Origin of the sequence: Streptomyces sp. NPDC013457 (assembly GCF_043089925.1) — a bacterium.
Classification (GTDB): domain Bacteria; phylum Actinomycetota; class Actinomycetes; order Streptomycetales; family Streptomycetaceae; genus Streptomyces.
The window spans coordinates 113,300-226,561 of record NZ_JBICBL010000002.1 but is presented as its reverse complement, the minus strand read 5'-3'; the positions used below and the strand labels follow the sequence as shown (position 1 = coordinate 226,561).

General features: G+C 71.1%; 100 protein-coding genes, 5 tRNA genes and 1 pseudogene (1 of these 106 running past the window's edge). 50 read left to right on the top strand and 56 right to left on the bottom strand.

The genetic code is table 11. The annotated features are described in order from the left end of the window. Positions 1–319: the 3' portion of a GNAT family N-acetyltransferase gene (locus ACF1G2_RS06635; RefSeq protein ID WP_391797206.1), read on the top strand. It extends 185 nt beyond the left edge of the window; the window shows 319 of its 504 coding nt (coding positions 186–504); the start codon falls outside the window, past its left edge; its stop codon occupies positions 317–319. A 13-nt stretch (positions 320–332) separates the two neighbouring features. On the opposite strand, the gene ACF1G2_RS06630 is transcribed toward ACF1G2_RS06635, so the two are convergent. From ACF1G2_RS06630 to ACF1G2_RS06610, 5 genes and pseudogenes are all read right to left on the bottom strand, one after another. Next, entirely contained in the window at positions 333–2,225 is a 1,893-nt protein-coding gene (locus tag ACF1G2_RS06630; protein WP_391797205.1) for an SMI1/KNR4 family protein, read from the bottom strand. Positions 2,226–2,321: 96 nt separating this feature from the next. After that, positions 2,322–3,770, bottom strand: a complete 1,449-nt coding sequence (locus ACF1G2_RS06625) for a membrane-associated oxidoreductase (RefSeq protein ID WP_391797576.1) — start codon at positions 3,768–3,770, stop codon at positions 2,322–2,324. An 85-nt stretch (positions 3,771–3,855) separates the two neighbouring features. Continuing rightward, complete coding sequence (locus ACF1G2_RS06620) at positions 3,856–4,407, bottom strand: GNAT family N-acetyltransferase (protein ID WP_391797204.1); 552 nt, start codon at positions 4,405–4,407, stop codon at positions 3,856–3,858. Between the two features lie 9 nt (positions 4,408–4,416). After that, positions 4,417–4,554 carry a DUF397 domain-containing protein gene (locus tag ACF1G2_RS06615; RefSeq protein ID WP_391797575.1) on the bottom strand — a complete coding sequence of 46 codons (138 nt, stop codon included), beginning with the start codon at positions 4,552–4,554 and terminating at the stop codon, positions 4,417–4,419. 43 nt (positions 4,555–4,597) lie between these two features. Continuing rightward, a pseudogene (locus ACF1G2_RS06610) lies at positions 4,598–4,684 on the bottom strand (XRE family transcriptional regulator); the annotation flags it as partial. A gap of 85 nt (positions 4,685–4,769) precedes the next feature. Between ACF1G2_RS06610 and ACF1G2_RS06605 the strand changes: the two are divergent. From ACF1G2_RS06605 to ACF1G2_RS06575, 7 genes are all read left to right on the top strand, one after another. After that, complete coding sequence (locus tag ACF1G2_RS06605; RefSeq protein WP_391797203.1) at positions 4,770–5,195, top strand: ATP-binding protein; 426 nt, start codon at positions 4,770–4,772, stop codon at positions 5,193–5,195. Positions 5,196–5,311: 116 nt separating this feature from the next. Beyond that, positions 5,312–6,358: an ABC transporter substrate-binding protein gene (locus ACF1G2_RS06600; RefSeq protein ID WP_391797202.1), complete on the top strand. Its 1,047-nt coding sequence runs from the start codon at positions 5,312–5,314 to the stop codon at positions 6,356–6,358. A 4-nt stretch (positions 6,359–6,362) separates the two neighbouring features. Next, a complete protein-coding gene (locus ACF1G2_RS06595) occupies positions 6,363–7,229 on the top strand; it encodes a siderophore-interacting protein (RefSeq protein WP_391797201.1) in 867 nt (288 codons plus the stop codon). Positions 7,230–7,356: 127 nt separating this feature from the next. After that, on the top strand, positions 7,357–8,796 hold the full coding sequence (locus tag ACF1G2_RS06590; protein ID WP_391797200.1) for a pyridoxal phosphate-dependent decarboxylase family protein: 1,440 nt from the start codon (positions 7,357–7,359) through the stop codon (positions 8,794–8,796). Further along, the gene (locus tag ACF1G2_RS06585; protein ID WP_391797199.1) at positions 8,783–10,066 is read left to right on the top strand and encodes a lysine N(6)-hydroxylase/L-ornithine N(5)-oxygenase family protein; all 1,284 of its coding nucleotides are present in this window, start codon (positions 8,783–8,785) and stop codon (positions 10,064–10,066) included. The genes ACF1G2_RS06590 and ACF1G2_RS06585 overlap by 14 nt, the downstream gene beginning before the upstream one ends. Beyond that, on the top strand, positions 10,063–10,596 hold the full coding sequence (locus ACF1G2_RS06580) for a GNAT family N-acetyltransferase (RefSeq protein WP_391797198.1): 534 nt from the start codon (positions 10,063–10,065) through the stop codon (positions 10,594–10,596). Before ACF1G2_RS06585 ends, ACF1G2_RS06580 begins: the two co-directional genes overlap by 4 nt. After that, positions 10,593–12,365 carry an IucA/IucC family protein gene (locus ACF1G2_RS06575; protein WP_391797197.1) on the top strand — a complete coding sequence of 591 codons (1,773 nt, stop codon included), beginning with the start codon at positions 10,593–10,595 and terminating at the stop codon, positions 12,363–12,365. The genes ACF1G2_RS06580 and ACF1G2_RS06575 overlap by 4 nt, the downstream gene beginning before the upstream one ends. Before the next feature lie 78 nt (positions 12,366–12,443). Here the strand turns inward: ACF1G2_RS06575 and ACF1G2_RS06570 are convergent, their stop codons facing one another. Beyond that, positions 12,444–14,066, bottom strand: a complete 1,623-nt coding sequence (locus ACF1G2_RS06570) for a beta-N-acetylhexosaminidase (RefSeq protein WP_391797196.1) — start codon at positions 14,064–14,066, stop codon at positions 12,444–12,446. A gap of 187 nt (positions 14,067–14,253) precedes the next feature. Here ACF1G2_RS06570 and ACF1G2_RS06565 point away from each other — a divergent pair, with 187 nt between their 5' ends. Both ACF1G2_RS06565 and glmS read left to right on the top strand, forming a co-directional pair. Next, entirely contained in the window at positions 14,254–14,529 is a 276-nt protein-coding gene (locus ACF1G2_RS06565) for a hypothetical protein (protein WP_041662420.1), read from the top strand. Positions 14,530–14,573: 44 nt separating this feature from the next. Then, entirely contained in the window at positions 14,574–16,391 is a 1,818-nt protein-coding gene (gene glmS / locus ACF1G2_RS06560; RefSeq protein ID WP_391797195.1) for a glutamine--fructose-6-phosphate transaminase (isomerizing), read from the top strand. A gap of 173 nt (positions 16,392–16,564) precedes the next feature. On the opposite strand, the gene ACF1G2_RS06555 is transcribed toward glmS, so the two are convergent. Together ACF1G2_RS06555 and ACF1G2_RS06550 are read right to left on the bottom strand one after the other, a co-directional pair. Then, complete coding sequence (locus tag ACF1G2_RS06555) at positions 16,565–17,128, bottom strand: GPR1/FUN34/YaaH family transporter (RefSeq protein ID WP_385851833.1); 564 nt, start codon at positions 17,126–17,128, stop codon at positions 16,565–16,567. Between the two features lie 191 nt (positions 17,129–17,319). Continuing rightward, the gene (locus ACF1G2_RS06550; protein WP_391797194.1) at positions 17,320–17,841 is read right to left on the bottom strand and encodes a universal stress protein; all 522 of its coding nucleotides are present in this window, start codon (positions 17,839–17,841) and stop codon (positions 17,320–17,322) included. Between the two features lie 330 nt (positions 17,842–18,171). Between ACF1G2_RS06550 and ACF1G2_RS06545 the strand changes: the two genes are divergently transcribed. The 4 genes from ACF1G2_RS06545 to ACF1G2_RS06530 all read left to right on the top strand — a co-directional run bounded on the left by ACF1G2_RS06545 (position 18,172) and on the right by ACF1G2_RS06530 (position 21,169). Further along, positions 18,172–18,507, top strand: coding sequence for a hypothetical protein (locus ACF1G2_RS06545; RefSeq protein WP_391797193.1), 336 nt, complete (start codon positions 18,172–18,174; stop codon positions 18,505–18,507). A 397-nt stretch (positions 18,508–18,904) separates the two neighbouring features. Then, positions 18,905–20,074 carry a helix-turn-helix domain-containing protein gene (locus ACF1G2_RS06540; RefSeq protein WP_383223912.1) on the top strand — a complete coding sequence of 390 codons (1,170 nt, stop codon included), beginning with the start codon at positions 18,905–18,907 and terminating at the stop codon, positions 20,072–20,074. A gap of 155 nt (positions 20,075–20,229) precedes the next feature. Next, positions 20,230–20,832 carry an oligoribonuclease gene (orn, locus tag ACF1G2_RS06535; protein WP_391797192.1) on the top strand — a complete coding sequence of 201 codons (603 nt, stop codon included), beginning with the start codon at positions 20,230–20,232 and terminating at the stop codon, positions 20,830–20,832. Between the two features lie 264 nt (positions 20,833–21,096). Next, a tRNA-His gene (locus tag ACF1G2_RS06530) sits at positions 21,097–21,169 on the top strand. A gap of 126 nt (positions 21,170–21,295) precedes the next feature. On the opposite strand, the gene ACF1G2_RS06525 is transcribed toward ACF1G2_RS06530, so the two are convergent. The 3 genes from ACF1G2_RS06525 to ACF1G2_RS06515 form a co-directional block, all read right to left on the bottom strand. Then, on the bottom strand, positions 21,296–22,792 hold the full coding sequence (locus ACF1G2_RS06525; RefSeq protein ID WP_391797191.1) for a cellulose binding domain-containing protein: 1,497 nt from the start codon (positions 22,790–22,792) through the stop codon (positions 21,296–21,298). 292 nt (positions 22,793–23,084) lie between these two features. Next, positions 23,085–24,491, bottom strand: a complete 1,407-nt coding sequence (locus tag ACF1G2_RS06520) for an ATP-binding protein (protein WP_391797190.1) — start codon at positions 24,489–24,491, stop codon at positions 23,085–23,087. Next, a complete protein-coding gene (locus ACF1G2_RS06515) occupies positions 24,488–25,186 on the bottom strand; it encodes a response regulator transcription factor (RefSeq protein WP_391797189.1) in 699 nt (232 codons plus the stop codon). Before ACF1G2_RS06515 ends, ACF1G2_RS06520 begins: the two co-directional genes overlap by 4 nt. Before the next feature lie 78 nt (positions 25,187–25,264). On the opposite strand from ACF1G2_RS06515, the gene ACF1G2_RS06510 reads away from it, so the two are divergent. Further along, positions 25,265–25,819, top strand: a complete 555-nt coding sequence (locus ACF1G2_RS06510; RefSeq protein WP_391797188.1) for a hypothetical protein — start codon at positions 25,265–25,267, stop codon at positions 25,817–25,819. Positions 25,820–25,865: 46 nt separating this feature from the next. Here ACF1G2_RS06510 and ACF1G2_RS06505 read toward each other — a convergent pair whose 3' ends face one another. Then, positions 25,866–26,732, bottom strand: coding sequence for a spermidine synthase (locus ACF1G2_RS06505; protein WP_391797187.1), 867 nt, complete (start codon positions 26,730–26,732; stop codon positions 25,866–25,868). A gap of 72 nt (positions 26,733–26,804) precedes the next feature. Further along, on the bottom strand, positions 26,805–27,242 hold the full coding sequence (locus tag ACF1G2_RS06500) for a hypothetical protein (RefSeq protein WP_391797186.1): 438 nt from the start codon (positions 27,240–27,242) through the stop codon (positions 26,805–26,807). Positions 27,243–27,465: 223 nt separating this feature from the next. Between ACF1G2_RS06500 and ACF1G2_RS06495 the strand changes: the two genes are divergently transcribed. Beyond that, positions 27,466–28,752, top strand: a complete 1,287-nt coding sequence (locus tag ACF1G2_RS06495) for a tetratricopeptide repeat protein (protein ID WP_391797185.1) — start codon at positions 27,466–27,468, stop codon at positions 28,750–28,752. A 144-nt stretch (positions 28,753–28,896) separates the two neighbouring features. On the opposite strand, the gene ACF1G2_RS06490 is transcribed toward ACF1G2_RS06495, so the two are convergent. Then, on the bottom strand, positions 28,897–29,490 hold the full coding sequence (locus tag ACF1G2_RS06490; RefSeq protein WP_391797184.1) for a histidine phosphatase family protein: 594 nt from the start codon (positions 29,488–29,490) through the stop codon (positions 28,897–28,899). Positions 29,491–29,685: 195 nt separating this feature from the next. On the opposite strand from ACF1G2_RS06490, the gene ACF1G2_RS06485 reads away from it, so the two are divergent. From ACF1G2_RS06485 to ACF1G2_RS06475, 3 genes are read left to right on the top strand one after another with little or no spacing between them, the layout of a single operon-like run. Then, positions 29,686–30,876, top strand: a complete 1,191-nt coding sequence (locus tag ACF1G2_RS06485; protein ID WP_391797183.1) for a hypothetical protein — start codon at positions 29,686–29,688, stop codon at positions 30,874–30,876. Between the two features lie 40 nt (positions 30,877–30,916). Continuing rightward, a complete protein-coding gene (locus ACF1G2_RS06480; protein WP_391797182.1) occupies positions 30,917–32,506 on the top strand; it encodes a hypothetical protein in 1,590 nt (529 codons plus the stop codon). Further along, complete coding sequence (locus ACF1G2_RS06475; protein WP_391797181.1) at positions 32,503–33,840, top strand: AAA domain-containing protein; 1,338 nt, start codon at positions 32,503–32,505, stop codon at positions 33,838–33,840. Before ACF1G2_RS06480 ends, ACF1G2_RS06475 begins: the two co-directional genes overlap by 4 nt. A gap of 4 nt (positions 33,841–33,844) precedes the next feature. On the opposite strand, the gene ACF1G2_RS06470 is transcribed toward ACF1G2_RS06475, so the two are convergent. After that, positions 33,845–34,420 (bottom strand): peroxiredoxin-like family protein, encoded by a 576-nt coding sequence (locus ACF1G2_RS06470; RefSeq protein WP_391797180.1) that lies wholly within the window; start codon positions 34,418–34,420, stop codon positions 33,845–33,847. Between the two features lie 68 nt (positions 34,421–34,488). Between ACF1G2_RS06470 and ACF1G2_RS06465 the strand changes: the two genes are divergently transcribed. The 4 genes from ACF1G2_RS06465 to ACF1G2_RS06450 all read left to right on the top strand — a co-directional run bounded on the left by ACF1G2_RS06465 (position 34,489) and on the right by ACF1G2_RS06450 (position 36,781). Next, positions 34,489–35,103: a TetR/AcrR family transcriptional regulator gene (locus ACF1G2_RS06465; protein WP_391797179.1), complete on the top strand. Its 615-nt coding sequence runs from the start codon at positions 34,489–34,491 to the stop codon at positions 35,101–35,103. A gap of 85 nt (positions 35,104–35,188) precedes the next feature. Next, positions 35,189–35,545, top strand: a complete 357-nt coding sequence (locus ACF1G2_RS06460) for a hypothetical protein (protein ID WP_391797178.1) — start codon at positions 35,189–35,191, stop codon at positions 35,543–35,545. Positions 35,546–36,045: 500 nt separating this feature from the next. After that, positions 36,046–36,717: a bifunctional DNA primase/polymerase gene (locus tag ACF1G2_RS06455; protein WP_391797177.1), complete on the top strand. Its 672-nt coding sequence runs from the start codon at positions 36,046–36,048 to the stop codon at positions 36,715–36,717. Next, a tRNA-Lys gene (locus tag ACF1G2_RS06450) sits at positions 36,708–36,781 on the top strand. The genes ACF1G2_RS06455 and ACF1G2_RS06450 overlap by 10 nt, the downstream gene beginning before the upstream one ends. An 89-nt stretch (positions 36,782–36,870) precedes the next feature. Here the strand turns inward: ACF1G2_RS06450 and ACF1G2_RS06445 are convergent. After that, positions 36,871–38,154, bottom strand: coding sequence for a M6 family metalloprotease domain-containing protein (locus ACF1G2_RS06445; RefSeq protein WP_391797176.1), 1,284 nt, complete (start codon positions 38,152–38,154; stop codon positions 36,871–36,873). 326 nt (positions 38,155–38,480) lie between these two features. On the opposite strand from ACF1G2_RS06445, the gene ACF1G2_RS06440 reads away from it, so the two are divergent. Next, on the top strand, positions 38,481–40,400 hold the full coding sequence (locus ACF1G2_RS06440) for a putative bifunctional diguanylate cyclase/phosphodiesterase (protein ID WP_391797175.1): 1,920 nt from the start codon (positions 38,481–38,483) through the stop codon (positions 40,398–40,400). 158 nt (positions 40,401–40,558) lie between these two features. On the opposite strand, the gene ACF1G2_RS06435 is transcribed toward ACF1G2_RS06440, so the two are convergent. Together ACF1G2_RS06435 and ACF1G2_RS06430 are read right to left on the bottom strand one after the other, a co-directional pair. After that, positions 40,559–42,262, bottom strand: a complete 1,704-nt coding sequence (locus tag ACF1G2_RS06435) for a glycosyl hydrolase family 18 protein (RefSeq protein WP_391797174.1) — start codon at positions 42,260–42,262, stop codon at positions 40,559–40,561. Between the two features lie 237 nt (positions 42,263–42,499). Continuing rightward, positions 42,500–43,567, bottom strand: coding sequence for an LLM class flavin-dependent oxidoreductase (locus ACF1G2_RS06430; protein WP_391797173.1), 1,068 nt, complete (start codon positions 43,565–43,567; stop codon positions 42,500–42,502). A 109-nt stretch (positions 43,568–43,676) separates the two neighbouring features. Between ACF1G2_RS06430 and ehuB the strand changes: the two genes are divergently transcribed. The 6 genes from ehuB to ACF1G2_RS06400 all read left to right on the top strand — a co-directional run bounded on the left by ehuB (position 43,677) and on the right by ACF1G2_RS06400 (position 47,678). Then, complete coding sequence (gene ehuB / locus ACF1G2_RS06425) at positions 43,677–44,543, top strand: ectoine/hydroxyectoine ABC transporter substrate-binding protein EhuB (protein ID WP_391797172.1); 867 nt, start codon at positions 43,677–43,679, stop codon at positions 44,541–44,543. After that, positions 44,540–45,199 carry an ectoine/hydroxyectoine ABC transporter permease subunit EhuC gene (gene ehuC / locus ACF1G2_RS06420; RefSeq protein ID WP_391797171.1) on the top strand — a complete coding sequence of 220 codons (660 nt, stop codon included), beginning with the start codon at positions 44,540–44,542 and terminating at the stop codon, positions 45,197–45,199. The genes ehuB and ehuC overlap by 4 nt, the downstream gene beginning before the upstream one ends. Further along, positions 45,196–45,846, top strand: coding sequence for an ectoine/hydroxyectoine ABC transporter permease subunit EhuD (gene ehuD, locus ACF1G2_RS06415; protein ID WP_391797170.1), 651 nt, complete (start codon positions 45,196–45,198; stop codon positions 45,844–45,846). The genes ehuC and ehuD overlap by 4 nt, the downstream gene beginning before the upstream one ends. Then, a complete protein-coding gene (ehuA, locus tag ACF1G2_RS06410) occupies positions 45,836–46,579 on the top strand; it encodes an ectoine/hydroxyectoine ABC transporter ATP-binding protein EhuA (RefSeq protein WP_391797169.1) in 744 nt (247 codons plus the stop codon). Before ehuD ends, ehuA begins: the two co-directional genes overlap by 11 nt. Before the next feature lie 167 nt (positions 46,580–46,746). Further along, positions 46,747–47,505 carry an IclR family transcriptional regulator C-terminal domain-containing protein gene (locus ACF1G2_RS06405; RefSeq protein WP_352187504.1) on the top strand — a complete coding sequence of 253 codons (759 nt, stop codon included), beginning with the start codon at positions 46,747–46,749 and terminating at the stop codon, positions 47,503–47,505. Positions 47,506–47,604: 99 nt separating this feature from the next. Beyond that, positions 47,605–47,678, top strand: a tRNA-Lys gene (locus ACF1G2_RS06400). 74 nt (positions 47,679–47,752) lie between these two features. On the opposite strand, the gene ACF1G2_RS06395 is transcribed toward ACF1G2_RS06400, so the two are convergent. The 5 genes from ACF1G2_RS06395 to ACF1G2_RS06375 form a co-directional block, all read right to left on the bottom strand. Further along, entirely contained in the window at positions 47,753–48,415 is a 663-nt protein-coding gene (locus tag ACF1G2_RS06395) for a response regulator (RefSeq protein WP_391797168.1), read from the bottom strand. Next, a complete protein-coding gene (locus tag ACF1G2_RS06390; protein WP_391797167.1) occupies positions 48,346–49,665 on the bottom strand; it encodes a sensor histidine kinase in 1,320 nt (439 codons plus the stop codon). The genes ACF1G2_RS06395 and ACF1G2_RS06390 overlap by 70 nt, the downstream gene beginning before the upstream one ends. 167 nt (positions 49,666–49,832) lie before the next feature. Then, positions 49,833–51,536 carry an AMP-binding protein gene (locus ACF1G2_RS06385; RefSeq protein ID WP_391797166.1) on the bottom strand — a complete coding sequence of 568 codons (1,704 nt, stop codon included), beginning with the start codon at positions 51,534–51,536 and terminating at the stop codon, positions 49,833–49,835. 25 nt (positions 51,537–51,561) lie between these two features. Beyond that, positions 51,562–52,152 carry a lytic polysaccharide monooxygenase gene (locus ACF1G2_RS06380; RefSeq protein ID WP_391797165.1) on the bottom strand — a complete coding sequence of 197 codons (591 nt, stop codon included), beginning with the start codon at positions 52,150–52,152 and terminating at the stop codon, positions 51,562–51,564. A gap of 201 nt (positions 52,153–52,353) precedes the next feature. Then, a complete protein-coding gene (locus ACF1G2_RS06375) occupies positions 52,354–53,616 on the bottom strand; it encodes an SPFH domain-containing protein (RefSeq protein WP_391797164.1) in 1,263 nt (420 codons plus the stop codon). Between the two features lie 829 nt (positions 53,617–54,445). On the opposite strand from ACF1G2_RS06375, the gene ACF1G2_RS06370 reads away from it, so the two are divergent. Continuing rightward, positions 54,446–54,730 carry a hypothetical protein gene (locus tag ACF1G2_RS06370; protein WP_391797163.1) on the top strand — a complete coding sequence of 95 codons (285 nt, stop codon included), beginning with the start codon at positions 54,446–54,448 and terminating at the stop codon, positions 54,728–54,730. Positions 54,731–55,344: 614 nt separating this feature from the next. Here the strand turns inward: ACF1G2_RS06370 and ACF1G2_RS06365 are convergent. Beyond that, on the bottom strand, positions 55,345–56,745 hold the full coding sequence (locus ACF1G2_RS06365) for a peptidoglycan-binding protein (protein ID WP_391797162.1): 1,401 nt from the start codon (positions 56,743–56,745) through the stop codon (positions 55,345–55,347). A gap of 182 nt (positions 56,746–56,927) precedes the next feature. Here ACF1G2_RS06365 and ACF1G2_RS06360 point away from each other — a divergent pair. Further along, a tRNA-Lys gene (locus tag ACF1G2_RS06360) sits at positions 56,928–57,001 on the top strand. A gap of 381 nt (positions 57,002–57,382) precedes the next feature. On the opposite strand, the gene ACF1G2_RS06355 is transcribed toward ACF1G2_RS06360, so the two are convergent. The 13 genes from ACF1G2_RS06355 to ACF1G2_RS06295 form a co-directional block, all read right to left on the bottom strand. Further along, positions 57,383–58,015 (bottom strand): class F sortase, encoded by a 633-nt coding sequence (locus ACF1G2_RS06355; RefSeq protein ID WP_391797161.1) that lies wholly within the window; start codon positions 58,013–58,015, stop codon positions 57,383–57,385. 55 nt (positions 58,016–58,070) lie between these two features. After that, complete coding sequence (locus tag ACF1G2_RS06350) at positions 58,071–58,715, bottom strand: hypothetical protein (protein WP_391797160.1); 645 nt, start codon at positions 58,713–58,715, stop codon at positions 58,071–58,073. Positions 58,716–58,810: 95 nt separating this feature from the next. Then, complete coding sequence (locus ACF1G2_RS06345) at positions 58,811–59,590, bottom strand: HAD-IIA family hydrolase (protein ID WP_352187495.1); 780 nt, start codon at positions 59,588–59,590, stop codon at positions 58,811–58,813. Between the two features lie 131 nt (positions 59,591–59,721). Further along, positions 59,722–61,293: an alkaline phosphatase family protein gene (locus tag ACF1G2_RS06340; RefSeq protein ID WP_391797159.1), complete on the bottom strand. Its 1,572-nt coding sequence runs from the start codon at positions 61,291–61,293 to the stop codon at positions 59,722–59,724. 144 nt (positions 61,294–61,437) lie between these two features. After that, positions 61,438–62,505, bottom strand: a complete 1,068-nt coding sequence (locus ACF1G2_RS06335) for a 2-aminoethylphosphonate ABC transporter substrate-binding protein (protein WP_391797158.1) — start codon at positions 62,503–62,505, stop codon at positions 61,438–61,440. Positions 62,506–62,528: 23 nt separating this feature from the next. Further along, on the bottom strand, positions 62,529–63,326 hold the full coding sequence (locus ACF1G2_RS06330) for an ABC transporter permease (RefSeq protein WP_391797157.1): 798 nt from the start codon (positions 63,324–63,326) through the stop codon (positions 62,529–62,531). Then, positions 63,313–64,197 (bottom strand): 2-aminoethylphosphonate ABC transporter permease subunit, encoded by an 885-nt coding sequence (locus ACF1G2_RS06325; RefSeq protein ID WP_391797574.1) that lies wholly within the window; start codon positions 64,195–64,197, stop codon positions 63,313–63,315. Before ACF1G2_RS06325 ends, ACF1G2_RS06330 begins: the two co-directional genes overlap by 14 nt. Positions 64,198–64,213: 16 nt before the next feature. After that, entirely contained in the window at positions 64,214–65,254 is a 1,041-nt protein-coding gene (locus tag ACF1G2_RS06320; RefSeq protein WP_391797573.1) for an ABC transporter ATP-binding protein, read from the bottom strand. A gap of 74 nt (positions 65,255–65,328) precedes the next feature. Continuing rightward, positions 65,329–66,021 carry a phosphonatase-like hydrolase gene (locus ACF1G2_RS06315; protein ID WP_391797156.1) on the bottom strand — a complete coding sequence of 231 codons (693 nt, stop codon included), beginning with the start codon at positions 66,019–66,021 and terminating at the stop codon, positions 65,329–65,331. Positions 66,022–66,026: 5 nt separating this feature from the next. After that, on the bottom strand, positions 66,027–67,163 hold the full coding sequence (locus tag ACF1G2_RS06310; RefSeq protein WP_391797155.1) for a TIGR03364 family FAD-dependent oxidoreductase: 1,137 nt from the start codon (positions 67,161–67,163) through the stop codon (positions 66,027–66,029). A gap of 136 nt (positions 67,164–67,299) precedes the next feature. After that, entirely contained in the window at positions 67,300–68,064 is a 765-nt protein-coding gene (locus tag ACF1G2_RS06305) for a GntR family transcriptional regulator (protein WP_391797154.1), read from the bottom strand. 291 nt (positions 68,065–68,355) lie between these two features. Continuing rightward, on the bottom strand, positions 68,356–69,636 hold the full coding sequence (locus ACF1G2_RS06300) for a hypothetical protein (RefSeq protein WP_391797153.1): 1,281 nt from the start codon (positions 69,634–69,636) through the stop codon (positions 68,356–68,358). Positions 69,637–69,761: 125 nt separating this feature from the next. Further along, positions 69,762–71,189 (bottom strand): ROK family protein, encoded by a 1,428-nt coding sequence (locus tag ACF1G2_RS06295; RefSeq protein ID WP_391797152.1) that lies wholly within the window; start codon positions 71,187–71,189, stop codon positions 69,762–69,764. A gap of 56 nt (positions 71,190–71,245) precedes the next feature. On the opposite strand from ACF1G2_RS06295, the gene ACF1G2_RS06290 reads away from it, so the two are divergent. Together ACF1G2_RS06290 and ACF1G2_RS06285 are read left to right on the top strand one after the other, a co-directional pair. Further along, entirely contained in the window at positions 71,246–72,322 is a 1,077-nt protein-coding gene (locus ACF1G2_RS06290; RefSeq protein WP_391797151.1) for a Gfo/Idh/MocA family oxidoreductase, read from the top strand. Next, positions 72,319–72,786 carry a heme-degrading domain-containing protein gene (locus tag ACF1G2_RS06285; protein WP_391797150.1) on the top strand — a complete coding sequence of 156 codons (468 nt, stop codon included), beginning with the start codon at positions 72,319–72,321 and terminating at the stop codon, positions 72,784–72,786. The genes ACF1G2_RS06290 and ACF1G2_RS06285 overlap by 4 nt, the downstream gene beginning before the upstream one ends. 128 nt (positions 72,787–72,914) lie before the next feature. On the opposite strand, the gene ACF1G2_RS06280 is transcribed toward ACF1G2_RS06285, so the two are convergent. From ACF1G2_RS06280 to ACF1G2_RS06265, 4 genes are all read right to left on the bottom strand, one after another. Continuing rightward, complete coding sequence (locus ACF1G2_RS06280; protein WP_391797572.1) at positions 72,915–73,772, bottom strand: fumarylacetoacetate hydrolase family protein; 858 nt, start codon at positions 73,770–73,772, stop codon at positions 72,915–72,917. Positions 73,773–73,942: 170 nt separating this feature from the next. Further along, the gene (locus ACF1G2_RS06275) at positions 73,943–74,665 is read right to left on the bottom strand and encodes a YidC/Oxa1 family membrane protein insertase (protein ID WP_391797149.1); all 723 of its coding nucleotides are present in this window, start codon (positions 74,663–74,665) and stop codon (positions 73,943–73,945) included. An 87-nt stretch (positions 74,666–74,752) separates the two neighbouring features. Further along, positions 74,753–75,046, bottom strand: coding sequence for a DUF6412 domain-containing protein (locus tag ACF1G2_RS06270; protein ID WP_391797148.1), 294 nt, complete (start codon positions 75,044–75,046; stop codon positions 74,753–74,755). Between the two features lie 42 nt (positions 75,047–75,088). Continuing rightward, complete coding sequence (locus ACF1G2_RS06265; RefSeq protein WP_391797147.1) at positions 75,089–75,865, bottom strand: class E sortase; 777 nt, start codon at positions 75,863–75,865, stop codon at positions 75,089–75,091. A gap of 63 nt (positions 75,866–75,928) precedes the next feature. On the opposite strand from ACF1G2_RS06265, the gene ACF1G2_RS06260 reads away from it, so the two are divergent. The 3 genes from ACF1G2_RS06260 (at position 75,929) to ACF1G2_RS06250 (ending at position 79,203) form a co-directional block, all read left to right on the top strand. Then, a complete protein-coding gene (locus ACF1G2_RS06260) occupies positions 75,929–76,939 on the top strand; it encodes an SEC-C domain-containing protein (RefSeq protein WP_391797146.1) in 1,011 nt (336 codons plus the stop codon). A 267-nt stretch (positions 76,940–77,206) separates the two neighbouring features. Next, the gene (locus ACF1G2_RS06255) at positions 77,207–77,608 is read left to right on the top strand and encodes a very short patch repair endonuclease (protein WP_391797571.1); all 402 of its coding nucleotides are present in this window, start codon (positions 77,207–77,209) and stop codon (positions 77,606–77,608) included. A gap of 233 nt (positions 77,609–77,841) precedes the next feature. After that, entirely contained in the window at positions 77,842–79,203 is a 1,362-nt protein-coding gene (locus ACF1G2_RS06250) for a DNA cytosine methyltransferase (RefSeq protein ID WP_391797145.1), read from the top strand. Positions 79,204–79,236: 33 nt separating this feature from the next. On the opposite strand, the gene ACF1G2_RS06245 is transcribed toward ACF1G2_RS06250, so the two are convergent. From ACF1G2_RS06245 to ACF1G2_RS06235, 3 genes are read right to left on the bottom strand one after another with little or no spacing between them, the layout of a single operon-like run. Continuing rightward, entirely contained in the window at positions 79,237–80,115 is an 879-nt protein-coding gene (locus tag ACF1G2_RS06245) for a DUF6339 family protein (protein ID WP_391797144.1), read from the bottom strand. After that, positions 80,112–81,107, bottom strand: coding sequence for a hypothetical protein (locus ACF1G2_RS06240; RefSeq protein WP_391797143.1), 996 nt, complete (start codon positions 81,105–81,107; stop codon positions 80,112–80,114). The genes ACF1G2_RS06245 and ACF1G2_RS06240 overlap by 4 nt, the downstream gene beginning before the upstream one ends. Then, positions 81,108–83,249, bottom strand: a complete 2,142-nt coding sequence (locus ACF1G2_RS06235) for a helix-turn-helix domain-containing protein (protein ID WP_391797142.1) — start codon at positions 83,247–83,249, stop codon at positions 81,108–81,110. It abuts the gene before it with no gap. Between the two features lie 525 nt (positions 83,250–83,774). On the opposite strand from ACF1G2_RS06235, the gene ACF1G2_RS06230 reads away from it, so the two are divergent. The 7 genes from ACF1G2_RS06230 to ACF1G2_RS06200 all read left to right on the top strand — a co-directional run bounded on the left by ACF1G2_RS06230 (position 83,775) and on the right by ACF1G2_RS06200 (position 97,360). After that, positions 83,775–83,981, top strand: a complete 207-nt coding sequence (locus tag ACF1G2_RS06230) for a hypothetical protein (RefSeq protein ID WP_391797141.1) — start codon at positions 83,775–83,777, stop codon at positions 83,979–83,981. A gap of 186 nt (positions 83,982–84,167) precedes the next feature. Beyond that, positions 84,168–88,940, top strand: coding sequence for a sacsin N-terminal ATP-binding-like domain-containing protein (locus tag ACF1G2_RS06225; protein WP_391797140.1), 4,773 nt, complete (start codon positions 84,168–84,170; stop codon positions 88,938–88,940). Next, a complete protein-coding gene (locus ACF1G2_RS06220; RefSeq protein ID WP_391797139.1) occupies positions 88,937–90,841 on the top strand; it encodes a UvrD-helicase domain-containing protein in 1,905 nt (634 codons plus the stop codon). The genes ACF1G2_RS06225 and ACF1G2_RS06220 overlap by 4 nt, the downstream gene beginning before the upstream one ends. Next, complete coding sequence (locus tag ACF1G2_RS06215) at positions 90,838–94,095, top strand: helicase-related protein (RefSeq protein WP_391797138.1); 3,258 nt, start codon at positions 90,838–90,840, stop codon at positions 94,093–94,095. Before ACF1G2_RS06220 ends, ACF1G2_RS06215 begins: the two co-directional genes overlap by 4 nt. After that, positions 94,092–95,954 carry a DrmB family protein gene (gene drmB / locus ACF1G2_RS06210; RefSeq protein WP_391797137.1) on the top strand — a complete coding sequence of 621 codons (1,863 nt, stop codon included), beginning with the start codon at positions 94,092–94,094 and terminating at the stop codon, positions 95,952–95,954. The genes ACF1G2_RS06215 and drmB overlap by 4 nt, the downstream gene beginning before the upstream one ends. A gap of 316 nt (positions 95,955–96,270) precedes the next feature. Next, the gene (locus tag ACF1G2_RS06205; protein ID WP_391797136.1) at positions 96,271–96,978 is read left to right on the top strand and encodes an excalibur calcium-binding domain-containing protein; all 708 of its coding nucleotides are present in this window, start codon (positions 96,271–96,273) and stop codon (positions 96,976–96,978) included. Between the two features lie 76 nt (positions 96,979–97,054). Beyond that, positions 97,055–97,360, top strand: coding sequence for a hypothetical protein (locus tag ACF1G2_RS06200; RefSeq protein WP_391797135.1), 306 nt, complete (start codon positions 97,055–97,057; stop codon positions 97,358–97,360). A 268-nt stretch (positions 97,361–97,628) separates the two neighbouring features. On the opposite strand, the gene ACF1G2_RS06195 is transcribed toward ACF1G2_RS06200, so the two are convergent. The 4 genes from ACF1G2_RS06195 to ACF1G2_RS06180 all read right to left on the bottom strand — a co-directional run bounded on the left by ACF1G2_RS06195 (position 97,629) and on the right by ACF1G2_RS06180 (position 101,879). Continuing rightward, complete coding sequence (locus tag ACF1G2_RS06195; protein ID WP_391797570.1) at positions 97,629–99,173, bottom strand: DUF445 family protein; 1,545 nt, start codon at positions 99,171–99,173, stop codon at positions 97,629–97,631. Between the two features lie 26 nt (positions 99,174–99,199). Beyond that, positions 99,200–100,183 carry an ATP-binding cassette domain-containing protein gene (locus tag ACF1G2_RS06190; RefSeq protein WP_391797134.1) on the bottom strand — a complete coding sequence of 328 codons (984 nt, stop codon included), beginning with the start codon at positions 100,181–100,183 and terminating at the stop codon, positions 99,200–99,202. Between the two features lie 3 nt (positions 100,184–100,186). After that, positions 100,187–100,963 (bottom strand): ABC transporter permease, encoded by a 777-nt coding sequence (locus tag ACF1G2_RS06185; RefSeq protein WP_391797569.1) that lies wholly within the window; start codon positions 100,961–100,963, stop codon positions 100,187–100,189. 115 nt (positions 100,964–101,078) lie between these two features. Then, on the bottom strand, positions 101,079–101,879 hold the full coding sequence (locus ACF1G2_RS06180) for an ABC transporter permease (RefSeq protein ID WP_391797568.1): 801 nt from the start codon (positions 101,877–101,879) through the stop codon (positions 101,079–101,081). 171 nt (positions 101,880–102,050) lie between these two features. Between ACF1G2_RS06180 and ACF1G2_RS06175 the strand changes: the two genes are divergently transcribed. After that, positions 102,051–104,429, top strand: coding sequence for a transglycosylase domain-containing protein (locus ACF1G2_RS06175; protein WP_391797133.1), 2,379 nt, complete (start codon positions 102,051–102,053; stop codon positions 104,427–104,429). Here the strand turns inward: ACF1G2_RS06175 and ACF1G2_RS06170 are convergent. The 3 genes from ACF1G2_RS06170 to ACF1G2_RS06160 form a co-directional block, all read right to left on the bottom strand. Then, positions 104,423–104,743 carry a multidrug efflux SMR transporter gene (locus ACF1G2_RS06170; protein ID WP_189805276.1) on the bottom strand — a complete coding sequence of 107 codons (321 nt, stop codon included), beginning with the start codon at positions 104,741–104,743 and terminating at the stop codon, positions 104,423–104,425. The genes ACF1G2_RS06175 and ACF1G2_RS06170 overlap by 7 nt on opposite strands. Before the next feature lie 194 nt (positions 104,744–104,937). Then, the gene (locus tag ACF1G2_RS06165) at positions 104,938–105,276 is read right to left on the bottom strand and encodes a co-chaperone GroES (protein WP_189600978.1); all 339 of its coding nucleotides are present in this window, start codon (positions 105,274–105,276) and stop codon (positions 104,938–104,940) included. Positions 105,277–105,322: 46 nt separating this feature from the next. Further along, positions 105,323–105,643 (bottom strand): DUF3618 domain-containing protein, encoded by a 321-nt coding sequence (locus ACF1G2_RS06160; protein WP_391797132.1) that lies wholly within the window; start codon positions 105,641–105,643, stop codon positions 105,323–105,325. A gap of 121 nt (positions 105,644–105,764) precedes the next feature. Between ACF1G2_RS06160 and bcp the strand changes: the two genes are divergently transcribed. After that, positions 105,765–106,238 (top strand): thioredoxin-dependent thiol peroxidase, encoded by a 474-nt coding sequence (bcp, locus tag ACF1G2_RS06155; protein ID WP_361439529.1) that lies wholly within the window; start codon positions 105,765–105,767, stop codon positions 106,236–106,238. Positions 106,239–106,410: 172 nt separating this feature from the next. Next, a complete protein-coding gene (locus ACF1G2_RS06150; protein WP_391797131.1) occupies positions 106,411–107,037 on the top strand; it encodes an HNH endonuclease signature motif containing protein in 627 nt (208 codons plus the stop codon). A 206-nt stretch (positions 107,038–107,243) separates the two neighbouring features. Here ACF1G2_RS06150 and ACF1G2_RS06145 read toward each other — a convergent pair whose 3' ends face one another. Beyond that, positions 107,244–107,432 (bottom strand): hypothetical protein, encoded by a 189-nt coding sequence (locus tag ACF1G2_RS06145; protein ID WP_391797130.1) that lies wholly within the window; start codon positions 107,430–107,432, stop codon positions 107,244–107,246. 450 nt (positions 107,433–107,882) lie between these two features. Between ACF1G2_RS06145 and ACF1G2_RS06140 the strand changes: the two genes are divergently transcribed. Then, a tRNA-Leu gene (locus tag ACF1G2_RS06140) sits at positions 107,883–107,958 on the top strand. Between the two features lie 49 nt (positions 107,959–108,007). Here the strand turns inward: ACF1G2_RS06140 and rdgB are convergent. From rdgB to ACF1G2_RS06120, 4 genes are all read right to left on the bottom strand, one after another. Further along, positions 108,008–108,610 (bottom strand): RdgB/HAM1 family non-canonical purine NTP pyrophosphatase, encoded by a 603-nt coding sequence (rdgB, locus tag ACF1G2_RS06135; protein WP_391797129.1) that lies wholly within the window; start codon positions 108,608–108,610, stop codon positions 108,008–108,010. An 8-nt stretch (positions 108,611–108,618) separates the two neighbouring features. Continuing rightward, positions 108,619–108,975: a hypothetical protein gene (locus ACF1G2_RS06130; RefSeq protein ID WP_391797567.1), complete on the bottom strand. Its 357-nt coding sequence runs from the start codon at positions 108,973–108,975 to the stop codon at positions 108,619–108,621. 104 nt (positions 108,976–109,079) lie between these two features. Then, complete coding sequence (rph, locus tag ACF1G2_RS06125) at positions 109,080–109,811, bottom strand: ribonuclease PH (RefSeq protein ID WP_391797128.1); 732 nt, start codon at positions 109,809–109,811, stop codon at positions 109,080–109,082. Between the two features lie 72 nt (positions 109,812–109,883). Continuing rightward, the gene (locus tag ACF1G2_RS06120) at positions 109,884–110,144 is read right to left on the bottom strand and encodes a glucose PTS transporter subunit EIIB (RefSeq protein ID WP_391797127.1); all 261 of its coding nucleotides are present in this window, start codon (positions 110,142–110,144) and stop codon (positions 109,884–109,886) included. Between the two features lie 222 nt (positions 110,145–110,366). Here ACF1G2_RS06120 and ACF1G2_RS06115 point away from each other — a divergent pair, with 222 nt between their 5' ends. Both ACF1G2_RS06115 and ACF1G2_RS06110 read left to right on the top strand, forming a co-directional pair. Further along, complete coding sequence (locus tag ACF1G2_RS06115; RefSeq protein ID WP_391797126.1) at positions 110,367–111,668, top strand: PTS transporter subunit EIIC; 1,302 nt, start codon at positions 110,367–110,369, stop codon at positions 111,666–111,668. Between the two features lie 272 nt (positions 111,669–111,940). Continuing rightward, on the top strand, positions 111,941–113,206 hold the full coding sequence (locus tag ACF1G2_RS06110) for a PTS transporter subunit EIIC (protein ID WP_391797125.1): 1,266 nt from the start codon (positions 111,941–111,943) through the stop codon (positions 113,204–113,206). Positions 113,207–113,262: the final 56 nt, after the last annotated feature.

Below are 113,262 nucleotides of genomic sequence, written 5' to 3'. Positions count from 1 at the left end.
CGCTCTTCTCCCCGTCCAGCGGCGCGAGGAGGGCGACTTCATCGGCTACTGCGGGTTGATCATCGGCCGCACCACCCTGGAGGAGCCCGAGATCGCCTACGAGTTGTTCCAGCGCGCGCACGGGCGCGGCTACGCCACCGAGGCGGCCGGCGCGGTGCTCGACGCCGCGATCGCGACCGGGCGGAAGCGGCTCTGGTCGACCGTCGGCACGTGGAACAAGCCGTCGCTCCGCGTGCTGGAGAAACTCGGCTTCGAGCGGGACCACCTCTCCATGGAGGAGAACGGCGAGGTGGCTTGGCTCACGCGCTCGTTGCCGTGAGCCAGGAACCGGATCAGGGCCGGTGCCGTACGAAGGTCAGGTAGGCGAAGCCCTCGCCCTCCTGCGGCGCCCGGGTCCACGACCGGGTGGTGAAGGTGGGGAGCCTGCCCCGGGTCAGCGCGAAACGGGGCAGTGAGAGCCCCAGTTCGGTGTGCAGGGCCTCCAGCAACCGCAGTTCGCGGTCCGTCTCGGAGTCCTCCGGGCGGCACAGCCGGGCGGGGTCCAGGGCCTCGGGTATCGCGCCGGAGCGCTCGACCTCCGCGCCCCGCAGGGTGAACGCGTAACGCTCCTCACCCCGTTCGGCCACCGAGAGGTGGAAGGCGGCCGGCGACGAGCTCCTCGGCTCGCGCCACACCACCACCGCGCGCCCTGCCGGCGAAGCGGCCTGCGCGGGCGACCGGAACAGGTCGCCCATGATCCGGTGGGAGTGGCCGTCGAAGGCGAACGCCCACCCCTCGGCCGTGCGGCCTGCGGCGACCACGGCCCGGTCCTCCCAGAGTTCCACGCCCTCCCGCTCATGCGGCTTCGGCGCCCGCCGGGACGCCTCACCCGGATCGGTGGGCACGCTCAGCTCGGCGCCCTCCTCACCGATCAGGGCGGGCAGGCCGGTGGGATCGGTCGCCTCGACCCACACACAGCGGTAGGCGTCGAGCGGTCGCCCGTACATCGCGGGCCCGGTCAGCCAGGCGAGACCCGGCGGGTCGAGATCGGGCGCGGACTCGAGAGCGGGCCCCTTCTCCCCCGCCCTCGGTGTCGCGAGGATCTCCCGCCCCCGCTCCGGGGTGACCAGCGGACCCAGGACCGGATCGGCGAGCAGGCCGAGCGGAGCGACGAGCGAGGGCCCGGGAGCCTCCCACAGCGGGAGCGCGTCCCGCAGTACCCGCCACGCGGCGTCGGTCGCACCCCAGCGGGCCGACTCCCGCGCCTCGGCGACGGCGCGGCCCCACGCACCGGCGGGCGCGTAGCGATGGCTGCCGTCCCGCAGCGCGCTCAGCACGCCCTCGGCGGTACTCCGGGGCACCCCACGGGCTTCCATCATGCCCAGCCAGTGGTCGTCCCCGCCCAGCCTCCGTTCACCACGGGCCGGCGTCATGGCATGCACGGGCAGAAGCTCCGGCAGGTACCGCGGATCGGCCACCAGGAGGCCGTAGTCCTGGGCGCCGCCCGGAGCCGACAGGTGCCGGAGCTGGTTGAAGAGGACGGCGCTCCCCGGCCGCCCGAAGGACCGGGCCTCCTCCAGCAGGGGCAGGGCCTCCTCGTACCGTCCGCGCAGGGTCAGCCGGTGGGCCTCCTCCACTCGGGCGTCCTGCGCACGCGTGGTCGCGTTCACGAAGTCGGGTCTGTCCACCCGGTCGGCGTGGAAGCCGCGGTACATGGCCTCCATGTACGCGCGGAACGACGGGTATCGGTCCGGGAACTCCCCGCCCCAGCCCTTGTGGACGTAGAGCGCCCACTCGCCGTCCTGGCCGGTGTCGCCCGGGTCGAGCAGGGCGTGCGACATGTCGGAGTCCGTCTCCAGCCGCAGCGCCCGCCGCCACATCCCGGCCAGCAGGACGTCCTCCTCGGTCGGATCGTCCCCCAGACCCTCCTCGTAGAGCGCCGTCATGTCGAAGGGATCCCCGAACCAGTCGATGTCCGCGGCGCCGCCGAGCTGATAGATCCCGGCCGGCTGATCCACGTGCCACCCGTCGCTGACCGCCAGGAACTCCCGGTACGAGGGCGGCAGACGCCGCCCCAGCCGTTCCTCGGCCGCGACGACGGCCGCCTCCTCCGCGGCGGGCCGGGCGGGGGAGCCGGGGCCGAGCCCGCCGTCCTCGCCCTCCTCCTCGTCCGCGTCGGCGCGCGGAACCCACTCCTGCCGCCAACGCGAGAGAAACTCATGCCAGTCGAAAGATCCGCCGCTCATGCCCGCATGGTGGCACCCGGCACTGACACCAGGGCCCGTTGCGCAAGCGCCATCCGCTGGAAGACCGCGAGACCGCGGTTCCGGGGCAGGGCAGGGTCACTGTCGGTTGAGATTCCGGGTCACTCCGGCAGCGATGGTCGTGGCCAGGATCCAGCCTGCTGCGATGAGGAGGTAGGACAGCCATTGGTAGAGGCTGGTGGGAGTGAACGCCTTCTCCTGGCCGAAGTCGACGATGGGCAGGAGCAGGTCGAGGGCGTAGACGACGGGGTTGAACTCCGGGCCTTTGCCGCGCTCGGCCCGGGGAGGGTGGTCGAGACCGAAGGCGACGGAGCCGAGGAGCAGCAGGGCGAGGAGCCAGGCCATGGCACGGGTGGGGCGGAAACCGTAGCCGACGGTTGCGTCCTGGAGGTGGCCCCAGAGCTTGCCGTACCAGGGCAGCGTGGTCCGGTGTCGGCGCTGCTTGGCGAGTTGGACGGTACGGGCTTCGGCGTCGTCACCGACGCGGCGGTACACGGCCGCGAGTTGCTCGTAGGCGTGAGGCACGAAGCCGTCCTCGTCCCGATCGAGCAGTGCGAGTCGTTGTGCGGCGGGCAGGCGCGGAGCGAGGGTCTCGTACGTCAGGCCCTCCAGACGTACCGTCGCGGGCCAGACCTCGGGCTTGGCGTGGATGACCTTGAAGTTGGCGTAGTGCATCTTGACGTCGCCGGAGACCGGGGCCGCGTCCCAGAGCGAGAACCCCAGTGCCTCACAGCTGCTGACTCCCAGGGCGACACCTCCCGGGTTGCGGAGCCGGGCCTCGATGAAGGTGAGCCAGCCGGTGACCTTGGCCGCGGTGAGCCTGACGCGGCCTTCGGCCTGGAGGCCGCCCGCGTTGAGTCTGGCCCCGACCGTGAGGTGGGCGGCGTTGAGGGCATCGCCGCTCGGGTTCTTGATGTGGGCGTCCTCGAGATCGAGACCGCCCTCGATGCGGGTGGCTTCCAGGCGTATCTCGCCGAGTGCCACAAGCCCGGGCGCCCAGACGTCGTTGCCGACGGCGGCGCGGCTGAGCTCGAGCGCGGGCCCGCCGTCGGCGCCGAGGCGGGCGCGGTCGAGGAAGATTCCGCCCGTGACCTGAGCGCTGCCCAACTGCAAGCTCCCGGGGATACGGCAGCCGGTGAGCCGCAGGACGTCATCGACGCGTATGGCGGTGGCCCTGAGGGCGGGGAGGTACGACGAGCTGAGGTCGAGCAGGCTGGTCTGTGTTCCGTGGAACTGCGGCGCCTGCTCGAAGCGGCAGGCGGTGAGGCGGACGGGGTGGGGTATCTCCGCGTACTGGAGGTTCAGGACGCCGGCGATCCGGGCGCCGGCGAGGTGCAGGGCGGGCACTTCGCCGGGTTCGGACGGATCGCCGAGGAGAAGGGTGCGAATGACCTCGGCGCGGACCGTGCGCTCCGGACCCCAGGCTCGAGGATGTTCGGGATCCTCGTCCTGGGCTTGGCGGAGGTCGATCGGTTCACCGCGGGGGAACGCCTGGCAGAGGCGGCGTTCCAGCGCTGTCAGGTCCATGATCTCCACGTGCGGGACCCTACCCCGTGGGGGCGATGCCCCGGAGATTCCCCGGGGAAGGTGGCCGGAGCCTGCGCACCAGGTCCTAGACCTCGGGGAGGGACGGGTCGGGCGTCCAGGGAGCCGGTGCGGTGCGGGACCACCGCTCGTGGTCGCGCCAGGCCCCGTCGATGAAGAGGTAGTCGGGCGACATGCCCTCGTACCGGAAGCCCAGGCGCTCGACCAGGGCCAGTGAGGCCTTGTTGCCGGGCTGGATGTTCGCCTCCAGCCGGTGGAGGCGCAGGTCGTCGAAGGCGTACCGAAGGACGGCGGTGAGCCCTTCGGCCATGTACCCGCGCCCCGCGGACGGGGCGAAGGCCGCGTAACCGAGGGACGCGCCCTGGTAGCGGCCCCGGATGATCGAGTTGATGTTGACCGTCCCGGCGGCCTCGCCGGTCTCCCGGACCCTGATCAGGTAGCCCCGGTTGGTGCCGTCCTCGAAACGGCGCATCCACGCGTGGAACTGCTCCGCGTTCGCGGGGAGTTGCATCCACGGCGCGTGGAGCTCGGCGCTGGCCCGGACGAGCGAGCAGAACTCGTCCTGGTCGTCGAGGGTGAGCGGGCACAGTTCGACTCGGGAGGGCGTCGTGTCGGGCATGCGCCCATGCTAGGCCGGGCCGAGAAGCCCCCGGGAGGTGGCGGCCACGAAGGTGCTGAACGCGTCGGGGGACGCCAGGAAGACGGGCCCTTCGGGGTTCTTGGAGTCGCGGACGGCGATGTGGGCGGTGAGGGAGGCGACCTCGATGCACTGCCCACCGGTGTCGCTGCTGTAGGAGGACTTACGCCGGCCCTGCCTCCTCCCGCAGGCGCCGGAGTTCGGAGCCGTAGTAGTCCAGCGGCGAGGCGCTCGGATCGAGGCTGCGGATGTTGACCACGAGGAGTGTCACCCCCAAGCTCACGCCGCGAGGCGTTGTGTTCGGTCCGTAGCCGAGCGTAACGACCCGCGCCCAACCTGGTGGCATGAATCAGGCAACCGACCTCTTCCCGCCCCCACTTCGGAACAGCTACCGCATGGGCTTCACCGTCGGTGAGCACTCCGCCGGTCACGTGCGCCGCATCCTCCGCATGTTCCTCGGCCGTTGGGAGCTCGACTCCCTCGCCGACGACGCCGAGCTCGCGCTCACCGAGCTGGTCGCCAACGTCGTACGGCACGTTCCCGGGCGGCGCTGCACCGTGCTGATCCTGCGGGAGCCGCACGGGCTTCGGGTGGAGGTGGCCGACACCGCACCCGGGCCGCTGTACGCCAAGGCGGCCGAGCCGCTCGCGGAGGGCGGGCGGGGGCTCGCGCTCGTCGAGGCCGTGACCGACCGGTGGGGAGTGGAGCCGTCACCGGACGGCAAGAACGTGTGGTTCGAGTGCGACGCACCGAGCTTGCATATGCCTTGAGCATGTGACGTAGAGCCCAGTGATCACCCCTATTGATCGACCTGAGGTTAGGCTAACCTACCTTCGACTTGCCCAGGCCGAACCCCAGCTCGGCTCGTACCGAAAGCGACTTCGCCATGCCCAGCAACGCCCGAGCCACCCATCTCACCCGTCGCGGCCTGCTCGCAGCCGGCGGCGCCCTCGGGCTCGGCGCCGCGCTCGCCGCCTGCGGCAGCGAGACCAAGGGCAGCGACTCGGCCGGCTCCTCGGAAAAGGCCGGTCCGTGGAAGTTCACCGACGACCGCGGCACCGCCGTCGAGGCGAAGTCCACCCCGAAGAACATCGTCGCCTTCACCGGAATGGCCGCCGCCCTCAAGGACTTCGGCATCGAGGTCAAGGGCGTCTTCGGTCCGACCACGGTGAAGGACCCGAAGACGGGCGCGGAGACGCCGGACGTGCAGGCCGGTGACCTCGACGTCAAGAAGGTCAAGATCCTCGGCAACGTCTGGGGCGAGTTCAAGATCGAGGAGTACCTCAAGCTCAACCCGGACCTTCTCATCACCGACATGTGGGAGAAGAACGACCTCTGGTACGTCCCGGCCGAGCAGAAGGACAAGATCCTCAAGGTCGCCCCGAGCGTCGCCCTGTGGGCCGCGGACAAGTCGATGCCGACCGTCCTCCAGCGCCACGCCGACCTCGCCGCCTCCCTGGGCGCCGATGTGAAGACCAAGCAGATCCTGGCCGACAAGGCACGCTTCGAGGCCGCCGCCGAGCGCGTCCGCCAGGCCGCCAAGGGCAAGAAGGACATCAAGGTCCTGATCGGCTCCGGCTCCCCCGACCTGTTCTACGTCTCCACCCCGGTCCGGCCGACCGACACGCTCTACTTCCAGGAGCTGGGCATCAACATCATCACGCCCGACAAGCTGGACCAGGGCGGCTGGTTCGAGGGTCTGAGCTGGGAGAACGTCGACAAGTACAAGGCCGACGTCATCCTGCTCGACAACCGCACCTCGGCCCTGCAGCCGGAGGCACTCAAGGCCAAGCCGACGTGGGCCGCGCTGCCCGCCGTCAAGGCCGGCCAGGTCTACCCGCGGGTGACCGAGCCCATCTACTCGTACGCCAAGTGCGCCCCGCTCCTGGAGGACCTGGCCAAGGCGCTGGAGAACGCGAAGAAGGTGGCCTGACCCCATGACGAGCGCCGGGACCGCCCCGTTCCAGTTCTTCAGCCTTGAGGTCGACCGGACGAGGCGGCTCGGCCCGTCGCTGGTCCGCGTCACCTTCACGGGAGAGGACCTGAAGTCGTTCGCCTCCGGGGGCCGCGACCAGTCGCTCTCCCTCTTCCTGCCGCACCCCGGCCAGGACGCCCCCGTCCTGCCGCCGCTGGACGACCCCGACATGTACGCGATCCTCGGGGCCTGGCGCGCGATGCCGGACGACGAGCGTGCCGTGATGCGCTCGTACACCGTCCGCGAGCAGCGCACGGAGCCGCGGAACGAGGTCGACATCGACTTCGCGCTCCATACAGCGACATCAGCCGCTGACGCGGCGGGCGTCGGCCCCGCCTGCCGCTGGGCGCAGCAGGCGAAGCCCGGTGACCGGGTGGTCGTGCTCGGTCCGGCGACGGCCGCCAACACGGCCGTGCGCTTCCAGCTCCCGGACGACGCCGACTCCGTCCTCGTCTGGGCGGACGAGACGGCCCTGCCGGCCGCCGCGGCGATCCTGGAGTGGCTGCCGGCCGAGATCCGCGCCCACGTCTATCTCGAAGTCCCGTACTCCGGCGACCGCATGGAGCTGGCGACACAGGCCGACGCGACCGTCACCTGGCTGATCCGTGAGGAGGGCGCGCCGTCCGCCGTGGAGGCGGTGCGTGCCGCGGAGCTGCCGGGCGAGGCGCCGTACGTCTGGATCGCGGGCGAGTCCGGTTCCGTGAAGGAGCTGCGCCGTCATTTCGTGCGCGAGCGTGAACTCGACCGTCGCCGGGTGACGTTCGTCGGTTACTGGCGCAAGGGGCTGTCCGAGGACGCCCTGCGCGAGACGCCCGAGGACGAATCGTGAGGTGACGGCGGTGACGCCCGCACCCTGAGGGGGCGAGGGGGCGTTGCGATGCAAAGTTAGGTTAGGCTAACCTTACTTACGCACCGCAACGCCCCCTCGCCCCTTTTCCGTCCGGAGGACCATCCCCATGCGTTCCCACCTGCTCAACGACGCCACGGCGGAGAGCTACCGGCGCTCCGTCACCGAAGGAGTCGAGCGGGTGGCGGAGAAACTCGCCGCGACGCGACGCCCGTTCAGCGGTGTCACCCCCGCGGAGCTGGCGCCCACCATCGACGCCGTCGACCTCGACAAGCCGCTCGGCGACTCCTCCGCCGCCCTCGACGAGCTCGAGAGCGTCTACCTCCGCGACGCCGTCTACTTCCACCACCCGCGCTACCTGGGCCACCTCAACTGCCCGGTCGTGATCCCCGCCGTGCTCGGCGAGGCCGTCCTCTCGGCGGTCAACTCCTCGCTCGACACCTGGGACCAGAGCGCGGGCGGCACCCTGATCGAGCGCAAGCTCATCGACTGGGCCACCGGGCGCATCGGCTTCGGCCCCTCGGCCGACGGCGTGTTCACCAGCGGCGGCTCGCAGTCCAACCTCCAGGCCCTGCTCCTCGCCCGCGAGGAGGCCAAGACGAAGGACCTGTCCAAGCTGCGCGTCTTCTCGTCCGACTGCAGCCACTTCAGCGTCCAGAAGTCGGCCGGCCTGCTCGGTCTCGGTCCCGACGCCGTCATCTCCATCCCGGTGGACCGGAACAAGCGGATGCAGTCGGTCGTCCTCGCCGCCGAGCTGGAGGCCTGCCGCGCCGAGGGCCTGGTCCCGATGGCGATCGTCGCCACCGCCGGCACCACGGACTTCGGCTCCATCGACCCGCTGCCCGAGATCGCCGCCCTCGCCGAGGAGTACGGTGCCTGGATGCACGTCGACGCCGCCTACGGCTGCGGACTGCTCGCCTCGCTCAGCCGCCGCCACCTCCTGGACGGCATCGAGCACGCCGACTCGGTGACGGTCGACTACCACAAGTCCTTCTTCCAGCCCGTGAGCTCCTCCGCCGTCCTGGTCCGCGACGGAGCCACGCTGCGCCACGCGACCTACCACGCGGACTACCTCAACCCCCGTCGCACAGTGGCCGAGCAGATCCCCAACCAGGTCGACAAGTCCCTGCAGACCACGCGCCGCTTCGACGCGCTGAAGCTCTGGATGACTCTGCGCGTCATGGGCGCCGACGGCGTCGGCGAGCTCTTCGACGAGGTCTGCGACCTGGCCGAGGCCGGCTTCGCCCTGCTCGCCGCCGACCCGCGCTACGACGTGGTCGTCGAGCCGCAGCTGTCCACGCTGGTCTACCGCTACATCCCCGAGAACGTCACCTCGCCCGCCGAGATCGACCGCGCCAACCTCTATGCCCGCAAGGCGCTCTTCGCCTCCGGCGAGGCCGTCGTCGCCGGGACCAAGGTCGACGGCCGCCAGTACCTGAAGTTCACCCTGCTCAACCCCGAGACGACCGTGGCCGACATCGCCGCCGTCCTCGATCTGATAGCCGGCCACGCCGAGCAGTACCTGGGAGAGACCCTTGTCCACGCCTGATACCCCCGACGCGTACGACTTCATCGGCATCGGGCTCGGTCCGTTCAACCTCGGCCTCGCCTGCCTCACCGAGCCCATCGACGAGCTGAACGGCCTCTTCCTGGAGTCCAAGCCCGACTTCGAGTGGCACTCCGGGATGTTCCTGGAGGGCGCGCACCTCCAGACCCCGTTCATGTCGGACCTCGTCACGATGGCCGACCCGACGTCCCCGTACTCCTTCCTCAGCTACCTGAAGGAGAAGGGCCGGCTCTACTCGTTCTACATCCGCGAGAACTTCTATCCGCTGCGGACCGAGTACAACGACTACTGCCGCTGGGCCGCAGACAAGATGCGCAGCATCCGCTTCTCCACGACCGTCTCCTCCGTCGCCTACGACGAGGCCGGCCAGGAGTACGTGGTGACGACCGAGGCCGGAGAGACCTTCCGGGCCCGCCGGATCGTGCTCGGCACCGGCACCCCGCCGTACGTCCCCGACTCCTGCCAGGGCCTCGGCGGCGACCTGACCCACAACTCGCGCTATCTCCAGAACAAGGAGACGCTGCAGAAGAAGAAGTCGATCACCCTGGTCGGCAGCGGCCAGAGCGCGGCGGAGATCTACTACGACCTCCTCTCCGAGATCGACGTCCACGGCTACCGGCTCAACTGGGTGACGCGCTCCCCGCGCTTCTTCCCGCTGGAGTACACCAAGCTGACGCTGGAGATGACCTCGCCGGAGTACGTGGACTACTTCCACGCGCTGCCCGAGCAGACCCGGTACCGCCTGGAGAACCAGCAGAAGAACCTGTTCAAGGGCATCGACGGCGAGCTGATCGACGCCATCTTCGACCTGCTGTACCAGAAGAACCTGGCCGGCCCGGTCCCCACCCGCCTGCTCACCAACTCGGCCCTGCACTCCGCCGCGTACGACGACACGAGCGGTACGTACACGCTCGGCTTCCACCAGGAGGAGCAGGAGAAGGACTTCACGGTGGAGACCGAGGGCCTGATCCTCGCCACCGGCTACAAGTACGCCGTCCCCGCCTTCCTGGAGCCGGTCAGGGACCGCCTCCGGTGGGACGGGCAGGGCCGCTTCGACGTGGCCCGCAACTACTCGATCGACACGACGGGCCAGGGCGTCTTCCTGCAGAACGCCTCCGTGCACACACACTCCATCACCTCGCCCGACCTCGGCATGGGTGCGTACCGCAACGCCTACATCATCGGAGCGATGCTGGGCTACGACTACTACCCCGTCGAGAAGACCATCGCGTTCCAGGAGTTCGCAGTATGAGCAGCATCCGCTTCCGCCCCCTCGATCCGCTCGCGGACGCACAGCTGATCCACCCCTGGGTCACGCACCCCAAGGCCGCCTTCTGGATGATGCAGGACGCGAAACTGGAGGACGTCGAGCGCGAGTACATGGCGTTCGCCGCCAACCCGCACCACGAGGCCTTCATAGGCCTGGTGGACGGTGAGCCGGCGGTCCTCATGGAGCGCTACGACCCCTCGCAGCTGGAGCTGGTCGGGCTCTACGAGCCGCGGCCCGGCGACGTCGGCATGCACTTCCTGGTCGCGCCGACCGACACTCCCGTGCACGGCTTCACCCGCGCCGTCATCACCGCCGTGATGCACGAGCTGTTCGCCGACCCGGCCACCGAGCGCGTCGTCGTCGAGCCGGACGTGGCCAACAAGGCCGTGCACGCGCTCAACGAGGCCGTCGGCTTCGTGCCCGAGCGGGAGATCCAGAAGCCGGAGAAGAAGGCCCTGCTGAGCTTCTGCACGCGTGCCCAGTTCGAGGCCGCCGTGGGAGTCGCCGTATGAACCCCGTCGCCCACCTCACCCCCGCCCGCTGGGCGGACGCCAACCGCGCGCTGATCCGCAAGGGCCTCGCCGAGTTCGCCCACGAGCGGCTGCTCGACCCGCAGGAGCTGGGCGAGGACCGCTACCGCGTCCTCAGCGACGACGGCGCCGTCGAGTACCGCTTCACCGCCGACCGCTACGCCCTGGACCACTGGCAGATCGACCCCGGCTCCATCAGCCGCCACCGGGGCGACGAGCACCTCCCGCTCGACGCGCTCCAGTTCGTCACCGAGCTGCGCGGCTCGCTCGGCCTGAGCGACGAGATCCTGCCGGTCTACCTGGAGGAGATCTCCTCCACCCTGGCCGGAACGGCGTACAAGTCGACCAAGCCCCCCGTCACCTCCGCCGAACTGGCCCGCGCGGACTTCCAGGCCGTCGAGACCGGGATGACCGAGGGCCACCCCTGCTTCGTCGCCAACAACGGCCGGCTCGGCTTCGGCGTCGACGAGTACCGTGCGTACGCTCCCGAGGCCGCCGCCCCGATCCATCTGATCTGGCTGGCGGCCCGGCGCGACCGCACCACCTTCACGGCCGGCGCGGGCATCGACTACGACGCGTTCATCCGCGCCGAGCTGGGCGACAAGGCGGTCGACGGCTTCGCCGGGATCCTCGCCGAGCGGGGCCTGGACCTGGCCGACTACCTGCTGATGCCGGCCCACCCCTGGCAGTGGTGGAACAAGCTGTCGGTCACGTTCGCCGCCGAGGTCGCCCAGGAGCGCCTGGTCTACCTGGGCGAGGGCGACGACGCCTACCTGGCACAGCAGTCGATCCGCACCTTCTTCAACACCGCGGATCCCGCCAAGCACTACGTCAAGACGGCGCTGTCGGTCCTCAACATGGGCTTCATGCGGGGCCTGTCGGCCGCGTACATGGAGGCGACCCCGGCGATCAACGACTGGCTGTCCGGGCTGATCGAGGCCGACCCCGTCTTCACGGCGGCCCGCTTCTCGATCATCCGCGAGCGGGCGGCGGTCGGCTACCGACACCTGGAGTACGAGGCCGCGACCGACCGCTACTCCCCCTACCGCAAGATGCTCGCCGCGCTCTGGCGCGAGTCCCCGGTGGCCTCCCTGGCGCCGGGTGAGCGGCTCGCGACGATGGCCTCGCTGCTCCATGTCGACCACGAGGGCGCGTCCTTCGCGGGCGCCCTGATCAAGGACTCGGGCCTGGCGCCGACGGAGTGGCTGCGCGGCTACCTGGACGCGTACCTGCTGCCGGTGCTGCACAGCTTCTACGTGTACGACCTGGTCTACATGCCGCACGGCGAGAACGTGATCCTGGTCCTCGACGAGCGGGGCGCGGTCGTCCGGGCGGTGTTCAAGGACATCGCCGAGGAGATCTGCGTGATGGACCCGGCCGCGGTCCTGCCGCCCGCGGTGGAGCGGGTGCGGGCCGACGTCCCCGAGGACATGAAGCTGCTGTCGATCTTCACCGACGTCTTCGACTGCTTCTTCCGCTTCATGGCGGCGACGCTGGCGGCCGAGGGCACGCTCGACGAGGAGGCGTTCTGGCGGACGGTCGCGGAGTGCGTGCGCGGCTACCAGGAGTCCAAGCCGGAGCTCGCGGAGAAGTTCGCGCAGTACGACATGTTCGCGGAGACGTTCGCGCTCTCGGCCCTGAACCGCCTGCAGCTGCGCAACAACCGGCAGATGGTGGACCTGTCGGACCCGTCCGCGGCGCTCCAGCTGATCGGCGACCTGGTGAACCCCATCGCGCGGTTCGCCCGCTGAGACCGGCGTGTGCCCGGCGGAGTACGGTCCTCCGCCGGGCACACGCTTCTTTCCTCCGTGTTCTACGCAGCCGCCGCTCTACTCAGCCGCCGGCCACGGCACCTGCGGAGAGCGGTAGTAGTCGATGCCGAGCGCCTCGAACCGAGGCCCCTGCGCCGCGAGCCGCACCTTGTAGGCCTCCCAGTCGTGCGTCGCCGCCGGGGACCAGCCCAGCTCGGCCACGCCCGGCAGGCGCGGGAACGCCATCTGGTCGATGTGCGCGTTCTCGGAGATCGTCTCGGTCCACAGCGGCGCCTCGACGCCCTTCACCGCCTCGGCGGGCGCGCCGGGAAGGTAGGCGGCCGGGTTCCAGTCGTACGAGCGCTGCACCTCGACGTAGCCGGCCCAGGCCAGGCCCAGCTTGGTCTCCTTGGTGTACTTCATGTCGAGGTAGACACGGTCGGCGGGCGAGAGGATCAGCCCGGTGCCGTTCCGCGCCGCCGCGGCGACCTGCTCCTTCTCCGCCGCGCCGGTCCGGTCGAGGCCCCAGTACTGCGCGAGGGCGCCCTCGGCCGGTGTCGCGCCGGTGAGCTGGTGCCAGCCGACGACGGTCTTGCCGTACTTCGCGACGATCGGCTGCACCCGCTCCATGAAGGCCACGTAGTCCGCGTGGGTGGTGGAGTGCGCCTCGTCGCCGCCGATGTGGAGGTACTTGCCCGGGGTGAGCGCGGCGAGTTCGCGGATGACGTCGTCCACGAAGTCGTACGTGACGGCCTTCGGCACGCACAGGGAGCTGAAGCCGACGCTGGTGCCCGTGTAGAGCGGCGGGGCGACGCCGTCGCAGTTCAGCTCCGCGTAGGAGGCGAGAGCGGCGTTGGTGTGGCCGGGCAGGTCGATCTCGGGCACGACCTCCTGGTGGCGGGAGGCCGCGTACCGCACGATCTCCCGGTAGTCGTCCTTCGTGTAGTACCCGCCGGGTCCGCCGCCGACCTGGGTGGAGCCGCCGTAGGCGGCGAGGCGGGGCCAGGAGTCGACGGCGATGCGCCAGCCCTGGTCGTCGGAGAGGTGCAGGTGCAGCTTGTTGACCTTGTAGAGGGCGAGCTGGTCGATGTAGCGCTTGACCTGGTCGACGGTGAAGAAGTGACGGGAGACGTCGAGCATCGCGCCGCGCCAGGCGTAGCGCGGGGTGTCGGTGATGGTCCCGCCCGCGACCTGCCAGGGGCCTGGCTGCACGGTGCGCCTCTCCACGGCCGCCGGGAGCTGCTGGCGCAGGGTCTGGACGCCGCGGAAGAGCCCGGTGGGCCGGTGGGCGGTGAGCGTGATGCCACCACGGCCGGACTGGAGCCGGTAGCCCTCCTCGCCGAGCGCCTTCTCCCCGTCGGTCAGCCGGAGCCGGATTCCGCCGCTCGCGTCGTCCTGGTCGACGACGCGCAGCGGGTGGCCGGTGGAGGGGCGCAGGATCCCGGCGAGGTAGTCGGCGACGGCACGGGACTCGCGGGAGCGGCCGTCGATCCGGATGCGGGTGGCGGCGGTGATCGCGTACGGCTGCCCGCCGGGGGCCACGGAGGCGGGGGCGGGGACGATCTGGCCGAGCGGCCGGAGTGCGGGTTCGGCGGCGGAGTGGGCGGTGGGCGCGGCTCCGACGCAGGAGATCCCGGCCGCCGCAAGGAGCAGCAGGGCGCCGAGCACACGGGGAAGCGTTCTGCGCTGTCTCACAGGCATGGTCCCTTTCGGTGGACTTCGCGGCTGTGGATATGCGTATCCGAACAGTCACCATGCGTACCGTGGACCACTTCCGCGGGTCAAGGTGTAGACCAATCCCCTCTTCAGGGTGGCGATCATGGAAGCCTCTGCCCGAATTCGGGCAGGATTCTTGCGAAGTCCGGGGGGCACCCCTCAGTATTCACTGGTGCTCGAACGCCGCCCGTCGCATGACGACCTCATCGACCACCTGGTGCGCAGCACCGCGCTGCAGCGCGGTGAGGCGGCCCGGGTGGTGCTCGACGTGCTGGCGTACTTCGACGAGTCGACCGAGGACTTCGTCCGCCGCCGCCACCGCGAACTGCAGTCCGGGGGCGCCGTCAACGCCGAGATCTTCGAGCGCATCGCGGCCGAGCTGCCGCACCGCGCCGTGGCGCCACCGGAGCTCTCGCTCCGGCAGCTGCGCCGCATCGTCTACGGCTGACACGCGGCCGGGCACACTCACCAACCTGGAGGGGTAACACTTCTATGTGTGGAATTGTCGGTTACATCGGAAAGCGCGACGTGGCCCCGCTGCTGCTGGAAGGCCTGCAGCGGCTGGAGTACCGGGGGTACGACTCCGCCGGCATCGTCATCACCAGCCCGAAGGCCTCCGGCCTGAAGATGGTCAAGGCCAAGGGCCGGGTCCGTGACCTGGAAGCCCGCGTCCCCAAGCGCTTCACCGGCACCACCGGCATCGCCCACACCCGCTGGGCCACCCACGGCGCGCCGAGCGACATCAACTCGCACCCGCACCTGGACCCCGAGAACAAGGTCGCGGTCGTCCACAACGGCATCGTCGACAACGCCCAGGAGCTCCGCGCCAAGCTGGAGGCCGACGGCGTCGTCTTCGCGTCGGAGACCGACACCGAGGTGATCACCCACCTGATCGCCCGCTCCCAGGCCACCACCCTGGAGGAGAAGGTCCGCGAGGCGCTCAAGGTCATCGAGGGCACCTACGGCATCGCCGTCATGCACGCCGACTTCAACGACCGCATCGTGGTGGCCCGCAACGGCTCCCCGGTCGTCCTCGGCATCGGCGAGAAGGAGATGTTCGTCGCCTCCGACGTCGCCGCCCTGATCGCCCACACCCGCCAGGTCGTCACCCTCGACGACGGCGAGATGGCCACCCTCAAGGCCGACGACTTCCGCACGTACACGACCTCGGGCGCCTCGACGACGGCCACCCCCGAGACCGTGGAGTGGGAGGCCGCCTCCTACGACATGGGCGGCCACGACACGTACATGCACAAGGAGATCTGCGAGCAGCCCGACGCGGTCGACCGCGTGCTGCGCGGCCGGATCGACGACCGCTTCTCCACCGTCCACCTGGGCGGCCTGAACCTCGACGCCCGCGAGGCCCGCTCCATCCGCCGGATCAAGATCCTCGGCTGCGGCACCTCGTACCACGCCGGCCTCATCGGCGCGGGCCTGATCGAGTCCATGGCCCGTATCCCCGCCGACGCCGAGCCGGCCTCGGAGTTCCGCTACCGCAACCCGGTCGTCGACCCCGACACCCTCTACATCGCCGTCTCCCAGTCCGGTGAGACGTACGACGTGCTCGCCGCCGTGCAGGAGCTGAAGCGCAAGGGCGCCCGTGTCATCGGCGTCGTCAACGTGGTCGGCTCGGCCATCGCCCGTGAGGCCGACGGCGGCGTGTACGTGCACGCCGGCCCGGAGGTCTGCGTCGTCTCCACCAAGTGCTTCACCAACACGGTCACCGCCTTCGCGCTGATCGCCCTCCACCTCGGCCGCATCCGTGACCTCTCGGTCACCGACGGCAAGCGGATCATCGAGGGCCTGCGCAAGCTGCCCGCGCAGATCAGCGAGATCCTCGAGACCGAGGAGGAGATCAAGAAGATCGCCGAGCAGTACGCGGGCGCCCAGTCGATGATGTTCATCGGCCGCGTGCGGGGCTACCCGGTCGCCCTGGAGGCCTCCCTGAAGCTCAAGGAGATCTCCTACATCCACGCCGAGGCGTACCCGGCCTCCGAGCTGAAGCACGGCCCGCTCGCCCTGATCGAGCCGGCCCTGCCGACGGTCGCGATCGTCCCCGACGACGACCTGCTGGAGAAGAACCGCGCCGCGCTGGAGGAGATCAAGGCCCGCAGCGGCCGCATCCTCGCGGTCGCACACCAGGAGCAGGTCAAGGCCGACCACACCATCATCGTCCCGAAGAACGAGGACGAGCTGGACCCGATCCTGATGGGCATCCCGCTCCAGCTCCTCGCCTACCACACGGCGCTCGCCATGGGCCGCGACATCGACAAGCCGCGCAACCTGGCCAAGTCCGTCACGGTCGAGTAGCAGCTGTCCGGGCCTGTCCCCCGGAGCTCTCGACCACGGCCGGGAAAGCCCGTCCGCCCGCATCTCCGGACCTGTCCCCGGAGGGCCGGACGCCCGGCCGGACATGAAAGCGGTCCCCGCGCACCTCACCGGTGCGCGGGGACCGCTTTTTCCTGACCCGATCCCGCCTGGCGTCAGCTCGCCGCGGCCGCCCGGCGGCCCGGGCGGCTGACCGAGGTCGGCCAGTGCGCCACCGCCGCCGTCGCGCCGTACCAGGCCGCGAGGCCCGCCACCGCGGCGACCCAGCCGCCCGCCTTCGCCAGACCGCCGTTGTCCGCGAGGGCACCTATGCCGAGCAGCAGCAGCGCCACGAACAGCAGCCCGTACACGCCCTGCCCGAACAGACCGCTGCCGCCGGCCGCCATCGTCAGCGTGAGCGCCAGCAGCGCCCAGAGCAGCAGGAAGAGGCCGGTCGCCTCCGCCGAGCCGCCGTCGCCCACTCCGGTCCCCCAGGTGAACCAGAACGCGCCGAGCGCCGAATAGGCCGTGCCCTCACCACCGTTGCCCGCGCGCAGGGCGAGCAGACCGACGAGGAAGAGCGCCACCCCGCCGACCCAGGTGGCGAGGGATGCGGCGTCCGACGCCGCGACGTTGTCGATGACACCCGTGCTGCCGATGCCGAAGGCCAGCAGGGTCAGTCCGAGCGCGAGGTGGCCGAGAGTGGAGGTCGTGTTTCCCGCGGCGACTTCGTTGTCCACGGCGGGCTCCCTTCAGGTGCGCAGTTGTGCTGCGTGAGCTGCTTGTTCCGGTGACCTTTAACTACCCTTCACAAGCACACAAATCACCTGACGACGGCGGAAAATATCGCCGTGGCAAGGGAGTTGACGGAACGTCGAGGAGAGGAGGCCGGAGGCCAGGGGCCGGGAGGGCCGACGTCAGCGGCCGCCGGTCACGGGATGACGATCACGGGCCGCTGCGCGCGCTTCGCGAGCCGGCCGGCCACCGAGCCGAAGAGCCGGCCGACGATGCCGTGCGTCGAGCCGACCACGATCGCGTCGGCCGAGTACTCCCGGCCGACCTCCTCCAGCTCGTGGCAGATGTCGCCGCCGCGCTCCACGAGGATCCAGGGGACCTCGGCCAGGTAGTCCGCGCAGGCCAGCTCCAGGCCGAGCACCTCGGTGCGGTGGTCCGGGACGTCGACGAAGACCGGCGGCTCGCAGCCCGCCCAGACGGTGGTGGGCAGCCGGTTGGCGACGTGCACGATGATCAGACCGGAGCCGGATCGGCGAGCCATGCCGACGGCGTACGCCAGGGCCCGCTCACTGGAGGTCGAGCCGTCGAAGCCGACGACCACTCCGTGCCGGAAGGCGGGATCACAGGAGTGGCGTGGCTGTTCCACCGCGAGGGGGTCGACCGTGGAGTCGGCGACGCGCTTGCGGTCCGCGGGTTCGGAGAATTCGTGACCGGCCATCGGTGTCTCGGCGAAGAAGATCCTTGTGGGAAGGGACGGAGCGTCGTACGGAGCAACGGTTGGCGACGGAGCGGTGTCCGGGAATCATCTTCCCAAGCCCATACCCCCAAGGGTACGGCGACACCTCTCTCCTGCCCAGAGCGGTCCGGGGCCACACACGGCGCCCGCAGGGCGTTCCAGGGAGCATGCACGAGCCCGTCCCGTTATGGCAATGCCGGTTGTGTCCTACAGCTGTCCGGTACGGGGGCCGAACGGCCGCCACGGGGAGTGACCGGAACGTTCCGCTTCTCGTTCCCACAGGTCCAGTCACCGTCGCAGGGAGCCCCGCCCGTGCCCGCACCACCGGCCGCCGTCACCCCCGCCTCCGCCGCCCCCGCCGGCCCCCGGCCCCCCGCCCGCTCCCCCGGCCCCGCGGCCCCGCACCCCCCGGCGGACCCCGCGGGCGACGTCGTCCGCTGGGCCGTCTTCTGCTGCGTCCTGGTCCCCGTCGTGCTCGTCGTCTACGGCACCTCGCTGGGCGGGGCGGCGGGCACGGCGCTCGGACTCGCCGCGGTGACGGCGGTCTGCCGGGTGCTGCTGCGCCGCGCGGAACGCGGGCTGCGCGCCGAGGCCGCGGGACCCCGCGGACGACACTCCCATGGCGGCCGAAACCACCGTCAGAGGTGACGGACTCCCCGTGAAGCTGACGGGTTCGCACACTCACACCCATATGATTTCAGCCAACTTCCACATGCCGGTGAGTCCTTGGCGGAATGCCCCCTCAACCCTGGTGCCACCAGGCATGAAAGGCTTCAGCTCGGCCCCCGCACCCTACGGGGACGGGCCATGCGGTCACGACGCACTTCCCTGCGCCGCCCGTGAGTGGAACGCTTCGTGATCGAATGCTTCGCGCCAAGTTGCCTTGTCGACAATGTGCCGGACGGTGAACTTGTCACGTCGGCACTACGGAACACAGTAGATTCGATCATGGGTATCGAAGACTGGGGTCTCGTGCAAAACCGAGGGGAAACGTGCAGGAGCGACAGGACCAGGGAGACGCGAACACCGAGGGGGGCTTAGCGTCATGAGCCAGGACTCCGCCGTAACGGAGGCCGCACGGAAGTTGACCGGGCGCCGCCGCCGCGAAGTCGTCGCGGTGCTGCTGTTCAGCGGCGGCCCCATCTTCGAGAGCTCCATCCCGCTCTCCGTGTTCGGAATCGACCGGCAGGACGCGGGAGTACCCCGCTACCGCCTGCTGGTGTGCGCCGGTGAGGAGGGCCCGCTGCGGACCACAGGGGGCCTCGAACTCACCGCACCGTACGGACTCGACGCGATCAGTCGCGCCGGAACCGTCGTCGTACCGGCCTGGCGGTCGATCACCTCGCCGCCACCGCCGGAGGCGCTCGAAGCGCTGCGCCGGGCACACGAAGAGGGCGCGCGGATCGTCGGGCTGTGCACCGGCGCGTTCGTGCTCGCCGCGGCCGGACTGCTCGACGGCAGACCGGCCACCACACACTGGATGTACGCGCCGACGCTCGCCAAGCGCTATCCGTCGGTCCATGTGGACCCGCGGGAGCTCTTCGTCGACGACGGCGACGTACTGACCTCGGCCGGCACCGCGGCCGGCATCGACCTGTGTCTGCACATCGTGCGGACCGACCACGGCGCGGAGGCCGCGGGCGCACTGGCGCGCCGGCTGGTCGTCCCGCCGCGGCGCAGCGGCGGCCAGGAGCGCTACCTCGACAGGTCTTTACCAGAGGAGATCGGCGCCGACCCGCTCGCGGAGGTCGTCGCCTGGGCCCTGGAGCACCTCCACGAGCAGTTCGACGTGGAGACGCTCGCGGCCCGCGCGTACATGTCACGGCGTACGTTCGACCGGCGCTTCCGCTCGCTGACGGGGTCCGCCCCGCTGCAGTGGCTGATCACCCAGCGGGTGCTGCAGGCGCAGCGGCTGCTCGAGACCTCCGACTACTCGGTCGACGAGGTCGCGGGACGCTGCGGCTTCCGCTCCCCGGTGGCGCTGCGCGGGCACTTCCGCCGCCAGCTCGGCTCCTCGCCGGCCGCGTACCGCGCGGCCTACCGGGCCCGGCGTCCGCAGGCCGAGACCACGACGACGGTGCTCGACCCGCTCGTGCCCCAGCAGGGCCCGCCGGTCGTCCGGCGTCCCGGGGGCCCGATGGAGCCGGGCAAGCCGCAGTCCGACATGTACGCCTCCGGTCGCGCTGCCCTGCCGGGTCAGCGCAGCGCTCCCTAGGGGCGGGCCGGACCGCGCGCGCCACAAGCCGCGCACAGAGAAGACCGACGGGCGCCCGGGGACACCTCTCCCGGCGCCCGTCGGCGTCCCGCCCGGTCCCGGGCCGTACGGCCGGTCCCGGTCCGAACCGGGGGCCACCCCCTAAGGTAGGACGCATGAACGATCGCATGGTGTGGATCGACTGCGAGATGACCGGGCTCTCGCTGACGGACGACGCACTCATCGAGGTGGCCGCACTGGTCACCGACTCGGAACTTAACGTGCTCGGCGACGGCGTGGACATCGTGATCCGCCCGCCGGAGGCGGCGCTGGAGACCATGCCCGAGATCGTGCGCCAGATGCACACGTCCTCCGGCCTGCTCGACGAGCTGGCCGACGGCACGACCCTCGCCGACGCCGAGGCCCAGGTGCTCGCCTACGTACGCGAGCACGTCAAGGAGCCCGGAAAGGCCCCGCTGTGCGGGAACTCGGTCGCCACCGACCGCGGCTTCCTCTCACGGGACATGCCGGCGCTGGAGAACCATCTGCACTACCGGATCGTCGATGTCTCCTCGGTCAAGGAGCTGGCCCGCCGCTGGTACCCGAGGGCGTACTTCAACAGTCCGGAGAAGAGCGGCAACCACCGCGCGCTCGCCGACATCCGCGAGTCCATCGCCGAGCTGCGCTACTACCGCGAGGCGATCTTCGTCCCGCAGCCCGGACCGGACTCGGACACGGCGAAGCAGATCGCGGCACGCCACGTCGTACGTCCGGAGTAGTCCGGAGCGGCACGGCGTCGCCGTACGGCGCGGTCCGGGGTGGTCCGGGGTGTGTTCCCAGGTGTGTTCCGGACCACTCCTCACCGGCCCGGAGCCGCCCGTCCCCAGTCCTGCCAGGTACGAGCAACCCCTGCTCGCGCCCCTGACGCCCCTCTGACGCCGCCACGGCGTCGCCGGGTCGAATACGGGCGCGAGCACCCTCTCGGACCCTGTAGACTTCTTCTCGGCCGGTCGGGGAAACCTTCGGGAAAACCGCCGGTCGTGGTGGGTATAGCTCAGCTGGTAGAGCACCTGGTTGTGGTCCAGGATGTCGCGGGTTCGAGTCCCGTTACTCACCCTGAAGGAAGAGGCCCCGGTTCTTGCGAACCGGGGCCTCTTTCGTTCTGGCGGCCCACGAAGAGGCGCGCCCCGGCCGGTGGTGGGGTGGAACCGGCCGGGGCGCGCGGTGTGGGGGGCGCAGGGGCTACTTGTAGGCGGCGAACGCCTTGGTGAAGGCCAGCGGCTGCTGGAGGATCGAGGAGCAGGTGGCGTCCGCGTGGTTCACCGCGCCGCCCGCGCACTGCTTGTCGCGGGTCGAGGACCACATCGACAGCCAGCCGATGCCCTTGGACTTCGCGAAGTCCACCAGCTGGGTCGCGTCGTCGACCTTGAAGATCTCGGTGGTGACGTCGTTGACCCCGATCATCGGGGTGACGGCGACGGCCTTCCAGGCGGCGCTGTCGCTCAGCCCGAGGACGCCCTTGATCTGCGCCTGGGTCGCGGTCGCGGCCTGAATCGCGTACTGACCCATGTCGCCGCTGTACGCCGGTCCGTAGTCCATCGCCATGATGTTGACGGCGTCGACGCGGACACCGTTCCTCTTGGCGTCGGCCAGCAGGTCCACGCCCGGCTGTGTCAGGCCCTCGGGCATGACCGGCAGGGTGAAGGAGACGTTCAGGCCGGGGTGGGACTTCTGGAGCTGGGCGATGGCCTGCGAGCGCCGGGTGTTGGCGGCGGTGTCGGGCAGGGCGGCGCCCTCGATGTCGAAGTCGACCTTGGTGAGCTTGTACCGGTCGACGACCTTGCCGTAGGCGGCGGCCAGGTCGGCGGAGTTCGCGCAGTTCAGGGCCAGTTCGTGACCGGCCGCGCCACCGAAGGAGACCCGGACGTCGCCGCCCTTGGCCCGCAGGGCGCCGATCTGGGAGGCGACCTTGTCGTCGGCCAGATCGGTGACGCCGCCCCACAGCGGGGCACAGGATCCGCCGGAGGTGATGAAGGCGAGGTTGAACTCCTTCACACCGGTGGCGTCGGCCGTGGCGAGCAGGTCGTACGCCGGGTAGAGCGAGGTGTCGACGTACGGCGCGTACTTCGCGGCGGCGCCCGGGGTGCCGGTGGCGGTAGCCGTCGGGGTGGGCGTGGGCGCCGTCGTGGCGGGCCGGCTCGGGGTGGCCGTCGCGGTGGCCGTGGGGGTGGCCGACGCGGTGGGGGCGACGGTGGCGGTCGGCTGCCCGGTGGGCCGGCCGCTGGGCGTCGGGGTGGCGCCGCCTACGGAGCAGGTGGCCTTGTTGATGAGGCAGTTCGTCGGGTCGCCGGCCGCGCCGGCCGCCGAGGTCACGAAGCCGACGGTGACGGACTGGCCGGGGGCCAGCTCCTTGTTCCAGCTCGCGGGCTTCACGGTGACGTGCCGGCCGGAGACGGTGTGCTCGCCGTTCCACAGGGACCCGATGGTCGTCCCGGCGGGCAGGTCGAACTCCAGCGTCCAGCCCCCCGGCTGGACGCTGGAGGTCTCGTTGGTCACGACGTACTGCCCGGTGTAGCCGCCGGTCCAGGAGCTGGTCCTGGTGTAGGCGGCGCCGACGGCCGCGGCCTGGGCGGTGCCGGTGAGCGCGAACGCCGCGCCGCCGATCACCGCTGCCGCGACGACCGCGCCGACGACCTTGGTCCTGCCGCTCGCCCTGCGCCGGTGCGAACTGGTGCCCATCGCGTGCCTGCCTCTGTGTGCGGGGGTGGGGTGCGGCAGCACGCTAGCGAGCGGGAAACGGACAAATGGCCACGAGCGGGCCAGGGTTGAGGATTCTTAGGGTCCGCTTAAGGGAGGCATCGGAACGACGAAAGGTTGGGCACCTCGGCGGGGCCTCGGCAGACCCTGAGGCACTCCTGGCGGGCCCTCGTAACCCGCCGAGCCCTCGGCGGGGCCGCGGCGGTCCCGCGGCAGGCCCTCGGCGGGCCCTCGGCAGGCCCTGGCCGAGCCCTCGGGGCACTCCCGGTGTGCCTCAGCGGGCCCTCGGCGTGGCCGGCTTCTTCCGGCGCCCCCGGCGGCCGCCGCGGCCCGCCGCGTCGCCGAAGCGGCGCCCGTCGAGGCCGATCCAGATGCGGACCTCCGTACCACCGAGCACCGAGTGTCCGATGCGGACGTCGCCGCCCGTGGCCTCGGCCATCCGCCGCACGATGTCCAGGCCGAGACCCGTCGAGCCGTCACGGTGGCCGCTGTTGCCGCGGGTGAGCGCCGCGGCCGGGTCGGCGATGCCGGACCCCGCGTCGGAGACCAGCACGATGACGGCGTCGTCGCCGTTGTGGACATCGACGGAGAACGCCGTCCCCTCCGGGGTGTGGCGGAAGACGTTGCCGAGCAGCGCGTCGAGCGCGGCGACGAGTTCGGGCCGGGCGACCGGGATGCGTACCGGACGCTCGATGCCCGCGACCCGCACCTTGCGGCCCTCGTCCTCGGCGAGCGCCGACCAGAAGTCCATCCGTTCCCGGACGACCTCGGAGGCGTCGCAGCCGGCGCCCGGGCCGGGGCTCTGCGTCTGGGGCTTGGCCTCCCGGGCCGTACGGATGATCGTGTCGACCTCGCGCTCCAGCTGCTCGACGGCGGTCCGGGTCTGCTCGGCCGCCGGTCCCGAGCCGAGCGAGGCGGCGTTGAGCCGGAGCACGGTCAGCGGGGTCCGCAGCCGGTGCGAGAGGTCGGCGGCCAGTTCGCGCTCGTTGGCGAGGAGCTGGACGACCTGGTCGGCCATGGAGTTGAAGGCGATCGCGGCCGACTTCAGCTCCGGCGGCCCCTCTTCGGGGACCCGCGCCCCGAGCTTGCCCTCGCCCAGGTCGTGGGCGGCGCCCGCGAGACGCTGCGCGGGCTGCACCATCCGTACGCCGAGGCGGTCGGCGACCGCGACCGAGCCGACGATCAGCGCGACGCCGACGCCGGCCAGCACCAGCCAGGCCGTGGCGACGCCGTTGGTGACCTCGCCCTCGGGGACGAAGAGTTCGACGACGGCGACCTGCCCGGAGGAGAGCGCCGTGGGCTGGAGCAGCACGGAGCCGCCCTCCACCTCGGCGATCGTCGCCCGGCCCAGTTCCCGGGTGGTGCGCAGCTCCTTCTCGTCGGCCCTGCGGGTGCCGATCTCCAGGGCCCCGGCGCCCGGCTCGTCGGCCGATGCGGCGGCCGGGACGTGCACGGCCATCCGTCCGGCGGCCCCGTCCTCGGTGCTCGCGACGGCCCGGTCGAGCTCGTCCCGGTCGGTGGTGATGGCGAGGACGGGCGCGAGTGCGGCAGCGCGGCGCTCGGCGTTGGAGAAGGCACGGTCGCGTGCCATCTCCTTGACGACGAGGCCGAGCGGTACGGCGAAGGCGACGACGACCATGGCGGTGACGGCCAGCGACACCTTGACGAGTGCCCATCTCACGGCCGGCTCTCCCGCGGCGGTTCCAGCTTCACGCCCACCCCGCGCAGGGTGTGGAGGTAGCGGGGGCGGGCGGCCGTTTCGCCCAACTTCCGCCGCAGCCATGACAAATGTACGTCGATGGTCTGGTCGTCCCCGTAGGACTGCTGCCACACCTCGGCGAGCAGCTCCTTGCGCGGGACGACCACACCCGGCCGGCCGGCGAGGAACGCCAGCAGGTCGAACTCCCGCCGGGTCAGGTCGAGCCGGGCCCCGTCGAGCTCCGCCTGACGGCGCAGCGGATCGATCGACAGACCGCCGACCTGGATCACCCGCGACGGCGGGGCCTCCCCGGCGGCCCGTGAGCGCCGCAGGACGGCGGCCATCCGCGCCGACAGGTGCTCCACGGAGAAGGGCTTGGTCAGATAGTCGTCCGCGCCGTCGTTGAGGAGCCGGACGATCTCCGCCTCGTCGTCCCGCGCGGTCGCGATGATCACCGGTACGTCGGTGATGCCGCGCAGCATCTTCAGCGCCTCGGAGCCGTCCAGATCGGGCAGTCCGAGGTCGAGGATGACCACGTCGAAACGGAAATGGGCGACCTCGCGCAACGCCTCCAGGGCCGTGCCGACGCTCCGTACGGTGTGGGAGGCCTCGGTCAGATGCCGGATGAGGGCGGAGCGCACGAACTGGTCGTCCTCGACCACGAGCACACTTGCCATGGGCCGCACCGTACGCCATCCGGGTGAGGCCGAGGGAAGGTCCACCCAGCGGGACGCCCGCGACGGCCGTGGTGCAGTATGGCCCGGATGCGTAGAGGACTTGTTCACGCCATGGCGTGGTCGCTCGCCACGGGCGCGGCGGTCACGCTCTCGTGGTGGGGTGTGCACACGGTGATGGCCGGCACGGTCTACGACCCGCCGCGCGCACTGCCCATCCCGGCCGGGTCCGGCAGCGACGGGCCGGCCGACAAGGCCGGTGACCCGTCGGCCTCCTCCACCCGGCGGCCGACGCCCTCCTCTCCCACACCGCCCGCCGCCTCCGGCTCGACCCCGTCGCCGTCGTCCGCCTCCGCGACGCCCTCGCGCAAACCCACCGCGCCGAAGCCCTCCTCGCAGGAGCCGCAGGGCGCAGGGAGCGTGAAGAGCTATGCCGTGGACGGCGGTCTGGTCGCCTTCGACCTCGGCGAGACCTCGGCGGAGCTGGTCTCGGCCACACCGGCCTCGGGGTGGCAGATGCAGGTGTGGAAGCAGCCCACCTGGATCCGGGTCACCTTCACCAGGGAGGGCCGCGAGCTGTCGGTCTTCTGCGTGTGGCACGACACCGCGCCCCGGGTGGAGATCGAGGACCGCTGACGGCAGGCGCCGCCTCGCGGCGCGCCAGCGTCAGCGCGTCAGCGCGTCAGCGGAAGACGGACGCGGGCGGTACGGGCGAGGGCTTGGCACTCGCGTCGGTGACCGGGGTCGCTCCCCCGGTGAAGTCGGTGAGCGTACGGCCGTGTTCGACCCGGCCCGGGTGCGGGTCGGTCGCCACCCGGCGGGTCAGTTCGGCGACGGGCAGCTCGCGGTCGGAGGCGAGGAGCACGGCGTTGCCGAAGCGGCGCCCGCGCAGCACGGTCGGATCGGCGGTCAGCGCGAGTTCGGGGAAGACGGTGGCGGCGGTCGCGACCTGGCCGCGCAGATGGGTCAGCGGCGGCCCGTCGGCGAGGTTCGCCGCGTAGAAACCGCCCGGCCTCAGGACCCGGCGGACCTCGGTGAGGAACTCGGTGCTGGTCAGATGCGCGGGCGTGCGCGCCCCGCTGAAGACATCGGCGATGATCAGGTCCGCCCAGCCGTCCTGCACCTTGGAGAGGCCGGCGCGCGCGTCCGTGGAGCGGACCCGTATGCGGGCGGTCGTGTCGAGTGGCAGCTCCCGGCGGACGAGTTGGACCAGCGGCCCGTCGAGCTCCACGATCTGCTGGGTGGAGCGGGGCCGGGTGGCGGCGATGTAGCGGGCGAGCGTGAAGGCTCCGCCGCCGAGATGGACGGCCTGGAGCGGCCGGTTCGGCGGGGCGGCGAGGTCGGCGATGTGGCCGAGGCGTCGCTGGTACTCGAAGGAGAGGTGGCCGGGGTCGTCGAGATCGACGTGCGACTGCGGGGCACCGTCTATCAGCAGCGTCCAGCCGCGGGGCCGCTCCCGGTCGGGTATCAGCTCCGCGAGCCCGCCGTCGACGGTCTCGACGACGGCGACGGCGGCTGCCGCCTTCTCACGCTGTCTGTTCCTTGCCACGTGCCCATTATCGGCGCCCGCCGGACTCCCCCGCCCGACGAGCCCCCGGCCATGACCGGAGGGCGGGCCGCCCTAGTGGCAGCCGTCGGCCGCCTCGATCAGCCGGGCCGCCTGGCCGAGGGCCTCGCGCAGCACCATCGGGTCGGTGACCTCGACGCTGTCACCGGGCGGCAGGAGCCAGCCGGCCGGGCGGGGCGCGTCACCGGCGGGCCCGGGAAGCTCCGGCAGTTCGGGGATCCGAAGGCCGCGGCCGGAGGTCTGCGTACAGGCACTTCCCGGCATGTCCCAGCCCGCCGCCGTGCCGGGCGGCACCAGGAAGCCGAGGGTGTCGCAGGCACCGTCGTGCAGCACGGGACCGACGACCGGGGTCCCGCCCCTGCGGAGGATGTCCACGGCCTCCAGGCCCTGGCGCGCCGGCACGGTCACCAGGTCACAGGGCTCGGCGTGCGGGGCACTGGCGTCCGGGGTGGGTGCGTGCCGTGCGGTCGACTGCGATCCGATCTCCAACAAGGGGACCCCTCCTTGCTCCGAGAAGACACGTTCCGTCTCTCCGCATGGTTCAACGCTCATCCGCGTCAACGGCTACGGCGGCACGCCGCCGCAAAGGATGGCAGTTCATGGCAGATTGCGAGCGAGATATCCGATTTATGGCAAAACCCAGCGTGTGCGCCCGGACACAGCAGGTACGTTCATGCCCGGCCGGAACACCGGCAGCACAGGAGAGGGCTCGGCCATGGCGGTGTCAGGGGCAGTTCCCAATCTCGCCTTCCGCCGACTCCGCGGACAGCACTCGCCGGCGGAGTTCGCCGCGGCGGTCCGGCGGGCGGCGCGGGAGATCGGCGAGCGGGTCGCGTGCGACGCCCGCTACATCGGGCGCGTGGAGGCGGGCGAGATCCGCTGCCCCAACTACGCGTACGAGCGGGTGTTCCTGCACATGTTCCCCGGTCTCTCCCTGGCGGACCTGGGCTTCTCGGCGCGGGAGGCGGTACGCGGCCGACGGCCGGCCGTCGCGGCCGGGGCGCCCCCACCCGCCATCACGACCCGGAACGATGAGGAGAGCGACGTGCTGCGTCGCGCATTCATGACGAGCGGCACCGTCACGGTGGCGGCCGCCTCGCTGGGACTCGGCGGCACCGCCGTCGCGATCCCCGCCCCCCGTGGGGCCCACAGGATCGGCGAGGCCGAGGTCCGCGCCGTCGAGGACGCCGTACGGCAGATCCGGCTGCTCGACGACCGGCACGGCGCCGACGGCCTCTACAAGGCGGCCGCCCAGCCGCTCCGGGCGGCGTACGCCCTGCTCGACGCGGGCACGACGGCCCGCCGCTCCACCGAGGACCGGCTGCACACCGGCGCCGGCGAGCTCGCGATCTCCGTCGGCTGGCTGGCCCATGACTCCGGCCGCTTCGACGACGCCCGCTCGCACTACGCGGAGGCCCTGGCCACCGCGCGCGTGGCGGGCGATGCCGCCCTGGAGGCGCACGCCTTCTGCAACACCTCGTTCCTCGCCAGGGACGCGGGACGGTACCGGGAGGCGGTCCGCGCCGCCCAGGCCGGTCTGCGGGCGGCCCAGCCGCTCTCCTCCGACCGGCTGCTCTCCCTGCTCTCCCTCCGGGAGGCGGGAGCCTGGGCGGGAATCGGCGACCGGTCCGCGTGCGAGCAGGCCCTCGGCCGCGCGCACACCCACTTCGCCCGTGGTCAGAGCGAGGGCGACCCGGAGTGGATGTCGTTCTTCGGGGAGCCGGAGCTGGAGGCGCTGGAGGCCCACTGCTGGTCGGCGCTGGGCGACTGGAGCCGTGCGGCCCGTCACGCCCATCGCGCGACCGTCCTCCAGAACCCCCACTTCGCCCGCAACCTCGCCCTCTACCGCGCCCAGCTCGCGAGCAACCTGGCGCACGCGGGCCGTCCGGACGAGGCGGCGGCGGAGGCGCGCCGGGTGATGGACTCGCTCGGCGACGTCCAGTCCTCCCGCATCCGCCGCATCCTCACGGACACGAGCCGGGTCCTCGCGACCACACGCTGAACGCGTGGGGCGACGCGGCCTCCGAGGGTGTTCGGGCTACGAGGGTGTTCGGGCCTGCGACGACCGGGCTCCGAGGACGTTCGAGCCTGCGGCGGCCGGGCTACGAGGGTGTTCGGGCCTGCGGCGACCGGGCCCCCGGGCGTCCTACTCCAGGTGCCCCGTGTCGTTCCAGCGGGTCAGGGCGGGCTTGCCGTACATCCAGCCGAGGACCGACAGGCTCGTCGGGTCGAGGCCGATGCGGGCGCCGAAGGAGACCTCCTCGCCCAGCCAGCGCGCCGCGAGCGAACGCAGGATGTGGCCGTGCGCGAAGACGAGCACGTCCCGGTCCTCCGACCGCGCCCACTCCACGACCTCGTCCACCCGCGCCGCGACCTGCGCCAGGCTCTCGCCCTCCGGTACACCGTCGCGCCACAGCAGCCAGCCGGGCTGGACCGCCTGGATCTCGGGCGGGGTCAGCCCTTCGTACGCCCCGTAGTCCCACTCCATCAACGCGTCCCACTCCCGCGCCCGCACGCCGAAACCGGCGAGGTCGCAGGTCTCACGCGCCCGTACCAGCGGACTCGTGCGGACCTCCACGTCCGGCAGCCCGCCCCACGGCCCCCGGTGCAGCCGCTCCCCCAGCAGCTTGGCGCCGCGCCGGCCCTCGTCGAGCAGCGGGATGTCGGTCCTGCCGGTGTGCCGGCCACTCAGCGACCACTCGGTCTGGCCGTGCCGGGCGAGCAGGATGCGCGGTGCCATGAAGGCTCTCCAGGGGTTCACGTATCAGGTGCACCCCCATCATCCCGCACATGAATTCACGGCGTCGCCCGGGCGACGCGGACGGCCGGACACCGGCCGGTGGTGCGGTACGGAAGCGGTACGGAAGCCGCCCCGGAAGCGTCGTCCGGCCGGAACCGCGACCGGATGTCAGTGGCGGATGGGAGACTTCCGCGGGTGAGCGCATCCCTGGACGGCGGAGCTCCCCTCCCTCCGCAGACGACACGACGGCACGGGGCCTCTCCCGCTCCGGTGAAGCCGAGAGTGTGGGAGAGACTCGCCGAGCTGCGCGGCCCCGCCGTGGCGCCGCACCCGCTGGACGCGCGGGCGCTGGCGGCCCTGGCCGCCAACCCCGGCTGCCGGCGCCGCGCGCTGCTCGACGGGGCCGGCGTGGACAAGACCGCGCTCGCGGCGAAGCTCGGCTCGCCCGCCGCCTTCGGGCAGTCGCAGTTCGCGTTCATGCGGGGCAACGCCTTCGAGGCGAAGGTCAAGGCGGACGGCGGCCGCGAACTGCTGCGGCTGCTCGGCATCGACGAGCCCGACGCGGCCCTGGTCCCCGACCTGACGGCGGCCGGTCCCGAGGGGCGGGCGGCCCGCACGGCGCTCGCGCTGCGCGAGGCGACCGCCGCCGGCGGCTGGGCGCTGCTCGACCACCCGATGCTGGCCCTGGAGGTGGCGGGCTCCCCCGCCTACCTGGAGCCGGACGCCGTGGTGGTGCACCCCGACGGCCGGTGGACGGTCGTGGAGATCAAGTCCTTCCCGATGATCGACGGTTCCGCCGACGCCTCCAAGGTGGGCGCGGCGGCCCGCCAGGCGGCGGTGTACGTCCTGGCCCTGGAGCGGGTCGCGGCGCTGACCGAGGGCGCGCAGGTGGCGCACAGCGTGCTCCTCGTCTGCCCGAAGGACTTCTCCAACCTGCCGACCGCCTCGGTCGTCGACGTCCGCAAGCAGCTGTCGGTGACCCGCCGGCAGCTCAACCGGCTCACCCGGATCGAGGACATCGCGGACGCGCTGCCCGACGGCATCACGTTCGACGTGGAGTCCTGTTCGGCGGAGGAACTCACGGCGGCGGTGGAGTCCGTTCCGCACGCGTACGCGCCGGAGTGTCTCTCCGCCTGCGAACTGGCCTTCCACTGCCGGGAGCGGGCCAGGGCCGCGGCCGTGGTGGAGACGCTGGGGCGTTCGGTGCGGGGCGAGTTGGGCGGCCTGACCACGATCGGCGCGGTCCTGGCGGCGGCCCGCGGCGAGGAGGGCGACGCGGAGGACCCGACCGTCGAGGCGCTGCGCCGGGCCCAGGCCCTGCGCACGGAGGCGCTGGCGGGCGCGCCCGCGCGGACTGCCGGGGCGGTCGTCGAATGCCCCTGCTGAGCACGAGGCCGGCGCACGGTACCGGACGAGGAGGCTCCTCATGTCGCTGATCTCCACCCTCGCCCGGCTGGAGGCCGTCGAGTCCGGGCGGGCGCAGCCGCTGGCCACGGTCCGGCACCGGCACGTCGCCGACCGTCCGCTCGTCCTCGTACCGCTGACCACGGCCGGCGAGGCGGGCGCCCCGCTCGGCGCGCTGGTCGGGACCGACCGCGAGGAGCCCCGGCTCCTGGTGGTCGCCCAGCCTCGCGACCGGGACCTGCGGTTCGCGTTCCTCGCCGACCTGGCCGAGGAAGTCCTGCCGTACATCGACTCGTTCACCGACGTCGTGGAGGCGGCCGAGCGCAACGAGACCGATCCCGAGACCGGGAAGAAGGTCAAGGTCCAGGTCGACCTGTGCGCGGACGCGCCGCAGCTGATCGTGCCGAGCCGGGCCGGCGTCGAGTACGTACGCCTCCTGGGGCGGTCCATGCGCTTCCGGCGCACGGCGGAACAGGACCCGGAGACGCCGTTCCCCGCGCCCCCGCGCGTGCCGCTGCTCGGCCGCTGGCTCACCCACTTCGGCGAGCGGGCCCGCGTACCCGGCTCCTCGCTGCTGCTGTCGGCGACGGACCTGCTCAACCGGCACTGGGCCACGGGCCAGTCCTCCCTGGAGGACCAGCACCTCGGCGCGCTCCTGGCCTGGATCGACCCGTACGACGACGAGTCGGGCGCCGAGGGCGCGCTCCGCGCCGAACTCGGCCGGGACCGCGACGGGCAGCTGCTCTGCCCGCCCGCCGGTCCCGCGACCGACCCGGCCTTCGACAACCGGCTGCTCGCACCCGCCGTCGAACGCTTCGACCGGGCCAGGCAGGCGCTGGCCTCCGCAGAGGACGGCGAGAGCGCCGACGAGCGGCTCGGTGAACTGCACCGCGCCGAGCGGGAGATCCGCCGGCTGATCGCCTCCCAGCTGAAGCCGACGTGGGACGCGGTCTGGCGCGCCCTGGACCTGCTGCGGGAGCTGCCCGCAGGAGCCCGGGTGGCGGACAGATGGACCCGCGACCGCTGGTCGTTCACCGGACATCGGGACCGGGTCACGGCCGGTGAGCCGCCGCAGCCCCGCCGCGACGACGCGGTCACGGCAGCGCAGAAGCTGGCCGCGCGCGAGTCCGCGCAAGGGCAGCTGGAGGCGCAGGAGGCGCTCGACGACCCGCTGGTGCTGGCGGGGCGGCGGCTCTCGGGTGAGGCGTTCGTCGCGGAGGTGGCGGAGGTGACGATGGCCTGGTCGGAGTCGAAGCGCCCGTCACCGCGCCCGCTGCTCACGGTCCGCACGGACGACCGTCCGCACCTGGGTGCGGGGGTGAAGGTGTACCGCTCGCTCGAAGGCAAGCCGCAGACCGCGGAGTTCGTACGGCAGGAGGAGGACGGCTCGCTCGTGCTGCGGATCACCGACCGGATGGGCCGCTCCAAGGAACCCGCGGAGGGGTCGGTGCCGGAGAAGGGCGAGCGGATCGCCTGGACGCTCTTCGAGCACGACCAGCGGGTCGGCGCGAAGCTCCCCGACCCGGAGGAGACACCCTGGACGCACGGCGGCCCTCCGCGCTCCGACGCCGCCGAACCGCCCGACGCCGTCACGCCGGAGGACCTGCTGTGAGCACCGAAGTCTTCGACCCGTCGGCGGAGGCGGCGCGGGCCACGGCCGCGATCCTGGCCGACACCCTGCACGGGAACGCCCGGGGCGTCGTCGTGGACTCCCCGCCGGGCGCGGGCAAGTCGACGCTCGTGGTCCGGGCCGCGCTCGAACTGGCCGAGGCGGGAAGGCCGTTGATGGTCGTCGCGCAGACGAACGCGCAGGTGGACGACCTGGTGCTGCGGCTCGCGGAGAAGCGTCCCGACCTGCCGGTGGGACGGCTGCACTCCAACGACAGCGATCCGTACGACAAGGCGCTCGACGAGCTGGAGAACGTACGGAAGTCACCGAAGGCGGGGGAGCTCGCAGGGCTTCCGGTCACGATCTCGACGTCCGCGAAGTGGGCGCACGTGAAGAACGTGGAGCCGTGGGCGCACGCGATCGTGGACGAGGCGTACCAGATGCGCTCGGACGCGCTGCTCGGCGTGGCGGGGCTCTTCGAACGAGCGCTGTTCGTGGGCGACCCGGGGCAGTTGGACCCGTTCTCGGTGGTCGGCGCGGAGCAGTGGGCGGGCCTGTCGTACGACCCTTCGGCGAGCGCGGTCTCGACGTTGCTGGCGCACAACCCGGAGCTGCCGCAGCACCGGCTGCCGGTGTCCTGGCGGCTTCCGGCCTCGGCGGCGCCGCTGGTGTCCGACGCGTTCTATCCGTACACCCGGTTCCGCAGCGGCACGGACCACGGCGACCGGCGCCTGACGTTCGGGGTGCCGTCCGACGGCTCGGGCCCGGACCGAGTCCTGGACGAGGCCGCCGAGTCGGGCTGGGGCCTGCTCGAACTGCCCGCCCGGCACACGCCGCGCACGGACCCGGAGGCGGTCGGGGCGGTGGCCCTCGTGGTGCGCCGGCTCCTGGACCGGGGCGGTGCCGCGGTCAGCGAGCGGGGCCCGGAGCCGGTCCCGCTGACCCCGGACCGGATCGCGGTCGGCACGGCCCACCGCGACCAGGCGGCGGCGGTCCGCGCGGCGCTGGCGGAACTGGGCGTCACGGGCGTGACGGTGGACACGGCGAACCGCCTCCAGGGCCGGGAGTACGACGTGACGGTCGTCCTCCACCCCCTGTCGGGCCGCCCGGACGCCACGGCCTTCCACCTGGAGACGGGCCGCCTGTGCGTCCTGGCCTCCCGCCACCGCCACGCCTGCATCGTGGTCTGCCGCGCAGGCGTCGCCGACCTCCTGGACGACCACCCGTCGACGGAACCGGTACAGCTGGGCGTGACGGTCAAATTCCCGGACGGCTGGGAGGCGAACCACGCGGTCCTCTCCCACCTGGCCGAACACCGCGTGACCTGGCGGCCCTGAGGGGTCAGTTGGGGGTGGGGGTCGGGCGGGGGGTCGCGGATGCGTGGGCGAGGAGGGTGTCCACCGGCCACTGGTCGTCGGCGTGCTCGCCGTACTTCAGGGCGGCGATACGGCCGTCCGGGGCGATCAGGAAGTCCGCGGGCAGTCCGAGCCGGCCGCCGCGCGGGTTGCGTACCGGCGGGCGTTCCCGGCCGCGCAGCATCTCCCAGGTGCCGAGGAGCACGGCCCGCGCGATGGGCCCCCACGCCCGTGGGGAGAGCAGCGACCGGGGTGAGGACTCGACGCCGAACTCCGCGTAGAGCCGCTTGTCGGGGTCGGCGACGACCGCGAACGGCAGTCCGTCGAGGTGCGGATGGAGCTCCTCGGGGGGCGAGTGGAAGATCACGACCTCCCGGATGCCCGCCTCCTCGATCTCCTCGTGCCTGCGCACGAACGACCGCAGGTGGAGGTGGCAGATCGGGCAGCCCGCGAAGCGGCGGAACTGCAGGTGGACGAAGCAGTCGGGGTCCGGCACGGCGACCGGGGGGCCGAGGACCGGGTCGAGGGTGCGGGCGGGAACGGGCGCGCCGGGCATGAGCATGGACGACCTCCACGTAGGCGTACGGCGTACCCCTAACAGCGTAGGCGTATGCCGTACGCTGTCAACCCGTGCCCCGTCCTCGGTCCCTCACCCCGGAACAGCTCGCCGCCGCCGCGCTCGCCGTCATCGACCGCGACGGCCTCGCGGGCCTGTCGATGCGCACGGTCGCCAAGGAACTCGGGATGAGCACGATGGGGCTCTACCGGTACGTGGCCGACCGCGACGAGCTCGAAGGGCTCGTCGTCGAGCGCGTCCTGAGCTCCGTCGACCCGACCCCGCCCCCCGCCGACACGCCGTGGCGGGAGCGGATCGAGGTCATGGTCCGGCGCCTGCGCGACAGCGTCGGCGCGCACCCGGCCGCCGTCCCGCTGACGGTCACCCACCGGCACCGGCTGCCCGGGCTGCTGCGCTGGTCGGAGTCGGTGCTCGGCCTGCTGGCGGAGGCCGGCATCGACGGCGAGCGGCGCGTCGTCGCGCTGCGCGGCCTGATCTCGTACGTCGTCGGGGCGATCCAGCTCGAGCACCTCGGCTCCCTCGCCGGCGCCGGGACGACCGCGATCGCCGAACTTCCGCGTGACCGCTTCCCGTACATGACGGAGGCAGCCCGTCATGCCCCCGGCATCGACGCCGAGCGGGAGTTCTTCGGCGGTCTCACGGTGTATCTCCGCGGCCTCGGCGACTGACCGCCTCCCGCCCTCTTGCGCGAAGCGGGACAATGGAACACGGCCCGGGAGTCCGGGCCGCGTGTGTGCGAGGAGGAGAAGGACGATGGCGGAATCCGCGGAGCGGAACGAGCAACGGCGGCTCCGGCCCGCACCGCTGATCTTCGAGCCCGCCGAGGCGACCGCGGACCCGGAGCACTTCTTCGACCTGGAGTCGATCGAGGACCCGCGTGAGCTGCTGGCGCGCGCGACGGAGCTGACGCTCGCGTTCCGCGCGGCGACGGACCGGGCCATCGAGTACCAGGCGATGGCGGCGGCCCAGCTCGCCGACCCGCGCCGCTTCGACCGCCTGACGGCGGCGGACGTCGCCGAACGGGCGGAGTGGACCGAGGACTACGCGCGCCGCATGATCGACTTCGGCCACGACCTCCTCCGCACGGCCACCACCCCGACGGACGACTAGCCCGGCGCCGGGCGGGCGACCGAGCCGGGGATCACCCCGCGAGGACCGAAACTCCCCGGCGACCGCCCGACCTGGGCGGCGGGCGGCCTGGAGCCGCGCATGCGGCGCCTCCACACCTCGCGGCTCAGCGGGGGCGCGTCGGGGCGCTTCGGTGGCCCGGGAGGTCGAGGCGCCGGGGTGCTCCCGCAGCCAGCGCGCGTCGGGGCGCTTCGGCGGCCCGGGAGGTCGAGGCGCCGGGGTGCTCCCGCAGCGCGCGTCGGGGCTCGGATGCGCCCCCGCGTGACGGGGCCCGCCGGGCGGCGCATCGGCGAACCTGCGCGCCCGGGCACAGGGGCGCGCCCCGATCTCGGCGCAAGCTCCCGCGCCCCCGTGCGCGCCATGCGCCCCCGCCATCGGCGGGTGGCATATGCCGGGGCGAAAGATACTCCCCTCACACCGCCCTTGTCCGGGTTTCCGGCAACATTCGGAAACGCTCCGTCACCGCCGGTACACCTGACGTCATGAGCGCATGGCTGCGAGACGAGACTCCCCTGAGCCCCGCCCAGAGCGACGCCGACGAGCGGCGGACCGACCGGGGCGACTTCTTCCGGTTCCTCCGGGACGCGGACGACCGGCGCCATCACTCCGCGCACGTCACCGCCGCCGGAGCCGACTGGCTCGCCTCCGCCACCGCGTACCCGCGCTCCACGCTCGCGCTATGGGAGTCCCGCCCCGCCGCTCCCGCCGTCCTCCCCTGCGGGGCCGTCTTCGACGTCGTGAACGTGGAGCCGACCTTCGGACGCCGGATGCTCGACCGGCTCTGGGACGAGGGTCCCGGCTCCGGGCCCGTCGCCGTCCACCGCGGCCGGATGCTCCTCTTCGCCGCGCCCGGGACCGCCCAGCGGTTACCGGCCCTGCTGCACTGGGAGGAGTGGGGCGACACCGTTCCGCCGCCGCTCTGCCATGGCACCGGGGACGCCGTGACGATCCCCCCGCTGACGCCGCCGAGCGCCTCCGGCCCCCGCTGGGTGGTCGCCCCCGACACCCGGAATCCCTGGCTGCCGGGCCCCGAGGTCATGCTCTGGGCCTGCGTCCGGGCGGCCCGCGCCGTGTCCGCCGCCGACGTGCGGATATCGATTTTTCCTCCCGCCGATCAGGATGCTAAGGTCTACGACGTCAGCAGGCGCCGCTAGCTCAGTTGGTTAGAGCAGCTGACTCTTAATCAGCGGGTCCGGGGTTCGAGTCCCTGGCGGCGCACAGACGGAGAAAGCCCCTCGCGAGAGCGAGGGGCTTTCTTGCTGTCCGGACCTGTCCGGGGCCGTCCGGGGCCGTCCGAGCACCAGGGGCTACAGGGACGGCGGCGGCACCGTCACCTTCACCGTGTACGCCCCCGCCGGCGTCCGGTCCGCGACCTCCACCCGTGTGCCGTCGTCCGGCACCGTGAGCGTCTCACCCACCGCCAGCGGCGCGTCCGCCAGCGGCGGGTACACCGAGCGGTCCCAGCAGGCCTCGGTCCGCGGATGGGCGTCCACGACCTCGATAGGCCCCTCGCCGGACGCCGCCTCGTTCCGCACGCGGTAGATCAGCACACCCTCCTTGCAGGTGTCCTTGTCGTTGCCCGAAGCGCCGCGCGCCTCGATGGCGAGCGCCGTGCCGGGTCCCGTCCGTACGACCGCGAGCCGGTTGCCGAGCGTGCCGCCGGCCACCGGCGCCGCCGCCAGCGGCTCCAGGCTGAAGAGGCGGGAGCCCGGCCCCTGCACACACACCACCTGGCTCGGCTCCAGCCAGCCCAGCTTCCACTTGTGCCAGCCGAAGGGCTCGGGGGCGAGGCCGAACTGGCTGCCCATGACGTCCCAGTCCCCCACATGGGTGTCCCAGTCGCCCTTGCCGTCCATCGGCCGGTGGTAGAGGTCCGGCAGGTCGAAGACGTGCCCGGTCTCGTGGGCCAGCACGTTGCGGTCCGGCGGGTGCCGCTCGAAGACGGTGACGACCCGCTTGATGTCCTTGCCGTCGGCCGTGACCGGATGCTCCAGGTTGACGACCTTGGTGGCGTCGGAGTCCACGCCCGGCGCGTCGGGGTCGGCGACCAGGTAGACGATGTCGTACCGCGAGAAGTCGACCTTCCTGTCGGCCGCCGCGACGGCGTCGCGGAGATACGCCGTCCGCTTCGCCGCGTCCCAGTCACGCCGTATGGCGTAGTCCGTCGAGTCCTTCGGCATGACGGTCCACTCCGGCTGCGCGTCGGCGTGGAGCGCGAACCGGCCGTAGGAGGCGCGCCGGAAGAAGTCGCTGGTGCCGGGGAAGTGGTCGGCGGCGAGCTCCGCGGGCGCGGTCAGCGGGGTGGAGTCGGGGAACGCCAGGAAGACCATGACCGCGTCGAGGGAGCGGACGGGCTGGGGATAGGCGCCGTTCCAGGTGTCCAGGCCGAGGGAGTGGTGTGCGGCGGTACGGGGCAGGGCGCACGGTCCGGCCGAGGGGGCGCCCACCGCCGGGCCCGCGACGAGCCCGGTCGCGGCGAGTGCCACGAGCGAGGTGAAGGCCGCGGCGGAGGCACGAAGCCGCGCGCGTTCCACTCCCCCGGGTGGCTGCTGACCCCTCACGTGGACCTCCGGCTTCCGAATGCGGGACACCCCACCCACCTTGTGACGGTTTGTGGCGTTTCGCACTTTTCCGCTGCCCCAGTCGGGTGAGCGCGCGACATGGCGTCGACACGACACGCGCCCTCAACGGCTCACGGAACGTCACAATCGGTCAGGCCCCCTACGTCCCGCGTCAGACCCGCGCAGAAACGATCGGCCGGAAGGTCTCGGGGGGAGGCTCGGGGCCTGCGCGGGGCCGGAGGGCGCCCATGAAGCTGGAACGGCCCCGGGGCCAGCCTCTATGATCGGCACACTTTCCTTGGCCGACCCACCCCGACCACGTCTCTTACGGCCCGACTGCATTACGGGAGCGAGCGGTGAGCGGAACCCCCGAAGGACCGGTGCACACCCAGCTCTCGCCCGCACGGGAGCCCGCGCCTCCGATCACGGAGCGTCACGACAAGCTCCCGCCCGACGCGGACGACACGGCACTGGCAGAGCTCAGCGACCACCGCGCCGCCTTCCGCGCCGCGCAGCTCGCGATGGCCGTCGTCGACGAGGACGGGCTGGTCGTCTCCGCGAACGACGCCCTCGGCACCCTCTTCGGCACAGAGGCCGGCGCGCTGCGCGAGCAGGCCGCCGCCGACCTCGTCGACCTCGCCTCGGACGGCCGCACCTGGCACGCGTACCGCGAGGTGCTGCGCGGCCGCCGTTCCCGCTTCCGCTGCACGCGCCGGCTCAAGCACCCCGACGGGCGCTCCCTCTGGGCCGAGGTCACCGTCACCCCCGTGCCCGACAGCCCGCGGGTCCTGCTCTCCGTCGCCGACATCAGCGACCGGCGCGAACTGCAGGCGCGGCTGCGCCACCTCCAGATGCACGACCCGGTCACCCGACTCCCCAACCGCACACTGTTCTTCGAGCGGCTCTCGGCGGCTCTGGAGGCGGCGGCCTGCCTGGACGAGGAGTCCTCGGAGCTCCGCGCCCACCCGTCCCACCCGTCGTACGAGTCCTACGAGTCACATCGGTCACACCAGTCGTACGGGGATGGCGGAACAGGGCGGATCGGTCTCTGCTACCTCGATCTCGACGGCTTCAAGGCCGTCAACGACACGCTCGGGCACCGGGTCGGCGACCGGCTTCTCGCCGCCGTGGCCGCCCGGCTGACGGAGTGTGCGGACAACGACGGGTACACGAGGAGCGGCGGACATCTGGTCGCGCGGCTCGGCGGCGACGAGTTCGCCATCCTCGTCGAGGACTCCGCCGGCACGGAACAGCTCGCGGATCTGGCGCAGTCCGTCCTCTGCGCGCTCCAGCGGCCCTTCGACCTGGCCGGGCAGCGGCTCTCCGTCTCGGCCTCGATCGGGGTGGTGGAGCGCGGCGCCCGCGGGACGACCGCGACGGGGCTGATGCAGGCCGCCGACACCACGCTGTACTGGGCGAAGGCCGACGGCAAGGCGCGCTGGACCCTCTTCGACCCGGAGCGCAACGCACACCGGATGACCCGTCAGGCACTCTCCTCCACTCTCCGGCCGGCGGTGGAGCGCGGGGAGTTCGCGCTGGAGTACCAGCCGCTCGTCGGACTCGCCGACGGCGCGGTGCACGGGGTGGAGGCGCTGGTGCGCTGGAACCATCCGCAGTTCGGCACACTCGCGCCGAATCGGTTCGTCGGGATCGCCGAGGAGGACGGCTCGATCGTCGAGCTGGGGCGGTGGGTGCTGCGCACGGCGTGCACGCAGGCCCGGCAGTGGCAGAAGGACCATCCGCGCGAGCGGCCGCTGTTCGTGAGCGTCAACGTGGCCGTACGGCAGGTCTGGGACTCCGACCTGGTGGCGGACGTGGCGGGGATCCTGACGGAGACCGGTCTCGCGCCTCATCTGCTCCAGCTGGAGCTGACCGAGTCCGCGGTGATGGGCTCGGCGGGCCGCCCGCTCCAGGCGCTGCAGGCGCTGAGCGACATGGGTGTACGGATCGCCATCGACGACTTCGGCACCGGGTACTCGAACCTGGCGTATCTGAGCCGGCTCCCGGTGTCGGTGCTGAAGCTCGACGGATCGTTCGTGCGCGGCTTCCAGGACGAGGCGCACGCCAACCCGGCGGACGAGCTGATCGTGGAGGCGCTGGTGCAGTTGGCGCACCGGCTGGGCCTGACGGTCACCGCCGAGTGCGTGGAGACCTCGGGTCAGGCGACCCGGCTGCGGCGCATCGGCTGCGACACCGGGCAGGGCTGGCTGTACTCCCGCGCGGTGGCCGCGGACCGTATCGCGGAGTTGATCGGGGCGGCGCCGCTTGCCGTGTGAGGAAGGCGCGCCGCTTGCCGTGTGAGGGATGCGGCGGATGCGTAGGGGCATGGAACTGCCCCCGGCCGGAGGGACATCCGGGCGGGGGCAGTGGTCATGTGGGGCTCAGCGGGGTGCCGCCGGGCACGGCGCCCCGCTGAGCGGCGGGGGGTGGTGGGCTAGCAGGCGCCCTGGTCCTTCCAGACGCCCCACTCGCCGGTCGTGCCCGGCGTCTCGTTCTGGGTCCACCACTGTGCGAGCCACTTGCGGCCGTTGTGGGAGACGACCGTGCCGCCGGTGTAGACCGTGCCGGCCACGTACGCCGGGACCGAGCCGCAGCCCGTGGGCGGGGTGGTCGGCGGGGTCGTGGGCGGGGTGGTCGGAGGCGTCGTGGGCGGGGTGGTGGGCGGCGTGGTCGGCGGGACGGTGGTACCGCCGAGAGCGTCGCTGATCTGGTTCAGCAGCGTGATGTTGTTGTCCAGGCCGAGGAGCGAGTACATCATCGCGCCGGCCAGGCCGCGCTGCTTGCCGTAGTCCACCCGGGCCTGGATGGACTTCTGGTTGAGGCCGGTGAAGAACTCGCCGTCCTTGTAGAAGTACGAGGACTTGGCCTGGTCGTCCCAGAAGGTGGTGGCCGCGTTGTCGACGACGCCGCCGAGCTCCTTGTAGTGGGCGATGCCGGCCTGCTGGCTGAGCGGACGGGCGGCGGAGCCGCCGGTGGCGGACTGGGCGAGGCCGTTGGCGCTGCCCGCGGGGACGCCCTTCCAGCCGCGGTAGTAGAACTCGTAGCCCAGCGTCAGTTTGCCGGCCGGGAAGCCGCCGGCGATGCCGTAGGCCGGCTTGCCGTCGATCCAGGAGTCGATCGCGTTGTCGATCGAGTACTTCTCGGTGCCCGGCGCGATGGGGTCGGTCGGGTCGTTCGAGCCGGAGTAGAGCGGGGACTGGTGGTACGTCGGCCCGTCGCCGTCCCAGGCGCCGTGCATGTCGTACGTCATGATGTTCGCGTAGTCGAGGTACGCGCCGATCTTGTCCGTCTCGATGTGCTTGATCTTGTCCTGGCCGGCCGGGAGGGCCGCGGTCAGCATGTACTTCTTGCCGCCGTTGGCCGCGCCGTACTCGTCGAGCTGCTTGCGGAACTCGGCGAGAAGGAGGGTGAAGTTCTGCTTGTCCTCGGGGCCGTAGTGGTTGCCGAGGTGGCCGCCCTCGGAGCCGGGGTACTCCCAGTCGATGTCGATGCCGTCGAAGATGCCCGCGGCGGTGCCGGCGCCGCCGAAGCCGCCCTCGACCGGGAGGTTGCCCTTGAGGTACTGGTCGATACAGGAGGAGACCAGCTTCTTGCGGCTGGCGTCCGTCTTCGCGGCGTCGTGGAAGTACTTGGAGTAGGTCCAGCCGCCGAGCGAGATGTTGATCTTCAGGTGGGGGTACTTCGCCTTCAGCTCCTTGAACTGGTTGAAGACGCCCACGATCGGTTGGTTCCAGGTGTCGGCCACGCCGTCCACGCTGTCCGCCGCGCCGAAGGACTTCTGGTAGTCGGCGTAGGAGTCGCCCGCGCCGTCACCCGCGTTGGGGTTGTTGTCGTCACCCGCGGCCTTGTTGGCCATGAAACAGGTGAGGTTGGTGGGGTGGATGTTGCCGAACGAGTAGTTGATGACGTCCAGCTTGCTCGCGATGCCCCGGGTGTCGAGGTGCTTGGGATAGAAGGCGTTCCCGTACACGCTCCACTGGTCGTAGTACGCGATGCGCACGTTTCCGTCGGCGGCGGCAGCGGCGGTGGTCACGGTGTCGGCCGCCTGGGCGGAGCCGATGCCGACGGTCGCGGCGAGCGCGCCTGCGGCGAGGGCCGTGCTCAGGAGCGCGGCGATCAATGGCTTACGGGGGTGCACGTTCGGCCTCCGAGGGGGTGACGCGAGACGGGAGTTGGTGAAGTGATAACCCCTGCGCAAACAGCACGTCAATGGTCTGAACCAGATTGAGGACTAGACCAATTAGCAGGTGAAACCCCTCGTCAGAGCGGTGCAGCACAAAAGCGAACCGCCCGCCACCATGGGTGACGAGCGGTTTAAGGTTCACTTAGGGGTCCCGGAGCCTCACGTTCCGGACTGAACCAACCCCCTACTTTCTCAGCCGAGTTCCGGCATGCCGTAGGCGTCCGCGATCAACTCGTAACTCCGCAGCCGGGCATCGCCGCCGTGCGCGTTGGCCGTGATCATCAGCTCGTCGGCCCCGGTCCGCTTGCGCAGATCGTCCAGGCCTGTCCGGACCTCGTCCGCCGTGCCGTGGACGATGTTCACGAGCCAGCTCTCCACGAACTCCCGCTCCGTCGGACTGAACGGGTACGCCTCCGCCTCCTCCGGCGTCGGGATGAGACCGGGCCGGCCCGTGCGCAGCCGCAGCATCGACAGGGCGCCCGTCAAGACCTGCCGGCGGGCCTCGTTCGCGTCGTCGGCGGCGAGCGCGCCGACGCCGATGAGCGCGTAGGGGGCGTCGAGGACCTCGGAGGGACGGAAGGAGTCCCGGTAGAGGTCGAGCGCCGGAACCGTGTTCTGCGCGGAGAAGTGGTGGGCGAAGGCGAAGGGCAGGCCGAGCATCCCGGCGAGGCGCGCGCTGAAGCCGGAGGAGCCGAGGAGCCAGATCGGCGGGCGCCCGGAAGACCCCTGCACGGGTCCGGGCACGGCGTGGATCCGGGCGTACGGGTGCCCGTCCGGGAAGTCGTCGTCCAGGAACCGGGTCAGCTCGGCCAGTTGCTGCGGGAAGTCTTCCGCGCCCTCGTTCAGGGTCTGCGTCCGGCGCAGTGCCGCGGCCGTGGCGCCGTCCGTGCCGGGGGCGCGGCCGAGACCGAGGTCGACGCGGCCGGGAGCGAAGGCCTCCAGCGTGCCGAACTGCTCGGCGATCACCAGTGGGGCGTGGTTGGGGAGCATGACACCGCCCGAGCCGAGCCGGATGCGGCGGGTGTGGGCGGCGAGGTGGGCCAGGATCACGGCGGGCGAGGAGGAGGCGACGCCGGGCATGGAGTGGTGCTCGGCCACCCAGTGGCGGTGGTAGCCGCGCCGCTCGGCGAGCTTGCTGATCTCGACACTGGTGGCCAGCGCCTGGCTCGCGGTGCGCCCGCTGCCGACGGTCACCAGGTCCAGTACGGACAGCGGTACGGGCGAGTCCCCGTGTGCCGTGCCCCGAATCGCGTCGCTCACCGTTGACGACCCTTCTGCCCATAGACGTGTGTACAGGAGAAGAGAACAGGAGGCAGTCTCCGGTTATTCCGAAGGAATGACCGGTTCAGCTTCGGGTAGCCGCGCGCCCATGCCTCGAACAAAGAACCAGATACGGCGACGCACGGTGCTGTGGGGGGCAGCCGCCGCCGCGACGACCGCGGCCGCCGGCTGTGCCCGTGTCGCCTCCGGTGACACGCTCGGCCGGCTCAGATCCCAGGGCACCGTCCGCCTCGGCATCGCCGGCGAGGTGCCGTACGGGTACGTGGACGAGCAGGGCGCCTTCACCGGCGAGGCCCCCGAACTCGCCCGGGTGATCTTCGGACGGCTGGGCATACGGGACGTCCAGCCCGTCGCCACCGACTTCGGCTCGCTCATACCCGGACTCGGCTCCCAGCAGTTCGACGCCGTCGCGGCCGGTATGTACATCAACAAGGAGCGCTGCGCGCAGGTGCTCTTCGCCGACCCCGAATACCAGATGCTGGACGGCTTCGTCGTCCGCAAGGGCAACCCGAAGAACCTCCGCTCCTACGACGACGTGGTGCGCTCCAAGGCGCGCTTCGCGACCGGCGGCGGCTACGCCCAGATCGCCCATGCCGTGAGCGCCGGGTACCCGGAGAAGGACATCGTCATCCTCCAGGACCAGGTCGCCGGCCTGAACGCGGTCGAGTCCGGCCGTGTCGACGTCTTCGCCGCCACCGCGCTGACGACCCGCCTGGTGGTGGGCAAGTCCGCCAGGGCCGAGGCCACCGAGCCCTTCGCCGCCGTCGTCGACGGGAAGCGGACGGTCGACGGGGGAGGCTTCGCCTTCCGCCCCACCGACACGGCCCTGCGGGACGCCTTCAACACCGAGCTGCACCGCATGAAGAAGAGCGGCGAACTCTTCCGGATCATGCGGCGCTTCGGCTTCACCGAGGCCGAGATGACCACCCTGACCGCCGAGGAGCTGTGCCGATGACCGCGGGACTCTGGCAGAACTGGGTCCTGCCCGGCATCTGGATCACCCTTCAGCTCCTGGTCGCCTCCGCCGCGCTCGCCGCGCTGGTCGCGTTCACCGTCGGGACCGCCCGTACCCACCGCTCCCCCGTCGTCCGCTTCCTGGCCGCGCTGTACACCGAGGTCTTCCGCGGCACCTCCGCGCTGATCCTCATGTTCTGGCTGTTCTTCGTGCTGCCGCCGCTGGCCGGCTGGCAGCTCGTGCCGATGTGGGCGGCGATCCTCGCGCTCGGCCTCTCCTACGGGGCGTACGGCGCCGAGATCGTGCGGGGCGGCCTGAACGCCGTACCGGAGGCGCAGCGCGAGGCGGGGGTCGCGCTCAGCCTGACGCCCTGGCAGCGGCTGCGGCTCGTCCTGCTCCCGCAGGCCGTGCCCGAGATGATCCCGTCCTTCTGCAACCTCCTGATCGAGCTGCTCAAGGGCACCGCCCTGGTCTCGCTGCTCGGAGTCGGGGACGTGTCGTTCGCCGCCTATCTGGTCCGGCTCGCGACGCAGGAGAGTGGCGGGATCTACACCGTGACGCTGGTCGTGTACTTCGTGATCGCGCTGGTGATCACCCGCTCGATGAAGGCGCTGGAACGGCGCACCAAGGCGAACCTGGGGGTGGTGGCCAAGTGAACTGGGACTGGTCCGCGGTGGCGGACTTCCTTCCGCGGTTCTGGGACGGGGTGCTCCTCACCCTGCAGGTGCTGGCGCTCGGCTCGCTGATCTCGTTCACGCTCGGCCTGGTCTGGGCGCTCGGCTTCCGGGCCCCGAGCAGGTGGGTGCGCTGGCCGGTGCACGCCGTGACCGAGTTCATCCGTACGACGCCCCTGCTCGTCCAGCTCTTCTTCCTCTTCTTCGTGCTGCCGGAGTGGGGCGTGCAGCTCTCCGCCCTGGCCACCGGCACGCTCGCGATCGGGCTGCACTACTCGACGTACACCGCGCAGGTCTACCGGGCCGGCATCGACGCCGTACCCGTCGGGCAGTGGGAGGCGGCGAAGGCGCTCAGCCTGCCGCGCCACCGGACCTGGCTGACGGTGATCCTGCCGCAGGCGCTGCGCCGGATCACTCCCGCGCTCGGCAACTACGTCATCGCCATGCTGAAGGACACCCCGATCCTGGCCGGAATCGGGGTGCTCGAACTCCTGCAGCAGTCGCGGCTGGAATCCGCCGCGACCTTCCAGTACACCGAGCCGCTCACGGTGGTCGGTGTGGCCTTTGTCCTGATCGCGTATCCCGCGTCTCTTCTTCTCCGTACCCTGGAGCGCCGCCTTGCCCACTGACCAGCTCATTCGATTCGAGAACGTCACCAAGCGCTTCGGGGACCAGACGGTCCTCGACGACCTCAGCTTCTCGGTCAGTCCGGGCAAGCACGTCACCCTGATCGGACCCTCCGGTTCCGGCAAGACGACGATCCTGCGGCTGCTGATGACCCTGGAGAAGCCCGACGCGGGCACCATCCGGGTCAACGGCGGGAAGCTGTACCCGGCCGACGAGAAGCACCGCCGGGAGGTGCGGCGGAAGATCGGAATGGTCTTCCAGCACTTCAACCTCTTCCCCCACATGTCCGTGCTGCGCAACATCACCGAGGCGCCGGTACGGAGCCTGGGCAAGAGCCGGGAGGAGGCCGAGGCACGCGGCCGCGAGCTGCTCGACATGGTCGGCCTCGCCGACAAGTGCGAGGCCAGGCCCGCACAGTTGTCCGGCGGACAGCAGCAGCGGGTCGCGATCGCGCGGGCGCTCGCCATGGAGCCGAAGGTGCTCCTGCTGGACGAGGTGACCTCCGCGCTCGACCCCGAGCTCGTCGCGGGCGTCCTGGACCTGCTCCGGGAGATCGCGGCGACGACGGACATCACCATGATCTGTGTGACGCACGAGATGAACTTCGCCCGTGACATCTCGGACGAGGTCCTGATGTTCGACGCGGGACGGGTGATCGAGTCCGGTTCTCCGGAAAAAATCTTCTCGGATCCGGAGCACGCGCGTACTCGCGAGTTTCTCGGCGCGGTGCTCTGACCTCAGACTCTCTTAAGGTGCTGTGACCATGGCATATGCCAGGGTGGTGCGCCCCAGCGTATGAGGCTGGGGCGCCGCATCAATCTCGCCAACAGCCGCTCCGAAAAGGGAGCTTGACGGCTATCGTGGTACGGAAGCTTGCGGTCACAACCTGGTAGGGGGAAACCGTGGCGCTGAAGCCCGAGCCCACCGCGCCGTTCCACTCGGTGCAATACGCCCTGCGCGTCCTTGAGACGGTCTCACGGCACGGTGGCGGGGTGACGGACGTCCAGATCGCTCGTGAGACCGGTCTGCCCGTCGCCCACCTGTCGTCCCTGCTGCTGATGCTCCGCCGCGAGGGGTACGTCGAGCAGGTCGCCGACGGCGCCTATGTGATCGGCGACTCCCTGGTCCTGCTGGGCTCCGGACTGACCCGGCGCGAGGCGCTGGAGGGCAAGCTCCAGGAGACGCTGACCGAGCTGCGCGACTCCGTGGGCGCCGCGGTGTACATCAGCCGGTACATCGACGGCGAGGTGAAGATCACCCAGTTCGCCGACGGCCCTCGCACGCCCGCGGTCAACGAATGGGTGGACTTCCGCTCGGCCGCGCACGCCAGCGCGGTCGGCAAGTGCCTGCTGACCCAGCTCGACCAGAACGGCCGCCGGGACCACCTCTCGCGCCACAAGATCGCCCGGCTGACCTCCCGGACGATCACCAACGAGAAGGTGCTCTTCTCCAAGCTGGACAGCCAGCCGCCGACCGTCCCGGTGCTCGACCTCCAGGAGTACGCGGTGGGCACGGTCTGCGCGGCGGTGCCGCTGACGGCCGGGGCGGCCGTGGGTTGCCTGGCCCTCTCGCTGCCGATCGAGCACGCCCACCGGCTGCGCTCGGCGGCCGACACGCTGAACCGCAGGGCGGCTCCTGTGGTCCTGTCGCTGGCGATCTGAGGCGGTACGGAACGACTCGTCCCCGGATGTGACCTGGTCCTCGCCGGGTGGTGGTCGGAACCACCTCCGAGGACCAGGTAGTATTTTCTCTGTCAGCAGGCGCCGCTAGCTCAGTTGGTTAGAGCAGCTGACTCTTAATCAGCGGGTCCGGGGTTCGAGTCCCTGGCGGCGCACAGACGGAAGAAGCCCCTCGCGGAAGCGAGGGGCTTCTTCGTGTCCCCCGCCGGTCACGCCCCCCGGTGCGTCGTCACGCCCTCAGGTACGTCAGGACGGCCAGCACCCTGCGGTGGGTCTCCTCCGCGGGCGGCAGGTCCAGCTTGCCCAGGATGTTGCCGATGTGCTTGCCGACGGCCGCCTCGGTGACGACGAGCCGGCGCGCGATCTCCCCGTTCGAGTGCCCCTCGGCGACCAGACCGAGGACCTCCCGCTCGCGCGGGGTCAGCGCCTCCAGCGGATCGCGGCGGCGGCGCAGCAGCTGCCGGACCACCTCGGGGTCCACGACCGTGCCGCCGTCGGCGACCCGGCCGAGCGCGTCCAGGAACTCCTCGACCTGGCCGACCCGGTCCTTGAGGAGGTACCCGACGCCGGTGCCGTCGCCCGCGTCCAGGAGATCGGCGGCGTAGGTGCGCTGCACGTACTGGCTGAGGACGAGGACGGGCAGCCGCGGACGCTCGGCGCGCAGCGCCACGGCGGCGCGCAGCCCCTCGTCCTGGAAGCCGGGCGGCATCCGCACGTCGGTGACGACGATGTCCGGATCGTGCTTCGCGACCGCCGCGCGCAGCGCGTCCGCGTCGCCGACGGCGGCCACGACCTCGTGGCCGAAACGTGCCAGCAGCCCGATCAGGCCCTCGCGGAGGAGGACGCTGTCCTCGGCGAGGACGACACGGAGGGCTCGGACGGCGGTCGGCACGGGATCTCCACTCCGAGAACGGTCGGCCCGCCCGGCGGGCTCATGATCGTCAGTGTGCCATCGAGGACGGCGAGCCGGTCGGCCAGTCCGGTGAGCCCGGAGCCGCGGGCCGGGTCGGCGCCGCCACGCCCGTCGTCCTCGACGCCGACCCGCAGCCGCCCGTCCCCGTACCGGGCGGTGACGCGGGCCTGGGTGGCACCGCTGTGCTTGCCGATGTTGGCGAGGGCCTCGCAGACGGCGAAGTAGCCGGCGCTCTCCACGGCGGTGGGCAGCCGGGGCAGGTCGACGTCGGTGTCGACGGGTACGGCGGAGCGGTCGGCGGCGTCGCTGAGGGCCGCGCCGAGGCCGTAGTCGGCGAGCACCTGCGGATGGATGCCGTGGATGAGTTCGCGCAGCTCGGTCAGGACCCGGCCGGCCTCCGCGTGGGCCTCGGCGAGCAGGTCGGCGAGCGGGCCGGGCGGGGCGTCGAGGCGGGCCAGGCCCAGGGTCATCGTGAGGGCGACCAGGCGCTGTTGGGCGCCGTCGTGGAGATCGCGCTCGATCCGTCGCCGTTCGGCCTCGAAGGCGTCGACGAGCCGGGCGCGGGAGGCGGTGACCTCGCCGATCCGCTCGCGCAGCTCGGCGTCACGGGGTGCGAGCAGTGCCCGGCCGAGGGCAGCGCGCGCGCCGGCGAGCGCGCCCAGCGGGTAGAGCAGGGCGACGAGGAGGACGCATCCGAGGAGGGCGGCGGCGAACGCCTGCGGATAGGAGGTGACCAGGTACGCCTTGACGACCTTGGCCTCCTCGCCGTCGACGGCCAGCTGGAGGGGGGCGCCGATCAGGGCGGCGGGCAGCCCGAGGGCGACGGCGAGGACGATCAGGTCGAGCGGCCACAGGACGGTGGCGTGCAGGACGGCGTACGCGAGCTCCCGCCAGGTGGCCTGTTCCCGGACGCGGACGCGGAGCCAGGCGGCCAGGCCGGGCGCGTCCGGGACGCGGTGCGGGTCGGCGGCGGGGTCGAGGTCGACGAGCCGGAGCCGGCGGCGCTCGATGCCGCCGAGGGCGACGCCGGCGAGGAGGAGCAGCGGAAGCCCGACGAGCACGAAGGAGAAGAGGACGAGCAGCAGCAGGACGAGCAGCGCGAGCGCACCGGTGAGCACCCCGGTCGCCAGATAGCCCGCGGACCGCCAGGGCCAGACGGTCCGCGGATACCGGGCCCGGGTGAGGGCCTGCCAGGGGGTGGGGGCCTGCCAGGGGGTGGGGGGCGACATGGGGTTCACCGTAGGGGCCGGTCGCCGGGCGGGGCCATGGGTCTGGGGGGTGTACGGGGGTAGGCCTGGCCCTACCCCCGTGCCGCGCGGGTGGGCCCGGCCCTGGCCCGCCGCGCGAGAGGGCGTGGCCCGGCGGGGCGGGCGGTCGTGGGCGGCGCGGGCCGGTCCTACCTCTGCGGCGCCGGAGGCTGTTCGCCGGCGCCCGGCCCTCGGGGCGAGCGGTCGTGGGCGGCGTAGACGGACCGCAGACCGGCGAGGGCGTCCGGCGTCAGGGGTTCGTACGGGCTCCCCGGCGCGGGGCGCCACCAGACCGGGTCCCCGCAGAGGAAGGAGTCCCGGCGCAGGGCCACGCGGTGGATCTTGTTCGTGGCGGTCAGCGGGAGCCTCGGGACGACGCGTACGAACCGCGGGGGCATCTTGGTACCCAGGTCCGGCTGGGCGGCGAGGAAGGCCTCGAACGCGACCGGATCGAAGTCGGCGCCCCCGGCCGGATCCTCGCGCAGGGCGATCGCCGTCATCACCTGGTCGCCCGCGACCGGGTCGGGTATCGCGTACACGGCGACACCGGCCGCGCGCTCCCAGCGGGACAGGATCTGCTCGATCACCGCGGCCGCGAGGTTCTCGCTGTCGACGCGCAGCCGGTCGTCGTCCCGCCCCGCGAACCAGAGGAAGCCGTCGGCGGTCCGGTAGAAGAGGTCGCCGGTCCAGTACCAGCCGCCGCGCCTCCGGGCGGCGTCCGCCTCGGGGTTGCGCCAGTAGCCCTCGAAGGGGTTCCGGCCGCGGTTGACGAGTTCGCCGATCGCCGCCGAGGCGTTGAGGAGCCGGCCGTCGGGCGACAGGACGGCGGGCGCGCACTCCTCGCCGGTCGCCGGGTCCACCACCGCCAGGTCGTCCCCCGGCGCCGCCCGACCGATGGCTCCGGTCGGGGTGTCCGGGGTCCGCTGGATCGCCGCGCCGCCCTCCGAGGAGCCGTAGCCCTCGACGAGCCGCGCCCCGAACCGTGCCTGGAAGCGGGCCGCGTCCACGGCCCCCGCCTCCGTACCGAAGCCGAGCCGCAGCCGGTGCTCACGGTCGTCCGGACGCGGCGGGGTGGCCAGCAGGTACTGGACCGCACGGCCGACGTACGTGAAGTAGGTCGCGCCGAACTCTCGTACGTCCGGCAGGAAACGCGAGGCCGAGAACCGGTCCCGCAGCGCCACGCCCGCCCCGGCGGCGAGCGCCGGGGCCCAGTCCGCGATGACCGCGTTGCCGTGGAACATGGGCATGCAGACGTAGTGGACGTCCTCGGGCCGTACGCCGAAGTGGTCGACGAGCGAACGGCCTGCGGCGGCGAGCCGGCCCTGGCTGCAGATCGCCGCCTTGGGAGCTCCCGTCGAGCCGGAGGTGAAGTAGAGCAGCATCCGGCTGTCGGGGCGCACGGGGCGGGCGGTGGCCTCTCCGGGCTTGGCGCCCTCGAAGGGGGTCAGCAGCTCCCGGTAGGCGTCCGTGTCGGTCACCAGGACGCGTACGCCCGGCAGGGGAAGGCCGTCGAGGAGGGGAAGGTGGGCGCGCTGGGTGACCAGGACGCGGCAGTCGGTGTGGACGATGTCGCGAGCCAGTTCGGCGCCGCGCCGGGTGGGGTTGATGCCGGCGACGGCGGCCCCGGCGAGGGCCGCCGCGCTCAGCCAGAGCGGGAATTCCGGCGTGTTGTCGAGCAGTACCCCGAGGTGCGGCTCGGCACCCCGGTGCAGCAGATCGACGAGGAGCGCCGCCCGTGCGGCGGCTCCGGCGGCGACCTGGTGGTGGGTGAGGACCGTGTCCTCCGTCCTCAGCCCGACCCTGTGGTCGCCCCATTGCCGACGCACGAGCTCCGCCACGGTGGGTTCGGTCATGCACCGGACGGTAACTGACAGTTCGTCAGAACTGAACATCCGAGCACGCGTAGAACGCGTTCCCGGTGTCCGCGATCGTCCAGACCGCGAGGATGAGATGCCGCCCGGACTTGCCCGCCGGGACGGTCCCGGAGTGCGAGAGCGTGGCCGGGGGCTGTGCGTTGTTGTAGGGGACGGTCAGGAACGGCTGGGGATCGAGCGCCGCCCTGGTGAGCTTCTGGCTGCTGTTCCAGCCGTTCTTGGTGATGTAGTACTTGAAGTCGGTGGTGCTGTGGCGGGCGGTGAACTGCCAGCGGAAGGTGTGGCTCTGGCCCGCGGTGAGCCGCGTGGCGGGCCAGGCGCCGCCCCGGGGGTCGTCGAGCTGGGAGAACCGCGAGTTCCCGCCGGCGCAGATCGTGCCGTCGGCGGGTCCGGCGGACGGGAAGCCCTTGAGGCCCTCGACCGACTGCGGCTCCCACTGGATGTCGCCGCAGTTGGTCACGGTGCCGTTGGCGCAGAGCTTCTGGCGACTGATCGGGGAGTCGGTGTACCCGTGGCTGCCGGCGCTGCCGGTGGCGAAGAGGGAGGCGCCGGCGACGCCGAGCGCCACCGCCGCCACGCCTATCTTTTTGCGCATGCTGTCGCTCCTGGTGAACGTGGGGGAGTTCCGAGCCGTGCTGCACGCGTGCGGGTGGTGCGGGTCGTGCGGGTGGTGCGGGTAGTTCTGATGCTGGTGCGCCTGCGCTGGCGCGCTTGTGCGGTAGTGCCTATTCCGGTCTAGACCAAGTACCAAGGTATTGATGGAAGTTGAACATGTCCATACCGGCCACGCACCCCGTCACGCGCCCTCCACAGGCCCGGTCCGGCCGGTGTAGAACGCCACCGTCAGGTCCTTGACCAGCGCCTTGCGCTCGTAGTCGTCCAGCTCGACGAGACCACGCGTGGTCAGCCGGTGGACCACGTCGTCCACGGCGTCCACGACGGAGGTCAGCACGCTGTCACGGTGCTTGGCGTCGATCGCGGCGATCCGGCGGCGCTGCATCGCCGCCGCGATCTCGGGGGCGTACTCGATACGGGTCGGCTGCGCCGAGAACACGTCGATCCCCACCGGCGCGCACTCCGCGGAGAGCATCCGGGTCAGCGCCTCCCCGACCGCCTCCGCGTCGCGCAGGGTCGGGGCGTCCTCGTGGAAGGCGTCGGCCGGAAGCTGGGACAGGACCCGGGCCATCGCCGCCTCGACCTGCTCGCGCAGGTAGTCCTCGTGACCGTCGACGCCGAGCGCGGCGCGGACGGTGTCGCGGATGCGCCAGACGACGAGGACGACGACCCGGAGCGCGGTGCCCTTGGCGTCGACCGCGGACAGCGGCTCGCTGCGCCAGTGGCGGAGACGGATGTCCACGCGGCGGCGCAGGAGGAGCGGGCTGACCCAGACGAGGCCGGTACGGCGGACGGTGCCGCGGTAGTCGCCGAAGAGGGTGAGGACCCAGGCGTAGCCGACGCGGCCGCGGCCGAGCCCGCCGAAGGAGAAGAGGGTCAGCAGGACCCCGAGGGCGAGGAGGGCCCACTGGCCGAGGTGGATGCCGTGGTACGGACGCGGGGGCAGCCGGAGCATGCGCGAGAGCTGCTCGGGCACGGCCCCGACCCACCACAGGGCGGCGGCGCACCCGGTGAGCGCGAGCGCCCCGGCGACGACCCCGGTCCACCCGGGCAGCACGGCCCCGTCCCGCTCGACGAGCTTGGGGTCGGCGCTGGGGGCGGGGCGGGACGGCTCGGGACGGGTGGGGGCGGGGATGACGGCCTTGGGGATGTGCGCGGGGACGGGGGCGGCCATGGCGACGGTGGCGGGCCCGCCGTCGTCGTCGGCGTCGGGCTCCTTCCGGAAGAGCAGGTGTACGGGGATGGAGCCGGTGGTCTCGGCACCGATCACGTTCTTCCGCCGCCCCCCGGGCCGCACGGCCACGTGCGGCTCGGCGACGACGGGCACGGCGACGACCCCGACGTCACCACGGACGATCCGCCGAGGATCGACCCGCGCGTCGCCCGTGCGGGGCGCTGGCGCGTCCGGGTCCTTGGCGGCGGGGGCGGCAGGGGCGCCGGGCACACGGGTGCCGTTCGCGGCGGGGCGTGCGGCGGTCAGGCCGGTCGCCCCGACCGGCGTACGGGGTCCGGTCGCGGCGGGGCGTACGGCACCCCCCGGGTCGGCGGAAACGTCGGGCCCAGGGGTACCCGGCGTACCCGGGCGCGTCGCCGCTGCGGGCGCATCGGCCGCGGGGCGAGCGACAGAAGCCGCGCCACCGGCGGCCACAGGACGGGGACGGTTCGCATCGGGCCCGGGGGCGCCCTGCGCACTGGGCGCGGTCGCGGCGGTGGGCGCACCGGCCGCGCCGCGGTCGGCCGACGAACCGCCGGGCGTACGCGGACCGGTCGCGCCCGGCGCCGCAGGGCGGGCGGCCGAGGCCGGGGCGCCGAGCGCGCCCGGGCGGGCAGAAGCCTCGGACCCGGGGGTGCCCGGTGTACGCGGGCCGGCGGCGGAGGCGGGCGGAGCGCTGGGCGCATCGGCCGCCGGACGGATAGCGGTCAAACCGGTCGCACCGACCGGCGTTCGGGACCGGGCATCGCCGGCCGGCGCCACGGGGTCGGCGGCTGAGGCCTTGGCACCGCGAGCGCCCGGGTCGGCAGAAGCCACGGTCCCCGGGACGCCCGGTGTGCGCGGGCCCGTCGCCGAAGCGCCCGGGGCGCCGGGCAGATCGGGCGTAGGGCGGGCGGCCGAAGCACCGGCACCGGCAGAAACCACGGTCCCCGGGACGCCCGGTGTGCGCGGGCCCGTCGCCGAAGCGCCCGGGGCGCCGGGCAGATCGGGCGTAGGGCGGGCGGCGGTCAGGCCGGTCCCGCCGGTCGGCGTGCGGGCCCCGGCATCGCTGCCAGGTGCCGTGGGGCCGGCGGCTGAGGCCGGGGCGTCGGCGGCCGGCGAACTGCCCGGTGTGCGCGTATCGGCCACGGCGTCGGCAGCGGTCGGGGCGCCCGCGTCGGCCGTCGGGAGAGCGGTCGCCGCGGCGTCGGCCGCATCGGCCGCGCCGGGCACCGTGCCCGGCGTCGCCGACGTGCGCGGCTCGGTGACCACGGCCGCTCCGGGCGCGGAGCCGTTGGCCCCGTCCGCCGGGCCACCGATGGCGACCGGTCCCGCCGACGCCCCCTCAGAAGCCTTCGCGGCGTGATCGCCTGGCGCGCTGGCCGGACCGGCGGGATCCACGGCGTCGGGGAAGCACGGGCCCTGTGGCACCGCCCCACCGGCACCCGGTGTCGAGCCGTCCGGCCTCGAGCCGCCCCACAGCGCCGTGCCCGGGGCCGCGTGGCCCGGAACCACCGGGCCCTGCGCCGCCGGTCCGGCGGCGGCCGGGTCCGAACCGCTCGACGCGACCTGGCCCAGCGGGGCCGACGCTTCGGCGCCCGGCGTCGAGCCGCCCGACGGCGCCGCGCCCGGGGTCGCCGGTCCTCCGGCGGCCGGGGCCGCCCGGTCCGGTGCGGCCGGGCCCTCCGGGGCCGACGGTCCGGAGCCCGGGGCCGAACCGCCCACGGGCCCCGCTCCCTGCGCCGCCGGACCCGCGGCACCCGGGGACGAGGTGGCCGAAGGCTGCGGCGGGGACGGGGTGGGCGTCTCCGATGCCGCTCCGGCCTCGCCCGTCGGCTCCGGCGGGCGAACCGACGGTCTCGGGCCGCGCGGTTCCGCCGTCAGACGGCGGGCCGTGCGGGCCGCGTCACGGCTGGCCGCCGCGCCCGAGTCGGGGTGTGGCGTCGATGCGGTCATGGGGTCCACCTCATGCTCTCGGGGTCATCGGAACAAGCGCCGCCAGGTCTCCGGGCCCGGGTAGCCGTCGGCCGCGCCGCCGCGCCATCCCTGTGCCCGCTGGAACGCCTCGACATTGCGACGGTCCGCCTCGCTCCAGCGCGGACCGGGACCCGACAGGTAGTGCTTGCCGTAGCCCCGCTTCACCAGCTGTTTGCCCAGCTTCTCCACATATGCGTTGGATTGGCCCGGACGGAAGTAGCCACGCCCGGGGAACCCCGCCACATTCGCGCTCGGGCCCCCCGAACCACTCGAACCGCCGATGCTCCGCCCCTTGGCCGTCACCAGCAGACGCCAGGTGTGCGGCCCGGGCATCCCGTCCGCCTCCTTGCCCTTCCAGCCCTGCGCCCGCTGGAACGCCGCCGTCGCCTGGCGGTCCGCCTCGCTCCAGCGCGGGCCCGGGCCCTGGCGGTAGTACTGCTTGCCGCCGCGCTCGACGAGCAGCCGTCCGAGCCTGGTGACGTGCGCGTTGTTCGCGCCGGGGCCGAACATCTCCGAGCCCGGGTACGCCGCCGACGTGACGGCCGGGCCGGCGGCACCACCGCCCCCGACGGCACTCCCGCCGCTGCCGCCGCCGACCACGCCCTTGTAGCGGTAGGCCACGTAGCGGGCCGAGTTCTCCCAGTACGCCAGCGGCGTCGCCTGCCGCCTGGCGCGCGGCTTGGTCTGCTCGTACGCGATGTACGACGTGTGCGTGTAGTCCGTCCAGCCGCCGAAGACCGTGACGTGCGAGCCCTTCGTCGGATTGGCCGGGTTGTGGAAGAGCAGGATGTCGCCGGCCTGGAGGTCCGCCCGGTCGATCCGGTCCCCGAAGCGGTCCAGGCTGCCGGTCCACTCGTTGGCGCGCAGGTTCCACACCATCGAGACGTAGCCCGAGCAGTCCTGGCGGTAGCCGTCGGACCAGTACCGCTCCATCGAGTACGGGACCTTGGCGTTCACCCACCGCTTGGCGCGGTTGATGATCTCGGTGCGGGTGGTCTTCCGCAGGGACGGGGTGGAGATCTGACTGGTCGTCGGGGTCGCGGCCGGCGACGGCTGCAGCGGCCCCGGACCGGCCGCTCCGTGCAGGGGTCCCGCGCTGCCCTGCGGCGTGTCGGGCCCGGGCGCGGCGACGCCACCCGCCGCCTCCGCCGCCCCCGCCGTCGCGTCCGCCGGAGTGACGCGCGCCGTGGAGCCCGACTGGCGGGCGAGCGCGCTCGCTCCCCCGCCGCCGAGGACCACTCCCGCCGCGGTCACCATGACCAGCGCGCGGCGCGCTCCGTGCGCCGCCGGATGACCGCCCGCCCGGACGGGCAGGCCAAGGGCGAGATCGCGCCGCTGCCGGGCGCAGCCCGCGCAGCCGCAGTCGGCCGCGGGCTCGTACTCCTCGAAGACCGGCACGCTCATGCGAATCCCCTCCACACTCGTCAAGATCTTCTGGCGTGGTGCACGGGCGCCAGTGTCTCAACTGTCCTGACATATCGCATTTTGACGGATCGAAGGCCCGATACGACCATCCGACAGGCCGGAAGAACCGGTAATGGTCGGGAGCACCCTCGGACGTCGGGTAGAGTTACGCAGGTCAGCAGGCGCCGCTAGCTCAGTTGGTTAGAGCAGCTGACTCTTAATCAGCGGGTCCGGGGTTCGAGTCCCTGGCGGCGCACGCAGAGTCAAGGCCCCCTCACCATCGGTGAGGGGGCCTTTATCGTTCCAGCGCGCGCTTCCCCGCTCCTCCCCGCACTCCCCCGTACCCTCACGCCCTCAACCGCCCGCCGCGGATGCCGGGTTGGACCGTACGGAACCGGCCGATCTCAGGGCGTCCGGGAGGTTGTCCGCCCCCGCGGCGGACGCCCGTTCTAGAGTTGCGGAACCCGAACCTCCCGCGGCGGCGCCGGGCTTCTCCCGCAGCCCGTGCGCCCGCGGTCGAGGACCGGCCCGGCCGCCGGGCGCGTGGTCCGCCAGATGGACCCGACGATCAGATGCCCGCCGGCCGGGCCCGGGCCGCCTCCCGCCCCTCCTCGCCGACCGGCTCACCGGCCGGCGGTCACGCCCCGCTCGCTCCCGTGAGGTATGCCGAGACCACGACGTTCGCCGTGTACGTACCGGACTCGCGGTCGAAGGTCCCTCCGCAGGTGATCAGGCGCAGCTCCGCCCGGCCGTCCTCCCGCTGCCCGTACACCTTCCGCGCGTCGAAGCCCTCCCGGGGGAAGACCCGTACGTCGTCCACGGTGAACTCGGCGACCGAGCCGTCGGTGCGGGTCACCCTGACCGTGGCACCCGGGCGGGCGGCGCTCAGCCCGTAGAAGACGGCGGGCCTGGTCTCGGTGTCGACGTGGCCGACGAAGAGCGCCGCGCCCTCCGCTCCGGGTCGCGTACCGGTGCGGAACCAGCCGACGGATTCGGGCATCTCGTACGGCGGCGGGTCCACCGCTCCCGTACCGTCCAGGCCGCGCCCGACCACCGGTGCCGCGATCCCGAGCGACGGGATCTCGACGCGGCGCGGCTCGGCGGGCGCGATGGGCCTGTGCGCCGGGGGAAGGGCGGCACCGGCCGGCCGGCCGACCGCGGCCATGTCCCCCGTCGTGGGGGCGGAGGTGCCGCCCGGTCCGTCGGTGACCTCTCGGCCCCAGAGCCAGAGCCCGAGAAGGAGGACCGCCCAGGTCGCCCCGGTCAGCATCCGCCCGCCGCCGGACCCGGCAGGGCCGGCGGATCCCGTGGACCCGGCGGACACCTCAGTCGCCCGCCCCGCGCCGGCGCGCGCTGCGGACGGCGACGGCCACCGAGGCGATCGCGGCGAGCCCCAGGCCGACCAGGGTGTACGGGGTGCCGAGGCCGTTCTCGCTGGTGGTCTGGGCGACCCCCGGCGCCACGGGGGGCGCGGCCGGGACCGCGAGGGCCGCGCCGCCGCCCCCGGCCCGCACCGGGGCGTACGGGGTGGAGTGGTGCGAGGGCTCGTGGGTCGGCTCGTGGGTCGGCTCGTACGTGGGCTCGTGGGTGGGCCTGTGCGTGGGCTGCGGCTTGTGCTTCTCGACGTGGACCACGCCGACGTCACGGTGCTCGCGACCGTCGCAGGTCACGCTGACCTTGTACGTACCACTCGCCAGTCCCGACCTGATCGTGGTGTCGCCGGAGAGCCCATGGCCGCCTCCGTAGGCGCCGGTGAGGTCGGCGGCGGCGACGAACGCCTTGGACGAGGCGGCTCCCGTGGTGCCCTTGCAGCCCTGGACGCGGACCTCGACGTCGGCGCCGGGCTTGGCCGTGGCCGGGGTGACCGTGGCCTTGACGCCGTCCCCGGCGAAGGCGGTACCGGCCGTGGGCGCCAGCACCAGGATGGCGGCCGCCCCTGCGGCACGGAGAGCAATGGGACCTGAACGCATCGTGACCTCCTGATACAGGCAGGGTCACCCGTTTCGCCCGCTCCCGCATCCGCAGGGGGTCCGGTCGGGCGTCCGGCCGGACCCCCGCGGAGCCGTTACACCCGGTCCACGAGGTCGGCGATCGACTTGACGATCTTGGAGGGGCGGAACGGGAAGCGGTCGATCTCCGCCTGCGTCGTCAGACCGGTGAGGACCAGGAACGTCTGCATGCCGGCTTCGAGGCCGGCCAGGATGTCGGTGTCCATCCGGTCGCCGATCATGGCGCTCGTCTCGGAGTGGGCGCCGATGGCGTTCAGTCCGGTACGCATCATCAGCGGGTTGGGCTTGCCCGCGAAGTACGGGTCCTTGCCGGTGGCCTTGGTGATCAGCGCCGCGACGGAGCCGGTGGCCGGCAGCGGGCCCTCCAGGGAGGGGCCGGTCTCGTCGGGGTTGGTGCAGATGAAGCGGGCGCCGGCGTTGATGAGCCGGACGGCCTTGGTCATGGCCTCGAAGGAGTACGTCCGGGTCTCGCCGAGGACCACGTAGTCCGGGTCGTGGTCGGTGAGGACGTAGCCGATGTCGTGCAGCGCGGTGGTCAGGCCCGCCTCGCCGATGACGTAGGCGGTGCCGCCGGGGCGCTGGTCGTCGAGGAACTTCGCGGTGGCGAGCGCCGAGGTCCAGATGTTCTCCACCGGCACCTGGAGGCCCATGCGGGCGAGGCGTGCGTGCAGGTCGCGGGCGGTGTAGATCGAGTTGTTCGTGAGGACCAGGAACGGCTTCCCGGTGTCCCGCAGCTTCGTGATGAACGCGTCGGCACCGGGGATCGGGACGCCCTCATGGATGAGGACTCCGTCCATGTCCGTGAGCCAGGATTCGATCGGCTTGCGCTCTGCCATGTGCGGGGACTCCTGCCGTACAGAAATCGTGCGGTGTGCTGGGGGCGCCGCGACAGCGCTGTGGCGACGCCCCCACCCTAGGCCCTGACCGCCCGCGCGAGCCCGGCCGGTGCGGGCGGTCAGGGCCTGGATCAAGAGGTCGTGACCCTGACCCCGTCGATCACCCAGTACCAGTTGTTGGAGCCGGTGTAGCGGAAGCGGAAGCTCACGCTGGACGCCCCGGAGGGGACGTTCACGGTGAGGGACTGGGGCTGGGAGATCACGTCGGCGGTGTAGTTCTTGACGACCGTCGGCGTACCGCCGTTGAAGACGGCCTGGACCTGGGCGGTCTGGCTGCCCTCCTGACGGTAGAAGGTGGTGAAGTCGAGGGTCGCCCGCGTCTTGCCGGAGACGCTGTACGCGGGGGTGACCAGCGTCGAGTCGTACGTACCGGAGAAGGACTTGTCGGACCACTCGTCGGAGTCGGCGACGGCGAAGACGCCCCGGGCGCGGACGTTCAGCTCGCGGGACTGGTCGCGCTGGGTGCGGGACCAGAACTCGTCCGTCGCGAAGGCCCACCCGCGCCACTCGGTCATGCCGCCGGTGCCCATGGCGTTGTTGATCACGGACCAGCCGCCGGGCGCGGTGTGGGTGAAGCCGAGGACGCCGGCGGGGATGCCTGACTCGTCCACGCGGCCGGTGAGGGAGGAGTGCAGGGCGTCGAAGGGGTCGGTGGAGCGCTGCTGGACCGGCTTGCCGTCCAGGCCCCAGGAGGGGTCGGGGACGATGCCGAGCTGGTGGAAGACGGTCGCGGCGACGTCCACGAGCCGGGTGTCGATGGGGCGGGCGCCGGCCGCGATGCCGGGGCCCTGGGCGAGGACGAACGTGCGGCGCTCCTCGATGGCGGAGCCGCCGTGGCCGCCGCCGTCGGTGTGGCCGTGGTCGGTGGTGACGATGACGGTCCAGCGCTCGGTGGCGTACGCGGGGCGGGCCTTGATCGCGGAAAGGAGGCGGCCGAGGTAGCCGTCCTGGACGGCGATGGCGTCGAGGTACTTCTGGCTGGCGGCGCCGTAGGAGTGGCCCATCTCGTCGGTCTCGCCGAAGTAGACGAAGAGGACGTCCGGGTTCTGGTTGCGGAGGATGTCCTCGGTGGTGTCGGTGATGATCTTGTCGTTGACGGCGTAGTCGTTGTTGTAGACCAGCTTCGCGTCGGCGCCGGGGGTGACCGTGCCGTGCGTGTCGAGCTCGGGCCAGTCGACGGCGGCGAAGAGCGAGAGGTCGGGGCGGACCTGGTTCAACCGGGCGAGGAACCCCGGGTACTTGGCGTAGTTCTTGCCGGTGAAGGTGTTGTCCCTGACGCCGTGCTTGTCGGGCCAGACGCCGGTGGAGATGGTCGACCAGCCGGGGCCGGAGGACGTGGCGGCCATCGGGTTGGCGTAGAGCAGCGACAGGCCGTACGTGCCGTTGGCCATCAGGGACTTCATCGTCGGCGCGCTGGCGGCGTCGATCCGGTCGTACCGCAGTCCGTCCATGCCGACGACGAGCACCTTGTCCTTGCTGGTGCCGTTGGGGAGCGTGGGGGCGGCGGTGGTGGCCGCTCGGGCGGCCGGCGCGGCGACGACGGTGCCCGCGGCGGCGAGGGCGGCGGTGGCGCCGGCGGCGGCGAGCACGGTGCGGCGGGGGACGCCGGTGGACTGGTCCGTGGACATGCCGGTGATCGGCATCTGGATCCTCCGTGGAGAGGGAGAAACGGGGCGAGGACGCGCCAACGCCCCCGATTTCCCGGGGGCGTTGGTCCGTACCCGTTATCTTTCCGCTACATGCGGAGGGATTCCAGGGCCGTGCGGTGAACTCTTGGAAGCCCGCGGTTAGCTTCCGGTGGCCGTCTTCCAGGCGTCGACGTACGTGGTCAGGTTCTTGTCGATGTCGGCCCAGTCGGGCTCGAAGATCTCGACGCCCTCGACCAGCTCGGCCAGCTCGATCGCGTTGGCGTCGGTCGCCTTGATGTCCTTGCGGGCCGGGAAGCCGCCGCCGATGGAGCTGACCTCGCGCTGGGCCTGCTCGCCGAGCATGAAGTCGAGCAGCTTCTTGCCGTTCTCGGTGTGCGGGGCCCTGTCGACCAGGCCGGCGGCGTACGGCAGGGCGAAGGTGGTCGGCTTGGCGCCGTCCTTGGCCGGGAACCAGATGCCGAGGTTCGGCATCGACTTCGACTGCGCGAAGTTCATCTGGACGTCGCCGTTGGCGACGAGGATCTCGCCCTTGTCGACCTTGGGGGCGAGCTTGGAGGTGGACGACGACGGGCCGACGTTGTTGGCCTGGAGCTTCTTCAGGTACTCCATCGCCGGCTCCTGGCCGCCGAAGTCGTTCATCGCCTTGATGACGACGGCCGTGCCGTCACCCGCGACACCGGGGGTCGAGTACTGCAGCTTGTTCTTGTACTTCCCGTCGAGGAGCTCCTCCCAGGTCCGGGGGGCCTCCTTCAGCTGCTGCTTGTTGTAGACGAAGCCGAAGTAGTTGTTGACGACGGAAGTCCACTTGCCGTCGTCGGCCTTGTCGGCGCCGTCGACCTGCTCCGAGCCCTTGGGGGTGTACGCCTGGAGCAGCCCCTTGGAGTCGGCCTGCTGGATGAAGGGCGGCAGGGTCACGATGACGTCGGCCTGGGTGTTGTTCTTCTCGCGGACGGCGCGCTGCACCATCTCGCCCGAACCGCCCTCGACGTACTTGACCTTGATGCCGGTCTCCTTCTCGAAGTCGGCGAAGACCTTGTCGTACCAGCCGTCGCCCTTCTCCCCCTTCAGGCCGTCCGCGCTGTAGACGGTGACGACCTTCTCGTCGGAGGCCGCGGAGGAACCTCCGCAGGCGGTGAGGGTGGCGGCGAGGGCGAGGCTGCCGGTGACGGCGGCGATCGGCTTGACGAACGTGGACGAGGTACGCATAACGTCGTTCTCTCCTGAGGGAATTAGCGGTAGGACGCCTTGGTGCGGACACGGGAGACGGCGAGCAGGACGAGCAGGGTCGTGGCCATGAGGACCACGGCGAGCGCAGAGCCGGTGAAGAGGGATCCCCGGTCGGTGGCGGTGAAGATGAGCACCGGCAGCGGCAGCCAGTCCGGCGGGTAGAGCATCATCGTGGCGCTCAGCTCACCCATGGAGAGGGCGAAGCAGAGCCCAGCGGCCGCGTTGAGCGACGGCAGCAGGAGCGGCAGCTTCACCCGGAGCAGGACGTACGCGGGGCGGGCGCCGAGGCTGGCCGCCGCCTGCTCGTACATCGGGTCGAGACGGAGGATGGCCGCCGAGACCGACTGATAGGCGAACGCCGTGACAAGAACGGTGTGCGCCAGGATCACGATCCAGCGCGTGCCGTTCAGCAGCACGGGCGGCTGCGAGAAGGCGACCAGGACGGCCAGGCCGACGACGACCGAGGGCACGGCGACCGGCAGCATGAACAGCGCGTCGAGGAACCGGCGGCCGTTCTTCCGGAGGGAGTCGGCGGCGAGCGCCGCCCATGTGCCGACGGTCAGCGCGAGCAGGCCGGCGGTGACGGCGGTGACCAGGCTGGTGGTCAGCGCCTGGAGCGACTCGCCCCGCACGGCCGCCGTGTAGTGCTCGGCGGTCGGCCCGGAGGGGAAGGCCCCGGACCAGTTCGTGGAGAAGGACGCGGCGACGATCACGAGCAGCGGGAGGGCGAAGAGCGGGACGAAGAGGACCGCGAAGAGGGTCCAGGCCGTCCACTTCCCCGTACGGCTATGCACCAGCACGACGACTCACCACCCGGTACAGGCCGTAGAGGCCCACGGAGATCGCGACGTTGACGACGGCGACGACACAGGCGGCGGCGTAGTCGGATTCGAGGATGGCCTTGCCGTAGACGAGCATGGGGAGGGTCGTGACGCCCTTGGCGCCGGTGAAGAGGACGATCCCGAACTCGTTCAGGCACATGACCAGGACGAGGCTTCCGCCGGCGGCGAGCGCGGGCAGCGCCTCGGGCAGGATCACCTGCCGGACGATCCGCAGCGGCTTCGCGCCCAGGGAGGAGGCGACCTCCAGCTGCGCGGTCTCCATCTGCGAGAACGCCGCCAGGAGCGGACGCATCACGAACGGCGTGAAGTACGTGATCTCGGCGAGGAGGACGCCCCAGGGCGTGGTCAGGAACTGGAAGGGCCCGGCCTCGGCACCGGTGACGTCCGTCCACAGACCGTTGGCCATGCCGACCGTGCCGTAGAGGAAGAGGAGCGCGAGGGTGATCAGGAAGGACGGGAAGGAGAGGAAGACGTCGATGAACTTCGACACCGCCTTCCCGCCGGGGAACGGCACGAACGCGATGACGAGCGCGAGCACGAACCCGAGGACGAGACACCCGACGGTGGCCCCGACGGCCAGCCACACGGTGGTGACGAGCGCCTCCTGGAAGGCCTCGGACGCGAAGACGTCGGCGTAGGCACCGGGAGCGAGGGACTCCTGGACGACGAGAGCGAGCGGGTAGAGGAAGACGAGCGCCAGCACGGCGACGGGGGGCAGGGCCCAGAGGACCGTGGTGGGCACACGTCGCGCGGGACCGGGGGCGGGGGTCCCGCCGGACGGAGTCCCGGGGAGGGTGGGCACGACCTCACGACGGCGCTCGGCGGTCATGATCGGTGCGCCGGGGCTAGCCATCGGACACCCCGGCCCCCAGCAGCACCCCGTCCCCGGCGGCGAAGTGAAGGACCACCTCGTCCCCGAGGGCGGGCGTCTCACGGAGTTCCCGCACGTCCGCCTTGACGCGGTGCCCCTCCACGTCGACGTACAGGCGGTGCGTCGACCCGCGCCACTGCACCTCCGCGATCCGCCCCCGCAGCGCGTTCGGGCCCTCGCCGAGTCCGACGAGGTGCGGCCGTACGCACAGGGTGGCGGCGGCTCCCGGGGCCACGCCGTCGGTGGCGACCGTGAGCCGGACGCCCCCGAAGGCCACGGTCCCCGTCCCCACCGTCACCGGCAGCAGGTTCGCGTTGCCGACGAAGGACGCCGTGAACTCCGTACGCGGACGGCGGTACAGGTCCTGCGGCGTGCCGCAGTCCTGGAGCCTGGCCTTGTCCATGACGGCGATCCGGTCGGCGAGGGTCAGCGCCTCCACCTGGTCGTGGGTGACGTACAGGATCGAGACGTCCGGCAACTCCCGGTGCAGTCGCGCCAGTTCGGCGAGCATCCCGGAGCGCAGCTGTGCGTCGAGCGCCGACAGCGGCTCGTCGAGGAGCAGCACGTTCGGGCGGATGGCGAGCGCCCGCGCGATCGCGACGCGCTGCTGCTGGCCGCCGGACAGCTCACGCGGGTAGCGCTTGGCGTAGGCCGACATCCCGGTCGTCTCCAGGGCCTCGGCGACCCGCCCCGGGATCTCGGCCTTGGGCGCCTTCTGCGCCTTCAGGCCGAAGGCCACGTTGTCCTCGACCCGCATGTGCGGGAAGAGGGCGTACTGCTGGACGACCATGCCGATCCCCCGCTTGTGCGGCGGAAGGGCCGTGTCGTCGCGATCGCCGATGAACACCCGGCCGGAGACCGGCTGCACGAACCCGGCGACGGCGCGCAGGGCGGTGGTCTTGCCGGAGCCGGAGGGCCCGAGCAGGGCCATGACCTCGCCGGGCTCGATGGTCAGGTCGAGGGCGTCGAGGACGGTGTTCCCGCCGTACGCGACGGAGACGGACCGGAAACGGATACCGCTGCGCGCGGCTGCGGAGGCGGGCCGGGCCGGGCCGGCCCCGCCCGTCGCGACGACGGCGCCGGGCGCCGTCACCGGTCCGCCTCCGCCCGGGCTATCGCCGCCGGCAGATCCGCGACCGACGCGAGGACGTGGGTGGCGCCGTGCTCCTTGAGCGCGGCCTCCTCGTGCGCCCCCGTCAGCACGCCCGCGACGATCCCGGCGCCCGAGCGGACCCCGCTGAGCATGTCGTACGAGGTGTCGCCCGCGACCGCGATCCGACGGACGTCGTCGACGGCTCCCGTACGGAGGAAGGCGCCGAGGACCATGTCCGGGTACGGACGCCCCCGGCCGCCCGCGTCCGCCGGGCAGAGGGTCAGCCCGACCAGCTCCCGCCAGCCGAGCGCGTCGAGGATGGCGTCCTGGGTGACCCGGGCGAAACCGGTGGTCAGGACCACCGTCCGGCCCTCCGCCTTCAGCCGCTCGATCGCCTCGGCCGCGCCGGGGAGCGGGGCGATCAGGCCGTCGGCCACCAGCTCTCCGTACGCCTCCTCGAAGGCGGCGTTGGCCTGCTGGGCGCGGGTCTCGTCGCCGCCGAAGAGGTGGCGGAAGACGGAGATCTTGGACTCGCCCATGGTGGCGCGGACGTAGTCGATCATCGTGGCCGGGTCCTCGCCGAGGCGCTCGGCGGCGGCGCTGAACGCCCGCTCGACGAGACCGCCGTCGGCGACGGTGGTACCGGCCATGTCCAGTACGACGAGGTTGTACGTGTGGTTCTCGGTCATGTCGTTCACCAGCCCAGTTCGTTCGCGGTCGTCTCGGCGACGGCGGGCGAGCAGGTCATGCCGCGTCCACCGGGTCCCGTCACCAGCCACACGCCTTCGCGGACCTTCTGCCGGTGCACGACCCGGCTCGTGTCGGTGCACTGCGCGTACACGCCCGCCCAGCGGCGCCGGATCTTCGGCAGCGGGCGGCCGAGGAAGGACTCGACGACGCGGACGAGGTGCTCGTAGGGGTCTTCGAGGGTGTCGAAGGCGAAGGGGTGCTCGTACTCGTGGGTGTCGCCGATGGTGAGCCCGCCGTCGAGACGCTGGACCATCAGGAGCTGCATCCTGTGCGCGGCGGCGGTCGGATCCTGGGCCTGGCCCGCGTTGAGTGCGTCCAGGGCCTCCGACCGGTACGCCGGGTAGTAGCGGAAGGAGTCGGCGTCGGCGACGGAGGTGGTCAGCGGCTCGCCGAGCGGGTCGGTCTGCATCATCTGCAGCCGCACGCGGCGGACCGGGATGTCGCCGGCGAGCTCGCGGACGAGGCCGCTGAGCGCGGCGCCGGTGCAGAGGACGACGGCGTCGCCGGTGTGGACCTCGCCGCGGTCGTCGCGTACCGCGCAGGCGCCCATGCCCTCGGCGCCGGAGACGTCACGGACCTCGCGGTTCGGCAGGAAGGTGTACTTCCCGGAGGCCAGCAGGGCCTTGCGCAGGGCGAGTTGTGCGGTGCGCGGCTCGACGGCCGCGTCGCGCTCGCAGAACAGCGCGGCCTGGAACTCTCCGCGCAGCGCGGGGTTGACCTGGCGCGCCTCGTCGGCGGTGAGCAGCTTGTAGCCGCGGGCCGCCGCGTCCGGCCGGGCGAGGGCGGCCTCGGCGACGGCCAGCTCCAGGTCGCCCCGTACGGGGGTGAGCGAGCCGATGGCCCGGAAGCCGAGCTCGGGCACGCGGGCACCGATGCCCTCCCAGAGCTCGCGGGCGCGCAGCGCGGTGTCCAGCTCCTCTCCGCCCGCGCGGCCGCTCACCCATATCTGGCCGAAGTTGCGGAGCGAGGCCCCTCGCGCCTCGGCCTCGCGCTCGATGTGTACGACCTCGTGGCCGCGTTCCACTGCGTGCCAGGCGTGCATGGTTCCCACCACGCCGGCTCCTACGACGATCACCTTCATGCCGTTCACGGTCCTGGCGGTGAATGACCCGGAGCGATCCGCGTGGCAACGGGACGGTGAACGGGGCGACAAGGTTGGCCTAGACCCGTTATCTTTCCGTTATCAAAGGCGAGGTCGGAGCTGTGCCCGGATCAGCTCAGTCCTGCTGCCCCAGGTGCGCGGTGAAGCTGAAGCGGTCGCCGCGGTAGAGGGTGCGGACGCGCTCCAGCGGCCGACCGGCCGTGTCGCGGGAGAGACGGTGGATGAGCAGCATCGGGAGCGCGGGCGGGGTGCCGATGAGCAGCGCCTCGCGCGGGGTGGCCAGCACGGTCTCGATCCGCTCGTCGGCGTCGCCGAAGCCGATGCCGAGCTTCTCGCTCAGGTAGCGGTAGAAGGAGGAGTCGGGGTCGAACTCGCCGTCCAGGCCGGGGACACGGGCCACCGACACGTATGTGCTCTCCAGGCCGACCCGCTCGTCGTCGGCGAGCAGCACGCGCTCCATGTGCCAGACGGGCTCGCCGCGTTCGACGCCGATCTCGGGCGCGAGCGCGTCGGGGCAGGGGAAGCGGTCGAGCGAGATGAGGCTTCGACCGGGCCGGCGCCCCTGCCTCCGTACGCCCTCGGTGTAGCTGGCGAGCGAGAGCGGCTGCTCCAGCTTGGGCCCGGCGACCACGGTCCCGCGCCCCTGGCGGCGCAGCCGCCCTTCGAGGAGCAGCTCGCGAAGGGCCTGACGGACCGTCTCGCGCGAGACCTCGTAACGGACTGCGAGGTCCCGCTCGGTCGGCAGCAGTCCGCCCTCACCCAACTCGTCTATCAGCGAGGCCACTTTCGCCTTCACCGCGTAGTACTTGGGGATGCGGCCGTGCTCGGGGATGCCGGAGCGGATGGGTGCGCCAGGTGCCTGGTCGTTCGGGTAGTCCACGGGGGGATGCTCGCAGATGGGAATGAACGGGAGGGTGTACGGAGAGTGACTCGCGGGTTCGGAGGTACGCGGCGACCTCGAGGGCGTGTTTCGAAAGTGGCGTCGTTCGCCCGAAGGGCGGGGCCGGGGGCGTCATGGGGGTCCCCTGCTCGACGAACGCAGCCGAGAGCTTGGGGGAGCGTGCGATCGCACGGCGGAGGGAGGAAGGCGCAGCGGGCCGCGCCGACGAACGACAACGCGGCGAGCGTGCGAGCCAGACGCCCCCGGCCGGACGGGCTTTCGAAACACGCCCTAGGAGGGTGCCCGGTCCGGGCGTCGGCGGAGGCGCCGGGAGGCGACGAGGAGTGACGCGCCCGTGAGGAGCAGCGCGCCCGAGGCGGGCGCGAGGAGGGCGATCGACTCGGGTCCGGTGTGGGCGAGTTCGGGGGTCAGGGGGGCGGGCGGGAGGCCGGTGTCGCCGTCCTTCGGCGGTGTGGTCCCGTGGGGCACGGGCCGCGGGTTCCCCTGGGGGCGCCCCTCGGAGTTCGCGTCGGGGTTCGGCTCGGGGTCCGCCTCGGGGTTCTCTTCCGTGCCCTCGGGTCCGATGGTCAGGGCGACGTCGTCGGACTCCCCGACCCACTCGCCGTCGGCCCCGTGGCGCTGCACGATCGCCGCGTTGACCACGACCGCGTTGGGCTCGGTGCCCTCCCGGAACGCGAGGCGGACGGAGACGGTGACCGTGCCGCCCGCGGGGACGGTGAAGCCGGAGAAGCCGGAGGGGCCGGAGGGGCCGATGAACGCACCGACGTTCTCGTCCTCATCGGTCGCCTCGAACGCGACGGGGAGCCAGCGGCGGCCCTCGGAGTCGTAGAACTCCAGCCGGATCTGCTCGGGCCGGAGCGCCCGGTCGCGGTCGGTGAGGACCAGGACGGGGTGGATGCCCTGGCAGGCCTCGGCGGTGGTGTTGGTGAGGTCGACCTCGAAGCTTCGGAAGCCGGCACCGGGGACGAAGACGCCGGGGCGGCGGTGGATCCGGGTGTCGATCGGGAACTCGGGGTCGGTGACCTCGCCGCAGGGGGAGGGCTCTCGCCGTCGTGTCGTCACCGCGCCGGATTCCGCGGCGGATTCCGCGGCGGATTCCGCGGCGGGGCGGGCGTTGGGACGGGCGTTGGGGCGGGCCACCGTACCGGCGTCGGTTCCGTTGCCCGTTCCGGCGCCGGGCTGGGACCCGGTTCCGGCTTCGGCGTGGGATCCGGTTCCGGCGCCGGTGTCCTTCCTCAGCCGGAAACCGGAATCGGCATCGGCATCGGCCCTGAGTCCGACACCCGGTCCGGCGCCCAGGCCCGAACCGGGGTTCAGGACCGACCCGGCCTCGGAGCCGGAACCGGCCTCGTCCTCCGAACGTGAGGCACCGGCCCCGGCTCCGGTACGCGCACCGGGCTCGGATCCGGAACCGGAGCCGGAGCCGGGGCCGGAGCCGGAGGCCTGACTCGGGCCGGGCTCCGCCGAGGACGGGCCCACGGCGAGCGCGAGGACGGCGGTTCCGGTCGTCGCCGCGGTCAGACCGAGGGCGAGGGCGCTGCGCAGTCGCATGGGCGGGTGCCTTTGCTGCTCGCGGGCGTACGGGACGGCCGCGACGCTGCCAGGCGGGGGCGACGGCACTGGGGAGCGACGCGGCGCGTGACCCCCGGGCGGCCCACCCGTTCCGCCCAATCAGCCTATTTTCCGAAGATCGGAGCGAGGATCAGTTGCGCGGCCCCCTCGGCGACGGCGTACGGGGATGTGGCGCCGGAGACCGGCGTGCCGAGGCCCGCCCCGGCGAGGACCGCGCCGACGCCGCCGACGAAGGCCTCGGGGTCGGCGGCCACGGCCCGGCCGCCGAGGACGACGCGGTCGATGTCGAGGAGCCGTACGAGGTTCACGGCGCCGGTACCGAGGACGCGCGCCGCCTCGGGCACGTCACCGCGAGCGACGGCCGCCAGGCAGAGGACCTCCAGGCAGCCGCGCCCGCCGCAGCCGCAGGGCGGCCCGTCGAGCAGGACGGTCTGGTGCCCGAACTCGCCGGCGCCGGTCCTGGCCCCCCGGTGGAGGGCGCCGCCGAGGACGAGCCCGGAGCCGAGCCCCGTACCGAGGTGGAGGTAGGCGAAGGAGTCGGCGGCGGGAGCATCGGGACGGAGGGCCAGACCGAGGGCGGCGGCGTTGGTGTCCTTGTCGAGGGCGACGGGCAGCCCGAGCCGGCGCGAGAGCTCGTCCCGCAGCGGAACGCCCTCCCACGACGGATGTCCGGTGACGCGCCCGGGCGTACCGGCGAGGTGATCGAGCGGCCCTGGCATGGCGACCCCGACACCGAGAACGGCGAGCCCGGCCGCCCCGGCGTCTCCGACGGACCCGGCGAGCCCGGCCGACCCGGCGTCTCCGGCGGACCCGGCGAGCCCGGCCGCCCCGGCGAGCCCGGCCGACCCGGCGTATCCGGCCGACTCGGCGAGCCCAGCTGCCCCGGCGAGCCCGGCCGACCCGGCAACCGGGGGCGGCGCCACGCCCTCGCCGCCGGACTCCCCCGGCACTCCCGGCTCCCCCACCGCCCCCACCGCTCCCGGCACTCCGGACGCTCCCGGCGCCTCGCCGCGTACGGCGCGGACCTCGCGGTCCACCGCGCCGAAGACGGCCTCCGTGCCCGCGCCCAGATCGAGCGGCGTCCGCCGTACCGCGACCCGTACCCCCGCCAGGTCCACCAGGACGGCGGTCAGTTCGTCGCGGTCCAGGTGGACCCCTACCGCGTACGCGGCCGTGGGGACGAGTCGCAGGACGGTACGCGGCTTCCCGCCGGTCGAGGCGCGGTGACCGGCCTCGCGGGCAAGCCCCTCCGCACGCAGCCGCGCGGTGATCTTGCTGACCGCCTGCGGGGTGAGCCCGGTGCGCTCGGCCAGTTCGAGACGGCTGATCCCGGCCTCCCCCGCCGTCCGCAGCAGGTCGAGGACGAGCGCCGCGTTGTGGCTGCGCAGGGCCGGCAGATTGGCACCCGCCTCGCCCGCCACACCGGCTACACCCGCCACACCCGCCACACCCGCCACGCTCCCCACGCCCCCGGCACCCCACGGGCTCCCGACACCGCTGACACCGCCGACCATCCCGACACTCCTGTTCACCACCCCATTGTCCCCCTCGCTTGCACTTTGGCAACAGCGTTGCTTAAGTGGATGGCATGACCGCCACCACCCCTCTCCGCGTCGGACTCGTCGGCTACGGCCTCGCGGGCTCCGTCTTCCACGCCCCGCTGATCGCCGCCACCGAGGACCTCGTCCTCGACACGGTCACGACCGGCAACCCGGAGCGTCAGGCACAGGCCCGTGCCGCGCACCCCGGCGTACGGGTCGCGGACTCCCCCGAGGAGCTCTGGGCGCGGGCGGGCGAGCTCGATCTGATCGTCGTCGCGACCCCCAACAAGACGCACGTCCCGATCGCCACCGCCGCCCTGGCCGCCGGCCTCCCGGTCGTCGTGGACAAGCCGGTCGCGGGCACGGCCGCCGAGGCGCGCGAGCTCGCCGCCCTCGCCGAGGAGCGGGGCCTGCTCCTGTCGGTCTTCCAGAACCGCCGCTGGGACAACGACTTCCTCACCCTGCGCCGGCTCCTCGCGGAAGGCGCCCTCGGCGACGTCCAGCGCTTCGAGTCCCGGTTCGAGCGCTGGCGCCCGCAGCTCAAGGGCGGCTGGCGCGAGTCCGGCGCCCCGGAGGAGATCGGCGGTCTCCTCTTCGACCTCGGCAGTCATGTCGTCGACCAGGCGCTCGTGCTCTTCGGCCCGGCCGTCCGGGTGTACGCGGAGTCCGACGTCCGCCGCCCCGCCGCCGAGGCGGACGACGACACGTTCATCGCGATCACGCACGCGAACGGAGTGCGCTCGCATCTGTACGTGAGCGCCACCACGGCCCAGCTCGGCCCCCGCTTCCGCGTCCTCGGTTCGAACGCCGGATTCGTGAAGTACGGCCTCGACCCCCAGGAGGCCGACCTGCGCGAGGGCCTGCTGCCGGAGCCCGGCACGCCGTGGGGCGTGGAGCCGGAGTCGCTGTGGGGCCGCCTCGGCGCCGGGGAGTCACCGCTGACCGGCGGCGGAGTCCCCGTCGAGTCGGCGCCGGGCGACTACCCGGCGTACTACGCGGCCGTCGCCGCCGCCGTCCGCGGCACCGGTACGAACCCGGTCACCGCCCACGAGGCCGCCGCCGCGCTGGACGTACTGGAGGCGGCGAGGCGTTCCGCCCGCGAGGGAATCACGGTGACGCTGTGAACGACGTGGCCACGCTGGAGGCCCAGGAAGCGCGCCTGGTCCTGCCCCGCTTCACGTACGAGGACGCCTGGGCCCTCGGCTCCCTCCTCGTGGAGCTGGCGCGCGAGCGCCGCGCGCCGGTCGCGATCGACATCCGGCGCGGGGCGCAGCAGCTCTTCCACTGCGCGCTGCCGGGTTCGAGCGCGGACAACGACGCCTGGATCGACCGCAAGCGGCGGGTCGTCGAGCGGTACGGGGAGAGCTCGTACCTGGTCGGCGCCCGCTTCCGCGCCAAGGGGACGACGTTCGAGGAGTCCTCGCGCCTCGACCCCGACCGGTACGCCGCCCATGGCGGTTCGTTCCCGGTCGCGGTCGAGGGCGCGGGGGTGATCGGCTCGGTGACGGTGTCGGGCCTGCCGCAGGCCGAGGACCACGCGATGGTCGTGGAGGCGCTGGCCCGAGTTCTGGCCGGCCTCACCGCCTAGCCGACCGGCTGAGCGGGCTCCGGCCGACCTCACCGCCTAGCCGACCAGCTGAGCGGGCTCTGGCCGGCCTCACCCCCCGGCCGACCGGCTGAGCGGGTTCCGGCCGGCCGCACCACCCGGCCGACCGGCTACGCGTCCTTCAGCTCCTGCCGCTGACGTCCGAGCCCCTCGATCTCCAGCTCCACCACGTCGCCCGCCCGCAGGTACGGCTTCGGCTCCGGCTGCCCCATCGCGACGCCCGCCGGGGTGCCGGTGTTGATGATGTCGCCGGGGTACAGGGTCATGAACTGGCTCACGTACCGTACGACCTCCGCGACGCCGAAGATCTGGTCCGACGTGTTGCCGTCCTGCTTCAGCTCGCCGTTGACCCAGAGCCTGAGCGCGAGCGACTGCGGGTCCGGCACCTCGTCGGTGGTGACAAGCCACGGGCCGAGCGGGTTGAACGTCTCGCAGTTCTTGCCCTTGTCCCAGGTCCCGCCACGCTCGATCTGGAACTCGCGCTCCGAGACGTCGTGGGCGACGGCGTACCCGGCGACATGCGCGAGGGCCTGCTCGTCGGTCTCCAGGTAGCGGGCGGTCCGGCCGATGACGATGGCCAGCTCGACCTCCCAGTCCGTCTTGGTGCTGCGGCGCGGTACGAGCACGGTGTCGTCGGGCCCGACGACCGTGTCGGCGGACTTGAGGAAGACGACCGGCTCGGCCGGGGTCGCCGCGCCGGTCTCGGCCGCGTGCCCGTGGTAGTTCAGCCCGATGCACACGACCTTGCCGATCCGCCCGACGGGCGGGCCGATCCGGAGCCCGGTCGCGTCGAGGGCGGGCAGCACACCGGCGCCGACGGCGGCCCGGATACGGTCGAGCGTGGAGGCGTCGGCCAGCAGGCTGCCGTCGACGTCGTCGACCAGGGCCGACAGGTCACGCAGCGTTCCGTCCCCGTCGAGCAGGGCGGGACGCTCGGCTCCCGCCGGACCGACTCGCAGCAGCTTCATGGTCTTCTCCCTGTGGTCGAGGTGGGCCCGGGGGCGGGCCCGGAAGAGCCCCGGCCGATGGAGTGCGGCCATCGGAGATATCGGAGGATTGGTCGATCCTCCAAGAGTTTCGACCACTCGGCAAGACCCCGTTCACGGACTGGACCCTTACGCGCCGGTAGCAAGGCCTCCTACGCACCCGCAGCGAGGACCTCGGCGGGGCGCGGCTCACGGAAGAGGACGGCTCGCTCGACGACGGTCCAGGTGGTGCTGGTGACGACATAGAGCGCGGCGGCGAGCGGGACGACGGCGACGGTGATCAGCGTGGCGAAGGAGAGCAGCGGCATCACCTTCTGGATCGATCCGGCGCCGGGGGTGTCGGCCATGCCGGTGTCGAGCGGCTGCGTGGCGAGCTGCCGCTTCGTACGCCGGAAGTTGAAGGCCGCGACGACGGCGACGATCGCGAACAGGACGAGATAGACCTGCCCGGCGGGCCCGAAGACACCGCCGTGGGCGAGCGCATCGGCCCAGTGGTCGCCGAGCGGGGCGGCGAAGAGGGAGTGCCCGGCCATGCGGTCGCCGGAGAACAGGTGGTACATGAGGAAGAAGGCAGGCGCCTGGAGGAGGCTCGGCAGGCAGCCGGCGAAGGGCGAGACCTTCTCCTTCGCATGCAGCTCCATGACGGCCTTCCTGAGCCGCTCGGGGTTCTTGGCGTGCTTGGCGCGCAGCTCGGCGAGTTGCGGCGCGATCCGGGTGCGGGCCTTCTGGCCGCGGGCGGCGGCCCGCGAGAGGGGGTGGACGGCGAGCCGTACGACCATCGTGAACAGCACGATCGCGGCGGCGGCGGAGGCGGTGGCGAAGAGGGGCTGGAGCAGGTCGGCGAGCTGCTCGACCAGGGAGGCGAAAACGGACATGGGAGCCCTCCGAAGGGTCTCGTCGTGCCGGAAGAGGAAACGTCGGCATGACGGAACCGCGCAGGAGTTCTCTGGTCTCGCTGCTCGCTACGCGGCCGTCGGGAGGGGACGGCCGGGTGCCCGGGGCCTGCGGCGCCCGGAGGCGTCGGGATCGCGCTGGGGCAGGAAGGCGGTACGCCGTTCACGGTCGCGGAGCGCGGTGCGTACCCGCGTACGGGGTACGGGCGGGGCGGCCGGGGCGCCGATGAGGGCGCAGACGACGGTGGTCGCGGCGAGGGCGACGGCGGCGGAGACGCCGGCGCCGTCGGAGAGCAGGAGGTCGGCGAGGGCGAGCAGGAAGAAGACCGGAGCGAGCATGCGCAACGCCGCGTCCCTGACCATCACCCCTCCTCCCCTTACTGCCGTCTCCGCCATCTCCAGCCGTTATACACGCTTGGCCCAGACGACGAGCCGGTACCGGGAGCTGAACTCCGGGGTGCAGGTGGTGAGGGTCAGGTAGGAACCAGGGTCGGAGTAGCCGTAGGAGGGCTTGACGACGGAGCGGGGGATGGGCTGGATCACACCGGTGTCGCGGGGTGCGGTCTGCGCCAGCACCTGGTCGACGACGTACTCGTACTCCCGCTCGCGGGTCCGGACGCGGATGACGTCGCCCTTGCGGAGCCTGTTGATGTACCGGAAGGGCTCGCCGTGGGTGTTGCGGTGCCCGGCGAGGGCGAAGTTGCCGGTCCGGCCGGGCCCGGCGGTGTCCGGGTAGTGGCCGACGTACCCGCGGTCGAGGACGGACCGCTTGGAGACGCCGCGGGCGATGGGGGCGGTGAGGCCGATGCGGGGGATGCGGATGATGGCGTACGCGGAGGAGGGCGGGCTCTCGCTCGGCGGGGCGGCCGGCGGAGCCGCGGTGACCCCTTCCGTCTCCCCGGCCGGCACGTCGGGCGCGACGGACGGCGACCCGGTGACGGTCGGCGCAGGGACGACAGCCGGTGATCCCGCCCACTCCCGCTCCAGCACCCGGACCTGCTCACCGGCCTGGGCACGGGCCTGCTGGTTGGTCCACCAGAGCTGGTGGACGACGAGAAGCATGAGGACGACACCGCAGGTGACGACGGCCTCGGCGCACACCCACAGCACCCGCGCGGGCGTGCTCCGCACCCCGCGCGTCTGGACGACGACCGGCACCCTCTCACGCACCCTGTCCCGCACGCGGGGCACGATAAGCGCTGACGCGCCAACTCTCCAGGGCCGTACAGCAGTACGGTGTTCAGCATGCGCCCCGACACGCCTGCCGCCCACGCCACCGAAGCCGAGCGCCTGCTGCGCACCGCCGCGCTGTACCCCGAGGACAGGGAGGCCCTGCTCCTCCGGGCGGCGGCGCACCTGGAACTGGCGGGCGACCGCGCGGCGGCGACGGCCCTGTACGACGACCTGCTGTCGCCGGACCCGTCGGACCCCCACCTGATCCGCGCCCTGAAGGCGGCGAACCTGTGGGAGTACGGCCACGAGGCGGAGGCGCGGGCGATCATCGAGGGCCTGCGCGTCTCGGCACCCTCGGAGGCGGCGCCGTGGGAGATCGTGGTGGAGACGCTGGAGACCCACGACGAACTGGAACTGGCGGAGACGGTCGCGACGGAGGGTGCAACCCTCCTGTCCCCTGCCGCCGTTTCGGGGGACCTCCCCCACCCCACCCGATCGCTCCTGGTGACCCGCCACCGGGTCCGCCGCATGCTGGCGCTCCCGCACGACGACTGGGACACCCTGGCGGACACGCTCCACACGGCGGAGGTCCCCCTGGACGAGCTGCACGACCCGAAGCGCCTGTGGTCGCTGGGCTCGTCGGACCCGGCGGAACTCCAGGCGGAGATCACCCGCCTCCGCAGCGAACTGGGCTCCTACCGCACGGCCCTCTCGCGCCCCTTCCCGGTGGCGGTCCTCCACTGGCCGGAAGCGGAACTGGACGAGCTCCTCTCCTCGTACCCGGAACTGGAATCCGAGTACCCCACGTACCGCGCCCACCTCACGGACATCGAAGCCTCACTCCGAGAACTCGCCGCGGCGGGCACCCCCAACCTGGGCATCGTCCCGGCGACGGTCCCCTCCTACGAAGCCTTCGCCGCCTCGGAAGCCTCCTCCCCGGCCAACGCAGACCTGCTCCCCCAATACGCCACCACCCTGGCAGCCCGAGGCCGAGCAACAGCCTGGCCCCCGGCCCGAGGCGCAGACTGCTGGTGCGGGTCGGGGAGGGCTTACGGGGACTGCCACGGGGGTCCGGAGGCCTGACGGCCGGACGAGCCGAAGGTGTTCCCGCTCGGCCGGGATCCTTCCCATGGTGGAATTGATACAAGAGCCGCGTCACGACGGCTCGATCGAGCACGCCGAAGACGATGACCAGTCTTCCCCTGTCACCCGGTGACACCCTCCACTCGGGCTTTGCCGAATCAGGTGTCGACAGAACACCGAGCCACGATCGTGAAACACCAGGCCTTGAAAACGATGAAGCCGCTCTCAAACACGATGAAGCCGCTCTCACCCGCCGTCTCGGCACGGATGAGCCGACAGGCCAGCAAGAACACAGCTTGCGAACTCGCGGTCCGGCGCCTGCTCCACGCGGCCGGCCTGCGCTACCGCATCGAGTACCCCGTGCCGGGAATGGCCCGACGTCGGATGGATGTGGCCTTCACCTCGGTCAAGGTGGCGGTCCTGATCGACGGCTGCTTCTGGCACGGCTGCCCGCAGCACGCCACGCAGCCGAAGTCGAACGCCGAGTGGTGGCGGCAGAAGCTCGACCGCAACATGACCCGCGATGCGGAGACGACCGAGCACCTGACCTCGGCCGGGTGGGAGGTGCTGCGCTTCTGGGAGCACGAGGATCCGAAGGATGTGGCTCTGCGCGTGGCGACCGTGGTCGAACTCCGGAAGGCACAACGAGGGCGGGGGAGGAATCGCTGAGCGGCTGACCGTGCTCGAGCCTACCTGGGACAGCGTGGTGAAAATCACAGCCGAGCAGGCGGGACCGGAGCAGGGCTTTCCCCATCACGGAAGACCGCCGGCCTCAAGACGGCTGGGTATCGCCTGATCGGACATGCGGCACCCCCGCCGGCCGCAAGGGCGCTGGGACAGCCCATCGCCGAAGCGCTGGACGCGGATCCGGCAGCGTCCTCCGCCGGCTAGACTTCCGCCACATGACCAGCGCGGCGCCACATCAGTCCATCCTCGACAAGCCCTTTGTCCTGGATCTCTTCGCGGGGCCCGGAGGGCTGGACGTCGCCGGGCACTCTCTCGACATCCCGAGTCTCGGAATCGAGTGGGACAGGAGCGCATGCCTGACGCGATACGCGGCCGGGCTGGACACCCTGCACGCCGACGTGAGCGCGGTCCGCAGGGACGCCTTCGAGTCGCTGCCGCCGGAGATCAACGTGCTCGCCGGTGGTCCTCCGTGTCAGACGTACTCGGTGGCCGGAAAGGGCGCGGGCCGCAAGGCGCTGGAAGAGGTCAAGGCATACATCGAACGCCTGATGGCGGGCGATTCCGACGAGACGATCGACAGAGATCTGAAGAAGCTCAGCGATCCGCGTACCGCGATGGTCCTCGAGCCACTCAGGTACGCCATCCAGGCGACGAGGAGCCACAATCGGCAGAAGCGCCCGTACGACGTCATCGTCCTGGAGCAGGTCCCCGCGGTCGAGGCCCTCTGGCACCACTACGCGAAGGTACTGGAGACGACGGGCCTCCCCGACGGCACCAAGTACGAGGTCGTCGTCGATGTCCTAGACACGGAGACGTACGGCGTACCGCAGACGCGATCTCGCGCGGTGTTGATCGCCCGACGTCAAGGGCTCGGTCAGCCCTTCCTTCCTGAACCGACGCATCTCGCGTACGAGGCGAAGGACTGGAATCGCAGGGCCGAGCGGGCCACGAGCGGGGTGCACCAACCAACCCTCGACGCCGAGGCCAGCGCACCGGAGGCAGCGGGTCCCCCGAAAACCGATGGCGTGGTTCTGAAGCCGTGGAAGTCGATGGGTGAGGTTCTCGCCGCTCCGGTGGGCACTCATCCAGGTCGCCGAACACCGTTCCTGGTCCGCTCGAACTACGGCAGCTCCGGAATTCCCGGGCGGCGAGGTGTACGGACCGACCAGCAGCCCGCCGCCACCGTCACCGGCCGCATCTCCCGCTTCGTGGTCTTTGAACACCTCGACGAGCGCGTCGTCCGCGAGGGCGCGCGGTTCAGCATGAACGAGGCGGGCATGCTCCAGAGTTTCCCGCCGGACTACCCCTGGTCCGGTACGGCGCAGGCCCAGCAGGTGGGCAACGCCGTGCCACCTGTGTTCGGCGCCCACCTCCTGAGCGCCGCGCTCGGTCTTCCCACGCCGGACCCGGAGGACCTGCGGAAGCCCTGGCAGCCCGCGACGGTGGAACACCGGGCCAAACTGCGCAGCCACGGTTGCGGTGCGGGGGACGCTTGCACCGCCAGGTGCCCGCGTCCCGAGGATCAGGCACCGGCGCGCTCGTCCGCCGTACCTCGCAAGAAGGCTTCGGTGCGTTAGACCACCGGTCCGACGGCAGGTCGCTGCACCAGGTCAGTCCGCGCTCGCGCGGCCCCTGACCGGGGCCGTCTCGAACAACTCTGTGAAGTAGGCGGTGAGCGCAGCCACGGCCTCTTCCGGGACGGGGTCCTCGTCGGGTCCGGTAGGGAGTTCGTGGCGCCCTACAGGGAGCGCCGAGCCTGCCTCCGAGATCCAGTGGCTCAGAGGCGCCGGATCCCTGGGTACGTCCGACGCCAGGACGTCGTAGACCAGAGTCGCACCGGCCGCGTCGATCGCAACGCTGAGCCCGTTGACCTCTCGTCCACTGGTGATCTTTCCGTTCTGCAGGAGACGGACAAGAGCCTGAGCGGTGGGGCGGTGGTCGATCAGATCCCGCCTCAGCACGGTGTGGATGAGGTCCTGATTTCCGCAGGCGACCTCGACGGGCGCATAGTCCGAACCGTTCCGGAACAGTTCGGCAGCCCACCAGAGGCGGGAGAAACACTGGCGGTCCGCGGGGCCACGGAACCGCTCCGCGGCGATACGCCTTGTGGGTCTGTTCGCCGTAGGTTCCGACAGGTGCCGCCATGCGACGTAGTCGGGAGCCACTGCGAGCGCGAGGTGATTCCACAGTCGCTTGTCCGCCGCCTCCCGCCGGGTCAGGCGCAGGGTCGCATGTAGCCGTGGCGCGAGCCACGCGTCGGCACGCGTGCGGTCCTTCCCGAACTCGAACATGGCGTCCTCCACGAGGCCGCGGATCGGTTCGACCGACCACCTGGCGTCGTCCTCGGGCAGTGGCTCGACGACCTTGGCCAGATCGATGCCGCCGTGTGCCTGTTCGCCCGTGAGCAACTCCTCGGTGAGAAACGGATCGACAGCGGACGTGCCGAGCAGTGCCAGACGCTCCGGTACATGGTTCGGTTGGTCCATCACGCCTCACTACCTCGGTTCATCTGTTCCAGACTGCGGATTGCGTAGGCGACCGCCCTGCCGGCATCGGCGCGGCGAGCCGCCGCGTAGTGGATGCGCGTCTGGAGTTCCGCCCAGCCCGAGTCGCCCGTTCGACGGCGATGGACCTGTCGGAGGGCCTCCTCGACGTGCACGCCGGGGACGACGTCCGGGAGCATCTCCCGCAGCACTTCACCCTGCCAGTCGGTCGGGAAGACCGGGCCGCTGCCGGGCTCCACCTCCAGGTCGCCGATGGCACCATGGAACACCGCGGTCCAGACGTCGGTGGCCATCTGGGCGACCAAGAGGTCACGCACCTTGCCTTCCACCCCGGAGCCGCTGCTGTCCAGCAGCCCGATGATCCCCTCGACGTCGGTGTTCACGAACACGGTGGGAACTCTGGCCGAGGGGTCGACGACCCAGGGCACATCGGCGTAGGCGCGAAGCCATTCCTTCGCGCTCCTGCTGAACGATGCCTTCTGTACATCCAGTTGGAGTCCCCGAACCGGCTCCTCGGAAACGGCGTCGACAACCCAGCTCCGATCGGTCTCCGCGATGGACCGACCCCGAACTCCGTCCACCGTCCCGACGGCGTGGACGGCGAGAGATGCCCGACCCAGATGATCGTCACGGAGCACCTCCATCGAGCCCGACCAGTCGTGGCCGTCCTCTGCATCTCGTGTGAGGTCTGCCGAGGTACGGACATTGGTCTCGCCGTCCGTCAGCACGGCGAGCACCCGCAGGTCGGTCCAGGCCGCGTCCGGTGCGTTCGCTCCGGGCGGCAGTGTCGCCGAAAGACCGATTGTGGCGCTCACCCAGTCCGTGTGGCCCGCGATGCCGAGCGCGACGGCCTGTTGCTGGGTCGAGTAGGCGGCGGTCTCCAGTCGGTCCCTGGTGCCGTCGGCGAGCTTGAGGGAGACGGAGGTCACCCTGAGCGCGACAGGACGGTTGAGCCGCTTGTACGGATAGATCTTCACTCACTCCCCCTTACCGGCGCGGAGTTCGACGACGAGGCGGGTCAGCGTGGTCCTGACGGGGTGACTGGTGACGTCGGTGGAACCTCGGAACTTCGCGCGACGCATGCCCGGCATGAAGCGCAGGGTTCCGTTCTCCACCTCACAGCCCTCGATGGCCACGAGCTCCGCCCAGTCCAGTTTCGGACGACCCCCTGAGCGGACGTCCATCTGGGCGACCGGCACCATCGGGACGATCTCGTCGCCTCTAGGGATGCTCACCTCCGCGGTGATCTGCCACTCCCCGCCGTCGCCGACCGAAGCCTCGAGTGCGTCCAGTACCGGAACCACCGGACCGGAGGGCCTCTTGGCCTGGGGCTTCGTCTTCACGGTCAATGCCTTCCGCAGGGCTTCACCACCCTCGCGGCTGCCACGTCTCGGCCGTGCGACGAGTTCCCTGACCGCATTGTTGACTTCGCTCGTCAGTGCGTTGATCCGCCGGTATGCGGAGGGCGACCAGCGCAGGGTCAGCTCCTCCGTCTGCCCCCAGCGGTCGTGCTCGGGCGGTTCCGCAGCGCGCAGAAACTCCTCGGCCTCCTTGGCGAAGGGGGCCGAATCACCGGCGGCCTCCCCCACCAGGAGAACGGCTTGGAACGGATTGGTTCCGAGTGGGAGGTTCGAAACACCGGACTTCTTGACGGTCATGCGGTTGCCACGCAGGGAGTGCACCTGGTTCTTCGGTGTGTCCTTGTCGTTTGCGGCTTCGGTGACCAACAGGACCGCTTGATGGGTACCGAGTGTTCCTCTGGCACCACCGGACAACGGCAGTTTCAGCGGAACACTCCGCGCAACCACCTGCCCGGCTTCGGTGAGCCGGTCCACGGTGGTGCCCTCGTAGTGGGCTCGAAGCGCGCGAGTCCGGGAGGGTTGCTCGACCGACGGGTCCACCTGCTCCTCCGCCACGACCACGTCGCCGTTGCGCAAGGTACGGACCGAGACGTCCAGGAGGGGCAGCCTGCTACCGCCACCGGTCATCGCGGCCCAGAAGTCACGGCCCAACGCCTCGACCAGACGGCGGTGCATCTGGCGGATATCGCGCGTGTCCTCGCTGCCCTCCTCCACGGTCTCCTCGTCGGCGTCGGTCGAGCCGTCCGCAAGACTGGCCACGTCGTGTGCGCCGACAATGAGGAAGGAAGTACCGGGTTCGTCGCTCTCTCGGGTGAGGTGCAGGCGGGCCACGGTCTCCTCGTCCGCCCACCAGGAGCGGGCGACTTCGGCGCCGGGCGAGTCAGGGTCAGGGCGACCGAACCAGGCAGGTCCTGCGTAAGGCCGGCCGTCGACTTCGCGCCAGGGCAGTTCGAGACGGCCGATGACACGCCGCTCGGTACGCCCCTCATGGGGTTCGGAGAGCGTGGAGTTGATGAGGACGAGACCAAGTGCGCTGGTCGCCCACAGCGTCGCCTTGCCAAGGCCGTACGAACCACCGGCGGCAGGACCGGACTTGAGGCTCTCCAGCTGGCGCCTGACCACCGCGGCGAACTTGCCGTCCGCGTAGTCGTCGCCGATGAGCCCGGAAGCGTTGTAGTCGTCGACACGCAGCAGAACCAGGCGACCCTTCTCGTACATGTCACGCACTCCGGCGTCCACGACGCGGCCCACCTTCTGGCTGCCGACGGTGTCCGACACCGTTGCGTAGTGCGGGAAGAGGTCGTTCCAGAGAATGGCTTCGCGGAAAGCGTCCAGGGCCTCGCCGGTCAACTCGTGCAAGGTGTAGCGGACACGTACGGGGCGACCATTCTCCGTGAGCCGCTCGTCGAGACTGTTCTGGCAGGTCTCGCGAGCGAGGACCTGCACGTCGGCGTCGAAGGCGAAGGCTGCGGCATTGCCCAGGTCCCGACCGCCGTCCGGATAGCCGGGACGGTGGTACCAGGTGACCGGCAGGCCGGCCTGCGTGTCGGTCGTGCGGGTGTGCACCGTGCCGAGGTCCGTGCCGAGCGCCTTGGCGATGTCCCCCATGACGGTCGGGCGTGGCGTCGACCTGCCGGTGATCCATGCGGACACCGCAGCCCGAGTCAGCTTCAGCTCCTCGGCCAGTTCGGCCTGTGTCTTCCCTGCGAGCTTGAGCTGACGGGCAAGCCAAGGCCCGAACTCCTCACCTGTCTCCACGCGCCACCTGCTCTTCCCTCGGAGTCGTGGACCGAGGCTAATTTGACGAACCTGATCACGTCAACCAACAGTTAACCGAACCTGGTCGGGCCGACCACTCCAGATGGATGTCCGAGTTGCCTGAACTGACCCCATTAGCCCCAGAAGCGCCTCGCCCCGGAAAGCGGAACGGTCAACTCCCCACGACCGAAAGGAAGTTCGGGGTTGCGCGTTCGGGTGACCGCCGATAACTTCGGCGACGTTGGAGAATCCATCTCGCTCGTATAACCCGATACGGGATGCGGGCGACCGAGGAACAGGTGCGCCCAAAACCGAAACCATGTAGAGACCGACTACACGCAAAGGGTCGACATCTTGCGCAGAACGAATTCGCCCGAAGGACTGGCGCAACGCAAACTCCGCCCGCTAGCGTAATTGTCGGGGGACCATATCGCCCGAGGGAAATAATTCACTCCACGGGGACGTGTATTCACGTACACCCCTGTGCAATCACAGGACACAACGCAATCAGGGGTGTAGCGCTTCATGGACGAAAAGAACTGCGGTGAGTTCCTGGTTTCGAACCGGGAATTAGGTTCGTTCGAACTGGCGATCAAAACGGCGAGAAACAAGGCCGAGATGGGAGAGGTCCTCCGCATGTACGACCTGCCCGAAGAAAGTTTCTTCAGCAGCTTCCCCGACTTGGCCAAGTCGGTTCAGGACCTGCCGGACGAGGACTCGCTCCGGGCTTGACGACAGCACGCCGCGGAACCCACGTCTTCTCCCCAGGAGGGCGTCGGCCTTGGTATTTCTGACAGGCACCCCCAAACACGTCCCGACGTGCACGCAACGCCACATCGAGCACGGGCCGGCTTCGCCGACAGCCGGCCCGTCATCCACGCTCCACCCGGCCCTCGACATCCCAGGAGTGCAGAAGCAATGTCGTCGTCGTCCTCAACCGTGATCGAAACCGTTCTCGAGCAGTCGTCCCGCGTCCTGCAGACTTACGCCGTGGACCCCGGTCTCGTGGCCGAGCACGCCAATGGCGAGCGCCGCATCACTCAGGGCGGATATGGCGATCGACAGCTTTTCGAGCTCGTCCAGAATGCCGCGGACGAAATCTCGCACGAGTCCGGTGGACGCGTACATGTCGTCCTCACCGAAACTCATCTTTACTGCGCCAACGAGGGAAATCCGGTGACCCCGGAAGGGGCGGAAACAATTCTTCGAATGAGCATGTCGAAGAAGCGCGGAGGGCAGATCGGGCGATTCGGGGTGGGAGTCAAATCAGTCCTTGTAGTGACCGATGCACCGGAGTTCTTCAGTAACACTGGCAGCTTCGGTTTCGACCGCGCATGGTCGTACCAGCAGATAGAGGCCGTGCCCGGCGTGACGGCACGCTACGGTCCGGAGTTCGACGCGCCCGTCCTGCGCATGGCCCGCCCCCTCGACATGCAGACCGAGCGCGCTTCCGACCACGTCCTGCACGAGCTACTGTCCTGGGCGACCACCGTCGTCCGCCTGCCCCTGCTGCCCAAGGCCGACAACCGGCTGGCCCGGGACATGCACGGCGGCCGTGCCAAGGACCACGGCGAGCCCCGCGAGGAGTTTCCGGTCGGTTTCCAGCTCTTCTCGCCGCACGTCACCAAGGTCGTGCTGGAGGACCGTCGACCCCGCCCCGTTGCCCGTCGAACACTGACCACCCAGCAGGCCAGCAACCTGCACACGGTGGTCGAGGAGCGGACCGGGAAGGCCATCACCACCGAGCGGTGGCGAGTGTTCACCATCGCCTACGAGCCTGGTCCAGCAGCCCGTGCGGACGCAGGCGAACTCCACGACAGAGTCTCGCTCGACCTCGCCTGGGGCGCCCCTGCTCTGGAGAAGGACCCCGAGAGCGGCCTGTACGTCAACCCACGCTCCCGCGGTCGTGGCAAGTTCTGGTCCTTCTTTCCGACCAAATACGAGATGTCGCTGAGCGGCATCCTCAACGGTGCCTGGAAGACGAACGAGGACCGACAGAACCTGCTCGACTCCTCTCCCTTCAATCAGGAGATGATCCGGGTGGCGGCGCAGTTGGTCGTCGACTCACTCCCCGAGCTCGCACCCGCCGAGGACCCGGCCGCCTATCTCCCGCTGCTTCCGGGCCGTGCCAAGGAAGCGATCAGCTGGGCCGACGAGTTCCTGACCGCAGAGATCTGGAACCACACTGCTGACCGCCCTTCGCTTCCCGATCAGAACGGTGTTCTGCGCAGGCCGGCGGAGCTGCGGGCCCACCCCCGCCCCAAGGACCCGAAGAAGGAGGCCAAGGCTCTCGCCCGCTGGCTGCGGATGTGGCACGCGTGCCCTGACCGTCCGTCGAACTGGCTGCACCCGAGTGTCGAGGAGGATTCGCTCCGTTCCGGAAAGGTCGAACACATCCTCGGCGCCGCCAAGCACCGGCGAGCGGACGTCCGCGAATGGCTGGAGGCCCTCGTGGAGAGCGGCACCGCTGAAGCCTCCGCCACGGCGATCCGCATCTTCGCCGACATGATCGATACCCAATCCCCTTTCGTCGAGGAGGCCCGCAAGGCGCACATCGTCCTCACCGAGGAGCATGGCCTGGTCCCGCCCGTGCACGGCAAGGTGTTCCGTCGAGCCGACCAGGGCGGACTCCGCGAGTCCTTGGTGTACGTGGTCGACGAGCTCGCCGACGACCCCTCCCTGGCACACGCACTCAACGCCCTCGGGATTCGGGAGGCCGATGTCGAAGGCCGGTTCGTCAGCGTTCTCGACCAAGGCTTCGACCACTACAGCGACCCGGACTGGGAACGGTTCTGGGAGCTGTTCCGCCAGGCCGGGGTCCGTCGGCTCGCCCACAAGGTCCTGGAGCGCGTGCCCACCCCGCGCTCGACGCTCCGTGTGCGGACCGCGGACGGACGGTTCCGGCCGGTCGAGGACTGCATGCTGCCCGGTGCCGTGGTCGACGCGGAGCGCGACCCTGCCATCGCCGTGGACACGGCGTACCACTCCGACGACGCCCCCTTCTTCTCCCAGGTCGGCCTGCGGGAACGACCGTCCGGTGGTGTGCAACCCAAGGCGGACGAGGCCTGGTTCGAGGAATACCGAGGAGCCGTCCACGCCGCATACCTGCGCAGCCTGGACACCCGCGCACCGCGCCCCACGCTTGCACGTATGCGGGTCGAGGGTGCCGCAATCGGCGGACCGCTCCACATCTTCCCTGCCTTGTCCGAGGAGTCACGCGCGGCCTTCCTGAGAGTGCTGCCCGACGACGCCGTGGTGGACAACTGGACGCGCCAGGTCGGCGCACAGACCAACACCCGGCAGGCCGTGACCTCACCCATCCGATGGATGCTGAGGAGGTACGGCGTGGTTTTCACCTCGCAGGGGATCAAGTCGCTGAAGGAGGCCGTCGGCCCCCAACTCGGTGCCTATCGCGACGTTCTGCCCGTGGCCGACATCTCTCCCGAGAAGGCCCGCAAATTGCGGCTGCCGACCACGGTCGACGAGGTCCCCTCCGACCGCTGGGACGCGCTCCTCGACGAGGTGTCCCGAAGCGAGGACGACTCCTTCGTCGGTGCCACCTACGTGATGCTGACCCGATTCGGTGCGGACTTCCCGGAGGAGTCCCTGACCCGGTGCCGGATAGGCGACACCTGGGACACCCGCCCCGACGACGAGATCACTCTCGCCGTCAATGCTGCCGAGTACCGGACTCTCCGTGCCGAGCAGCTGCCGGCGCTGCTCGTACCGTCCGCCGAGGACGCCGAGCTGATGGTCGAGAAGTGGGGCATGCTCCGTTACGCCGACGTGATCAGCCGCGAGACCCGGGAGGTCGCCGAGGGGGATCCGGTGCCACTCGTCGAGCTGTACCCAGCCCTGCGCCAGCGCCTGAACAGTGGGAACCGGAACAGCCTGGTGCAGCGCTGCGCCGACCTGGAGGAGATCACCCGCACGCCCAACGGCACACACGCCACCCCGCTGAAGGCGGTCAGCCAGGACGGTCTCGTAAAGATCCGTGTCCCGCTCGACCCCGAGTCGATGCTGATCCTGGTCGACCAGGAACTCGGACTCGGTCTCGGAGCAGCCGGTTGCCGGGCCGTCCTGGAACACCAGGAGCGTATGGCGCGGGACAGCGCGACGCAGGCCGCGCAGAAGGCCGTACGCGACGCCGAGGACGTGGTCGAGAAGATCGAGCTGCTGGTCGGGGCGGATGCGTTGCGTGCCGGACTCCCCGAGGGGTTGATGGAGGCCGAGCTGCAGGCGAACGAGGGTGAGGAACCGTCCGGGCGTCGGATCGCACAGATGGCGTTCAACGCACATGGCGACGGAGTGCTCCAGCAGCATGCCCGGGACATCCAGGCTCGCTTCCACAACGCACCGGTCGGCTATACAGGTTCGTCGGTCGCGGTCGCCTTCGTCTCGGACCTGAAACTGCCCGTCGCGTTCGCCGGTTCGAGGACCCCGACCCCTCCTCCGTTCGAGACGGTCGAAGGCCCCCGGGACTTTCCGAGCCTCCACGGATATCAGGAGGACCTGGTCCGAAGCATCTCGACCATGCTCGACCGGCTGGCTCCCCAGCGCGGCATGCTGTCCCTTCCCACCGGCGCTGGTAAGACCCGGGTGACGGCCGAGGCCGTGATTCGTTGGGTCAAGCGGGTCGGTGACCTCAAGGGTCCCCTGCTGTGGATCGCACAGACCGAGGAGCTGTGTGAACAGGCAGCACAGAGCTGGAAGTTCGTCTGGAGCAAGGTGGGAGCCGAGCGTCCACTCACGATCAGCCGGCTGTGGAGCAGCAATGAGGTCGGGAACATCGTCGACCACCCCCATCTGGTCATCGCCACCGACGCCAAGCTGGAGCGGTGCCTGGGCACCGACCAGTACTCCTGGCTACGGCAGGCCGCTCTGGTGATCGTGGACGAGGCGCACACCGCCATCTCCAAGCGGTACACCGAGATCCTGGGTCGGTTGGGGCTCACCCAGTACGAGACCGGTCGCCACCTGATCGGGCTGACGGCGACCCCGTTCCGTAACACGAACGAGGAGGAGACCCGCCGTCTGGTCAACCGATTCGGCAACCGCCGGCTCGACGAGGGTGTCTTCCCGTCCGGAGACCCGTACCGAGACCTGCAGGAGTGGGGGATGCTCGCTCAGGTCGAGCACCGCACCCTGCAGGGTGGCAAAATCGAACTGACCAGGGACGAGAAGACCCACGCCGACCGTATGGCGATGCTCTCTCGCTCCGCCGAGCAGCGGCTCGCAGACGACCACGAGCGAAGCCGCCGCATCGTCGACGAAGTGGCAGAGCTACCCGACGATTGGCCGACGCTGCTCTTCGCCACCTCCGTGGACCACGCGAAGTACCTGGCGGCCATGCTCAACGACCGCGGCATCCGATCCACTGCTGTCGATTCGACCACCAGCCCACAGGACCGGCGCACCCGTATCGAGAATTTCCGAAACGGCCGCATCCGTGTGCTCACCAACTACGGTGTTCTCACCCAGGGTTTCGACGCGCCGGCCACGCGTGTCGTGGTCGTGGCCAGGCCGGTCTACAGCACCAACGTGTACCAGCAGATGATCGGCCGCGGCCTCCGGGGCCCGCGGAACGGCGGCAAGGACAGCTGCCTGATCCTCAACGTCAGCGACAACATCGAGAACTTCGACACCAAGCTCGCCTTCACCCAGTTCGAGCATCTCTGGAGCCGTTCGTGACCGACGCCTACCTCGACAGTCCTCCGCTCAGCGAAGAGCAGCGGGCCGTGGTGGAGCAACCCTGGGACGCTCGCGTCCTGGTGACCGCCGGAGCAGGCGCCGGCAAGACTCACACGCTGGTGCGCCGGCTCGATGCCCTGTGCACGAACGAGGGCCCCGAGGGGGCCCTGGAAGCCTCCGAGATCCTCGTGCTCACGTTCTCCCGGGCCGCGGCGAGGGAACTTCGCGAACGGATCGCCCGGCACGGTGAGCGCGCCCACCGGGTACGTGCTCAGACCTTCGACGCGTGGGCCTACGGGTTGCTGCGACAGGCCTACCCTGACAATGACTGGAGCACGGTCTCCTTCCTGGAGCGGATCGAGGCCGCTGCTCGTGCGGTCGAGAAGGGAGCTCTGGAGGCCGGCGACACCGTGCCTCCGGCACACGTCGTCATCGACGAGGTACAGGATCTGCTGGGCGCCCGCCGGGACCTCGTGGAGACACTGCTCGATCGCTACCAGGAAAGTTGCGGCTTCACCGTGGTCGGCGACGCAGCTCAATCGGTCTACGGCTTCCAGATCACGAACCCGAGCGAACGTGCCGACGAGACGGGGCGGTTCTTCGACTGGTTGCGCGCCTCGTACCCGGACGACCTCGTGGAACTGCAGCTGACGCAGAACTTCCGGGCCGCCACCCCGGAGGCTCGGACAGCGCTGGCACACGGGCCACGCCTCCAGAACCTCACGGATGCCGACGAGGCCTCCACTCTTTACGGGGAGATGCGCGATCTGCTCCTCGATCCGGCGAACAGCATGGGAGCCCTCACCGACCCGTTCACCCTCGAAGGACTGCGCGACTTCCCCGACACATGCGCGATCCTCACCCGCGACAACCGTCAGGCGCTCGTCGTCTCGGAGCTGCTGCACGAACGCGGCGTAGCGCACCGCCTGCGTCGGCCCCTGGAGGACCGTCCGGTCCCGTACTGGGTGGCCGAACTGCTGCGTCGCACGGAGTCCGCGACGCTCTCCGAGGACCGGTTCCGAGGGCTGCTGGCGGAGATACCTCTGCCGTACGAGGCGGACCCGGAAGCTGTGTGGGCCGCACTACGGCGCGTCGCGCGGGGGCCCGGCCGAGGCGTCCTCGATCTGGATCGTCTGCGGCGCCTCGTCGCCGACGGCCGGTTCCCGGATGAATTGGCCGATCCGGAGAGGGAACGCATTGTGGTCTCCACGGTGCACCAGTCCAAGGGGCTGGAGTTCCACCGCGTGATCATCCTCGCCCCGCCGACCGTCGCCGAGTTGCAGCGGCAGTTCAAGGAGGATCTCGACCTCCCGGCCGAGGCCCGCGCCCTGTACGTGTCCCTGACGCGCGCCCGTGAGGACCTGTATCACACCGATCATCCGGATCTGCCCAGCTTCAAACGGACCGGTGCCAGGAAGAACAGCCGCATGTTCTTGGGCGGTTGGCGGTCGTACGACCGGTACGGGATCGTCGGCGAGGCCGGTGACGTGTGCACGGACAGCCCTCCCGGCCACGAGTCCGATGCCGTGGCGACTCAGACCTACCTCGTGGAGCGCGTCGCCCCCGGCCACGAGGTGGTCCTTCGCAGGCTCCACGACCTGCCGCTCGGCGAGTGGCAGAGCCCTCCGTACGTTCTCCTGCACAACGGCCGGGAGATCGGCGAGGTCTCGGAGCGGTTCCGGCAGGACCTGTTCCAGGTCCAGAAGGTGAACCGCACGTGGGAACCCTGGTGGCCCGACGAGATCCACGGGCTGCGCGTCGACACCCTGGAATCCGTTGCCGGCAGCACCGCTGCCGGGGCCAACGCAGGCCTTGGTGACCGCGGCGTGTGGACGGTGCCCCGGATCACCGGAATCGGAAGGTACCGACGGGCGGACGACAACGAGGAGCAGCGCGCATGAGTGACACGGAGAACCGCCACGCCGAGCATTACCGCGTCCGGGACGAGGATCTGCTGATGGGCCTGCGCCGCGAGCTGCTGGGTCCGGAACCGGGCGCCGCTCCGCAGGACCGGGAGGAAGTCCTCACCCAGGACGCGCCGATCGACCGTTACTTGGCCGGTGTCCTCTATCCGAGGTCGGCTGACCCGCAAGCCGAGCAGCGGCTGGCCGAGGACGAGGCGGAGCACCAAGGCCTGGACGTCACCCCCCTGCGCGCCCGCGACAACGTGGAGGAATCCGGCACCGCCCAGGAGGTCGGAGCCGCCGGCTCCCGCCGGCCCTCCTCGATGGGGATCACCTTCGCGATCGACCCGGCCATAAGCGACTCCGTCGTGGTCCGTGCGAGAGCCGCCGCCTACCGTCCCACGGACTCGGACGGCAAGCCCGTCCCGGCTCGTCGCGCAGAGGCGCGCACCACCTCCGACCAGCAAGAACACTGGCGACGCGAAGAACTCACCCTTCCGGCCACCACGGTGGAGGTGACAACGCCTGCGCCCGACCTCCGGTTCGACCTGGCCGACGGAGTCGGGCTACGGGTCAACGTACGGCGCCCCGACCCGTCAGTGGGCACGGTGACCGTCACGGTGACCCTGGTCAACACCCACAAGGTCGGCGAGCGGGAGCTGCAGGACGCGTTCTCCCTCTTCCAGTGCGGGCTCGTCGTCCGCGCGTACAACGGGTCCAGTGCCTTCGTCGAGCGTCCCGCCCCCGAGGTCGCGCACGACCCCGAGGTCGCCACCAGCCGCCTGCTGAACCGCCATGCACCGACCTTCGCCGTCGGACACGGCTGTGCCGCCGAATGGGACTGGACGCCACCACCGATCGGCATGACGGATTCGCGGCGGGCAGGTGTCCCCGAGGTGCGAAGCGAGTTCGTGCCGACCGTGGAGGTACTGCTCACCGACTCCAATCCGGAGATCGACAGCTCCGCCCTGTCCATGCTCGGTCTGGCCGAGCGCCCGGCTACGGAGGTTCTGGCTGCCCTGGAAGCGCTCGCCACGGGCTACGAACGGTGGATCGAGCGCAAGCAGGACGAGGCCGACGCCCTGGTCGGCAAGGCGTACGAGAAAGCAGCGCGCGACCAGGTCGACGCCTGCCGTGAGGCGCTGGGCAGGATCCGCGAGGGCATCGACCTGCTGCGCAGCAAGCCGGACCTGATGAAGGCGTTCCGCCTGGCCAACCGGGCCATGGCCGACCAGCGTGCCCGTAGCGCCTGGGTGAAGCGCGGCCGCGAAGGCTCCCCAGAGCCGGGCAAGGGCTACTGGCGGCCGTTCCAGATCGCTTTCGTCCTGCTCTGCGTGGCCGGCATCGACGACCCTGCGCATCGCGACCGCAAGATCTCCGACCTCCTGTGGTTTCCCACCGGTGGTGGCAAGACCGAGGCCTACCTCGGCCTGATCGCACTCACGTCCTTCTTGCGTCGGATCCGGCTCGGTGCGAACGGAGGCGGCGTCACGGTACTGATGCGGTACACGCTGCGACTGCTGACCCTTCAGCAGTTCGAGCGCGCCACGATCCTGCTCTGCGCCATGGAGCGGATGCGTCGCGGGGACGTGTCCGAGCTGGGATCCGAGCCGTTCTCCCTCGGCATGTGGGTCGGCGAATCGGCCACTCCCAACAAGCTCAAGGTCGCGAGGGACCAACTGGACGAACTCCACAAGGATCTGGACAAGCGCCTCGCGACAAAGAATCCGGTCCAACTGCACGCCTGCCCTTGGTGCGGCACCCGCTTGGACGCTCGCGCGTACAAGGTGGACGAGATTGCGAAGCGCATGCATGTTCGCTGCCCGGGCACGGGCTGCGACTTCGCGACCGGTCTGCCGGTCCATCTGATCGACGAGGCCGTGTACGACGCCCGGCCGACGCTGGTCATCGCCACTGTCGACAAGTTCGCTTCCATGCCCTGGCGTCCGGACACCGCAGCCCTGTTCAACCGAAACGACCCGAGCGACGACACGCCGCCGCCCGAGCTGATCGTCCAAGACGAACTCCACCTCATCTCGGGGCCCTTGGGGACACTCACGGGCCTCTACGAGACCGCGGTCGACGCGCTCGCCAAGCGTCCCAAGGTCATCGCCTCTACGGCGACCATCCGGCGCGCTGCCGACCAGGGACTCAGTCTCTTCAATCGCGACGTCCGCCAGTTCCCTCCCGCGGGCCTGGACTCCAGGGATTCGTGGTTCGCCGTGGAGACCCCCCGCGAGGACAAGGCCAGCCGCCGTTACGTGGGTCTCCTCGCCCCCGGCACCAGCCAGTCCACCCTCCTCATCCGCACCTACGCGACCTTGCTGCACCGGGCGCAGCAGGCGGAGACCTCCGACGACGTTCGTGACGCGTACTGGAGCCTGGTCGGCTATTTCAACAGCCTCCGACTGCTCTCCGCCGCGGAGTTGCAGGTCCACGACGACGTGGTGGCGTATCTGGAACTTTTGGCGGCGCGTGAGGGGAGCACCACGCGTTCCATCGGCAACTACTCGGAGCTCACCAGTCGCATCGACGCCAGTGAGATCCCCGCCCGCCTCAAGGGCATCGAGCGCGCGATCCCCGACCCCGACGTCGTCGACGTCCTCCTGGCCACCAACATGATCGCCGTCGGTGTCGATGTGGACCGGCTCGGTCTGATGGCCGTGATGGGCCAGCCGCAGACCACTGCCGAGTACATCCAGGCAACCAGCCGCGTCGGCCGCTCCCATCCCGGCCTCGTCGCCGTGATGCTCAACGCAACCCGCTCACGCGACCGCTCCCACTACGAGAACTTCCTCCGCTTCCACTCCGCGCTGTACCGCGAGGTCGAGTCGACCTCGGTCACCCCCTTCTCCGCCCGCGCACGCGAACGCGGCCTGCACGCGGTGATCGTCGCTCTGACCCGGATCATCATCCCGGAGGCTCGCGCCAACGACGCAGCAGGCAGAGTCGAGTCGTACGAGCACCGCATCCGCGAAGAGATCAAGCCCATCCTCATCGATCGAGTCAGCACCGTCACCCCCGAGGAGGGCAACGCCGTCTCCCGTGCCTTCGACGAGTTCCTCGAGTGGTGGCGCGACGAAGCCGACATCCACAACGGCCTGCTCTTCGAACCACTGAAGGGAAGGCGTATCCCCTCCCTTCTCCAGCCGTACGACGACGAGGCCGAGAACGCCCAGGCCTGGCCCACCTTGTGGAGCCTGCGCGATGTCGATGCCGAGTCAGCCCTCTTCATGGAGGCCACCCGATGACCCCGCCCCCCGCGCGCCGTCGCCGATCCGGCGCGAACGACTCAGCGCCCTTCCACAACCTTGCGCGTCGCGGCGCGATCCGCCGCGCGCAGGCGATCACCACATACGGCGTCGGTTCCCTGATCGCGGTCGACCAGGAGTCCTTCGTCGTCTCCGGCCTGGACGGTGCGGATGAGAACTGGAACACGGACGAGGCGCCTCGCATCTACGAACGTCGACTCGCTCGCATCCTCAAGGTCGAGCACTTCAGGTTGCCGCCCGCGTCCGATGAGCACAGCAGAGACGGCATCCGGGTCCGACGTTTTCCTCTCATGCATTCCTGCTCTGATTGCAACGAACTGCGTAGGCATCGCGAATTCAACCCTCCGCCCGGCAGGAGCGTCTGCGGCACGTGCGAGACTGACCTGGTTCCGTCCCGCTTCGTGATCGCCTGCGAGGCCGGTCACCTCGACGAATTCCCTTACTGGTCCTGGGTCCACCGCGCCGCAGGGCGCGGCACGACCACTGCAGGCCAGTGTGGCGGCACTCTCATGCTGCGCACCTCGGGTCGAAGCGCCTCTCTCCGCTCGATCCTCGTGTCGTGCAGCTGCGGGGTGCCCGAGGTGTCGATGGAGGGTTCCTTCCGCAGGAGCGCACTCAAGGACCTCGGTCTGCGTTGTCGCGGCACCCGCCCGTGGCTCGGCACGTCTGTCCCGGCGGAGGGATGCAGCCGCACCCCGCGCACCCTCCAACGCGGTTCTTCCACCGTCTGGCAGCCAGTGCTCAAGTCCGCGCTCTCCATTCCGCCGTGGAGCGACGGACGGGCGGACCCGCTCGCTCCGTACTGGAACCGGTTGCGAGGTCTGAGTGATCGCGCCGAGGTCGAGACATGTCTCAAGTTCCTCTTCGGGGACGAGTGCCCGGTCCCTGTCGACGAGGTGATCGAACTACTGGCCGCCGAGCAGGAGGAGGACACCACCGGAGACGAGGAACGCTCCTTCGACCACCACTACCGAGCCCTGCGCAACAAGGAGTACGAGCGGCTGCGCACAGGCAACGACGAGCGCGAACGGTCACGCCAGGAACAGTTCATCTGTGAGAAACCGCTCGGCAACCCGGCGGCTCTGGACGGCCTCGGGATCACCGGGCCCATGCTGGTCAAGAAGCTCCGCGAGGTCCGCGCGCTCAAGGCGTTCACCCGGCTCACCGACCCGGACTCCATTGCCGAAGGCGATGAGGCCGCGCTCTCCTCGAAGCCTCTGAACTGGCTGCCTGCCATGGAGGTTCGAGGGGAGGGCGTCTTCCTCAGGCTGCGCGAGGATCACCTGGCTGTCTGGGAGAGCGTTCCCGCCGTGGCCGCGCGCGCCGAGCGCATACGCACGGCGCACCGCCGGATGATGGAACAAAGGGCCTCCGACCCCACACAGGTACAACCCTCTCCCGCCACCCCTCGCATGGTGCTGCTCCACACCCTGGCCCACGTGCTGATCAACGAGTGGAGCCTCGACGCCGGCTACCCGGCCGCGGCCCTCCGCGAGCGCCTCTACGCCGACGAGGAAATGGCGGGGCTGCTCGTCTACACCGCCACGAGCGACTCCGCGGGAAGTCTGGGCGGCCTGGTCGCTCAAGGTGAGCCCGAGAGGCTTGCCGACGCTGTCCGGTCGGCTGTCCGCCGGGCTTCCTGGTGTTCCGCGGATCCGTTGTGCATCGAGACCGAGGTCTCCGGCAGCGGTGGAACGAACCTGGCCGCCTGCCACGCCTGCGTGATGCTCCCGGAGACCAGCTGCGAGCACAACAACACCTTGCTCGACCGCGTGTTGCTCGTCGGCACCCCGGAGGATCCTCACCTGGGCTTCTTCTCGGGCATCCTGGCTCGCTGAGATCCGGAAGACATCGGGGCGGGCCCCGTCGACGAGCAAAGGCCCGCACCGATGCCTCGCCGCCGCCCAGGGGCTTAGAGAAAATGATCTTCACGTTAAGTTCACGATTCCATCACACCGCGCCCGCGGGCGTGGCAGCATCGGTGGCTTCTTCGTCTCCGGAAATGGCGTGGGGCTTGTTGTGCGTGCCAGAGCGATCGTTGGGGTGGCGGCGTTGGCTGTCGGGGTGCTCTCGGGGTGTGGGGGTGGTGGGGCTGGTGACGGTAAGCGGGTGGCGGCGGCGGAGGCCAGTGCCACTGCCACTGCGCCGGGGATCGTGTTGAAGCTCGTCGATGACGAGGAGAGCGCCGAGGACGCCGAGATCGTCGTGGACGTGCTCGGCAACGACACCGCGACCGAGGCATCCGGTGGGGGCGAGAAGCCGCTTGCCAGTGTGCTGGACGCGAGCGAGTACGAACTGACCGTCGACTCGCCGCCCGCTCATGGCACCGCCGAGGTCGACGGCTCCTCCATCAGCTACACGCCGGCCGCGGGATACGTGGGCGAGGACGAGTTCACCTACCGGGTCGCCCAGAGCTCCCCGGGAACGGCTCGGGGCACCGCCGTCGTGCGCATCACCGTCGCCGCTCCCGTCGTCACGCCCAGCCCCACCCCCACCCCCACCCCCACGCCCACGTCCGTGCCGACGCCGACCCGTACGAAGAAGGTGGCGCCGCCGGTCATCTATCCGAACTGCGACGCCGCACGTGCCGCCGGCGCAGCGCCCGTGCGGCGGGGTGATGCCGGGTACGGGAGCCATCTCGACCGTGACGGGGACGGGGTGGGATGCGAGCCGTACTCCGGTGGCTCCGGAGGGTCCGGAGGGTCCACCGGCGGGAGCAGCAGTGGAGGTGGCGGCAGCAGCACGTACTACGCCAACTGCAGCGCCGCCCGGGACGCCGGCGCCGCGCCCGTGCGCCGTGGGGATCCCGGGTACGGGCGGCACCTCGACCGGGATGGGGACGGGGTCGGGTGTGAGGGGTGAGGGGTGAGGGGTGAGGGGTCAGGGGTGAAGTTAGGCTCGTCAGTCCTAGACCGTCAGCCGTGAGAGAGGCTCTCCCATGCCCCGCATCCCCGCCCCCGCCATAGCCGCCGCCGGGCTCGTCGGTGGGTACGCCGTCGCTCGGTGGACCAAGAAGCGGCCGCTCGGGGGCGTCGTGCTCGCCGCCGCCGGGGGGCTTGCCGCGCGGGAGTGGCAGCAGGTGGCCGGCGGGAAGGCCGCCGCCGCGCTCACCGGGGCGTACGTCGCCGCCTTCGCCGGGTCGCACCCGCTCGCGAAGAAGGTCGGCGCCTGGCCCGCCGTGTTCTCCGTCGCCGGGGCCATGGCCGGCGCCTCCTGGGCCGTCACCCGCAACAGCAAAAGCTGAACCCGGCAGCCAGCGGGCCGTCACCCGCAACAGCGAGGGCTGAGCCCCGGAGACTCGTCCGCCGTCGGCCGGCCGCCGGAGCGACAACAGGAGAAGGAACGAGGGCGTTGAACGCCCCGCCCGTCCCGTGCGTACTAGACGGTGCCCTCCCCATGAGCGCTGGGCGGGCGGGTCCCCTACCCCCTGGCCCGCCCAGCGCGTGGCCCACCGGTGCGCCCCGAACCCTCACTCACAGCGGGGCCACCGGTGCCGTCCACAGGCGGCGACGTCAGCCGCCCAGTGCGTGGCTCACCGTGTAGATCAGCAGGCCCGCCAGCGCGCCCACCACCGTGCCGTTGATGCGGATGAACTGGAGGTCCCGGCCGATGTTCGCCTCGATCTTCTTCGAGGTCTGGTCCGCGTCCCAGCTCGCCACCGTGTCGCTGATCAGCGACGTGATCTCCGTGCGGTACGTCGTGACCACATAGGCCGCCGCGTCCTCCGCCCACCCCTCGACCTTCGTCTGCAGGCGGGTGTCCGTCACCAGCCTGCCGCCCAGGGAGATCAGCGACGCCCGCGCCCGCAGCCGGAGCTGGCTGCGCTCGTCCTCGGCCGCCGCGATGATCATTCCGCGTACCGACGCCCACGCCGAGGCGATGATGTCCTGCACCTCCGGACGTGCAAGCAGTTCGCCCTTCAGGCGCTCCACCCGCGCCCTGGTCTCCGTGTCGCCCTGGAGGTCGGCCGCGAAGTCCGTCAGGAAGCGGTCGATCGCGCCGCGCGCCGGGTGCCCCGGCATGTCCCGCATCTCCGTGACGAAGCGCAGCAGCTCCTTGTAGACCCGCTCGCCCACCTTGCGGTCCACGAACCGCGGCGTCCAGCCCGGCGCACCGCCCTGGACCGCGTCCATCACCGAGTCCGCGTGGAAGACGAGCCAGTCGTGCGCCCGCGTGCACACCAGGTCCACCGCCCGGCGGTGCGCCCCGTCCGTGACGATCTTCTCCAGCGTCTTGCCGATGCCCGGCGCGACCTCCGCCGCCTCCGCCCGCCGCGTGATCGCCTCGCCGACCACCGCCTGGACGTCCGCGTCCCGAAGCACCGTCAGGGCACCCCGGAGCGCCGTCGACAGTTCGCGCGTCACCCTGTCGGCGTGGTCCGGCTCCGCCAGCCACGCCCCCAGGCGGCCCGCGATGCCCAGCGCCTGCAGCCGTCCCCGTACGACGTCCGCCGACAGGAAGTTCTCGCCGACGAACGAGCCCAGCGTCGTCCCCAGCTGGTCCTTCTTCGTCGGGATGATCGCCGTGTGCGGGATCGGCAGCCCCAGGGGGCGCCGGAACAGCGCCGTCACCGCGAACCAGTCCGCCAGCGCGCCCACCATGCCGGCCTCCGCCGCCGCCGCCACGTACCCGGCCCAGGCGCCCCACCCCGCGTTCTCCGCCCAGGTCGCCAGGGCGTAGATCACCGCGACCAGGAGGAGGAGGCCGGTCGCGAGGGCTTTCATACGGCGGACCCCGCGGTGCCGCTCCGCGTCCGCCGCCGTGTACGCGAACGCCACCAGCGGCCGTCGCACCGCCTCGCGCACAGCCGTGCGCCCCGTCCCGCCCCCGGCCGAAGCGTCCGCAGGTACGCCCGACCCCGCGCCCGCAGGGACGCCCGGCGTCCCGCTCCCGGCCGAAGCGCCGGACGTCGCGCCCGGCGTCCCGTCCGCAGGTCCGCCCGGCGTCCCGCTCCCGGCCGAAGCGCCGGACGTCGCGCCCGGCGTCCCGTCCGCAGGTCCGCCCGGCGTCCCGCTCCCGGACTCGCCCCCCGCCCCGCTGCCGGGCTCGCGCCTCATGTCGCTCATCACCCCACCTCCCTACATCAGGGACTTCCCGGGCGCACCTCAAGTTCCCGATCCCCGTACATCTTCGCGATCACTGCCTCGATGTCCGGTTCCCGCACCGACAGATCCACCAGGGGGTACGCCTGCGCCACCGCGGCCACCAGCGGCGCCGCCGACGCCGAGGCGGGGAAGGCGAGGACCTGCCGCACCCCGCCGCCCTCCGACCGTACGAACCGCGCGCCCGGGATCTCGATCGGCGGCAGCTCCCGCGCGAGGTCCACCACGAGCTGGCGCTCGCTCGCACCTATCCCGTGCAGCCCCGCCAGCTCCCCGTCGTACATCAGCCGCCCGTGGTCGATCACCATCACGCGCCTGCACAGCTGCTCGATGTCCGTCAGGTCGTGGGTGGTCAGCAGGACGGTCGTGCCGCGCGAGGCGTTGAGCTCGCGCAGGAACTCCCGTACCCGCGCCTTCGACACCACGTCGAGGCCGATCGTCGGCTCGTCCAGGTACAGCACGTCCGGGTCGTGCAGCAGGGCCGCCGCGATGTCGCCGCGCATCCGCTGCCCGAGGGAGAGCTGCCGTACGGGGACGTCGAGCAGTTCGCCCAGTTCGAGCAGTTCCACGCAGCGGGCGAGATCGGCGGCGAACCGATCGTCCGGGATCCGGTACATCCGGTGCATCAGCCGGTACGAGTCCATCAGCGGCAGGTCCCACCAGAGCGTCGTCCGCTGCCCGAACACCACCCCGATCCGCTGCGCGAGCCGTCTCCGCTCCCGCGCCGGGTCGATCCCCGCGACCCGCAGCCGGCCCCCGCTCGGCGTCAGGATGCCCGTCAGCATCTTGATCGTCGTCGACTTCCCCGCGCCGTTCGGGCCGATGTAGCCGACCATCTCGCCGCGCTCCACGCCGAAGGAGATCCCGTCGACCGCCCGCACCTCACGCTTCTCGCGGCGCAGCAGCCCCGCCCGTCTGCGGACGGTGAAGACCTTCTCCACACCGTCCAGCTCGATGAAGGCCATGCCTCAGCTCCCTGTGCTTCGATACGAACGGAGTCCGACGCGCCACGCCCAGCCCGCGAGGACGCACGCCACGAGCGCCACCAGCGGCGACGCGAACGCCAGCGGGGACGGCACACCGGCCGGAGCGGGCCGCCCCAGCACGTACAGCGCCGGCAGCCAGCTCACGAACGCCAGCGGTACGACGTACACGACACCCCGCACCAGCTCCTGCGCGAAGATCACCGGCGGGTACTGAAGGAGCGTGTTGCCGCCGTACGTGAACGCGTTGGTCACCTCCGCCGCGTCCTGCGCCCAGAACAGCACCGACGCCCCCACCACCATCACCGCCGCGAAGATCACCGCGCCGCTCACCACCATCACCGGCAGGAGCAGCACCTTCACCGCCGTCCACTCCACGTCCAGCACGACCAGCGCCCAGACCAGCACGAACAGCCCCTGCGCCACCCGGCCGAGCCGCCGCAGCGCGAACTTGTCCGCCGCCACCTGGGCGAGCACCGGCGCCGGCCGCATCAGGAACAGGTCGAGCGAGCCGTCCCGCACCCGCCGGCCCATCCGCTGGAGCGAGCCCATCGTCAGGTCCGCGATCCCGAAGGAGGTGCCGGCCGTCCCGTACAGGAACGCGACCTCGGCGAAGGAGAAGCCGCCGAGGCCCCGCACCTGACCGAACATCAGCAGGATGACGACGAAGTCGAAGAACGTGACGCAGAAGGAGGTGAAGAGAGTCAGGGCGAAGGACGCGCGGTAGGTCATCGTCGAGCGGATCCACATCCCGGCGACCATCCGGTACGTACGCCAGGCCTCCCGCGGCGCGGACGGCTCCTCGGCCGTGCTGGGCTCACCCACCCTGCACCCGGCCGTGCTGGACTCACCCACGCTGCACCCGGCCGTCCTGGGCTCACCCACCCTGCACCACCACCTTCCGCGTCGCCAGCGACTGCGCCAGCCGTCCCGTGAGCAGCAGCGCCACCGCCCAGCAGAGCTGGAAGCCGTACGCCCCGAGGAGTCCCCACCCCTCGTACCGCTCCAGGTACACGTCCGCCGGGATCTGGAGCATCGACGCCCACGGCAGCATCCGCGCCACCTCGCCCAGCGCGCCCGGGAAGACGTTCAGCGGCAGCAGCATCCCGGAGAAGAACAGCCCGCCCAGCCACGCCACCTGCACCACGCCCTGACCGTCCATCAGCCAGAACGCGGACATCGCGACCAGGTACCAGATCGCGAAACCGACCGTCGCCCCCAGCGCGATCGCCAGCAGGAACGCGAACCAGGTCGAGGGCCGCGTCGGAAGCCGGAAGTCGAAGGCGAGCGCCCCGACCGCCATCGGCACCACCCCGCGGCCGAGCAGTTGATAGGCGCAGCGGCCCGCGTTGGCCGAGAACCACCAGGCCTGGAGGTCCGCCGGCCGGTAGAGGTCGACGGCGATGTCACCCGTACGGATGCGCTCGATCAGCTCGTCCTCGAAGCCGCCGCCCATCATCCCGCACACCGCGATCAGCCCCTGGCCGATCCACACATAGGCGAGCGCGTCCGCCATGTCGTAGCCGCCCAGATGGGGCCGCTCGTCCCACAGGGCCATATAGGTGTACGCCAGGATGAATCCGAAGACGGTGTTGGTGAACAGCCCCGCCGCCGTCGCCATCCGGTACGTGGCATGGCGCCGGAAGCCACCCGCGGCCACCGTCGCGTACAGCCGCAGCATGTCGCGCGCTCCCTTCCTCCTGGCACCGACCACACCAAAGCGCACGACCCTAGTGGCGCGTACTGCGCCACCGCGACTCCTTTTCGAGTCGCATTCCTCAGGTTCTGTCCCGTTACGTGCACTATGGGGAAGGCCATGCCTCCTTCATCCGGTACGGGAGTTCCAGACATGCGCGACGACCAGCCAGCCCCTGCACACCGGCCCGGCTGGACGCCGAGGGACCCCACCGTCCCCGCCACACCCCCACCCGCGCCCCCCGGCGCCCCCGGGCGCGCACGGCGCTCGCGCCCCCGGCGCATCCTGCGGGCGCTGTTCCGCACCGCCCTCTTCGGCACCCTGCTGCTCGCCGCCGCGTTCGTCGCCGGGTACCTGCTCGTCGACATCCCGCCCGCCAACGCCACGGCGACCGCCCAGTCCAACGTGTACCTCTACCGCGACGGCAGCCAGATCGCCCGCGACGGCGAGGTCAACCGCGAGAACGTGCGCCTCGCGCACATCCCCCTCACCGTCCAGCACGCCGTACTCGCCGCCGAGGACCGCGACTTCTCCTCCGCACGCGCCGTCGACCCCAAGGCCATGGTCCGCGCCGCCTGGAACACCCTCACCGGCAAGGGCCGCCAGTCCGGCTCCACCATCACCCAGCAGTACGTCAAGAACTACTACCTCGGCCAGGAACAGACCGTCACCCGCAAGGTGAAGGAGTTCTTCATCGCGATCAAGCTCAACCGCGAGAAGAGCAAGGACGAGATCCTCGAGGGATACCTGAACACCAGTTACTTCGGCCGCAACGCCTACGGGATCCAGGCCGCCGCCCGCGCCTACTACGGCAAGGAGGCCGCCGAACTCGACACCGGCGAAGGCGCCTACCTCGCCTCGCTCCTCAACGCCCCCAGCGCCTACGACGTCGCCACCCACCCCGAGAACCGGCCGCGCGCGCTCGCCCGCTGGAACTACGTCCTGGACGGCATGGTCAAGGAGCGCTGGCTCTCCCGCACCGACCGCGCCACCGCTTCCTTCCCCACCCCCCAGACCGCACGCCCCGCCACCGGACTCTCCGGACAGCGCGGCTACATCGTCCAGGCCGTCGAGGACTACCTCACCGCCAACGGCGTCCTCGACGAGAACACCCTCGCCGGCGGCGGCTACCGCATCACCACCACCCTGGAGAGGGAGAAGCAGGACGCCTTCGTCACCGCCGTCGACGACAAGGTCATGTCCCGGATCGACCCCGCGAACAACCCCGTCGACCGGTACGTACGGGTCGGCGGCGCGGCGATCGAACCGTCCACCGGCCGCGTCGTCGCCATGTACGGCGGCATCGACTACACCCGGCAGTACGTCAACAACGCCACCCGGCGCGACTACCAGGTCGGCTCCACCTTCAAGCCCTTCGTCCTCACCGCCGCGATCGAACACACCTCGCTCACCCAGGACGGCGAGCCGATCACCCCGAACACCTACTACGACGGCGCCGACAAGCGGCCGGTGGAGGGCTGGCCCGGCGCCCACTACGCCCCCGCCAACGAGGACGACGCGTCGTACGGCGCCATCACCGTCCGCACCGCCACCGACGACTCGGTCAACGCCGTGTACGCGCAGATGGCCGTGGACGTCGGGCCCGCGAGGGTCAAGGAGACCGCCGTCGCCCTCGGCCTCCCCGCCCGCACCCCCGACCTCAACGGCACCCCCTCCATCGCGCTGGGCCCCGCCACCGCGAGCGCACTCGACATGGCCGAGGCCTACGCCACCCTCGCCAACCACGGCCGCCACGGCACGTACACGCTCGTCGAGCGCATCACCAAGGACGGCCAGGACCTGAACCTCCCGTCATCCGACCCCCGGCAGGTGGTCAGCAGGGAGGCCGCCGACACGACGACGCACGTCCTGCGGAGCGTCGTGGAGAGCGGTACGGGAACGGCGGCGCTGGCCGCCGGACGCCCGGCCGCCGGCAAGACGGGCACCGCCGAGGACGACAAGGCCGCCTGGTTCGCGGGCTACACCCCGGACCTCGCGACCGTCGTCACGGTCATGGGCCAGGACCCCGACACGGGCGAGCAGAAGCCGCTGTACGGCGCGCTCGGCCAGAACCGGATCAACGGCGGCGGCACGCCCGCCGAGATCTGGGGCCACTTCACCCGGGAGGCGCTGGCCGGGACGGAGGCGCGCGACTTCGAACTCGAGCTGGGCGAGGGGGCGGAGGAGTGGCTGGAGCCGCTGGATCCTCCTCAGCCGGAAGGGCCGGCCGAAGAGGGGCAGGAGGAGGACGAGGAGCAGCTGGGCCAGGCCGGCCCGAGGGCACCACGGCAGCCGCGACAGCCCGAGCCGCCCGAGGCACCTCAGGCACCTCAGCTGCCGCGGCAGGAGGCGGAGCCGCCGACCCGGCCCGAGACCATCCAGCCGGACCAGCAGCCACCGCGACCGGAGACGGGAACGGGAACGGCGACAGCGACGGGAACGGAGACCGGGACGGGGGCGCCGGAACAGGGGCCGCCACGGCCGCCACGGCCGGAGACGTTCCAGCCGGCCCTGCGGCCGCCGGGTCAGTGACCCGAGGTCGCCTTCAGCCCCACCACGGCCACGAGCAGCAGACAGACGAAGAAGATCCGCGCGGCGGTCGCCGGCTCACCGAGCACCACCATGCCGAGCACCGCCGCGCCGGCCGCGCCGATCCCGACCCACACGCCGTACGCCGTACCGATCGGCAGCGTCTTGGCGGCCTGCGACAGCAGCAGCATCGAGGCGACGATCCCGGCGCCCGTGAAGACGCTCGGCCAGAGACGGGTGAACCCGTCCGTGTACTTCATGCCGATGGACCAGCCGACCTCGAGCAGACCGGCGACGATGAGAAGAACCCAGGCCATGACGGCGAACACCTCCGCGAGACGGAACAACAGGGGTGCGTCGTCTTTGCGTACTGCGGTGCAGCGGGCCCGGTACGGCGCGTCTCGTCGGGTGTGTCCAGGGTAGCAAGGAGAAGACGAAAGGCCTGGTGACACCGGTCACCAGGCCTCAGCACGGAGTGCTGCGGAGTCCAGGGGCGGGGCCCACGGGAGTCCTACAGATACAGCCCGGTGGTGTCCTTCGAACCCTCGAACCGGTCCGCGGCCACCGCGTGCAGGTCGCGCTCCCGCATCAGGACGTACGCGACGCCCCGCACCTCGACCTCGGCACGGTCCTCCGGGTCGTACAGCACCCGGTCGCCGGTCTCGACCGTGCGGACGTTCTGGCCGACCGCGACGACCTCGGCCCAGGCCAGCCGGCGGCCGACGGCGGCGGTCGCCGGAATGAGGATGCCGCCGCCCGAGCGCCGCTCCCCCTCCGGGGAGTCGGTCCGGACCAGGACACGGTCGTGGAGCATCCGGATGGGCAGCTTGTCGTGGGTGTTCTCGCTCACGGCTCGAACCTACCTGCCCGGGGGTGTCGGACGTACTCGGGAGGGGTCATCCCTTGCGCTTGCGCGTCGACACCGCGAGCAGCCCGACGAGCGCGACGGCGACGAGGGCCACCGGAACCACGCGCTCCAAGCGGGGCGCGCCGTCCTCGCGGGTGAACCGTGCCTTCACGTCCGACACCGTCCGGTTCACGGCGACGAACGCCCGCCCGGCGGTCTGGTCGACCGTGGAGGCGACCTTCGCCTTCGCGTCACCGATGATCGTCTTCGGATGCATCCGAATGCCGATCTCGTCGAGAGTCTCGGCAAGCTGCTCGCGCCGACGGACGATGTCCGCCTCGATCTGTGCAGGGGTCCTGGCCTCCGACACCGCGCTGCCTCCGTAGTCGTAATCGGTCGTTGACGGACAGTCTCTCAGTTTCTCGGTCCGCGGTCTGTCTCAGGCCCCCATTAGGCTCGGTCGTGTACGCGCAGACACCCCGAGGAGAGCCATGAGCGAGCGACTTCAGCCCGGCGACACCGCCCCCGCCTTCACCCTGCCCGACGCGGACGGCAACGAGGTCTCGCTCGCGGACCACAAGGGCCGCAAGGTCATCGTCTACTTCTACCCGGCAGCGCTTACCCCCGGCTGCACCAAGCAGGCCTGCGACTTCACGGACAACCTGGAGCTGCTGGCGGGCGCGGGCTACGACGTGATCGGCGTGTCGCCGGACAAGCCGGAGAAGCTGGCGAAGTTCCGCGAGCAGGAGCACCTGAAGGTGACGCTGGTCGGCGACCCGTCGAAGGAGACGCTGGAGGCGTACGGCGCCTTCGGCGAGAAGAAGCTGTACGGCAAGACGGTGACGGGCGTGATCCGCTCGACGGTGATCGTCGACGAGGACGGCAAGGTGGAGCGCGCGCTCTACAACGTGAAGGCGACGGGCCACGTCGCCAAGATCATCAAGGACCTGGCCATCGAGGCCTGAGCCCCGCGACACGCCACCCGAGGCCCCGGCACCCCCGGAACGGCCCGCACGCTTCCCGAAGCGGTGCGGGCCGTTCCGCATTCCGGACGGATGATGACGTGACCGTCCGATATTCGGCTCGTTACTCCGTACGAGACCACGAACAGGTGGCCGGGACGGAGGGGCGGCAAGGATGCCGGAAAGTCCGTACACGAGGGAACGGCTCGCGGAGGCGGCGAGCGCGTCGAGGACGCTGACGGAGGCGCTGGGGAAGCTGGGGGTGGATCCACGGAGCGGGACGCGGCGGTATCTGCGCGACCGTATGCGGAGGCTGGGGGTGGACACGTCGCACTTCGAGCGGGAGGGGGCGAGGTGGACGCGGGAGGTGCTGGAGCCGGTGGTGGCGGTGTCGACCAGCATCCAGGACGTGCTGCGCCGCCTGGGGATCGATGCCGTAGGCGGCCACCACACGCACATCAGCCGACGTGTGGCCGTCCTCGGGATCAATACGACCCACTTCACCACGCGCCGAGGTCGGCCCAAAGGCTCGCTGGGTAGCCCGCTCCGCCTGCGCCGCCCGGAGGATGGCAGGGTTCCCGGCCGACGCCTACGTCGCCACCTCCTCCTCGAAGGAGTCGAGGAGCGTTGCTCGATGTGCGGCACGGGGCCGGAGTGGAACGGCAAGCCGCTGCAGCTCGAGGTGGACCACATCAACGCCGAGTGGTGGGACAACCGCCTTGGGAACCTTCGGTTCCTCTGCCCCAACTGCCATGCGGTGACGGACACGTACCGAGGCCGCAGGCGGAGGAGCCGAGGATGACCGCAGTCGTCTACACCCGCGATCTGCTCGAACGAACCGCCGCGGTATCCGCCAGCATGGTCGACCTCATGCGCAGGTTGGGGGCCCCGCTGGGCAGCGGGCCACGTGGCTACCTGGTCAGACGGCTCAGGCACTACGGCATCGACACCTCGCATTTCCAGGAAGAAGCCCTCCCACAACGGCCACGTCGCTCGTACACAAGGGCACTACTGGCCGAGGCGGCAGCTCAGTCGCGCAGCATCCGCGAGATGATCGAGTTCATGGGGTACTCGCCGCGCGACTGTCCCTACGGTCACATCCGCAAGAAGCTCGATCAGTTCGGGATCGATACCTCGCACTTCCTCAAAAGGCGCACCGACAGCGCCGTATGCCTGCCTCACGATCAGCTCGCGCACGCGGTGGCATGCTCCAGGAGCCTCGCCGGGGTGCTCAGGCAGCTTGGTCTGCCCGCCAACGGAGCAGGCCGGGAGCGCGTGAAGCGCAGCATGGCCGCATACGGCATCTCTGCCGAGCACTTCGTCGGGCAGGCGCACCAGCGAGGCACACCATCCCGGAGCCGCAAATCACCGGCAGCAATCCTCGTCCGGCTGCAGCCGGGCGCCTCCCGCACCAAGACGGCTCAACTACGTCGCGCTCTGGATGAGCTGGGCGTTCCGCACGTGTGCGCGGACTGCGGAGTCGGCGACACCTGGCAAGGCAGGCGCCTTGTTCTGGAGATCGATCACAGAAGCGGCGACCGTCTCGACAACCGTGTCGAGAACCTCCGGTACCTGTGCCCGTCCTGCCACAGCCAGACCAGCACCTTCTCGAAGCGCCGTGCCGGAGCACAGTACAGTGGGCGCCGCGGGTCCGTACCCCAGCTGGCCAAGAGGGCGCCGGTTTAGGTCCGGTGTGTCGTGGGTTCGAGTCCCACCGGGCCCACTTCGAAGGGGCGCGACACCCACCGGGTGTCGCGCCCTTCCTGTCCGCCTCAGCCCAGCAGCTCCCTGACCACCGGTACCAGCGCCCTGAAGGCCTTCCCCCGGTGGCTGATCGCGTTCTTCTCGTCCGGGGTGAGTTCCGCGCACGTCACGTCGTAGCCGTCCGGCTGGAGGATCGGGTCGTAGCCGAAGCCGTTCGTGCCGGTCGGGGTGTGGCGCAGCACCCCTCGCATCTGGCCTTCGACCACGCGTTCCGTGCCGTCGGGAAGGGCCAGGGCCGCCGCGCAGGCGAAGTGGGCGGCTCGGTGGGGGTCGTCGATGTCGGAGAGCTGGGCCAGGAGCAGGTCCAGGTTGGCGCGGTCGTTGCCGTGGGTGCCGGACCAGCGGGCCGAGAAGATGCCCGGGGCGCCGTTGAGGACGTCGACGCAGAGGCCGGAGTCGTCGGCGACGGCCGGCAGGCCGGTGGCCTGGGCCAGGGCGTGGGCCTTGAGGAGGGCGTTCTCGGCGAAGGTGACGCCGGTCTCCTTGACGTCGGGGATCTCCGGGTACGCGTCCGCGCCGACGAGGTCGTGGGTGAGGCCTGCGTCGGCGAGGATCGCGTGGAGTTCGGTGATCTTCCCGGCGTTGCGGGTGGCGAGGATCAGACGGGTCATGCTCCCGATTATCCCGGGGTGCAGACCTTCCCGATCTCGGTGGCCGCGTCGGTGACCGGCTTGATGTCCGGGGTGGTGTCGCCGTTGTTGACGGCGGTCTTCACGGATTCGACGCCCTTGGTCAGGTCGTCGACGGCCTTGGAGAGGTCCGCGTTGTCGGTGGTGTCCTGGAGCTTGCCGAGCTCCGTGGATATCTCGTTCAGGGCCTCGTTGAGCTGCGTCGGGTCGTTGGAGGCGTTGGAGACCGCCTGCGAGAGCTTGTCGACGCTGGTGGCTATCGCGTCGGCGGTGGCGACACAGTCCATCGCCTTGTCGAGTGCTCCGCAGCCGACGAGGGTGGTGGTGAGTACGGCTGCCGAGGCCATGGCGAGTGCGAGTCGGCGCTTCAAGACGGGTCCTCCCCGAGGGATATGGATGACGGGCGTACGGTCCTGCCGTACGCCCGTGTCCATGAAGACGCCGCTGGGGCCTACAGAGTTCCTTCGAGGGCCTGGCGCTGGATCTCGGCGAGTTCGGCGCAGCCGCCGGAGGCGAGGTCGAGGAGGGCGTTGAGCTCCTTGCGGTCGAAGGGCTCGGCCTCGGCGGTGCCCTGGACCTCGACGAAGCGGCCGTCGCCGGTGCAGACGACGTTCATGTCGGTCTCGGCGCGGACGTCCTCCTCGTAGCAGAGGTCGAGGAGGGGGGTGCCGTCGACGATGCCGACGGAGACGGCGCCGACGGTGCCGGTGAGGGGCTTGCGGCCGGCCTTGACGAGCTTCTTGCCCTGGGCCCAGGTGACGGCGTCGGCGAGGGCGACGTAGGCGCCGGTGATGGCGGCGGTGCGGGTGCCGCCGTCGGCCTGGAGGACGTCGCAGTCGAGGACGATGGTGTTCTCGCCGAGGGCCTTGTAGTCGATGACGGCGCGCAGGGAGCGGCCGATGAGGCGGGAGATCTCGTGCGTGCGGCCGCCGATCTTGCCGCGGACGGATTCGCGGTCGCCGCGGGTGTTGGTGGCGCGCGGGAGCATGGAGTACTCGCCGGTGACCCAGCCTTCGCCGCTGCCCTTGCGCCAGCGAGGGACGCCTTCGGTGACGGAGGCGGTGCAGAAGACCTTGGTGTCGCCGAAGGAGATGAGGACGGAGCCCTCGGCGTGCTTGCTCCATCCGCGTTCGATGGTGACGGGGCGGAGCTGTTCGGGGGTACGGCCGTCGATACGAGACATGTTCCGAGCGTAGCCGTACGCGGAGGGGCCCGGTCCCCTGCCGGACCGGGCCCCTGCGGCCGATGGGGCTGGTTACATCATGTCTTCGATGTCGGCGGCGATCGGGTCGGCGTCGGTGCCGATGACGACCTGGATCGCGGTGCCCATCTTGACGACGCCGTGGGCGCCGGCGGCCTTGAGGGCGGCTTCGTCGACCTTGGAGGGGTCGACGACCTCGGTGCGCAGGCGGGTGATGCAGCCCTCGACCTCTTCGATGTTGTCGATGCCGCCGAGCCCGGCGACGATCTTCTCAGCCTTGCTGGCCATGTTTTCTCCCTGTCCGTTCCTGTTCAAAGAACGTGAGTCCCGGCGCACCGGTGGTCCGCTTTGTCACGTTAACCCACGGTTGGCCCAACTTCGCGAGCGAGTGCCCTCGTTCTGCCGAATGATGACGATCACCGGCGGCCTGCCCTCGGCGGGCTACGGGAGCCTATCGCAACTGGTCTACACCACCCCTACTCCACCAGTGGCAACGTCAGCAGGGCTCGGCATGTTCCGGGTTCAGGGAGGACGCCGATGAGCACGGACAGCGCCGCGGCCGCGCCGAGGAAGTCGATGTGGGGCGGCCTGTTCCAGGGGCTGCAGAAGATGGGACGCAGCCTTCAGCTCCCCATCGCCGTCCTCCCGGCGGCCGGCATCCTCAACCGTCTCGGCCAGCCCGACGTCTTCGGCGCCGACGGTCTGGGCTGGGACAACGTCGCCAAGGTGATGGCGGGGGCGGGCGGCGCGCTGCTCGACGGCAATCTGGGGCTGCCCCTGTTGTTCTGCATCGGCGTGGCGATCGGCCTGGCCAAGAAGGCGGACGGCTCGACCGCGCTGGCGGCGACGGTCGGCTTCCTCGTCTACTACAACGTGCTGCGCCAGTTCCCCGAGACCTGCCCCGAGGGCACGGTGGACATCGAGGGGGGCTGCCTCGCGCCCGAGCAGGCCTTCACCGGGTACACGTACCAGAACCCGGGTGTCTTCGGCGGCATCGTCATCGGTCTGCTGGCGGCCTGGTTCTGGCAGCGGTACCACCGGGTGCGACTGGTGGACTGGCTGGGGTTCTTCAACGGCCGGCGGCTCGTGCCGATCATCATGACCTTCGTCGCGATCGCCTTCGCGTCCCTGAGCCTCTGGGTCTGGCCGCCGATCGGCGACGCGCTGGAGAACTTCAGCGACTGGCTGGTGGGCCTGGGCGCCTGGGGTTCGGGCATCTTCGGTGTCGCCAACCGCGCGCTGCTGGTGATCGGCCTGCACCAGTTCCTGAACGTGCCCATCTGGTTCCAGTTCGGCACGTACGAGAGGCCGGACGGTACGACGGTCCACGGCGACATCCCGATGTTCCTCGCGGGCGACCCGGAGGCCGGCCAGTTCCTGACCGGCTTCTTCCCGATCATGATGTTCGCCCTTCCGGCGGCCGCCCTGGCGATCACCCACTGCGCCAAGCCGCGCCGGCGCAAGGAGGTGGGCGGCATGATGCTGTCGGTCGCGCTGACCTCGTTCGTCACCGGCATCACGGAGCCGATCGAGTACTCGTTCCTCTTCATCGCCCCGCTGCTGTACGCGATCCACGCGGTCCTCACGGGTGTGTCGATGGCCGTGACCTGGTCCCTCGGGGTGAAGGACGGCTTCAGTTTCTCCGCGGGTCTGATCGACTACGTCATCAACTGGAACCTGGCGACCAAGCCGTGGCTGATCATTCCGATCGGTCTTGGCTTCGCGCTCGTCTATTACGTGATCTTCCGGTTCGCGATCACCAGGTTCAACCTCCCGACACCCGGCCGCGAGCCGGACGAGCTGGGGGAGGAGATGGACCGGGACGCCACCAAGGCGTAGCGCGAGACGGCGTGTTTCGGGGCTTTCGCCCCGTTGCCGCGATGACGGAAGGCCCCCGGACCGCACGGTCCGGGGGCCTTCCGTCGTTCACACCCAGCTATGGCTCGGGCACGGAGAATTCGCAGGTTCCTTATCTAAGTCCCACGTGCTAAAACTGGTCTACACCACTCATTGGTGTAGACCACGCGGTCCAGTCCACCGCGTTCCACGAGACGCCGCCGTCACCCCCTTTTCATGACCTCTGCGGCGCCTTGCCTTACTGGAGGAAGTTGATGAGTACGGCCACCGCCCAGGCCGCCGCTCCCGCGAAGAAGCGCGGATCCGGCCTGTTCCAGGGCCTGCAGAAGGTCGGTCGCAGCCTGCAGCTGCCGATCGCCGTTCTGCCGGCCGCGGGTATCTTGCTCCGTCTCGGCCAGCCTGACGTCTTCGGCAAGGACGGCCTCGGATGGGACAAGGTCGCCTCCGTCTTCGCCACGGCCGGTGACGCAGTCTTCGCCAACCTGCCGCTGCTGTTCTGCATAGGCGTGGCCATCGGCTTCGCCAAGAAGGCCGACGGCTCCACCGCCCTGGCCGCCCTCGTGGGCTTCCTGGTCTACAGCAACGTCCTCAAGGCGTTCCCGGTGACCGACGCCGTGGTCAACACCACGGCCAACAAGGGTGTCGACGTCGCCGCGACGTACAACAACCCGGGCGTCCTCGGCGGCATCCTGATGGGTCTGCTCTCCGCGGTCCTGTGGCAGAAGTTCCACCGCACCAAGCTGGTCGACTGGCTCGGCTTCTTCAACGGCCGCCGCCTCGTCCCGATCATCATGGCCTTCGTCGGCACGCTCGTCGGCGTGGTCTTCGGCCTGGTCTGGGAGCCCATCGGCAACGGCATCTCCAGCTTCGGCGAGTGGATGACCGGCCTCGGCGCCGGTGGCGCCGGCCTCTTCGGCCTGATCAACCGCGCGCTGATCCCGGTCGGCATGCACCAGTTCGTGAACACCGTCTCCTGGTTCCAGATCGGTGACTTCACCAACGCGGCCGGCGAGGTCGTCCACGGTGACCTGAACCGCTTCTTCGCCGGTGACCCGAGCGCCGGAATCTTCATGTCCGGCTTCTTCCCGATCATGATGTTCGGCCTGCCGGCCGCCGCGCTCGCCATCGCGCACGCCGCCCGCCCCGAGCGCCGCAAGGCCGTCATGGGCATGATGCTCTCCCTCGCGCTGACCTCGTTCGTCACCGGCATCACCGAGCCGATCGAGTTCACCTTCATGTTCATCGCGCCGCTGCTGTACGCGATCCACGCGGTCCTCACCGCCATCTCGATGGCCGTGACCTGGGCGCTCGGTGTCCACGCGGGCTTCACCTTCTCCGCGGGCTTCATCGACTACGCGCTGAACTGGAACCTGGCGACCAAGCCCTGGATGATCATTCCGATCGGTCTGGTCTTCGCCGCGATCTACTACGGCGTCTTCCGCTTCGCGATCACCAAGTTCAACCTCCCGACCCCGGGCCGCGAGTCCGACGAGGAGATCGAGGACCTCACCAAGGCGTGAGTCTCACCCGAACGACGGAAGGGCCCCGGAACCGAGACACGGTTCCGGGGCCCTTC

Coding starts and splice junctions, on each gene's coding strand:
- ACF1G2_RS06630 (WP_391797205.1), bottom strand. CDS start 2,225: ATGAGCGGCGGATCTTTCGACTGGCATGAGTTTCTCTCGCGTTGGCGG.
- ACF1G2_RS06625 (WP_391797576.1), bottom strand. CDS start 3,770: ATGGACCTGACAGCGCTGGAACGCCGCCTCTGCCAGGCGTTCCCCCGC.
- ACF1G2_RS06620 (WP_391797204.1), bottom strand. CDS start 4,407: ATGCCCGACACGACGCCCTCCCGAGTCGAACTGTGCCCGCTCACCCTC.
- ACF1G2_RS06605 (WP_391797203.1), top strand. CDS start 4,770: ATGAATCAGGCAACCGACCTCTTCCCGCCCCCACTTCGGAACAGCTAC.
- ACF1G2_RS06600 (WP_391797202.1), top strand. CDS start 5,312: ATGCCCAGCAACGCCCGAGCCACCCATCTCACCCGTCGCGGCCTGCTC.
- ACF1G2_RS06595 (WP_391797201.1), top strand. CDS start 6,363: ATGACGAGCGCCGGGACCGCCCCGTTCCAGTTCTTCAGCCTTGAGGTC.
- ACF1G2_RS06590 (WP_391797200.1), top strand. CDS start 7,357: ATGCGTTCCCACCTGCTCAACGACGCCACGGCGGAGAGCTACCGGCGC.
- ACF1G2_RS06580 (WP_391797198.1), top strand. CDS start 10,063: ATGAGCAGCATCCGCTTCCGCCCCCTCGATCCGCTCGCGGACGCACAG.
- ACF1G2_RS06575 (WP_391797197.1), top strand. CDS start 10,593: ATGAACCCCGTCGCCCACCTCACCCCCGCCCGCTGGGCGGACGCCAAC.
- ACF1G2_RS06570 (WP_391797196.1), bottom strand. CDS start 14,066: ATGCCTGTGAGACAGCGCAGAACGCTTCCCCGTGTGCTCGGCGCCCTG.
- glmS (WP_391797195.1), top strand. CDS start 14,574: ATGTGTGGAATTGTCGGTTACATCGGAAAGCGCGACGTGGCCCCGCTG.
- ACF1G2_RS06550 (WP_391797194.1), bottom strand. CDS start 17,841: ATGGCCGGTCACGAATTCTCCGAACCCGCGGACCGCAAGCGCGTCGCC.
- ACF1G2_RS06540 (WP_383223912.1), top strand. CDS start 18,905: ATGAGCCAGGACTCCGCCGTAACGGAGGCCGCACGGAAGTTGACCGGG.
- orn (WP_391797192.1), top strand. CDS start 20,230: ATGAACGATCGCATGGTGTGGATCGACTGCGAGATGACCGGGCTCTCG.
- ACF1G2_RS06525 (WP_391797191.1), bottom strand. CDS start 22,792: ATGGGCACCAGTTCGCACCGGCGCAGGGCGAGCGGCAGGACCAAGGTC.
- ACF1G2_RS06515 (WP_391797189.1), bottom strand. CDS start 25,186: ATGGCAAGTGTGCTCGTGGTCGAGGACGACCAGTTCGTGCGCTCCGCC.
- ACF1G2_RS06510 (WP_391797188.1), top strand. CDS start 25,265: ATGGCCCGGATGCGTAGAGGACTTGTTCACGCCATGGCGTGGTCGCTC.
- ACF1G2_RS06495 (WP_391797185.1), top strand. CDS start 27,466: ATGGCGGTGTCAGGGGCAGTTCCCAATCTCGCCTTCCGCCGACTCCGC.
- ACF1G2_RS06490 (WP_391797184.1), bottom strand. CDS start 29,490: ATGGCACCGCGCATCCTGCTCGCCCGGCACGGCCAGACCGAGTGGTCG.
- ACF1G2_RS06480 (WP_391797182.1), top strand. CDS start 30,917: ATGTCGCTGATCTCCACCCTCGCCCGGCTGGAGGCCGTCGAGTCCGGG.
- ACF1G2_RS06470 (WP_391797180.1), bottom strand. CDS start 34,420: ATGCTCATGCCCGGCGCGCCCGTTCCCGCCCGCACCCTCGACCCGGTC.
- ACF1G2_RS06460 (WP_391797178.1), top strand. CDS start 35,189: ATGGCGGAATCCGCGGAGCGGAACGAGCAACGGCGGCTCCGGCCCGCA.
- ACF1G2_RS06455 (WP_391797177.1), top strand. CDS start 36,046: ATGAGCGCATGGCTGCGAGACGAGACTCCCCTGAGCCCCGCCCAGAGC.
- ehuB (WP_391797172.1), top strand. CDS start 43,677: ATGCCTCGAACAAAGAACCAGATACGGCGACGCACGGTGCTGTGGGGG.
- ehuC (WP_391797171.1), top strand. CDS start 44,540: ATGACCGCGGGACTCTGGCAGAACTGGGTCCTGCCCGGCATCTGGATC.
- ACF1G2_RS06390 (WP_391797167.1), bottom strand. CDS start 49,665: ATGTCGCCCCCCACCCCCTGGCAGGCCCCCACCCCCTGGCAGGCCCTC.
- ACF1G2_RS06385 (WP_391797166.1), bottom strand. CDS start 51,536: ATGACCGAACCCACCGTGGCGGAGCTCGTGCGTCGGCAATGGGGCGAC.
- ACF1G2_RS06380 (WP_391797165.1), bottom strand. CDS start 52,152: ATGCGCAAAAAGATAGGCGTGGCGGCGGTGGCGCTCGGCGTCGCCGGC.
- ACF1G2_RS06365 (WP_391797162.1), bottom strand. CDS start 56,745: ATGAGCGTGCCGGTCTTCGAGGAGTACGAGCCCGCGGCCGACTGCGGC.
- ACF1G2_RS06355 (WP_391797161.1), bottom strand. CDS start 58,015: ATGCTGACCGGGGCGACCTGGGCGGTCCTCCTTCTCGGGCTCTGGCTC.
- ACF1G2_RS06350 (WP_391797160.1), bottom strand. CDS start 58,715: ATGCGTTCAGGTCCCATTGCTCTCCGTGCCGCAGGGGCGGCCGCCATC.
- ACF1G2_RS06345 (WP_352187495.1), bottom strand. CDS start 59,590: ATGGCAGAGCGCAAGCCGATCGAATCCTGGCTCACGGACATGGACGGA.
- ACF1G2_RS06340 (WP_391797159.1), bottom strand. CDS start 61,293: ATGCCGATCACCGGCATGTCCACGGACCAGTCCACCGGCGTCCCCCGC.
- ACF1G2_RS06335 (WP_391797158.1), bottom strand. CDS start 62,505: ATGCGTACCTCGTCCACGTTCGTCAAGCCGATCGCCGCCGTCACCGGC.
- ACF1G2_RS06325 (WP_391797574.1), bottom strand. CDS start 64,197: ATGACCGCCGAGCGCCGTCGTGAGGTCGTGCCCACCCTCCCCGGGACT.
- ACF1G2_RS06315 (WP_391797156.1), bottom strand. CDS start 66,021: ATGACCGAGAACCACACGTACAACCTCGTCGTACTGGACATGGCCGGT.
- ACF1G2_RS06310 (WP_391797155.1), bottom strand. CDS start 67,163: ATGAAGGTGATCGTCGTAGGAGCCGGCGTGGTGGGAACCATGCACGCC.
- ACF1G2_RS06300 (WP_391797153.1), bottom strand. CDS start 69,636: ATGCGACTGCGCAGCGCCCTCGCCCTCGGTCTGACCGCGGCGACGACC.
- ACF1G2_RS06290 (WP_391797151.1), top strand. CDS start 71,246: ATGACCGCCACCACCCCTCTCCGCGTCGGACTCGTCGGCTACGGCCTC.
- ACF1G2_RS06280 (WP_391797572.1), bottom strand. CDS start 73,772: ATGAAGCTGCTGCGAGTCGGTCCGGCGGGAGCCGAGCGTCCCGCCCTG.
- ACF1G2_RS06275 (WP_391797149.1), bottom strand. CDS start 74,665: ATGTCCGTTTTCGCCTCCCTGGTCGAGCAGCTCGCCGACCTGCTCCAG.
- ACF1G2_RS06270 (WP_391797148.1), bottom strand. CDS start 75,046: ATGGTCAGGGACGCGGCGTTGCGCATGCTCGCTCCGGTCTTCTTCCTG.
- ACF1G2_RS06260 (WP_391797146.1), top strand. CDS start 75,929: ATGCGCCCCGACACGCCTGCCGCCCACGCCACCGAAGCCGAGCGCCTG.
- ACF1G2_RS06255 (WP_391797571.1), top strand. CDS start 77,207: ATGAGCCGACAGGCCAGCAAGAACACAGCTTGCGAACTCGCGGTCCGG.
- ACF1G2_RS06250 (WP_391797145.1), top strand. CDS start 77,842: ATGACCAGCGCGGCGCCACATCAGTCCATCCTCGACAAGCCCTTTGTC.
- ACF1G2_RS06230 (WP_391797141.1), top strand. CDS start 83,775: ATGGACGAAAAGAACTGCGGTGAGTTCCTGGTTTCGAACCGGGAATTA.
- ACF1G2_RS06225 (WP_391797140.1), top strand. CDS start 84,168: ATGTCGTCGTCGTCCTCAACCGTGATCGAAACCGTTCTCGAGCAGTCG.
- ACF1G2_RS06215 (WP_391797138.1), top strand. CDS start 90,838: ATGAGTGACACGGAGAACCGCCACGCCGAGCATTACCGCGTCCGGGAC.
- drmB (WP_391797137.1), top strand. CDS start 94,092: ATGACCCCGCCCCCCGCGCGCCGTCGCCGATCCGGCGCGAACGACTCA.
- ACF1G2_RS06200 (WP_391797135.1), top strand. CDS start 97,055: ATGCCCCGCATCCCCGCCCCCGCCATAGCCGCCGCCGGGCTCGTCGGT.
- ACF1G2_RS06195 (WP_391797570.1), bottom strand. CDS start 99,173: ATGAGGCGCGAGCCCGGCAGCGGGGCGGGGGGCGAGTCCGGGAGCGGG.
- ACF1G2_RS06190 (WP_391797134.1), bottom strand. CDS start 100,183: ATGGCCTTCATCGAGCTGGACGGTGTGGAGAAGGTCTTCACCGTCCGC.
- ACF1G2_RS06185 (WP_391797569.1), bottom strand. CDS start 100,963: ATGGTCGCCGGGATGTGGATCCGCTCGACGATGACCTACCGCGCGTCC.
- ACF1G2_RS06175 (WP_391797133.1), top strand. CDS start 102,051: ATGCGCGACGACCAGCCAGCCCCTGCACACCGGCCCGGCTGGACGCCG.
- ACF1G2_RS06170 (WP_189805276.1), bottom strand. CDS start 104,743: ATGGCCTGGGTTCTTCTCATCGTCGCCGGTCTGCTCGAGGTCGGCTGG.
- bcp (WP_361439529.1), top strand. CDS start 105,765: ATGAGCGAGCGACTTCAGCCCGGCGACACCGCCCCCGCCTTCACCCTG.
- ACF1G2_RS06150 (WP_391797131.1), top strand. CDS start 106,411: ATGCCGGAAAGTCCGTACACGAGGGAACGGCTCGCGGAGGCGGCGAGC.
- rdgB (WP_391797129.1), bottom strand. CDS start 108,610: ATGACCCGTCTGATCCTCGCCACCCGCAACGCCGGGAAGATCACCGAA.
- ACF1G2_RS06130 (WP_391797567.1), bottom strand. CDS start 108,975: ATGGCCTCGGCAGCCGTACTCACCACCACCCTCGTCGGCTGCGGAGCA.
- rph (WP_391797128.1), bottom strand. CDS start 109,811: ATGTCTCGTATCGACGGCCGTACCCCCGAACAGCTCCGCCCCGTCACC.
- ACF1G2_RS06115 (WP_391797126.1), top strand. CDS start 110,367: ATGAGCACGGACAGCGCCGCGGCCGCGCCGAGGAAGTCGATGTGGGGC.
- ACF1G2_RS06110 (WP_391797125.1), top strand. CDS start 111,941: ATGAGTACGGCCACCGCCCAGGCCGCCGCTCCCGCGAAGAAGCGCGGA.